This window comes from Acinetobacter rongchengensis, assembly GCF_003611475.1.
Classification (GTDB): Bacteria; Pseudomonadota; Gammaproteobacteria; order Pseudomonadales; family Moraxellaceae; genus Acinetobacter; species Acinetobacter rongchengensis.
Genome location: NZ_RAXT01000006.1, coordinates 1 through 115,343, shown reverse-complemented (window position 1 = coordinate 115,343; position 115,343 = coordinate 1). Strand labels below are relative to the sequence as shown.

The window sequence follows — 115,343 nt, the reverse complement described above, 5'->3', positions numbered from 1 at the left end:
TACGTTCGATGTATCATGTCTACCATTTGCCTTTGATGGACAGTTGTAGGCAAAACTACCAAAAAATTATTTTCTTTTGCAGTAGCTTCTCCATGGCGCTCATCATACTCAGTTCATTCCTATTGAGTTTTAGCAAAATGCTTAAAGATTATTATGGCTAATCAGTAAATCATGGTTAAATGCTGATAGAGGATTGAATATACAGTTGTTATTCATGCTAAAAGATATTCTCATAAAAATGCGAATCTGATTATTATAAAATACAAAAAAGGAGATCATTTGATCTCCTTCTTGCATATCACCAAGGCAGATTAATCAATCGCAGGTGTATATGTACCGTCAGCAATTGCACCTTTAATGCGCTCAGCTTCTGCAAGGACAAGACCTAGCAAATTCTTCACGTTATCTAAAGTTGCAACAGGGCTTAAAGTGGTCATTTTCAATGATTGAACATTACCGACTTTGGTTACCCCAATATTCGCTTCACCACGTGCAAATAGTTCATCTGCAACGTTTTGGTTTAAGCTATCGAGTAACTCAACTGGATAGCCTGCTGGAACAACACGGAACAATACAGAAGCGAATTGTGGATCAACCAACATTTCCAAACCTTCTGTTGCATTGATATATGCTGCAACATCACGTGTTAAATCAACACCATGATCGATCATTGAACCGTACAACTCTTCACCAAGTGATTCAACGGTCATCCACAATTTCAACGCGTCAAAACGGCGTGTGGTTTGTAAAGACTTAGATACGAGGTTCGGTACACCATGTTCTTCATCATACGCAGAGTTTAAGTACTCAGCTTCATAATGCATGAAACGATAATTCGCTTCATCTTTTAACAAGAACGCACCACAAGAAATTGTTTGGAAATAATGCTTATGGAAGTCTAGTGTCACAGAATCAGACAATTCAATTCCATCGAGCATAGAACGATAATCGTTAGAAAGAATCAGTGCACCACCCCATGCCGCATCGATATGCATCCATGCACCATATTTGTTGGTGATTTCACGGATCTTTTTCAGTGGATCAATCGCACCTGCATCCGTTGTACCCGCTGTTGCAACAACACATGCCACGATCTTACCTTCAGCTTGAAGATGCGCCATGGTTTTTTCTAATGCATCAGTATCCATCTGTGCGTTACCATTCACAGGAACAGTCACTACAGATTGGAAGCCCATACCCATCATTGCCATGTTCTTTTGCACAGAGAAATGTGCATTTTCAGAACAAATCACTTTGACGTTGCGCATCGCATCCGCAGGGATACCATCACGCTGTACAGACCACGGATTACCGTTTTCATCTTTCCAATTTTTAGAAATACATGCATCACGTGCCAGTAAAACACCCATCAAGTTTGATTGTGTTCCACCTGAAGTGAATACACCTGCTTGACCTGCGCCATAACCCACTTTTTGACGTAACCAATCGATGAGTTGAACTTCCATCAAAGAACCCGCAGGGCTTTGATCCCATGAGTCCATAGATTGGTTAGTCGCATTAATCAGTACTTCAGCAATTTGACTTGTCACCATTGTCGGACAATGTAAATGTGCTAAAGAATGTGGATGATGTACTTTTAAGCTTTTATTTAAGAAAAGCTCAACCATACGCTCCAATGCTTTATGTACACCTAAACCTTCTTTTGAAGGATTAAACGCAATTGCACTGCGAAGATCTTTGATGCTTCCGCCAGTGTACATTTTATCGTTTTGCAACCATGCTGCGACTGCTTTAGTCGCCTCACCCATTGCTGACTCATAGTCAACAATAGATTGAGCATCATTGCAGAGTAACGCTTTACGGTGTTCTGCAAAATCTACCATAACTTATGCGCCTCGAACTGCAACAAGCGCTTCAGCAACTGCTTTCTTAAAGCGAGCAAGTGCTTCAACACATTCTTCATGAGTGATAATCAATGGGCAAAGTAAACGAATAACTGTACCGCCACGACCACCTTTTTCAAGCAATAATTTATTGTTGAAACAAGCTGTTTGAATTGCAGCAGCCAACTGTGAATCTGCAGGTAATGAACCCATATGATCCGCAGCTTTACGCTCATCCACAATTTCAACACCGATCATTAAACCACGACCACGAACATTACCGATACACGGGAATTCAACAGCTAATTTTTTCAATTCAGCTTGTAAGAAATCACCACGCTCTTGTGCATTTTTCGCAAGGTTTTGTTCTTTAATGGTTTTGATGGTCGCAAGACCCGTACCCATAGCAAGTTGGTTACCACGGAATGTACCCGTGTGACCTGCTGGTTGCCATGCATCAAACTTACGTTTAATCGCTAAAACAGCCAATGGTAAACTACCACCAACAGCTTTAGACATTACCACTACATCAGGTTCAATACCCGCATGTTCAAAGGCAAACATTTTACCTGAACGTGCAAAACCAGCTTGAACTTCATCAAGAATCAATACGATGTTATGACGCTCAGTCACTTCACGGATTTTTTGCAACCATTTTGTTGGCGCAGTTACCACACCACCTTCACCTTGAATTGCTTCAAGAATCACAGCAGCTGGCTTAGTTACACCGCTTTCAACATCTTCAATAAAGTTTTCGAAGAAATACGTTAACGCATCTACACCTGCTTCACCGCCAAGCCCAAGTGGGCAACGATATTCATGCGGGTATGGCATAAATTGTACGCCTGGCATTAAGCCATTGACCGCATTCTTAGCAGATAAGTTACCTGTCATTGCAAGTGCACCATGAGTCATCCCATGATAGCCACCAGAAAAACTGATTACTGTGCTACGACCTGTATAGGTCTTTGCCAATTTAATTGCTGCTTCTGTACCATCTGCACCAGATGGACCACAGAACTGTAAGCAATACTCTTCTTGACCACCTGGAAGTTGTTCAAGAAGTGCTTCAGTAAAAGCATCTTTTAAAGGCGTTGTTAAATCTAAAGTATGTAAAGGTAGACCACTCGCTAAAGTGTCTTGAATACTTTGAATTACCGCAGGATGATTATGGCCTAAAGCCAATGTTCCTGCCCCAGCTAAACAATCGAGGTATTTTGTACCTTCAACATCGGTAACCCAACAACCATGTGCTTCCGCTATCGCTAACGGTAATTTACGTGGATAACTACGAACATTCGATTCCATCTGACTTTGGCGAGTCAAGTAGTATTCGTTTGTGGAAGTGGCAGCAGGATTTACAGAAGTAACGCTCATATCGAATTACCATCTCTGATATGGGTTGAAAGAAATAAGTCGGGTGACTTGCGGTCTTTTGACTCGGTGCTTTATAGAATCTAGTTAGAGTGCTTTGTGTATTCATAACTAGGAGCGGAATGATACAGTTTTTTACGACAAAATAAATATCTTTTATGCACTTATCTATATTCCATTTATCGAAAAAAACATTCAGCAAACTCTAAACAACTATTATTATCATACTATGTGACAAAGCAAAGAAAACCCAATAATTTTATTGATTATTTAAAATTCGTATACTGCTTAAAATGACTCGATTATAATTTCCAGCTAATAAGCTGATTTATAAATATTTTTAATTTAATATAAGTTTCAAATCATACGTAAATTATTACAATTACACCACAAATTCTGCCAAAGTAATCCGCAAGTTATGCTTAATATCAAAATATATTCAAAGTAATTTAATATAACTTTCAGTCAAAAAATTTTACTCTTACTTTTAAGGATTCGCCATGCGTTATTTAGCTTTAACCACCCTTCTTTTAGGAACGACATTAAGCACTATGACTATTGCAGCTGAAAAAGAGCCTTTAAATTACAATATTGTCAATGTACAAGCTGAAGCGACTCGTCAGGTGTCTAATGACGAAATGCATGCTGTACTCTTCATTGAAAAAACCAACAAACAGCCTGCTGAGCTGTCATCACAAATTGCTCAATTGATGAATCAAGCCATGTCGCTTGCTAAAAAATATCCACAAGTCAAAGTCGAAACAGGTTCGCAAACCACTTATCCTGTATATGACAATGACAACCAAAAATTAAAAGAATGGCGTGGACGCGCAGAAGTTCAAATTGAAAGTAAAGACTTTAAAGCAGCCAGTCAGCTCATTAGTGAATTGCAGCAAAACTTCCAAACGCAATCGATTAACTTCTCTGTTTCAGATGAACAACGTAAGAAAGTTGAAAATGAGCTGATGGTTGAAGCTTCCAAAAGCTTTCAACAACGTGCTCAAATCATTACGCAAGCATGGAATAAATCGAGCTACAACTTGGTTAACTTAAATTTAAATACCAGTAACTATTACCCACAACCCGTCATGATGCGTGCAAGTATGGCAAAATTTGCCGATGTTGAAGCTGCACCACTTCAAGATGTTTCAGCGGGAGAATCTAAGGTGACAGTGAATGCCAATGGTTCAATTCAACTGAAATAATTTTACTTTAATCAATGAAAACCGTGCTTATGTACGGTTTTTTTATGCCTGCATATTTATAGTAACAACAGCGCACTCAATATCAATTAGCCAATAGCGTATTAAAATGCACAATCCAATGCTCTACCTAAATGTGCATTATTGATTAAAAATTCAATTAATTTTAACCAAGCAATAGTTATAAATGATAATCATGTTTATTTAAATTTAGATTACAAAAGATTAAGATAGGCTAAATTTTTATTGCACATATTCTTATAGAATTTTCAAGGATGCTCATGTTACAAAGCTTAAAGTTCAAGCCATCCACGCTTAGCTATGCAATTGGATTATCTTTTCTCTCTGTTTCGTCGATCAGCTATGCAGAAAATGAAGACAATAATCAAACGCAGACACTTGCGCCGATTGTTGTTCAAGCCCAAGGCAACTGGTTAGAAAATGCCAATGCAGAAAAAGTCCATAACCATGCAGGTGCACGAACGATTATCGATCGTAAAAAAATGGATGCTTCTGCTGTTACTTCAATTCGTGATGCGTTAAAACAAGTTCCTGGTGTTCAAGTTCAAGACAGCAACGGGACTGGCGGTAGTGATGTATCTTTAAACTTAGGGGTTCGAGGTTTAACTTCACGTTTATCCCCTCGCTCAACAGTGTTAATGGACGGTGTCCCTTTATCCTTTGCGCCCTATGGTCAACCACAGCTATCTATGGCTCCCCTTTCTATGGGGAATATTGAGTCTGTCGATGTCGTTCGTGGCGCTGGCTCTGTACGTTTTGGGCCACAAAATGTGGGCGGTATCATCAATTTTACAACGCGTGCTATTCCTGAATACTTTTCTGGCTCAGTGGGTTTAACCACTGAGTTTGCAACAGGTACAGATCAAATCAAATACAGTCCAAACCTATTTATTGGTGGCACAATGGAGAATGGTTTAGGTCTTGCCCTGCTTTATTCTGGAACCAAAGGTGATGGTTACCGCGAAGCCAACAATGAAATAGATATTGATGATGTAATGTTAAAAACATCTTATCAATTTACCGATCATGATCAAGTTGCAGTCAACCTGCATCATTATGAAGGTCGTGGAGAAATGCCTGAAGGTTTAACAGCCGCGCAATATGCTGAAAACCCTTATCAATCAAATCAATTTCGTAACTATTTCGCAGGTCGACGTTCTGACATTTCAGTAAAATATAGCCACAAAGATGATGTCAATAATTTCGAAGTATTGGGCTACTACGTAGATTCATTCCGTACTAGTGATCTTGAATCGGCGATTGCTAATACAGCCAATAGCCGTATTAGTAACTCACCTCGTGACTATAAATACTTTGGTATCGAACCTCGTTATTCAAGAGCCTATACATGGGGCAAAATGAATAATGAAGTAACGGTAGGTTATCGTTACTTAGAAGAAGAAAGTTCTGAGTTTTCAGGTCGTACCGCTGCTTATAATACAATGACAGGCACTCCCGGAACACGTGTGCCAAATACCACCAGTGATGGTGGAACAAAAGCGCATGCTATTTATATAGATAACCGTTTTGGTCTAGGTGCATGGACGATTACACCAGGTGTACGTTTTGAATCGATTGAAACCCACAACGATTTTACTGCTTATCAAGCTGGCGTTGCAGTAAACACTGTTCATCCAAAAATTAAGTCTGACGAATTTTTACCGAATATCGCGATACAGTATGCATTCAATGATCAATGGAATGTATTTGCCAATGCAGGCGTATCATTCGGCCCGCAGCAATACAACCAGCTTGTAACGACTCGAACTGTAAACAATGTCAATACTGCTGTGACCACACTAGATGGTTTACACCCTGAAAAATCAAATAACTACGAAATCGGCACCAAATACTTAGGCAATGGTTTAAATGCTGAATTTACCGTATTTTATCTAGATTTTGACAAAGAACTTTTACTTGAGCGCCCTGACAATATTGGTACAGGTATTTGGACTAATCTAGGTGCAACCAGTCATAAAGGGGTTGAGGCAGGTTTAAGCTATGACTTTGGTTCATTGTCCGACTCACTCAAAGGTCTAAAAGCGTATAGCAATTACACCTTTACCAAAGCAGTCTCTGAAGCAGGTAAATTTGACGGTAAAGATCTACCTTATTATTCACGTCATGTGGCCAACTTAGGCATGGGTTATACCGTAAATAAATGGTCGGTAAATGCAGATATGTTTGCCCAGTCTAAACAACATGCACCAGGTTCTGGCAATCAATATCAAACAGAAGAAACTGCCGATGGCCGTACTGGTGATATTCCTGGCTATTCAACTTTTGCTGTTCGTACTGGCTATAATTTTGGTAAAGATTTTTACGGTCTAAAAGTCGCAGGCGGGGTGAAAAATGTATTTGATACTCAGTACTTCACTCGTTCTTCTGACTCAACAGGCGGTAAATATGTAGGTCAACCACGTACCTTCTATTTACAAACTTCTGTTGATTTTTAAGTCTGCACTTTTGATAGATAGCATTTAAATCATCATAAAAATCATTAAAAACTTAAGCTCCAATCTCGCAAAATGAGACTGGAGCTTTTTTAATAGACATGAATTCAGGATAAGAAATTGGAAAAAATAGACATTTGAGTCACAATTTAATCACGACAAAATGAATGCCCCAATGCCTAAATTAACATAATTTTTATGCACACTTTAGGAAAATTCAACCCATGATAATTTTTTGCATATCTGATGTATTTTTATACTAATAATATGATAAAAATAATGTATAAAATAGAAGCAATCTTAATCATTCTTTACAAAAAGAGGTTTAATAATGAACAAATATGATTTACCTAAGAAGTTAAAAACGATCAGCGTTTTTATTTTACTTTCAACAGCACCTGCTTTAATTTCCTCTAATTTATTGGCAGCTCCTTCAAGTAGCTATCCAGATCCTTTATTAACAACGCCGATTAATCCAGATGCAATTAACGAAGGATTAGAGATTGACGGTTATACGCAAGGGGTACAAGCGTATATATGGGGTTACCCATTAGTGCGTATGGAGCGAATCATTAGAGAATATATTGATGTTCCAAACCCAAAACCAGCAACCAGTTATCGAGCACCACTGAACCAAATCGGTTGGGCTCGCGAAGTAGCTACAGATACTGCCAAGGATATGCCAACGCCTAACAATGACACAGCCTATATGAGTAGTGTTGTTAAATTGGATGAACCGTATATTCTTACTGTACCTGATACAAATGATCGCTATTATGTTGTTAATGTGTTTAATATGTGGCAAGAGTTAGAACATTATATTGGTCGACGTACAACTGGAACAAAAGCAGGTAAATTTGCATTGGTTCCTCCTGGTTGGAAAGGAACAATCCCTGCTGGAATTACACGCTTAGATGTAAAAACAGACAAAGTTTGGTTATGGGGACGTATTCGTATTGCCCAAGGTGAAAATCTAACAAAAGTACATAAGCTACAGGATCAATTTAAACTCACCCCTCTGAGTGGCAAACCAAAGCTAGATGCGAAATTAGATCCAATGCCAGCGATTGGTAATGATCCATTAGGTTTTATGACACATTTAGCTTTTGCACTGAAGTACAATAAAGTTCCTGCGGCAGATGAAGCAATGTTTGCGCAGTTCTCTCGTTTGGGTTTAACAAAAGATGGTTTTGATGAGACCAAGATGTTTCCTGATGAAAAGAAAGGGCTGTTAAAAGGCTTAGAAGATGGACCTAAAGCTGTTGTTTCAGCATTCCCTTATTCTTCATCTGTCCGTAATGGTTGGAACTGGGCGACTGGTATGGATAACTTTGGCTTTAACTATCCATTACGCTCATTGATTACTGGACCATATTTCGGTGGAAATGGTCAAAAAGAAGCGATGTATCCAATTCGATATATTGATTCGGAAGAAAATGTTTTGACTGGTGCAAATAACTACTCGATTCATTTCACCAAAGCACCACCTGTAAATGCGTTTTGGTCTGTAACGATCTATGATGCGGATACTAAGATGCTGGTTAGCAATCCAATCAATCGATTCAAAGTTGGATCTGATACGAAAGGATTAAAGATAAATTCAGATGGTTCAATTGATATCACGATTCAAAATCAAAAACCGGCGAATACAGCCGCTAATTGGTTACCAGCACCGAAAGGTAACTTCTATCTGATTTTACGTTTGTATCAACCAACCGAAGAAGTATTATCTGGTCAATATGCTTTACCTCAAGTAGTACGAATGAAATAAATCTAAACCAGTTCACACAAATCCCTCATGAAATATGAGGGATTTTTTTGAGGAATGATTATCCAACCTATGGCAATCAAATTCTAGAAATGCGGTCTTAATCTCATCCCTAGAAGATGAAACCGCTTGATGTAAATTCACCCAAGGTCTATGGTAGAAAGAAATTTTACTTTGAAATTAAAAAAGCAACATCAAACAACCAAATCGGATTTCAGAAAATGAGGTGTTTGGGTATGAATCATAGGTGAAGCAAAAAGTGGAAGAATTTAAACAAGAATCTGATATTATAGCCTGCATCTAGCAGGCTTTTTATTTTGTGCTGAGACTAGGTGGATTTTTCAAAACAGGTAACCTAATAGGATATCTGAAGAAACAAAATAAAATAAATGCATATATTTAAATAGGTTGAGCTTAAAATGCTTCTAATAATCGACAACTATGACTCATTTACTTATAACATCGTCCAATATTTTGGCGAGTTAAACCAAGAAGTAAAAGTAGTCCGTAATGATGCCGTGACTTTAGAGGATATTGAGCGATGGCAACCAAAGTATCTAGTGATTGGTCCTGGACCTTGCTCTCCTTCAGAAGCAGGAATTTCTATCCCTGCAATTCAACACTTTGCAGGCAAAATTCCATTGCTCGGTGTTTGTTTAGGACATCAAGCAATTGGACAGGCCTTTGGTGGTGACATTGTTCGTGCCAAAACAGTGATGCATGGTCGTTTATCTGACATGTACCACAGTGATAAAGGTATTTTCAGCAATCTTCCCTCTCCATTTTCAGCGACTCGCTATCATTCGCTTGTGATTGATCAAACGACTGTACCTGAATGCTTGGAAGTCACTTGCTGGACCAATGAAACTAATGGCTCTATGGAAGAAATTATGGGTGTAAAACATAAGACACTACCTGTTGAAGGTGTGCAATTTCATCCTGAATCAATCCTAAGCCAACATGGTCACCAAATCTTTAAAAACTTTTTAGATATTTATGCATAAAGAGCGTAATCAAGATAATGAATATTCAACAAGCTTTAAATAATATTACCAAGAATATTGAACTGACCCAGCCACAAATGGAAGAAGTCATGCGTACCATCATGAGTGGCCAAGCCACGGATGCACAAATAGGTGCGCTTATGATGGGACTGCGTTTAAAAGGTGAAAGTATTGATGAAATCACCGCAGCAGCGCGTGTTATGCGTGAATTTGCCATCAAAATAGATGTCAGTGATATTCCCCATCTGATTGATATTGTTGGGACTGGTGGCGATGGTCAAAATCTATTTAACGTTTCTACAGCATCTTCTTTCGTGATTGCGGCTGCGGGTGCAACCATTGCTAAACATGGTAATCGTGGTGTGTCATCCAAGTCAGGCTCTTCCGATTTATTGGAACAAGCTGGGATTAATCTCGATTTGAATATGCAACAGACTGAACGTTGCATCCGTGAGATGGGCGTGGGTTTTTTATTTGCACCCAATCATCATAAAGCCATGAAATATGCTGCTGGCCCGCGTAAAGAGTTAGGCTTCCGTAGTATTTTCAATCTCCTTGGCCCGCTTACGAATCCGGCTGGGGTACGCCGTTATGTGATTGGTGTTTTTTCAACAGAATTATGTCGTCCACTTGCTGAAGTGCTCAAACAATTGGGGGCTGAACATGTCATGGTGGTTCATTCTAAAGATGGTTTAGATGAAATTAGCCTTGCATCTGCGACTTATGTTGCTGAATTAAAAGATGGTGAAATCACTGAATGGGTCATTCAACCTGAAGATGTTGATATTGAATCTCAGACATTGACAGGTTTATCTGTAGAAAGTGCGGCTGAAAGCCTCGTGTTGATTAAAGATGCATTAAGCAAGAATAAATCAACCAAAGGTGAAAAAGCTGCCAATATGATTGCTTTAAATGCAGGTGCGGGTATCTATGTTTCAGGTTTAACCAAGACTTATAAGCAAGGTGTCGCATTGGCACATGATATTATCTATGGTGGACAGGCTTTGGAAAAAATGGGCATTTTGTCTGAATTTACCAAAACGCTCAAAGAATACGAAGCTTAAGGATTTAAGGAAATCATCATGGTTGATATTGCCAATACCATTTTAGGTAAAATTGTGGATCGTAAACATGAAGAGTTTGCAATTCGTCTAAAACAACATAGCTTAAAAGATGTTGAAGAACTTGCCAAAGCAGCAACGCCAGTTCGAGGTTTTGCTCAATCTTTACAAAGTAAACGTCCTGGTGTGATTGCTGAAATCAAGAAAGCATCTCCATCAAAAGGGATTATTCGTGAAAACTTTAATCCTGCTGAAATCGCAGAACAATATGAACAAGCGGGTGCTGCATGTTTGTCTGTTTTGACCGATGTTGATTTTTTCCAAGGTGCAGATGAAAACATTCAGATTGCACGTCATCATTGTTCATTGCCTGCTTTAAGAAAAGATTTTTTAATTGATCCTTATGGTGTGATTGAAGCACGTGCTTTGCATGCAGACTGTATTTTATTGATTGTGGCTTGTTTGTCTGATCAACAACTTGAAGAAATGTCTAAAACTGCATTTGAATACAATCTAGATGTATTGGTTGAAGTTCATGATGAAGACGAACTTGAACGTGCGATGAAACTTTCTGAACATTGTATTCTAGGCGTCAATAACCGTAATCTTAAAACCTTTGATGTTGATTTGAATACTTCATTGCGTTTAAAAAGATTGCTAGATCCATCGCGTTTATTGGTCACTGAAAGTGGGATCGCAACACCTGCTGATGTTGCAATGATGCAAGAGCATGACATTCACGCCTTCCTGGTCGGTGAAAGCTTCATGAAGCAACCGCGTCCCGATGATGCTTTTACAGCTCTGTTTGGGGTTCCTCACGCTATTTAAACTGAATCATTCAAATTCTGATTTAATGCTTCAATTGAACTTAAGATGATATTTGAGTCTATTTAATCTTTTCATTTATAAATGAGAATGTTTAATCGATGATTCTTAAAAAAGCCCAACGCTTCTGAGTTGTTGGGCTTTTTGTTATCTAAACGATTGATGCTAAATGTTTATCAATTAATAAGTTGTAATCACACCTGCTTCTTCCCGTTCTTGGATACTAATGGTCGGACTATTCGGTGCTTCAATAATTTCAGTGACAATAAAACGTACTTGAGCAACACTCGGCTTGCCTTTTAAGTCATCCGCTAAAGAATCATTTAGTTTCCCAACTTCCACAGCATTTGGAGGTGTATCACCTCTGACGACGATGCGTATCAATGTAAAATCATTATGTTTTTCAAATTGGATAGTATCAACAATATTATTATTTTTATTCAACAAGGTCTCAACTTCAGTCTTTATACTTGTCTCATACAGTTGTTGACGTAGCATATGCATAAAATTCAAAGATAAATAAATAGTGAGTATCAACAGGAAGATTAAACTGATTGCATTTCTTTTGATAAATTCAATGACATTACTTTTAACTTCAATATCTGAACCACGCCTAAAACCTGCAACCCACAACACCAGTGATGAACTGACTTGAATAGCAATAATATTGGTTGCTGCTAAAATAAAAGCATTCGCGGCATTTCTCCACTCCATATGAGCAAACAAAATACCACTTGCCACCAGTGGAGGAACCAAAGCTGTCGCGACTGCAACACCAACAACTGCAACCGAAAGCCGTGGTGAGACAGATGCAAATGCGCCTGCAGCGCCACCTGCTAAAGCAATCATTAAATCCATAATTGTCGGTTGAGTACGAGACAGGATTTCATGTGTAATCGGTATATCAATATTCATTAAACCCAAAATGATCCCAATGGCATAGATCATTAAAATGCCTAAAGACAGTGTGGTTAATGCTGTTCTAAACAATATCCAGCGATTATCAATCAAAGACAACGCAATACCTGAAATAGGTCCTAACATCATTGCTACCAGCATGGCTCCGATGACGACAGCAGATGAGTTGGTTAATAGACCATAGCCCGCAATAATTGCAGCTAGGGCATTCATAATAAAAAATGTTTTACTCGGTAAAGCATTCGCCTGAATATTTAGGCGAACTTGCTTATGATCAATTTTTTTGGAATTCTCTCGTAACGCTTGTTTATATCTTAATTTTTCTTTGAGAATTTCATACTTTTCTTGATCAGGCGTATCTTCAACAATAATTGTTGGGTCTTTATCTTTTTCAATCGGCATAAGTATTTATTAATCTTTTAATGCGTTGACTTAATTTAGCTTTTTTTTTAATCTACCGATAGAGTTAATCTGTGAATAATCGCACAGAACTATAGTATATTTTGCATCCAATAATAACAAAATATTTCATCCGCCATTGAAGTTAAAATACTCAAATTTATCGTGAATTCAATTCAGTTCAATTTTGAATGGATTAAGTCTATAATGCTAAGCAAATATTCTCTTTTTACTGTTTTTTGCAATTATGAGTAAATCTGATTCAACATTCTCAAAATCTCAACTTGATCTTTTAAAACAATTCAAAAAACAAATTTCTACAGGTCAACCTCAGCCTGGATCTACAAATAAAAAGCAGAAATCGGTACCTGTAACCACACCTTTACCTCAAGATGACGATCTGGCCTTATTTAATCAAGCGATGCAAGGTGTAAAAACGATTGATAACGGTAATCTAGCTAAAATCGCAACAAATCATGCTCGCAAAAAACCTGATGCTAAAACACTGGCAAAACGTGCAGCAGCTGAAGGTCCGATTGAAACTGAACATGCGGAATTATCTGATACCCATGCAATGCTCAACCCAGTTGCGAGTCAAGCGAGCTTGAGTTACCGCATTGCAACCTTACAGCATAAGGTTTTTGAAGATTTAAAAGCTGGCAATATTCGTTGGTATGAGGCTGTAGACTTACATGGCTGTACCATAGAAGAGGCCAGATCTGCAGTTTTAGAAATTATCCAAATCGCCAAGAATGAAAACCAGAATGTGATTAAAATTGTTCATGGTAAAGGCCCTGAAGCAATTTTAAAATCCTATGTAAATAGCTGGCTTCGTCAACACCGTGATGTTTTAGCTTTTGTCAGTGCTCCTGAAAAACAAGGTGGCACAGGTGCCGTTTTAGTTTTATTAAAACGTGCTGAGAAAAATCCAAAATTTAATCAGGATCAATAATCCATTTTTGTACCCACAAATTTTGTGTTTGATGATCAATATCCTTTAAAATACGGTTTATCCTGTAATAGTCAGACTTTTTTGGTTTTTCTGCTACAATGCCGTCCTTGTTCAATCCGTATAAGTGAACACGTTATATGTCTATGCAGCAATCCTACGCAAATATTTTAACTGCCGTTGGCGAGGACTTAGATCGTCCTGGTCTGAAAGACACGCCTATGCGTGCGGCTAAAGCTTTTTCGTACTTGACGTCTGGCTATAGCAAAACCTTAGAAGAAGTGACCAATAATGCGGTCTTCCCTTCTGATAATGATGAAATGGTGTTGGTTAAAAATATCGAATTTTATTCTTTATGTGAGCATCATTTATTGCCTTTTCATGGTCGTGTACATATTGCCTATTTACCTTCTGGTAATGTTTTAGGCTTATCTAAATTTGCACGAATCACTGAAATGTTCGCACGTCGTTTACAAATTCAAGAGCAACTCACCAAACAAATTGCGGATGCAGTGGCGGAAGTCACCCAAGCTCGTGGTGTCGCTGTTGTGATTGATTCAGCTCATATGTGTATGATGATGCGCGGTGTAAGTAAGCAGGAATCAACGACACGCACTGTGTCTTTTGTCGGGGATTTTAAAACGGACAAAGAAGCACGTCGTGAATTCTTACAAGCTGTCCCTGAAGCACATTGATTTTATGAATTTTTCATCATTTCTATCTATAAAAATTGCTTTAAGCCTCAAATTCAACTGAGGCTTTCTTTTAAATGAGGTTTTTAAAATGTCTTCAATTTGGTTAGCTGGTCATGGCTTAACAAATAATGAAATAAGTGAAGATTACCCTCGTGCGGATCGTTTGGTGAAAGGTAATCCAAGACGTTTAACTCAAAGTTTGTATGATCATCCAAATATGAATTGTGGTATTTGGCAATGTGAAATAGGTGCATGGAATATTCAATTTGCAGATAATAAACAAGAGTTTTTTCAGATTATTGAAGGTTCTGTACGTTTACATGATGCAAATAGTCAATCATTTATAGAAATTAAAGCGGGCGAAGCTGGCATTATTCCGCCTTCATTTGTCGGTACATTTGAAGTCATTGAAGCTGTTAAAAAATACTTTGTCGTTGTCGAAGTATAAAAAATAACGTCTGTTCGGGATAAACTTTAATGTAAGGATTAACCTGAAGCATATATGCCACAAGGTCTTGCACTTCACTTGAAATATATTTCAATCTTGTTCAGATTCGATCTAAAATATACTACCTCGCAAGACGGACGTTAAGGGATGAGGGCACTGCCACGCAAGGGAACAACCTAAGCTGTGATTAAAGCAACACTAGAGTCACCAACCCGACAGATACCACCAAGTACCTAATAATATATTGCAAAAACAGTAGATTACAGATATTTTGAAATATATTCCACATACCTCTCACAATGCGACTGACGTTTCCGCATACCATATATTTAGTTGTTAGGAAAATAACGTATCCCTAACTCAGGTTATTTAGAATTTTCCCCATATAGCGTTCATCCAATAACTTTCCTTGATATAAAATACTCTTTCTACGTACCCCTTCTGTTTTGAATCCATGCTTTTCATAGAACTTAATTGCACGAATATTGTCTTGAATAACACTCAATTCAATCCTGATCGCTCCCTGTGCAATAGCCCACAATTCAGCATCATGATACAAATCATTGGCTAAATTCTTTCCATGATAGTTTTTCAAAATGCCTATCACCAATTGAAAACAATGCTTTACTTTATTAAATGGTTTTCTTGAAAGTGCAATAAAACCAACAATATGCTGCTGATCGATGGCGATAAATATTTTCTCATTCTCTGATTGATTTAAAGTTTTAATATATTCAATTTGCTGACTCAATACGATCGGTCGTTCTCCCACCTCAAACAGCATAAATTCTGTTTCAACATCAAGTTGATTAAAAAAATTTATCAAACTTTCAGCATCTTGTGTCTCAATTTGTCTTATTTCCATTTAGGTTTACACTTCTAACAATAAATTGACTACTTTCAGAGAGAATATGAACAAAAGCCTAATCAAAACATAATGATGATGAAATACCAACGGCAGATCTTAATGTGATTAAAATAGGAAAAGATCATTTCTCAAACAGATCAGTGATTTCTAAGCCATTCTAAAACCTAAAAATAATGTGCAAACCCAAAACTACCTTTCATCCAGTCCTTGCGATCTTGCTGTTGATATTCCCAGCCCACTCTGAAAGAATTTTGTGAGGATAATGAATATTGTAAGTAACTATTGATTCGTAAGTTCCACTGATGAGAATCTTCCCAATAAGGCAATTCAAGCTGAACAACACTATTCAGTTGATCTGTCCAAAGATTCTGACAACCTAAGCTAGGCCCTAAACCGATACGCCACCCTTTATCCAGTGATTGGCCTGCTTGTAAATGAGTTTGTATTTCTGCATAACATAAATTTTTACGATCATCATCTGCTAGGGTATAGCCTGATTGCGCCTTTGCAGCAAATACCCCATGTTGTTCATCTTCACTGAATTTTCCATGATGAATGGCTTCTTGTTGCCATCCTATATTCAATCCCCATGTGATTGGTGTTTTAAATGGTGTAATCGGGTTATATGAATGAACCGTTAATAAATCCAAATGCTCTAATTTGAGTTGATCATCACGCCACTGCGCAGCACCATCTAAAAATAAAAGTTGCGTACCTAAACGGAAACCACCTTGTGGATCTTTTAATTCATGATAAGCCTGACGATGCCCCAATTGCACAAATTTCTCGCCCTGCACTTCTCCGATATCGATCGACCAATTTCGAGAATCATGCCCATGTACAGGATTTATCTTTGGTTTTTGCGGTTCTTGACGTTGTTTGGCGATTGGGATTTGACTACGTAGGCCCAGTAACTGTCTAAAACGTGGTTGCACAAACTTTTCATCGACTTGGCGAGAAACAAATTGTAGATATAAATCGTCATACGCCATTTCTAGTATTTTGGCACGATCCGCTTCATGCTCATTGGCTAAACGCATTTGCATTTGCTGCGGTTCTAAGGAAGCAATTTCATGTGCTTTCTTCGCTAAACGATGTCCATGTTGCTTGGCTTGCGCATTTAACTGTGTTTCTAGGGCTGGTCGATACACTGTTTCTCGAATTAGACCTTGTTGATCCACTGCTTTAATCGTCTCTACAGGAATTGCAGCATAGCTGAATTGATGACGCAAATTCGCGGTTGGACGAACTAAATCAATCAGTCCCAACAAACGATAAGCACAATTATCACTCACAAAATAATATGGGAAGCTCACTTTTTGCATTTCCCACATATGTTTGACCAAAAAGGCAGTCTCATCAGGGCTTAAATTCAGTTCATACTCCCATAGGTCACGACTTTCAAAATCGCCATATTCTTTTACTTTTCGGTAATATGGCATGAGTGAATATTCACCTGGATAATCACCAATTAAACCTTTCCATGCATACGACCAATTGTCCTGTCCATTCACTGTAGCAGCATAATTCACAGCATAAGAAACTAAGTTCAACTGCTTTTGACCTTTAGGGTCTAAACGTAATAATGTATGCCCAAACATAGAACTTGGGTTGCCCATAAAATCTGTGGCGTAAATTAAAGTCGCTTTATATGGATTAATTTGTGCATACCATTGCTCAAACTCGGGGCATGTAACTTGTGGAAGTTGTTGAGTGTTAATGTTCAATTGTTGCATGAGCCATTGGCTACGCGCTGGAAATTTACAACGAAAAGATTGATTCGGTTCAGCAGATTGAAATAAAGCTGTTATATCAGCAATCATTTCATTTTTAATATTATTTTGACCATCTGGAGCTAGAAAATAACCTAAATAACTGACTTCACTTTTTGGAGAATCTTCTGCATAGAGTAAGCGCTTCCATGTGATGTTCTGTTCTAATTTTTTTTGTTGTGCCAATTTGACATAGTCTTGAATGGCCAATGATTCAGCCGACGCACTGAAAGATACAAATAAACTGAGTAAACTTAAACGATTAACTAAATATTTCATTCACAATTTCAATATTAAAAAACTAAGCAAATTTATGATTTTTATCACAGATATAAAATAAAAGCCCTGTCAAAGACAAATGTAAGTCATTTAAGCATTTTAAATCCGCCCCCCTCCTTTGATAAAGGAGGGATGGGCAGCACTACTACGCAAGGAATCTAAAATTATTTTAAATTCTCGATAGTTCTCCCCTCTTTTTCCTTGCGCCATAAATGACTCAGAGTTAGGGGAGATTCATAGATGAGTCATCATTAAATGACGATTAACTGATCAACTCTAATCAAAGACAGGGCTAGTAAACCATTACACGTATGCTTTTAATACTGCATCTTTTGCCATCACATCTTGAAGTGATGCTAAAACTTGTAGAGAGTTTTGATTATCTGCTGAATAGATATGTGAAAAATTCGACTTGGTCACAGCAAAGAAATGTGCCTTATCAGCTTCTTTAACATTCAATAAAGAAGCAAGAACATTTAAGCTTTCCCCTTGACCTACAGCCATATCACGCGCAAGTGATTCTGAATTTTCATTGGTGAATGTAACCACTTGAGCAGTGACTTTACCATTCCCATTACACCCCAATGTACCAAAAGTAATACCGATTAACTGGTTTGTGAAAAGACCATTGGTTGTCGCTGCTAAAATTTTGGGAATTTTACCTGATTGACCTGCCCAAATTTGTGAACCGACACCACACCCTACATCTGGATCAGCCATTGCAACACTAGAACCAGCGGCTAATACAGCAGCTAAAGCGATTTTTTTTAACATATAATTCTCCAGAAATTATCCATATGTGACATATGTAAATTGTTATATTCCGTTTTGTGTAGATTAAATTACACCCATACAGATTTATCACATAAATATAGATAAGCAAATCAAAATATGACAATTAAGTGACTATTTTTTGTTCTCAATGAGTAACCAATTTCCATTGCTATTTCTTTTGCCAAGGATTTTTAAAACAAGCACTAAACTTAATAATAGCAATAAATACCAAGAACCTAATTTTCCCCACCCTACCATATGCCATGCATCGACTTGACTCGGATAAAGCCAAATTTTATAAAATGTACTGATGTTTTCTGCAATCCAGATGATAAATGCCAAAATGAATAAAATGGGGAGCATCGGCAGTTGAAAATGATGATGGTATAACTCAAAACGAATTTTTGTTTTCCAAAATATCATCACACTCCACAAAAAAAGTATGTTGCGGAAATCTGGAATAAAAAATTTGCTCATAAAATTAATATAAGACAATACCGCCAAACTGAGCATATTGGCAAAACGAGGCAAATTTACGAATGAAACCTGATATAAACGTAATGATCGTGCAAAAAAACTTCCTACTGCTGAATACATAAATCCTGCAAATAGCGGTACCGTCATGATTTTAAATACAGCAGGTTGTGGATATTGCCAAGAAGCGATTTGCGGATGGGTGAGGAACAATTCCATCCCCATAGCCATGATATGAAATAAGGCAATCACCTTGGCTTCAGCCCATGATTCTAATTTTAAATACAACAAACAAACTTGGATAATTAAGGCATAAAACAATAAATAGTCATAGCGAAACAAACCATAAAACTCATGGCTCCCCATACGTGCTGTTGCAACAAAAGCGATCAGTAATAAAATACCAAATAAGGCAGCTGAGGCTGCCTTATATAAAAACTCAAATAATGATTTTAAATAGATCATGACAAAATTAAAACTTAGCCCAAATACTTGGCACTATATTCATGAACCGTATCAATGAAAGCTTTCGGATTTGTTGGATCGACCCATTGGGTAATACCATGACCTAAATTTGCCACATAACCTGTTTTTTCGCCATTGGCATAAGCATCATCAAGCATAGCTTTGGTGGCATTTTCAATGGTCGTTGCAGAACCATAAAGCGTTGCAGGATCTAAATTTCCTTGTAAAGCCGCACGACCATTTACAGTTTGGCGAGCGACATTTAATGATGTCGTCCAATCTAAACCAAATGCATCCGCACCTGTTGCAATCATTGGCTCAAGCCATTGACCGCCACCTTTAGTGAATAAAATAACAGGAACTTTTCGTCCTTCATTTTCACGCTTTAGGCCAGCTACAATTTTTTGCATGTATTTTAAAGAAAATTCTAAATACTCACGGTGAGCCAATGCCCCACCCCAACTATCAAAAATCTGTACAGCTTGCGCACCTGCATCAATTTGCGCATTTAAATAATCAATAACCGCATCCGCAAGTCGATCCAATAATGCATGTAGTACTTCAGGTTGCGCATACATCATCTGTTTCGTAAAACGAAAATCCTTACTCGAACCACCTTCAACCATATAGGTGGCCAACGTCCAAGGACTTCCCGAGAAACCAATCAATGGAACTTGTCCACCCAATGCAGAACGAATGGTCGATACCGCATTCATGACATAAGATAAATCTGATTTCGCATCGAATTTTGGAAGATTCGCAACATCCTGTTCTGTTCGAACAGTTTTATGAAATTTTGGACCTTCACCTGTTTCAAAATATAGACCTAGACCCAAAGCATCTGGAACGGTGAGAATGTCTGAGAACAAAATCGCAGCATCTAATTCATAACGACGTAAAGGCTGTAAAGTCACTTCACAAGCAAATTCTGTATTTTTGCAAAGAGAAAGAAAATCACCTGCTTTAGCTCGCGTTTCACGATATTCTGGTAAATAACGTCCTGCTTGACGCATCATCCATACTGGTGTGGTATCTACAGGTTCACGCAATAAGGCACGTAGAAAACGATCATTTTTTAAAGTCGTCATTTACTTTCCCATTCCAAAAATTAAAGTCGCCCCATCATAACAAAAAGGCTTCAAATTTAATAATTTCTAAGTAAAAATTTCAATCTATACGTTGAATCTACACCATCGTTATAATTTTAAAAAATACCAAAATAAAACAAAAATGCTTTATACAATATTTCTTCATAGAAAAAAATGATTGAAACAAAACAAGTACTGCATCTATATGTAATTTCTGTAATACTTGCCAAGATATTTTAGTAATCAATATGAATAATTCTTAAGGTTGAATTACATGTTCGTTCGCTCAATTCTTGCTTTGAGTTTAAGCTGTATACTTACTGGTACAGCATTTGCAGCTTCTACAACTGAGCAACCTCTAAATCCTACAAAAGTTGTTACGACTCCAGTCGAAGATCCAATCGATCCTTTAGCAATTGATTCATCAGCAGTCTCTTCTGCTGAAGCTCAGATTTCGCAGCAAGAGCAACAAGAGTTAGACCAAGCTGCCAATACACTGCAAAATTTAGAAAAAACAGAATCTAAAACTGCCGATATTGCTTCTGCTCCAACTGCACCTACAACACCTGCTGCGGCAACAACAACACCGTCAAATCCAAATGCACCCAAAGCCTCTTGGACACTCGATGGTCTAAACAATGCGCAGTGGTATGAAAATATTGGCAAAGGTCAGTTCCCTGTCTACGCACGTGCACATGTGATGTTAAATAATGCGCATGCTTCACCAGGTGCGATTGATGGTACAAGTGGAATGAACACCTTAAAAGCGGTTGCATCATTTCAGCAAATCAATGGCTTAAAACCAACAGGTGAATTAACACAAGAAACTTGGGATGCACTGGTTGCTAAACAAGGCAATAAACCTGCTTATATTGAATACACCATTACAGACGCAGATTTGAAAGGGCCATACGCAGCATCAATTCCACATGATTATGCTTTACAAGCAAAAATGAAAGGCTTGTATTACACGCGTGTCACTGAAATGTTAGGTGAAAAATTCCACATGGATGAAGATTTCCTCAAGAAATTAAATCCTAAAGCGACCTTTAAAAAAGCTGGCGAAAAAATCATTGTGACCAATATTCGCAATGAGCTTCCTGAAAATATTCATCTGATCGTGGCGCATAAAGGGGCGAAACAGCTTTATTTGTTTAATGCACAAAATCAGATGGTCGGCTCTTTCCCTGCAACGATTGGTAGCTCAGATACCCCATCGCCAACAGGTACATATAAAGTAACTGGCGTTGCACCAAACCCTTGGTACAGTTATTCACCAAGTAACTTTATTCAAGGTAAAAACCTCAAACCACTCTCATTACCACCAGGTCCAAATGCTCCTGTAGGTAATATTTGGATTGGTTTAAGCAAAAAATCATTTGGTATTCACGGTACACCAAACCCATCAGCAATCTCTAAAACGGCTTCACATGGTTGTATCCGTTTAACCAACTGGGATGCCAATGACCTTGGTAAAAAAGTGAAATCAGGTGTTACTGTTAAATTCTTAGAATGATCATTCGGAATTAAGTATTCACTAATATCAAAAAACCAGTGTTCAATGCACTGGTTTTTTGATTTAAAATGCTCTATTTATTAAGAATACAGAGTTCTACTCTTAGCCACATGACAATACTCAATACACCACAAATATCTAAAATAAAAAAAGTGTTTTCAAGCGCCGATGCTTTACTCATCACAGCAGGTGCAGGTATGGGGATTGATTCTGGATTGCCCGATTTTCGTGGTAATCAAGGCATGTGGCAGGCCTATCCTGAACTTGGCAAACAACGTATCGATTTTACGTCAATCGCAAATCCGGCAGCATTTTGGAATACACCAAAGCTTGCTTGGGGGTTCTATGGCCATCGTCTACAGCTATATCGGAAAACTACACCACATCTAGGCTTTCAATTATTGAAAAAGTTAAGTGGAAGCTTACAACTTCCCTATTTTATTTTCACTTCAAATGTCGATGGTCAATTTCAAAAAGCAGGATTTGATGAAAATTTGATTTATGAATGCCACGGCTCAATTCATTATTTACAATGCTTAGAAAGTTGTGAAAGTAAAATTTGGACAGCCTATCAAATTCAGCCACAAATTGACCAGCTCCGCTGTGAATGGCGTGGTGAATTACCACAATGCCCTTATTGCTCAGGCCTAGCTAGACCCAATATTCTCATGTTTGATGACTACGATTGGCTCAGTCACAGAAACCATCAACAAAGACAGAACTTAGAACGCTGGTTAAAGCAATATCGCCGACCAATAGTCATTGAAATAGGTGCTGGAACTGCAATTCCAACCGTTCGAAATTTTGGAGAAAGATTTGCACCATCATTCATTCGAATTAATCCTAGAGAATATGATTTAGCGACCAATCAAGCAATCTCCATCCCACACAATGCTTTGCCTGCTATTCAAGCCATTTTAGATGTACTAAAAATTTAAAAAAAGATTTATTTATACAAGTCGAGTTTAGGAAGATTTACAACGCTTACACAATTTTTAAATCATCGTTCCAAATATACAACAATACGTTGCTGGTTTAATGTTTAAAGCGATATAGCGAAGGATTAATATACTCTCAAGTTAAAAAGAAAAATTTGGAGATTTGAAATGAATACATTCTTACATCGTAGTGAAGATCGTGGACATGTACAAGCAGGCTGGCTAGACACCAAACACAGTTTCTCTTTTGGTAGCTGGTATGATCCAAAATATATGGGTGTTGGTTCGTTACGTGTCATCAATGACGACACCATCGCTGGACATAATGGTTTTGGTACTCACCCACACGACAACATGGAAATCTTAACATGTGTACTGGATGGTACGATTTCTCATAAAGACAGCATGGGGAATGAAGGTCATATCAATGCAGGTGAATGGCAATTGATGAGCGCTGGTACAGGTGTACGACACAGTGAAATGAACCAAGGGGATAAAGCGGTTCATCTTTTACAAATTTGGGTGATTCCAAACGTTAAAGATGCTGAACCTAACTATCAACAAATTGAACGTGATCCTAAAAAAGCACCAAATGAATGGCTTTTGATTGCTGGCCCAAACGACAATGCGCCGATGCATATTCGTCAAAATGCAGAAATCAAAGCAGCTTATTTAGAAAAAGGTCATACCCTTGAAGTTAAAGCGACTCAAATGTTTAACTATGTTCATGTGATTGAAGGTGAAATTGATATTGCGGGCCAAACTGTTAAAGCAGGTGATGCTTATCTATTTGATGAAGATGCAACCCTTTCAGCCAATGAAAATAGTCAATTTATTTGGTTTGATTTAACCAACTAATTTACCTTAACCTGAGTTCTGGATAAGATATGTTTCCAACTGTATGATACGCGGAAACGTCAGTCGCATTGTTCGAGGCATGAGGAATATATTCCGCAAGAGCTGTAATGTACTGTTTTTGCGATATATTAGGTACTTGATAGTATCTGTCGAGTTGGTGACTCTTGCGCTGCTTTAATCACAGCTCAGGTTTTGCCCTTGCGTGGCAGTGCCACTCATCCCGAAAGCCTTGCGAGATAGTTCCTCTCAGGTCGAACCTGAACAAGATTGAAATATATTTCAATCGAAGTGCAAGACCTTGTGGCATATATGCTTCAAGTTCATCGTTACATCAAAGTTTATCCCAAACTGACGTTACCTTAAACACGAAAATCCTCTGTATTAGCAATACAGAGGGTTTTTTATCGAGAATCAAAACTACCTTAACGACAATAATCTTTTTGCTGATTTTGAATTAGTGATAACGCTGCATTCCAAGCAGTTTGAATAATCGGTTCAGCTGCATCACTTTCAAATTGCTTCACTGTATATTCACAAATTTCTTGACTTGGGTAATGTAAATTCGAGCTACTCATCGCTTTAATTTGTACTTGGCAAGCACGCTCTAAAAAGTAAATTTCATGGAACGCACGTGCAATCGAGTTTCCAGTTGCTAATAAGCCATGATTTCGTAAAATCATGCAACGAAAATCACCTAAATCATTGACCAAACGCGCTCGTTCTTCCGTGGAAAACGCAATACCTTCATATTCGTGATAAGCAATATTGTTATAAAACTTAAGTGCATGTTGTGATAAGGGTAATAACCCTTTTTCCTGCGCAGAAACTGCAATACCATCAGCAGTGTGAGTATGAATCACGCAATGAATATCTTCTTTAGCATGGTGCAAAGCTGAATGAATCACAAAACCTGCCACATTCACCATTTTCCCTTGGTCATAATCTGCAACGATATTGCCTTCATGATCAATTTTGACTAAATCCGAAGCAGTCATTTGATCAAAAGTTACCCCATATCGGTTAATCAGAAAATGATTCGGCTCATCGGGAACACGTAAACTAATATGGGTATCAATCAAATCAGTCATCCGATAATAAGCAATTAAGCGGTACAATGCCGCCAATTGACAACGTGCTTCCCATTCTGACTTATGAATATGCTTAGGCCGTTTCATCCTTAAAATCCTTTTATTGTTCAGTGGTTAAACCACACTTAGTTTTAACAAACTCTCTCGTTTTCACAATGACTTTTTATTTTAAATGATATGCAAATAACATTTTAAAAGGATTGGTTTAAATAAACGCTATGGATACATGCATGACACTTCAAACAAAAGTCTTAATTTAATCAACCTCGCTCACTACCTTATTATTACGACAATCCCAATGCCAAAAAGTCTGAATGACGCCGAGACCTGATAAGTTTGCTCTAATCATGCTTAAACCGCTTGATTAAAAGAACTATTCAAATGCATCTTAAAATCATAACCATAGCAAAGCTATGTTGATTTATCGCATGCGTTTTAAGTTGTAGGTCACAACCCCCCAAATTTCAACTTCTTGCCCCTCTTCAATATAAATATTTTGATATTCAGGGTTTTCCGCTTTTAACCAAATTTTAGGTGGATTAAATTGCTTATCAATCATTAAACGTTTAACAGTAAAATCATTATCAATACGTGCAATCACAATATCTCCTGATTTAGCCGTGATACTACGATCCACGATCAATGGATCATCAATATCAATACCCACATCAAGCATAGATAATGAGTTTGCTTTCACAATAAAGGTAGAGCTTTCATTACGAATCAGAAATTCATTCATATCCAAAGATTGATCAATCGTATCTTGTACCGAAAAAGGCACACCAGCAGCAACACGTTCTGTTGCCATTGGAATTTGATAAATTTTATCGTTATTTGGACGAATTGTTTGAATTTTAATATTCGATGTTAAATCACTTAATGCACCATTTTTGAAATTTTTCAGTAACCAATTTTTAATAAAATCAGCTTGTGATTCAGGTACACGAATCACTTTGGTCGGTTCATTAAATTGTGCTTTACGTCCTGCATTTGCTCTCGCACCACCATGTTCAAATTCTGTTTTTTTTGTCATGCTGTATCCTATATGCTGCATAAAAGCCATTAAAATCAATATATCTCGAAAAAGTTACAAATTCAAGTTGACGGCGTGTTTTTTTTGAATAACAATACCGTTATCGATCAGTTTTTGATACATCTATTTGATCAAGGATGACAAGGATAATCAATATACTTATCATAAATCAATAATTTAGAATGAATATAAGATTCTTTATTTCACTAATCTATTGATCTGATTGAATAAGTTTACTGGTCTAAATTAGCTTACTTAATTGATTGATTTTCTATGTGGAGACATAAAAATGGCTACTCAACGTGATGCAATTCTTGGTTATGCAGATGAACAACATGCTTACTATATTCGTCTGATTGAAGACAATACAGTACTCGGCAGCCAATACGGTCTATTCTGTGAAAACACCAATAGTGATATAGCAGAAAGCATTATGACAACGTTATTTTTAAAGAAATCTTTTTGGCTGAATGGTTCAGAATTTAGTGATATTGTAAAAGGTTTAGAGCCGTTAACACTTTAACGCTTAAACAAAAGATTGTAGTAAATACCCAAAAATATACCTGAATATTGTGTTTAATAAAGACAAACCTAGTTTGAACATTCATACACAAAAAATGAAGATGCACACTATTCAGGTCATTTAAAATTTTTGATAAATCAATTCATAGATTCTAAGTTTGAGTTAAGTATATACGTATAGATGTCTAGTTAATTCAGTGAATCAATAGCTAAGGCAATGATGTAATGACCATATCAATGGATAAATGTAGAAAGTACTTAACCAATATATTCAGCATTTAATATGTATAAAACAAATGCTCATCGACGAATTAAAAATGTATCGTATTAAAATGACTCACTAAAGCCACTCCTCCTAATAACAATAGAAATAATAGTGAAGAAATAGCTTTCCAAAACATCACAGGATCTCTATCTACCCATGATTTCCGCTTTAATGTTAAGAATTTTGGATTTGGGTAAATCAAATCATAAACAAACTCTGCAACATCGTCATAGCGATGATCTGCCCTGATTTGAACTGCTCTTTCTAAAGCCTTATCCACCCATAGAGGTACATCTTCACGATAATAAGATAGGGAACGATACTGTAACTTTCTAAAATCTTTTTTTGATTTGCACTTTGCGATATTGGTTTGATAAGGCAAATCAGCACTTAACAAATAATAAGCGAGAACTCCGAGCGAATATTGATCTGAGGACGCGGTAACGGATTCAGATAAAAAGTATTCAGGTGCCATATAAGCCATCGTGCCCAATGCAACTTCTTCGACATCTTTCGTCATTTCACGAATTCCTGCCACACGACACGCTCCAAAATCAATGATTTTTACCGTACCCAAATGATCAATCATAATATTTTCAGGTCTAATATCTTGGTGAATCATTTCTAAACGATGTATCGCCTGTAAACCTTTAGCAATCTGCTCAATAATCTGCCGAACTTTATCTAATGGAACTAGCTGTTGTTGATCTGTAATCCATTGTTTAAGCGTAACACCTTCAATATATTCCATCGTATGATAAATATAATTCCGAGGTCTAAGTTGTACATAAGCAGCTAAAACATGAGGATGATGAATTCGATTTGCGATCCATTCTTCGAATAAAAATTGCTCAGTTAAATACGGATCTTGTTGTACATCTGTAGCAGGAACTTTAATCACCAAAAGCTGTTGTTGATCAATTTCATGAGCCAAATATAAAACACTACGATTGCTGTTATGTATTTCACGAACAATCTGATACCCATCAAATTGTGTTGGGACATTCAGAGAAGGTACAAATGCTAATTGAGTATAATCAGGTACAATTTCATGTGCCCCAACTTGAGGAAGCTCCTGAACTTTTACAATCTGAATCGTCAAATTGTCTATACTGCCTTGTTGGTAAGCATACTCTACAATTTGTTGGGCAATCAGATCTAAACTGGTATGAGTTTGAGTTAGAAATTGGGTTAACTTTTCAGATGAACAATACTCATACACGCCATCTGTCATCAAAATAAAAATATCATTTTCATATAAAACATAACTTTGATAATCAATATCAACTTTCGGATTTACACCTAGCGCGCGGCTCAAATAACTTTCCTGTGATGACAACCAAACCCGATGATCTGTGCTAAGTTGTTCCAGTTGCCCTGACTGTAGTCGATAAATTCGACTATCACCAATATGAAAAAGATGCACAATGTGCCCTTTCATCACCAATGCGCTAAGCGTGCAAACATAGCCGCGATCTTTATCAAAACGATATTGGCTTTGCTGGGTTTGTGCATACAACCAACTATTTACCGCAGTTAAAACACGTTGCACCGATGTTTTTACGGTCCATGTTTCAGGAGTAGAGAAGTAGTCTGCTAGCAAGCCCGTAACTGCCATTTGGCTAGCAATATGACTGACATTACTGCTGCTAATTCCATCCGATAATGCACAAGCAATGCCCTTATGTTGCAATACATAATTTTGCGGTATTGAAGCAGCGTAAAAATCTTGATTGATCACTTTACGCCCTTGATGAGAATATTGACCAAGTTCGACTTTTAATTGTTGAGTCATATTTTTCATCTCAATATCACGGAGAGTCTACATGAGGCTCCCCCGATTAAAATGATCTTATTTAAAAGTTCGTTTTGGTGCAGTTTTCACATGTGTTGTATATAAAGCTAAGCCTGTTAATGCCACCCCCCCCACCAAATTACCTAACGCAACAGGAATCTCATTCCACAATAAATAATCCATCACTGAGAAATTACCGCCCATCATCATCGCGAAAGGAAATAAAAACATATTAACGACTGAATGTTCAAAACCCATGGCAAAAAACAGCATCACTGGCATCCACATTGCAATAAATTTACCGCTTACGGAAGTTGAAATCATTGCACCAATTACGCCAAGAGAAACCATCCAATTACACAACATTCCTCGAATGAAAATAGTTAACCATCCCCCTAAACCATATTCCTTATATCCAAGCGTTCTACTTTCACCAATATGTGCAATTTTGTTGCCAATTTCATTGGGCTCAGTTGCAAAACCATAGGTATATACAACTGCCATAAGAACAGCAACGGTCAATGCACCTGCAAAATTACCTAAAAACACCCATCCCCAATGTTTTAAAATTCTAGGAATCGTTACACCTGCACGCTTATCAATCCATGCCAATGGTGTTAAAACAAATACACCTGTTAATAGGTCATATCCCAATAAATACAGCATACAAAAACCAACAGGAAATAATAATGCACCAATTAAAGGCACACCTGTTTGAATTCCTATTGTTATTGCAAATACTGCTGAAATAGCGAGGATCGCCCCTGCCATGAAGGCACGAATAATGACATCTCGTGTTGCCATATGTAATTTTGATTCGCCTGCATCTACAACTTTGACTGCAAATTCCGATGGTGCAAGATATGACATAAGCGCTGTTCCTTTATAAATCAATAGGCAACTCTTTTAAATTGGTAATAAAAAAGCCTAAAGCATGAAACATGCTTTAGGCTCCTTTGCCTATCAAACATCAGTGATATATTAAAATTGAAAAATAGGCTTCTTTGCCTGCTGAATAAAAAGCAAATGGCATGCCAAAGTTTATACATACCGACTCAAAACCATACAAATCACAAAAATTCTTTAGGAATATTCCTTAAAAAATTAGCATATTTAGAATTAGATAAAAATTTATCTGAGCTTATCCAGCTTGTCCTAAACTTCCTGATAGAATCTAAGTTTATATCTTCATATCCAAATTCGACATTGCAACAAATACAAATATCAAATGAGGAAGTTTTACCATCCTCCCCCCATGGAAAATAATCCTCTTCAAAATATCCACAAATACGACAAATATTTAATTCTATATTCACGACACCTCAGCAGGGAACGTAATTACTTTTTCCAACTTCATTTGATTCATCACGACCATTAACAAACGATCTATACCCAAAGCAATTCCTGCACAATCAGACATATTCGGCAAAGCAGCCAACAAATACTCATCAATCGGCATCACATGCAAACCAAGTTTTTTACGCACTGCATTATCCGCTTCAAAACGACCACGCAAAACATCTGCATCTATCAATTCATCATAGGCATTGGCGAGTTCTAAACCTTCAATATAAAGCTCGAAACGTGCTGCAACTAACTCACCATCCTCATCATGTCTAGTCATGGCTAAAGACGCCAATTCAGGTGGAAAATCTGTTAAAAATACTGGTGTATCAAAACCTAAGCTTGGTTCTACCATGTGTGAAAATAGCAAATCGATATAGGCTAAACGATCATCGCCCAAATCGAGATTTAAACCGACACGATGTGCGGCATCTTTTAATTCTTTCAAGCTCGCTTGGAGTGGATTTAAATCCAAACGATCCATAAAAGCATGTTTATAACTCAACACCGTCGGACGAACTTCACCAAAGCGCTGTTCAAGTACAACATTTAATAAATCAGTCACTTCGAGCATTAAATCTTTCAAACTGAATTGCGGACGATACCATTCCAACATGGTGAATTCACTATTGTGTTTACGACCATGCTCATCATCACGAAACACTTTACAAATTTGATAAATTGCACCGCTACCACTTGCCAATAATCGTTTCATGGCAAATTCAGGTGAGGTTTGTAAATAATGGATTTGCTTCTTCCCTTGAACATGGCGCTGTGCTTGTACAGAAGCTAAATGTACATCGGTCACACCTGCCTGCGAAAGTACAGGTGTTTCAACTTCGAGCACTTCTCTCTCAGCAAAGAATTGGCGAATTTGTGCATACATTTTTGCTCGTGATTTGAGTGCGTCTAAATCACAAGTCGGTTGATATTGAATGCTACTTTGGATAGGCTGACTCATGCTTTTGGCCCTCCATGTGCAGCCCATTCACGGCGTAAAGGATAAGTTTTGCGTAGATGATCAAATGCCTTCTGATCCACCTTACCATTCTTCAAACATGCTCTTAAATTATCGTCATCCCGTTGAATATTATAGATTTCAGATAAGTATTTTTTCAGTGTTTGCTTAATATTATTGCCATAAAAATACTGCTCACCAGTAGGCAATTGTGATTCAAATTTTTTATTCGCAGAATAGCCAAATGTTTTACAAAATGCCTCATAAATCATTTGAGTACCGCGTGCCTTACCTTCTAAGCTATATCCAGCGATATGTGGCGTAACGATGGTGATTAAATCGAGTAATTCTTGTGAAATCTCAGGTTCATGTTCAAATACATCTAAAACCACTTTACGCTGTGTCTTTTGAATGTCTGCAATTAATGCGGCTTCCTCAACAACAGGTCCACGTGCAGAATTAATTAAAATCGCTTCAGGCTTCATCAGCGCTAACGCATTGCCATCAATTAAGTGATAAGTCGCATGTTCGCCTGTTTTGGTTAATGGTACATGTGTTGTAATTGCATCTGCATTTTTTAATAATGTTTCAAGTTCAACCTGTTGAATATCTCGATGTTGCACAAATGGATCAAAACCAATCACATTCCAACCCAAGAGCTTTGCCATATAAGCCAAACGTGAACCGACATTCCCCAAACCAATAATGCCTAAGGTAAAGCCTTTATTTTGATCAATAAAATCAGGATTCAAATGTAATAATGCGGTGATCACATATTCAGCAACAGCTTGCGCATTACAACCCGCTGCATTTGACCATACAATTTGATGTTTTTCTAAAGCTGTAATGTCTAAATGATCTGTGCCAATCGTTGCACTACCAACGAATTTAAGCGCCGTATTTGCAACCAGTGATTCATTCACATTGGTTACAGACCGAACCAATAGAGTTTGAACATCTTTTACATCATCATGCGTTAAAGTACGCCCTGCTGCCTGATGAATTTCTCCGAATTCTGAAAAGAAATATTCAGTAAATGCTAGATTTTCATCCGCAACAATTTTCATAACTTTATCCAACCTGTTTATACCACTATGATAACGCTTTGTAGATATTAAAACTATGCGGTTCTTGTCCCCCATAATTTAAAAATTCATCAATTAAAGTTCAAATCAAATGAATAAAACTATAAACAAACTCAAAATATTTCTGTCTAAAACAAATAAAATATAGTTAAAACTGAACTTGTTTGTGCATAGTCGTTCTAACATCATTTTGCTATCGCGTTAGGCGGCATGGATGCCACCGTTGGGCAAGGGTGATAGGGATATCCCCTTTGCCCAACAAGGATTTTGGTTACTTTGATCCTTCAAAGTAGCAAATTCTGATACAACTGGATTTCAATTTTGCGTAATAAATATTAGGCAATAACTAGTTCATAAATATAAATGATTTTTTAAACCCTATTTACAACCAAAATTGTTAAAAAACCCGTAAGATCACTTACGGGTTATCATTATAAAAAAATAAAATTATTAGAAATAAATCATTTTAAAACAAACGATTCATACCATTTAAAGTTGCAACACGATACGCTTCTGCCATCGTTGGATAATTGAATGTGGTTTCAACAAAATACTTAATCGTATTGTTTCCACTTTGCATTACAGCCTGACCAATATGAATAATTTCGGCAGCATTATTTCCAAAACAATGCACACCAAGCAATTCTAAAGTATCTCGATGGAACAAGATTTTTAGTTCACCCACCGTATCACCTGTAATTTGCGCACGCGCCAAATGACGGAAAGACGCTTGACCAACTTCATACGGAATTTTTTCAGCGGTTAACTGACTTTCAGTTTTTCCGAAGAATGAAATTTCAGGAATGGTATAAATCCCTGTAGGAATATCCTTAACTGGCTTAATATTTTCTTCACCACTCATATTCGAACCTGCACAACGACCTTGGTCATATGCAGCAGAAGCAAGCGAAGGCCAACCGATCACATCACCAGCAGCATAGATATTTTCAACTTCAGTTTGATACTGATCATTGACTGCCAATTGACCACGGCTATTTGGTGTAATCCCAACATTTTCAAGACCTAAGCCATCTGTATTTCCAGAACGGCCATTACACCACAAAATAGCATCCGCTTTAATTTTCTTACCACTAAGCAAATGCATCACCACATGATCATCAAATGTTTCGAGGTGATCGATTTGCTCATTATTACGAATAAGTACACCTTGTTCACGCAAGTGATAAGACAACGCATCCGCAATTTCATCATCTAAATAGCTCAACAATTGGTGCTGAGTATTAATCAAATCAACTTTATGATCCAATCCAATGAAAATCGAAGCATATTCGCAACCAATTACCCCTGCCCCATAAATAATGATTTTATGAATTGGGTAATCTAAATCTAAAATCTTGTCTGAATCAAAGACACGTGGGTGATTAAAGTCTAAACCTTGTGGATGATATGGACGGCTACCAGTTGCCACCACCAGTTGCTTAAAACCTAAGGTTTCTTTTACACCATCTTCACTGAAAATAATCACAGTGTTTTTATCTTGAATATATGCACGACCATGAAATACATCAATATTATTACGATCGTAAAAACGTGAATGCGTATCAACTTGTTGTTGGATGACTTTATGCGCATTTCGTAGCACTTGCTTCATGGTGAATTGTTTCCAATCCCCCACTTTTTTAAACATTGGATCACGTTGATAACGGATAATACTTGAAACTGTTTGACGTAAAGCTTTACTTGGAATTGTTCCTACATGGGTACAGTTACCACCAAGTTGCTCACGAATATCAACAATTGCAACACGCTTACCCGTTTTAGCAAGCTTCATTGCCGCGCCTTCACCAGCAGGACCAGAGCCAAGTACGACCGCATCGTATTTCACATAATTCCCACTAACGACTTCTTTCTTACGTGGCATTCAAAGCTCCTTATACTAAATTCAGTCTATATCTCGTGTCATATTATGAACTAAAGTAAAAAAATTTTCTGTATTTCACATGCATATATTCTGTGATAACCACATTTAGTATATGAATAGTCTTTTTGCCCTATCGTTTGGCATTTACGCTATAATAAATCTCCTCTCCCCCGTAGAAAACAGTGGAAAAGTTGAATATGTCAGAGAACCGTAAACCAGAACAGGGCGTCAAATTACGCGGTGCAGAAAAAGTGGCTCGCATACCTGTAAAAGTTATTCCAACGGTTGAAACGCCTCGAAAGCCTGATTGGATTCGGGTCAAAATGGCTGCGCCTGATGAAGTTCAACGCATTAAAACCACTTTACGTGCACAAAAACTACATACCGTATGTGAAGAAGCTGCTTGTCCAAATTTACCTGAATGTTTTGGTGGTGGTACTGCAACCTTTATGATTATGGGTGATATTTGTACACGTCGCTGTCCATTTTGTGATGTCGCACATGGTCGCCCAAATGCGCTCGATGCGGATGAACCACGCCATATGGCAGAAACCATTGCTAACCTTGGTTTAAAATATGCGGTGATCACTTCTGTTGACCGTGATGATTTATTAGATGGTGGCGCACAACATTTTGTAGATTGTATTAAAGAAGCACGTGCATTAAGTCCGAAAACATTACTTGAAATCTTAGTTCCAGATTTCCGTGGTCGTATGGATGTTGCATTACGCATCATGACGGAATGCCCACCTGATGTGTTTAACCACAACATTGAAACTGTACCTCGTCTTTATAAAGCAATGCGTCCGGGTTCAGACTACCAACACTCTTTGACTTTATTGAAAATGTTTAAAGAATATTGTCCTGATGTGCCAACAAAATGTGGTTTGATGGTCGGTATTGGTGAAACAGAAGAAGAAGTGATTGCGCTGTTGGATGATTTACATGCGCATGGCGTAGACTATGTGACGATTGGTCAATATTTACAGCCTTCTAAAGAGCATGCACCGATTGATCGTTTTGTAACACCAGAAGAGTTTGAACGTTATACGGCACATGGTCACAAGCTTGGATTTAAAAATATTTGGGCTGCGCCGATGGTACGTTCAAGTTATTTTGCAGATCGTCAATATTATGGTGAACCTGTTCCACAAGTTCGTCGTAAAGCAGATCCTGCGAAGAAAATTGCCGTTCAAACCATTGAAGCATAGTTTGTCACGAATAAAAGTATTTTATTTTTAGATTAAAAAGCCCTCAGATATTGAGTAATGCCGGTTAGTTAAGAGTAATTTAGTCGTTACTCATCTAAGAATCTCCACTAACCCTGAGCCATGTATGGCGCAAGAAAAAGAGGAGAACTACTGAGAATTTAAAATAATTTTAGATTCTTGGTACTCCCTCCTTTATCAAAGGAGGGTTGGGGAGGATTTAAAAATGCTTAACTGATCAGCATTACTCAGATATTGAGGGTTTTTTATGTCTAAAATTTAAGCATTATTCTATGCATAAAAAACCGATGTCTAAACATCGGTTATTCAAAATCAAATGAATGCTAATCTAAAATGTGAATCGATTAAGCCTTTAACCATTTCTCAGCTTGGGCTTGATCTACAACATTTAACTCAACCGTTGTTAAATTAATTTCTCCACCCTGTAACTCAAATTGCATAAATTCATCACGGCGGAACGCATAAACAGTAAATGCAGCTTTGTATTTAGCGTATTTTTCAAGTAACTTTTCTGATGCTTTTAGACCATCAATCGCAACAATCACATCATTTGCAGATAAGCCTGCTTGAACGCCCACACCATCACGACGTGCTTGTTGAATCAGTAGACCTTCAGGTTTCTCAACAACTTTTAAACCAAATGGCAGAGTCTTGTCATTTTTTAAAGCATAGCTTAAACCAAACTCAGGGAATAATTGATCAAGCGGTAATTCATCGGTGGTATTGATCAAATGATTAATTTGCTCAGTCCAGTCATCACCTGTTAATTCTTTACATAAGTCAAAAATAGTCCGCTCATTCACCTGAATGCCTTTTTGGCTATTTTCATACAAACACCGCATCAAAGCATCCAAACTCGAACCACGTAAACGAAGCCCTAAATCTAGACACAATGCAACCAAACAGCCTTTGTTGTAATAACTGGTTCCTGCATTATTTGAGTTTTCATCCTGACGGTAGAATTTAATCCATGCATCAAAACTTGACTCAGAAACAGACTGAATAAAACGTCCTGGATTTTGTAAATAACGATCTATTTGCGACTTCAATAGTTTTAAATACGATTCTTGAGAAATCACACCACTGCGATACAAAATCAAATCATCGTAATACGATGTAAAACCTTCGAAAATCCATAATAAACTGGTATAGCCTTCTTGATCTAAATCATAGTTTGCAAAATTTTCAGGGCGAATAAATTTAACCAACCATGAATGGAAGTACTCATGACTACATAAGCCTAAGAATCGTTGATAATCTGCAGAAGGCTCAGTCGGTTCATCCACTTTTGGTAAGTCATCTCGTGGAGAAATCAAACTGGTGCTGTTTGGATGCTCTAGTCCTCCATAGCTATTGCCTGTTGCCATGGTCATAAAGGTATAGTCTGAAAATGGTGCTGAACCAAACATTGATATTTCAGTACTACAAATTTTTTCAATGTCTTGTTTCATACGTTCAGCGTTCATTGCATGCTGACCTGAAACCACAAACTCATGCGGAATACCATTGGCTTCAAAACTGAAACGGGTCTGATCTGCCAACTCAAAAGGGGCATCAATCAATTGAGCATAATTTTCTGCTTTTAGGGTATAGCGCCCTTTGACCAAGCTTTTTGATACTAAACCTGTCGCAATTTGGAAATGTTTGAGTTCATCTGGTAAAAATATTTCTAACTCAATTGGCGCTTGTTCTTGGTCTTGTAAACCTAAACACACACATGCAGGATTGACGTATAAACGTGTTTGATCGACATAAGCACCACGCACTGACAGATCATAAGCATAGACATCATATTCAACCGTAATCAGTTCATGGTCTGTGTTATATAAGCGCCATTTATTTTTTTCAAATTTGCTGATATTTAACTGACGCCCATCTTCATCATAAGCTTTGACTGCTTCGATATGTTTCGCAAATTCACGGATTAAATAACTCCCCGGAATCCATGTAGGCAAAGAAAGTACCTGTGTTGGATTTGCAAGAAAACGTAAAGTAACATGAACGAGATGTTGACGATATTCGTCAAATTCAATTTGATAATGCAACATAGTGATCTATTTAAAATACAAAACAAAGAAATTACCAATTAGAGTAGCATTTTTTTACAAAGTCATCCGCTGTTAGTCGCAATTGTCTACAATTTTAGCTAGCCTTGTTTTGAAAAAAGGCATAGGATTCGCACAGTTTGTGCGTTCTCGCCATAGGATTGGCTAAAGGTAAATCTGTTGAAAATTCTCGTTTCTTTTATTGCATTACTCAGCTTAATTTGTTCTACACTGGTCAATGCTGCTTTACTCAATATAAACCCTCAAACAGTTGAGGCTGAAGCTTGGACTATTTTAGATACGCAAACGGGTCAAACCCTTGCTGAATATAATAGTCATGTGCAACGCGCACCTGCATCGATGACAAAGATGATGGTTGCTTACATTGCACTAAAAGAGTTAAAAGCTGGTCACATTCGCAAAGAAGAAATGATTACCGCAACCCCAGTTGTACACATGGTGCAATGGGACGAATCACAAATGTATTTAAAAAAAGGCGAACAAATTTCAATAGATCAGCTACTTGCTGGTCTTATTGTGATGTCTGCAAATGATGCTGCGGTAACATTGGCAGAACGTATTTCAGGCAGTGTTCCTGCTTTTGTCGCACGAATGAATCAAGAAGCTCAAGCTTTGGGAATGAAAGACACTCATTTTGCCAATGCACCAGGTATTACCATGCCTGATCATTTTTCATCTGCGCACGATATGGCACTTTTAGGTCAAGCAGTGACTATGCAAACACCTGAATATTTACACTATTCAGTGATGCCAAATTTCAGTTATAAGCAACACTTTCACCATGCAACAAACTTGGTGTTAAAGTCTGACCCAAGTGTCGATGGTTTAAAAACAGGCTTTACCAAAGCCGCAGGTTATAACCTCGCATTAACAGCACACCGCCCTTCTAGTATTGCTGGATCACCTGATCGTCGTTTGATCGTTGTGGTAATGGGTGCTAAAAGTGCGATTAAACGTGCAGAAGTTGCCCATAAACTGCTTAATCTTGGCTACGCCTACACACGTGATGAAGTAGCGATTAAAGATAAACAATTGATTGCTGAATTGCCTGTAATCAAATCCACATTGAAAATGTTTAAAGTTGAAGCCAAAAAGCCACAACTGGTCACAACCTCTTTATATAACGACCCTAGCCCAATTGATTTAATGACTTTCGATGTCAATAACAGCAAGGTCATGAAAGTAGACTTAAACGGTATTTTGACTACTGTTGAGCCTTTACAAGAAACACAGACCCATTTAAATGTAGAATTAAACGAAACCTCTTTGACTGCACCACTTGAAAAAATCATGCATTTGGCAAAGGTCAATGTATACCAAAATAATGTATTAATTCAGAGTTTTGACATTGAAGACGAAGTTCATATTGAACAAGCATCTTGGTTTGAACGTTTATTGGAATGGATCAAGTCATGGTTCTAATTTAAAACCAAGTTTTTTAGTCAGTTTTATTGTATTTATGTAAATTGTAATACAAAAAAAACTCAATTATATAAAGAGGATGGCATATTTAAGCCATCCTTTTTTAATAATAAATCGAGTCTTTTGTATGTCGAATCTACATCATATTGTGATCGTTGGTGGTGGTGCTGGTGGTTTAGAGCTGGTTACTCAGCTTGGTGATACTCTCGGAAAAAGTAAAAAAGCCAAAATCACCCTCGTAGATCAAAAACTTACGCATATTTGGAAACCGCTTTTGCATGAAATCGCTGCTGGGACAATGAACCCAAGCGAAGAAGAAATGAATTACTATGCCCATGCGGCAAAACACCATTACGAATTTGTACTGGGTCGTTTTGAGCAACTAGACCGTGACCATAAAACCATTACACTCAGTAAAACTCAATCTTCCAAATATGAATCAAAACATGAACAAATCACATTAGGTTATGACACCTTGATTCTGGCCTTAGGTTCAGTATCCAATGATTTCAATACCCCTGGTGTTAAAGCATTTTGCCACTATTTAGATAGCCGCCATCAAGCTGAAGTTTTTCAACAAGACTTATTACATTTGTACTTAGATGCACAAAACAAAGACGTAGATCGTAATTTGCAAATTGCCATCATTGGTGCAGGTGCAACAGGTGTTGAACTTGCTGCAGAATTGGTACAAGCCAAGCAGAATTTTTATAAGTATGGTTTAAATAAAATTAATCCAAAAAATGTCAAAATTTCATTGATAGAAGGTGCAGATCGTATTTTGCCTGCTCTTTCTGAAAAAATTGCTGAACATGCAACGCAACAATTAGAACGTATGAAAATAGATGTACTCACTGCAAAACGTGTCGAGAAAGTAGATGCAGAAAAAGTCTATTTTACTGATGGCACCTCAATAGATGCACAATTGAAAGTTTGGGCAGCAGGCATCAAAACACCTGACGTGATTGCCCATCTGAAAGGCTTTGACAAAGACCGTATGGGACGTTTAGATGTCTATGCGACACTACAAACCAAATCCGATCCAAATGTGTTTGCATTTGGCGATTGCGCGCACTGTATTCTAGATGCACGAGAAGCGCCTTTAGGGCCACGTGCGCAAGTTGCAAGCCAGCAAGCAACCTTCTTGGCAGAAGCTATGCAAGCACGGATCAAAGGCCGACCACTCCCTATGTTCCAATTCTCTGATAAAGGTTCACTGGTTTCATTGAGTAAAAATAAAGCTGTAGGCGAACTACTGGGACAGGTCAATGTGCAAGGCTTTGTCGCAAAATCGATGTACGTGTCTTTATATCGTATGCATCAAGCCACGATTTATGGTTATGCGCATGCAGGCCTACTAACAGCTAAAGATTTTGTTACACGAAAAATCGCGCCAAAAATTAAATTGCATTGAAATTTGATTTTTTGCCCATATTAATGAAAAAATCGTCAAAAAAATGATGAAAATGCAATTTTTTAGTAATTTTAGTCTACAAAAATTGCTTTTCACTTTATGATGTACACTTAAAACTATCGATTATCGAATGGATCAATAACATGACTGCTATTGCAAATAACCACGTGGTTTCTTTCCACTACACGTTGACTAACGCTGAGGGTGAAACTCTCGATAAATCACAAGGTGAACCGCTTGCCTATTTGCATGGCGCAGGTAATATCATTCCTGGTTTAGAAAAAGCTTTAGAAGGTAAAACTGTTGGTGACAAATTCACAGTAAACGTTCCTGCTGCTGAAGGTTATGGCGAATACAATCCTGACCTAGTACAAGAAGTTCCTGCGCAAATGTTCCAAGGTGTTGAAAACATCGAAGCGGGTATGCAGTTCCAAGCTCAAACTGATGACGGTGTTCAAATCGTTACTGTAAAAGCAGTTGAAGGCGAAAACGTCATCGTTGATGCAAACTTCCCACTTGCTGGTCAAGACCTTACTTTTGAAGTAGAAATTGTTGAAATTCGTGATGCTTCTGCTGAAGAATTAGAGCATGGTCATGTTCACGGTGCAGGTGGTCATCACCACTAAGATCTGATGATCTGTGAGAAAAAGGCAAAGTATAAAACTTTGCCTTTTTTGTACCCATTAAAAATGTATGATCAATCAATGATTTTAATGTGAAAAACGAAATACTATGCAAAGACAACTGATTTGGTTTAGACAAGATTTACGTATCCATGATCATGCTGCACTATGGCATGCAGCACAGTCTGGGCAAGTGATTGCACTCATTATCCTTTCACCAGAACAATGGAAAATACATGATGATGCGCCGATCAAAATTGACTTCTATCTACGCCAAATTCAACAACTCAAACTCAGCTTAGAAGCATTCAATATTCCGCTGATCATTCGTATCACTCCTTTATGGAAAGAAATTACCAAAGAAATCAAGCAATTGTGTGATACGTTGGAAATTCAAAATGTACATGCCAATATTGAATGTGGTGTCAACGAACTCAATCGTGATTTTGACGTACAAAAAATCTTAAACCAATCTGCAAGTGATTTAGTGCTATACCATGACCGCACGATTTTCCCGATTGGCTCAATCCGCAATAAATCAAATCAACCATATCAAGTTTTTGGTGCATTTAAAAAATACTGTTATGAACAACTAAGCATTTCTATTCCACAATCCTACCCAGCACCCACACCGCAGCAAAAAATCGAAATTGCCATATCAGACCCGATTCCCTCACTACAACAATTAGGGTTCAAATTGGATGATATGAAACAACAATGGCCTGTAGGTGAGCAATATGCTTTAGATTTACTTGATGAATTTATTGAGCATAAAATTTTTGATTATCAAACTGAGCGAGATTACCCAAATCAGCAAGCGACAAGCCAGCTTTCAGCATATTTAAACATAGGTATACTTTCTATCCGTCAATGTTTAAATGCAATTTTTCGAGCACAGCAAGGACATTTTCACATTGACAATATAGGGCAGCAAACATGGCTAGATGAACTGTTATGGCGTGAGTTTTATCAACACATCTTGTTTGATTTTCCACGTGTTTCCAAACATTTACCATTTAAGGCTGCAACACAAAATATCCAATGGCGTCACGCGCCTGAAGACTTAAAAGCGTGGCAAATGGGTCAAACAGGTATCCCTATTGTCGATGCTGGAATGCGCCAATTATTGCACACTGGCTGGATGCATAATCGTGTCAGAATGATTGTTGCGATGTTCCTCACCAAGAACTTATTGATCGATTGGCGTTTAGGTGAACAATGGTTTATGCAACATTTAATTGATGGTGATTTAGCTGCCAATAATGGTGGTTGGCAATGGTGTGCTTCAACAGGAACCGATGCCGTCCCCTATTTCCGTATCTTCAATCCTGTGAGCCAATCACAAAAATTCGACCCTCAAGGCGATTATATTCGTCAATGGTTACCTGAACTTGCTGATTTAGATGCGACAACTATCCATGAACCTTATGCAAAAAACTCTAATCTTGATTTGAATTATCCAAAGCCGATTGTAGATTTAAAGCAAAGTCGTGTTCGAGCAATTGAAGCTTTTAAGCAAATTTAAATAACTTAAAAGCTTCTGTATTCTTCATTCAGTGATTAAACAGCGTGTTTATAAATTTTTAATGGATTTTGTGAATATTCTTTCGGACGCTCGATAGATCCAAAATAACAGTAATATTTAAATACGCTATCCAATGAAATATAAAGGATTTTTTGTTCTAATGTAGACCATACTTGGGCATGATTTGAACCTGATAAAGTACTACCACTCAATTGGAATAGATATAAATCATGTGCTTTTTCAATTGAGTTGGACGTGAATTGGTTATCTGAATTGGATAGCACACGATAATTGGAATCAATCCGCCATTTTTCACTAAACCAAAGTTGCAATAGATCACCTAAATACAATTTTTTCTCAGAAAATGGCCAAACATCCAAATAAGTATGTTCAACTTCAAGATAATATTGTTCAGGGTTGTGTAGAATCGAAAGATAGTTTTCTTGATAAAATGAAAAATTTTCAAAAATTTGAGCAACAGTAAGCGTATTCATTCGCTGTCTCCTATTTAGCCATTTTAGTGCTGGCAAGTTGGTTAAATCCACACGGTTTAAGCATTGCTTAAACTCACTTTATAAATTTAATCTAGCAAGCTAAATTTTATATTGCAACCTTTTTGACAGCCTTTTTTTGAATATTTGCATTTTCGTTCAAATAAAAAGCATATAACTTAAAAATGTGCAAAACATGACATGAAAGTCTTGACCACAAAGGATATATCCTTATAATCGCATGCAGATTCTCCAATAGCTCAGTCGGTAGAGCGACGGACTGTTAATCCGCAGGTCCCTGGTTCGAGCCCAGGTTGGAGAGCCAAATACTTAAAAGCCCACTCATTGCGAAGTGGGCTTTTTTTATTGTGAAATATCGATATCAATTGACAAAGCGGTATTACACGAAAGTAAATTGAATAAACGACTGTGATGACATCTAGTTAAAAACAAAAAAGAAGTGAATCAATCACTTCTTTTTAAACATTTAAGCTACTGCTTTACTTGGAACACCACTGTGAAAACGGAAAGTATCATCAGGATCGAGAATTAAATTCTTTTCAACTTCACGTATCAATTCAATCCGTTGCTGAATATCTTCCTCTGGATCTTTCAACTTTGCAGTTTTTGCAACATCCAAAGCAAGCGCAAGGTAGTCTTCATAATGACGAGATTCAGATTTCAACAAATAACGATAATAACGGCCAAGCTCATCATCAACGATCGGTGCCAAAGCATAAAAGCGCTCACAAGAACGTGCTTCAACAAAAGCACCGATGACCAAAACATCAATCAAGGCCTCAGGTTCATAAGTACGAATTTCTTTACGCAAGCCACCTGCATAGCGTCCCGCGCTTAAGCCCTTCCACTCTTGACCACGCTTGGTCATAAATTCTAAAACTTGCTCATAATGCAACATTTCTTCACGAACAAGTTGTGCGAGTTTGATCTGTAAATCAGTAAAAAAACTATAACGGAACATTAAATTCATCGCTGTTCCAGCCGCTTTTTTTTCACAATTTGCATGATCTTGCATGAGCAATGGGAGATTATTCAACGCCTCATCCAACCATGCTTGCGGTGTTTCACAACCCAAAAAAGCAATCACAGGTTGCATGAGTTCATCATAATTAATACTAGACATGACCAATATTCAACAACAAAAATTAAAAAAATTAACCTGCAGCGTTTATCGCTGCTTTCATGTCCTTCACGGCTTGTTCCAAACCAACGAAAACACTTTCCGCAATAATCGAATGTCCAATATTCAACTCATGGATGTGAGGAATGGCAGCAATCGCCGCAACATTCTCAAGATTTAAGCCATGGCCTGCATTGACCACCAAACCTTTAGACACAGCATATTCAGTACCTTGAATAATTCGCTCTAATTCAGCTTGTTGCGCTTCAGCCGTTTCAGCATCTGCGTAGGCACCTGTATGTAATTCGATGGTTGGCGCACCACATGCAATTGCAGCATCAATTTGAGCTATATCGGCATCAATAAACAAAGACACATCACAACCAATGGCAGTTAAAGCTTGGGTTGCAGCTTTCACATCTTCAAAATGTCCAACAACATCTAAACCACCTTCCGTAGTGACTTCTTGACGCTTTTCAGGAACAAAACAAACATGATGCGGTTTAATCTCTTTCGCAAAAGCAATCATTTCATCTGTTACCGCCAATTCTAAATTCATTCTGGTCTTTAAAACAGGGCGCATGCGACGTACATCATCATCTTGAATATGACGGCGATCTTCACGCAAATGTAAAGTAATTCCTTCTGCCCCTGCTTGTTCACAAATTAATGCGGCTTTTACAGGATCAGGATAAGTCGTTCCACGTGCTTGTCTTAAAGTCGCAACATGATCAATGTTTACACCAAGCAATGCAGCCATAACATTTTCCTAATATCAATAAATTTAAAATTAACGATTTACAATTTTCGATTGCGCGTTTTGAATCCAAAGCTGACGACTTTTTAAAGGTCGATCACCGAGTAGTGAAGTAATCATTTGCCGATAAAGCTTTGCCAGTAATTGTAACTGTTCTGCATTAAAATCCCCACCCTTTTCATAATTCAACATCGTGAGGATTTGCTGTCCAGATAATGTTGCGGATGAACGATGTGCAGCTGGTGTAAAGCCTTCTGCCAATTGAAATTGATAGTACTGAGTTGCAATGATCTCTTGTTGATTAGAATCATGTGCATAATCCAAGGGATATCCTAATTCCTCTAATAGTGCATGTTCAAATTGGCGTAAAATTTGCCGAAGAAACACATCAGCCTCAGGATGATCAGCTAATTTTTGTAAATGTTGGAGGGTTAAATGGTATTGCTGAAATGTTTCAGGCATTGTCTCTTCTAAAGGACAAAGCCGTAGAATAACTTCATTCAAATAAAAACCTGAAAAAAAAGCATCACCATAAAAGAAAATGGGTTGATTTAATATTTCCAGTTTAGAAAAATTTTTAAGTTCGGATTTACCAGAAGCTTGTAAAGTAATCGGTTGGTATTGAGGTGGAGGCGTTTGTCGAAGAATACCATCGACACGACCATGCTCTTGCGTAAACAAGTGCACAATATGGCTACGTTCTCTATATTTACGATGATGAATTAAATAACCATGCAAAATTTCATTACGCATTGATCAGTGCTTCATTCACTGATTTGTTGATTAATCATCATTGTCTTTTTTCTTTTCTTCTTCATCATCACCATCGGGGATGACTGCACCCACCACAGCGGCAGTACCCTTGACGACCCCTTTCGTGGTTTTATAGGCAACTTTTACAGGAACTGTCACAATTTTTGTAATACAGCCTTGCAACATCACTACACAAGCAAGAATTGAAATCACTCGAATCATCACAGTTCCTATTTTTAATTTAATGATTAAATATCGCTATAACCTAGGCTTTTTAGCGCACGCTCATCATCAGACCAGCCACCTTTCACTTTAACCCAAAGTGTTAACATGATCTTCTGTTCGAACATTTTTTCCATGTCGACACGAGCATCCATCCCTATTTTCTTCAACTTAGCACCTTTTTCACCAATCACAATAGCCTTTTGCCCTGGACGATCGACAAAAATCGTTGCATCGATGTAAGTACATGCTGCTTTTGGACGACCGGTTTTTTCATTAATGGTCGCTTCTTCAGTTTTAAATGATTCAATTTGTACAGTTAAATCATAAGGTAACTCTTCACCCAACTGACGCATGATTTTTTCGCGAATAATTTCACTTGCTAAGAATCGTTCAGATCGGTCAGTCAACTGTTCCAAAGAATAGAGTGGTGGTTGGAATGGCAAATATTTTTCAATTGCTTCACGCAAATGATCAAGATTCGCACCACGCAGGGCAGAAACAGGAACGATTTCTGCAAAGTTCATTAATTTTGCACGCTCTTGAATCAACGGTAAAATCATGCGCTTATTTTCCAGCGTATCAATTTTGTTGATCACCAGAAGCACTGGCATTTCAGCATTTTTAAGTTTCTCAAGAACTAAATCATCGTTCTGCGTCCACTTTTGTGCATCGACCACAAATAAAACTAAATTCACATCACGCAAAGCAGAATGTGCAGCTTTATTCATCATCTTATTGATCGCACGTACTTCTTTTTTGTGCATTCCCGGCGTATCAACAAAGACAGCCTGAGATTTCGCACGGCTATCAATACCAATAATTTTATGGCGTGTCGTTTGTGGTTTACGTGAAGTAATCGATAATTTTTGACCCAATAAATGGTTCATTAACGTCGATTTACCCACATTTGGACGTCCAACAATCGCTACAAAACCACTACGATAATCCGAAGGAATTTCATAACCTTCTGAACTAAAAAATTGATTAATTAACTCATTGCCATTTTCAGTCGGCTCGTGATCAGCATCATTGTGATCGGAATGTGTATTCATGCAGTTTACTGCTCCAATAGCTTTAAAAAATCCGCCGCAACTGCTTGTTCTGCAAAGCGGCGACTCGATCCCTCACCCATCATTTTAGGCAAGCCATCTATGGTACATTCTACTTTAAAATGTTGATTCGGTGCATCACCCTGAATATCTACAACCTCATAAATAGGAAGCTGTTTTTTACGCGCTTGTAGATATTCTTGTAACCGTGATTTTGGATCTTTCAACTGATCTGTTGGTTCAATGTTTTCAAAATACGGCTCATACCATTTCAAAACAATTGATCTTAATAAAGGTAAATCCTCACAATCGGTATAAATCGCTCCAATAATCGCTTCTACAGTATCTGCTAATATTGACTCACGATGATGACCGCCTGATTTCAACTCACCTGTACTTAAAATTAAACTGGTGCTTAATTTTAAGTCATTGGCAATTTTACCCAATGCCTCCTGACGAACCAAAGTCGCTCGCATACGCGTCAGACGTCCTTCATTTTCAGTCGGATAAGCATGGTATAGATAGTGAGCGATAATCATACCTAACAATGAGTCACCTAGAAATTCTAGGCGCTCATAGTTGTATTTGTGACTCACCGAACGGTGCGTCAGCGCAAGTTGCAATAACTCGTATTGTTTAAACTGATAACCAATTCTGCTTTGTAAGCGAGGATCACTTACTTTCAACTGACCTTTTATCAAAACTCTTCTCGAAAGTGAGGACTATATCGATATTCAGCATGAAATGTTTTCGTACCTCATATTTCTTAGTCACTTGTAAACCATCTTGTGTAGAAACCGTCGCAATATCATCAAACTTAATGTCTCTGATATTATTCATATCAAAGTTTTTACCAATCTCTGATGAAAATTTTGAAGGTGTAATATCTGCAGGGCTATTCTTAATTTGCTCTACAATTTGTTGATCAATTACGTGATCATCCCAATATAAAGGCCATACGGCAACAGTGATTTTCAATATAAAAGCTAATGCTATTATCCCCAATAAAATCCCAATATATGAAGTGCCTTGTTGATTTTTACGCATTTTTTTATCCAACAGGTGAAATTAATAGTCCTTCATTTCAATTGAAACAATGAAAGTTTGACCCAAAAAAGAGTTTCAGCCATTTCATTTATTTCAATTGCCTATAAATTTCTTACATTCCTACATAAACACGAGGTCACAAAAAATTTATTAGGCTTATTATCCTTGAAAGTGACCCAACTTGCTAGTTTAAATCATTTATTGCACTTAATTTTTCTTATGAATCAACGTCTATCAATAGTTTTTGTAGATAAAAATAAAGGCCAATTTTCATTGACCTTGATTTGTTATTTATTCGGGCAAAATCAATTAATCGATTGCACCATTACGATTAAATGAAGGAATTTTAAAGCCTGGCTCTTTATGCATCCAAACATAAATTGCATGACCTGTTAAGTTTTCTTCAGGTACAAATCCCCAAAAACGACTGTCCGCACTTTGGTCACGGTTATCACCCATTGCAAAATAATGTCCTTTAGGAACAGTGACTTCCCAGCTTTCACCATTTGATTTCACAAAACGATCATTCGCAGTAGCCACATACGGCAAGTCTTGCTTTTGTTGCGCATAATTAAATGCACCAATCAAGGTGTTTTGACCTTCCAATAAACGCACCAAATGCTTATGTTGTCCCATTTGCTCATAGTAGTAAATCGATTTAGGTGTATCTAAAATATCTTTTTCACGACTAAATTCAGTTGGAATCTGCTGCACATTTTGACCATTAATTGTCAGCTGACCTTTATTGTATTCAATACGATCACCAGGCAAACCAATAATACGTTTGATATAACTAATCTTTGGGTTTTTCGGATATCTAAAAACAGCGACATCACCACGCTGCGGTTCACCAATATCGATAATCTTGGTATTGGTAATCGGTAAACGGATTCCGTATTGGAACTTATTGACCAAAATATAATCACCTGTTTCTAAAGTCGGTACCATAGAATCAGATGGAATATTAAAAGGTTCGAAGAAGAAAGATCTTAATACCAATACGATCGCTAAAACTGGCCAGAAGTCATACGCCCATGAAATAATGAAATTTTCATTCCCTTTACCTTTGGTTGCACGTTGTTTTAATACAAACTTATCGAGTAACCATAATCCAAAGAATACGAGAGTTACTGGTACGAGAATTAAATTAAAATCAAAATCCATGAGCGATGATACCTCTTATTATCTTTCTACTTTCAATACAGCAAGGAACGCTTCTTGTGGGATTTCAACACTACCCACTTGCTTCATACGTTTCTTACCTTCTTTCTGTTTGGCTAACAACTTCTTCTTACGAGAAACGTCACCGCCATAACATTTAGCCAATACGTTTTTACGCATTGCTTTGACTGTTGAGCGTGCAATGATTTGAGCGCCAATCGCTGCTTGAATTGCAACATCAAACATTTGACGTGGAATCAAATCTTTCATTTTCTCAACCAAAGCAATACCACGATGACGTGCATCATTACGATGACAAATCATGGCCAATGCATCAACTTTGTCACCATTAATTAATACATCAACCTTAACTAAAGATGAACTTTCAAAACGAACAAAGTTATAGTCCAAAGAAGCAAAACCACGCGAACAAGATTTCAAACGATCAAAGAAATCCATAACCACTTCGGCCATCGGGATTTCAAAAGTAACCGATACTTGGTTCCCCAAGAATTTCATATCTTTTTGCACACCACGGCGTTCCATACACAATGTCATGACATTACCCAAATATTCTTGAGGAACAAGGATGTGACATTCTGCAATCGGTTCACGTAAATCTTCAACGGTTGAACCATCAGGCATTTTAGATGGGCTATCGATATAAATCGTTTCACCATTTTTCATTAATGCTTCATAGATTACAGTCGGTGCGGAACTAATCAGATCTAAATCATACTCACGTTCTAAACGTTCTTGTACGATTTCCATATGTAGCATACCCAAGAAGCCACAACGGAATCCGAAACCTAATGCGTCAGAGCTTTCAGGTTCAAAGAATAATGCTGAATCGTTAATTTGCAATTTATGCAATGCATCACGGAACGGTTCAAAATCACTTGCATCAATTGGGAATAAGCCTGCATAAACCTGAGGTTTTACCTTTTTAAAACCTGGTAAAGTAGCAACCTCTGGGGTAGTTGCTAAAGTAATGGTATCACCCACTGGTGCACCAAAAATATCTTTAATCCCCGCAATAACGAAACCAACTTCGCCGGCTTCCAATATTCCTGTTTCAGTATGTTTAGGATTGAAAATACCGACTGAAGTGATAATGTGTGATTGACCTGTTGATTTCATTAACATTTTGTCGCCTTTACGGACACGACCTTGTTTAACACGTACTAAAGAGACAACCCCTAAATAGTTATCAAACCAAGAATCGACAATTAAAGCTTGTAATGGCGCATCACGATCACCTGTCGGTGCTGGAATGACATTCACCAATGTTTCCAAAACACCTTCCACGCCCAGTCCTGTTTTTGCAGAACACGTTGGCGCATCTGTCGCTTCAATACCAATAATTTCTTCAATTTCATGAATAACACGTTCAGGTTCAGCTTGCGGTAAATCAATTTTATTGAGTACCGGAAGAACCTCAAGACCTTGCTCAATTGCGGTATAACAGTTTGCAACTGACTGGGCTTCAACGCCTTGTGCTGCATCAACCACCAGCAATGCCCCTTCACAGGCTGCTAGTGAACGCGACACTTCATAAGAGAAATCGACGTGCCCTGGGGTATCAATAAAGTTCAACTGATACTCTTCACCATTTGGATGCGTGTAATACAGCGTAACCGACGCTGCTTTAATGGTGATACCGCGCTCACGCTCAATATCCATTGAGTCAAGGACTTGCGCTTGCATTTCGCGTGCTTGCAATCCGCCACACATTTGAATAAAACGGTCTGCAAGTGTCGACTTGCCGTGGTCGATGTGGGCAATGATCGAAAAATTGCGTATATTTTTGATATCGACGGATTTTTTAGCTTGCGCCATGGGCTACCTTGAACATATAAATTGCGCTATGTGTGAAGTTAAGATCACATAGCAAAAGCTGATAAATAAATTGCGATGGATTATAGCAGAATGCGGTTATAGAAAAACAAATATATTGTTGTGAATAACGAAAGCATTCACCACATATAAACTTATGCGCAATCGGCATCGCTCATTCAAGCAAAAGTTTAAAAATAAGTCGTGATGTCATGTCTACATTGAAACAACTTTGTTCGTTGATATTTAACTCAACTTGTTGAAATCCATACTTGCGTAAAAGTTGTATCGATTTATCATTTTCAGCATAAACTTCTGCCACCACAAAACTGATTTTCTGAGTAAATAATAAATTTTCTTTGAGATCCAAAAGCATTTGGCTCAAAACTTCTGACATATAACCTTGTTGCCAAAAATCAGGATGCAAATCATACCCAATCACTACGCCATGTTGCCCCTCAGTTTGGATGAGTCTATTTACCCCAAAACTACCGATCAGTTTTCCACATTTCAATCGAATTGCATAACGATAGCCTTGTCGATTTCTAAAGCGCTCATGCATTTTATCAATCAAATCATAAGCCTGATGTACTGATGTAAATTTCTTTACATCATAAAACTCAAGTACAGCATCATTTGAAAATATTGAAAAAATGGCCTCAGTATCTTCATGTTTTAAATCATTTAAAATCAAACGCTGAGTTTCGATCCATTTCAACTGGCTCATAGATATCTCATCTACATCAATATAATCAATCAGCAAACTTTTAGATTGTTGGTATTTAACCCAAAGTAAATGGGTCTATTGTGGCATCAATCGGTTGATAGGCTTGTATAAACGTCGGAGACATGCGCTTAGGTCGCCCAGTAGCAATCTCAATACATGCCCATTTGGTATTGCCCGTAAATAATAAGTTATTATCTTTGGCATTGAAAAATGCATATTGACGAAATGAATATAATGCATTGATATCATACAACCATGTTCGGAGTATGATTTCATCATCTAACAGTGCGGCTTTACGATATTGAACATGATGTTCAACCGCTACCATGGCATGTTTCAATTCTAGATATTGTTCTAATCCCACACCTAATTCTTCGATATGGGCAGATGCCACATCTTGCATCCATTGTACATACACCACATTATTCACATGACCTAAAACATCGATATGTTCTGGTTTTACTTTGATTTTTAAATCAAACACTGAACTCATGTGATCTATCCTTTTCACTCAATCTCTAAAATTGCATTATTTTTACATAAAAAAGCCACTCCGTGAGTGGCTCATTTGCTATTTTAGATGAGAACTTTCAAGTGTTTTATTGAATACGTAAACCAACCATTGCATGTTGACCTTCACGTACAATAGCTACACGAGCAACTGTATTTTTTTGCAATTCAGAAACAGCTTCAACAAAATCATTTGGTGTATTGATTTTCTTATTATTCACTTGGGTAATGATATCTCCCGGAATAATACGTGATTGAGCGGCTAAACCACCTGAAGTCACGTCTTCAATAAAGACTCCACCTTTTAGCCCCAATTTATTCTTTTCAGGTTCAGATAGGCCACGAATAGCCACCCCTAAAATTGGCCCTTTACGTGGTTTAGTTATAGTGGTTGAATCATTTTTCGCAGGTGTGTCATCAGGAGCAGATGCCAAGGTTGCGGTAATGACTTTTGGTTTGTCATCACGTAAAACCTCTAACTGAACAGATTGCCCTGGCTGAGTACGATTTAAATAGTTCAATAATTCAGAAGTACGCGAAATAGGTGAACCATTATATTTCATGATCACATCACCTGCTCTAAAGCCTGCTTTAGATGCTGGAGAGTCAGGTGTAACTTGGGTAATCAATGAACCTTCTGGTTTATCTAACTTATAAGCTTCAGCTAAATTACGATCAATGTCTTGTAGCATAATACCAAGGAAAGAACGAGACACTTTACCATTCTTTTTCAATTGATCGACAACATCCATTGCGACATCAATAGGAATAGAGAATGACAAGCCCATATAGCCTCCCGTACCACTAAAAATACGAGAGTTTACACCAACCACTTGCCCTTGTTGGTTAAACAGTGGACCACCAGAGTTACCTGGGTTTAAGGCCACATCGGTTTGGATAAATGGAACAGATGTTTCACCCATCATATTACGAGATTTGGCACTGACAATCCCTGCGGATGCTGAATAATCAAAACCAAAAGGTGAACCAATTGCAAGTACAGGCTGACCGACTTTAAGTTGGTCTACATTACCAATACTCAATGATGGATAATTATTGCCTTCAACTTTCAGCAAAGCGACATCTGTACGTTCATCACTACCCACCACTTTCGCATCAATTTCACGACGATCATTCAACATAATCGTTACTTTAGATGCATCTTCAACCACGTGATGATTGGTGAGTAAGTAACCATCTTTACTGATAAAGAATGCGCTACCATAAGCCGTCTTTTCTTGCGGCGCACGCTGTTGTGGAATAATGATCTGATTGCCAAAAAAACGCTTAAGAATCTCAGGGACTTGTTGCTGCAACAACTCTTCTTGAGATAATTTTTTAACAACATTCACGCTCACAACAGCAGGACTAACTTGTTCAACCAAATTAGAAAAATCAACTGGTGTTGAAGCTTGTACTTGTGATGTGACTGCAGCGATAGAAAATGCTGCCGCATACATTCCTTTTTGTATTAGACCATTACTCATTTATCACGAACCTACGTCTTATGTTTTTTTGCTTGAAAAATGTTTGTAACATATTAATTGATATCTTTGCGTAATAATATGTTTTCATTTTTTTATAAAACAAGACTTTACTTAATATAAGCTTAAAACAAGCGTTTATGATGTATTTAGACTAAAATCTGAACCCTGTGACTATTGTATTTTCCTGAAAAAAAGAGTGTTATTAGCAGACTTTTTTCAAATTAGCTGATGGACATGTCTAATTTAAACACAACACATCAATTTGATGTGATTATTGTGGGCAGTGGTGGTGCAGGCTTAAGTTTAGCTTTATCACTCCCTGAACACTTCAATATTGCTGTTTTAGCTAAATCGACTTTGACTGATGCAAGTACTTATTATGCACAAGGTGGTGTAGCTGCTGTACTTGATGAAACAGATTCTATTCAACAGCATATTGATGACACAATGATTGCAGGCGCACAACTTTGTGAATTAGATGCGGTGAAACAAACAGTTGAAGGTGGTCGTCCATCCGTAGATTTCCTTCTCAATCATGGTGTGCAATTTACACTAGATGAAGATGAGCAACTGCATTTAACACGTGAAGGTGGACATTCTCAGCGTCGTATCATTCATGCAGCAGATGCAACTGGAAAAGCCATTTCAACCACGCTAGTACAAAAAGCGCAAGAAAAACAAAATATTCATATTTTCGAAAACTTCATTGCCATAGACTTAATTACAACACATAAATTAGGCGATAAAACAGCAACAAATCGTGCTGTCGGACTGTATGCGCTTGATGAAGTGAATGAAAAAGTTCATACCTTTTTAGCGCCCTTCACTGCTTTGGCATGTGGTGGCGCAATGAAAGCGTATTTATATACTTCGAATCCTGATATTGCGACTGGGGATGGTATTGCGATGGCCTATCGTGCAGGTTGTCGAGTGGCCAATATGGAATTTAATCAATTCCACCCTACCTGCTTATATCATCCACAAGCACGTTCATTCTTAATTACGGAAGCAATGCGTGGTGAAGGTGCTTATTTACGTTTACCAAATGGCGAACGTTTCATGCTGCGTTTTGACGAACGTGCTGAACTTGCGCCACGTGACATTGTTGCACGTGCAATCGATTTCGAAATCAAACGCTTAGGTATTCGTCATGTTTGGTTAGACATTACGCATAAACCTGCGGACTTTGTCAAAGAACACTTTCCAACATTGTATGCTCGCCTACTCGAACTCGGTATCGATATCACTACAGATATGATTCCTGTGGTTCCTGCAGCACATTATACTTGCGGTGGCGTGGTTGTAGATGAAAATAGCCAAACTGATCTAGCAGGCTTATATGCAATTGGTGAAACCTCTTATACAGGTTTACACGGCGCAAATCGTATGGCAAGCAATTCATTATTAGAGTGTTTTGTATATGGAATGAGCGCTGCAAAAGATATACAAGCAAAATATAATACGAATTTTGACGTCCCAAATGTACCTGACTGGGACGCAACTCAAGTCTCTAATCCTGATGAAGATGTTGTGATCTTGCAAAACTGGGATGAACTACGTCAAACCATGTGGAACTATGTCGGTATTGTCAGAACGACTAAACGCCTACAACGTGCATTGCATCGTATTGAAATGCTTAAAAAAGAAATTACTGAATATTATCAAGATTATTATGTCAGTAAAAACTTGATTGAACTACGTAATTTAGTCATGGTTTCTGAAATGATTGTACGCTGTGCCATGCAACGTAAAGAGTCACGTGGCTTACATTACACCTTAGATTACCCAGAGCTTTCACCTGAATTAAGGAAAACTGTGCTCACACCACCAAACTTTGCAGTGGAAACACCATTGGTCAATGAAGGGGTTTAAAACTAAATTTTAGCGACCAAAGTTTAGTTTTTATCATTCAAAATAAAGGTATCTTAACAGTATAAGGTGCCTTTATTTTCTATACAAAATATCGGATATTTCAATTTTTTTATTGATTAGCATAATAAATTTGGTGTGCAGTTTGAAAAGTTTGTACATGTAGTTGAACCAAATCCTCCAGATTTTGATAGCCTCCTGCCAAAACAAACATGATTGGAATCCCTTGCTTTTTGGCCATATTAAAGACAATTTCTTCTCTTTTTTGAATTAACTCAGCTGTAAACCAAGCAGAACCATAAGGATCAGCTTGATGACAATCCATGCCTGCTTGATAAATAATAATATCGGCTTTCCAATCTTCTGCGCGCTGAAAAGCTTCATGCAAAGCAACCATATATTGAGCAAAACTACCGTTTTTCGTATGCACATGCCGACTTTCAGCACGCTCATAGGTCGGATAACCAAAAGCAAGACCATAAATACTAAAATTATATAAATTGTCTAATCTTCGGGTGAACTCGGCAGTTCCATCGCCACCATGTTGGTCACAATCGAGGATAAATATTCTTTTGTTGGGGTACTGTTGAGCAATCAGCGCCAGCCCATTAAAGGTACAATATGATCCACCATACTCATAAGCCGCATGATGAAATCCTTGTGCAATATTCGCAGCGATACCATGCTCAAAAGCCAAAGCTGTCGCCATCAACTGACCTGAGTTGATGGTTAAAACAGCATCTCTTAACTGCTCATTCCAAGGTTTAAACCCTGCAAATGTCGCTAACTTTTTAGGTTCACCTGTCAAAAATGCATCCACATATTTAGGTGCATGCAACGCTCTTAAAATTTCAGGATCAATCGGTTTTGGTTCGTGGAATTTATAGTCATCAAATTGCTGTAATTTTTCAGCCACTGCAACCAACTTCTCCATACTATTGGTATGTGTTTCGGCAAAATAGTGTGGAGAAAAACATACATTTAGCATATCGATTATCCAAAACTTAGTGCGCTTAATTGAGATATTGCAACATCATTTAACTGTTTTAACAGCGTTGTATCTGGACTAAAAAGACCATTCTTTACTTGTTGTTCAAAATGCGTTGTGAAGGCTCGTTTACGATTTTCAGGTGAAATCGCCAAAGTCGTCAATCGCAAAAACCAAAAACCCTGAATGGCTTTGTAAGGAATAATGTATCCCTTAAATTTCTGGTTTGGCGTTTTATCTTCAATCTGCTCAATATCATAATCCACAGAAAATAAAGAACCGATCGGAATACGAATCCCATTCATAATCAACGGTTGCAAGTTGATACATGAATGATTATCCCCCATATTCATTTTTTCAATGAGTAGCGGACGATTTTGCTCATCTACAAAAATATTGATTGAGCCTTGTCTCAACATCGAACCATGTGCAATTTTAAGAAAAAACGTTTCAGCCATAGGGCAAGAACCCACTTTGGGTTTTTCACTCAACGTTTGTATTTCTGTAAAACCTGTTTCTTGCGCTGTTTTAGGCAAAATAACATCTTCTAACATACTACAAATAACTTTACTCTCTTCGAGCTGGGCTTGTTGTGAAACTTTTCTTAAATTTTCTTGAATTAAAATTTCTTGTTCAACAAGCTCTTTAAATTCATCATTTTTTGCAGTAGTCAAAAAATCACGAAGAGATGGATTGTGATCGAGATTATGCCAATCTTCGATGTCTAAACCATATAGATTTTTTTGATCGATTATTTTCTTTAATTTTTTAAAATCATAATCTTTAAATATTTTTAAATCAGTCGCTTCAACAACATCACGTGGAAAATTAATGAATTCCGCCAAAACTCGTGTAGCCTGCGTATAACCACAGCCACGGCGTTCGGTTTGATGTGAATAGTGTTCATTTAACATTTCTGTCAGTTTGTCTGATAAAGGAAAAACCTGTTCCTTAAACAAATGAACAACTTCATGATCCAATGACATCTTAATCATTCCATACAAATTATTAAATTTAGAATTTGATTTCCGTTTATTATAAACAGCTTAGCATTGTGAATATAAGAGTACAATTACAATAATAGCTTCGATAAACCAATCTCATAATACATATACTTTTCATGCTTATTGAAATAAACATGAATGTATGAGAATTGTTTAAAATAATGATATGACAGCAAAAAACGAAAAAAGACTGTTAAACCTAGCCTATACTTTGCGGTGGAATTGAATATGTTCCAGTCACATGCGCAACAGGATCTTCTGAATCCACCGAATAAATCCATACTTCTCCCACCACCAAGGCCTTACCTACTTTCATTAATTTACAAATACCGCGCAGGTCAGTCCCACCTGTCGGTTTCCGTAAAAAATTAATATTCATATTGGTCGTCACGGCTAAACCAACTAAACCTATTTCTCCCATGATGGCGACATAGAGTGCAAAATCAGCCAATGCCATCATGGTTGGCCCTGAAATCGTTCCTCCTGGGCGTAAATCAGCTTCAGCAACTTTCCAAAGTAAGGTTGCCCCTTTGTCGGTCACCGCTTCAATTTCACAGCGTTCAAGACTTGGGCTAAAGAATTGTTGTAAAAACTGTACGATTTCTTGTTTTGAACTTTTCATAAAATAATGTCTTTACATTGCGATTACTTAGACAATATAAAGACATTTGATATTGGATGCATTAGCGATTAAGTTAAAAAATTACATCATAAATAACTCAATTTATCATTCTCTTAAATTTTTAAATAAACGATGAGGACCTTGTCTACTTTAAATAATCAATTGCATCTGCAAAAACTTGCTCTGGGGTTTGGGTTGCGTCCAAACGCTTCATCCGTTGCGAATCTCGCATATGAATTTCCGCAAAACCACTGCGTACAGATTCAAAAAATACCAGTTTTTCTTGCTCAAAACGATCCAGTGCACCACGCTCACGTGCGCGCGTCATGCCTAACTCAATCGGTGCATCTAACCAAAAAGTAATATCAGGCATCCGTACAACAAAGTTCTCATTTAAAAGCTGTAGCTTGTCGCGACTCAAACCACGACCTGCACATTGATATGCAAAACTAGAATCAACAAAACGATCACATAATACAATCTTGCCTTCTGCCAATGCTGGCAGGATCACATTTTGCAAATGCTGCGCTCGAGCTGCATACATCAACAATAACTCTGTATCGTTGCTCATTTGCTCATCATGATTCACCGAAAGCAATAATGAACGAATTTGCTCCGCTAAAGGTGTACCCCCCGGTTCACGGCTAAGCACAACATCTTTACCTTGTTGTTGAAAATGATCAAATAGTTTGCGAATGAGGGTGGTTTTTCCAACGCCTTCTGTACCTTCAAAGCTGATAAACATACTCATTCCTTAATTTTTAGCTCGCATAACTTCAATATATTCCTGCACCGCACGATTATGGTCTGGTAAATTCGAAGTAAATTTATGCCCACCATTCCCCGTTGCAACAAAATAAATATTTTCTGAATCATCAGGATGTAATGTTGCCTCAATCGCTTTTTTACTCGGCAATGCAATCGGTGTTGGCGGTAAACCATTGATCGTATAAGTATTATAAGCTGTTGGTGTACGTAAATCTTGTTTAGAAATCTTACCTTGATATTTATCACCCATACCATAAATCACAGTTGGATCTGTTTGTAGGCGCATACCCAGTTTCAAACGGCGATAAAACACCCCTGAAACTTGACGTAACTCACTGTCTACACTGGTTTCTTTTTCAATAATAGAAGCCATAATCAAGGCTTGATATTTATCTTTATAAGGTAAGTTAGGCGCACGTTTTTCCCAAGCTTCATCTAAAATTTTCATTTGACGTTGATATAAATCTGTCAAAATTTGCTTATCTGTTGCACCTTTATCAAAGAAATAAGTATCTGGTGCAAATAATCCTTCAGGATGATCATAAGGAATGTTTAAGGCTTTTAACATTTCAGCGCTCGGTAAATTCACTACCGATTTTTCAACCAATGGATCTTTTTTAAGCGCCTGCACCAATTGTTTAGCTGTCGTGCCTTCTATCACCAAAAGACGACTCATTTGCGCATTTTCAATATCAGAAACCATTTCTAATACTTGGCGCATATTCATGCCTTGTGTGACTTCATACACCCCTGCTTTCATGGTGTCATGAATAAAAATTTTACGATAAAGTTTTAAAATAATTGGAAAACTGACTTTATCTTCTTCTGCCAATTGGTCGATAAAACCTGTATACGTTTCACCATTACTAATCGACAACTTTTGTTTTTGCCCTTCGACAGGATAAGGTTTAAAAATACTCATTCTTAAAATGATTGCACTGAGGATCAAAAGCACAAGCAAAATGATCGCAATACCTTTATGTTGCATTTTATTGGTGGCTTTATCTTGAACTTTCTTTTTAGGTTTAGACTTAGATTTAGCTTGCGACATGAGTATTAAACTGACTTAAATGTAAAGTTTCAAATAACTCAACACAAGGTTGAGTGTCTAAAGTTTGATGATTCAAGTTTTTTGCAATTTTCATCGGACTTAAAGCATTGCAAAAAAATAAACTTTGCACTTGCCGAATTTCGTCCATATCCACAAAACGCTGCTCACATGAAACACCAAAATGTTGCATTCGTGACAAAATTTCCGCACGCATTACACCATGTACCCCATTATAACGAAGTTCTGGCGTAATCCATGTATTGTTTATTTGAATAAAACAATTACTGCTCACACCTTCAACAACTGAGCCTTGCACATCTGTCACCAAAGCTTCTAACCACCCCTTCTCCGCAGCTTCTTTTTTCAACATGACTTGTTCTAAGCGGTTTAAGGTCTTTAACCCAACAAGATTCGGCATCATCAGGCCAATTGCTTGATCTAACACACCACTTTGTATGTATTCAGGCTGAAAATCTTCAGTGCTTTTGGGATAATACAATACATAAACATCTGCATCATGCTCAGGCATCGCATAACCACGATCGCTTTCACCACGGCTTAGCATGATTTTTAATGTACCATTCAGTACTGAAAACTGTTGTTGTAGTAAAGCTATACTGTGTTCCAGTAAAGCTTGATTAAATTTTAAAAATAATCGTTCTGAAGCCAGCGCTAAGCGTGCCCAATGTAAATCTTTCAACTCTAAAATATTGTGATGAAATCTAGCTGTGGTAAAACAACCATCCCCATAATGAAATGCTCGATCCAAAAGTGGTATTGAATCAACTTGTTGAGCATTTTTAAGACAAATCATCACAGTGCTTACCTCGAGTCTTTGCGCAGATTTTAATAACGATATACATAAAAGCTATTTCTTTTTAATTCATATAAAATTCGTTTTTTATTATTTTTTATGAATAAAGACTAGCGTTATGCTCACCCCATATTAACGAACTTCTGAAAAATTTGGGGACTCAACCATGCAATTTTCAAAATTAAAATTAGCAGTCGTCGCAACGCTTCTTTCTGCTTCAACTTATTCAATCGCTGCTAAAGACTTTTTAAATGTCTCTTACGACCCAACGCGTGAGTTATATGACAACTTTAACCAACAGTTCGCAAATTATTGGAAGTCTAAAACTGGCCAAGACATTAACTTTAAACAATCACATGGTGGCTCAGGAAAACAAGCACGCGCTGTGATTGATGGTTTACAAGCTGATGTCGTAACTTTGGCACTAGCAGCCGATATTGACGCAATTGCACAAAATAGCAACTTATTACCCAAAGATTGGCAAAAGAAATTCCCTCAAAACTCTACACCATATACTTCAACAATCGTGTTCCTTGTTCGTAAAGGAAACCCTAAAGCGATTAAAGACTGGGGTGATTTGGTTAAACCTGGTGTTGAGATTGTCACACCAAACCCTAAAACTTCAGGCGGTGCACGTTGGAACTATTTAGCAGCATGGGCTTGGGCAAAACATAAATATGGTTCAGATGCAAAAGCTCAAGAATTTGTTCGTCAAATTTATAAACAAACCAAAGTTTTAGACTCAGGTGCTCGTGGTTCAACAACGACATTTGCTGAACGTGGTATAGGTGATGTGTTATTGGCTTGGGAAAATGAAGCTTTCTTGGCAACTCGTGAACAACCTGGCAAATTTGAAATCATTACTCCATCGCTTTCAATTTTGGCTGAGCCACCTGTAGCCATCGTTGAAAAGAATGCTGCAAAAGATGGCAATTTGAATTTGGCTAAAGCGTATTTGAACTACTTATACTCGCCTGCTGGACAAGAAATTGCTGCGAAAAATTACTATCGCCCACGTAATGCAGCAACGTTGAAAAAATATGCAGCGACCTTCAAACCACTGAAATTAGTCACGATTGATAAAGAGTTTGGTGGTTGGACGAAAGTACAAAAGCAGCATTTTGAAAATAACGGGATATTTGACCAAATCGTTAAGGCAAATAGTAAATAACCTATAGCGCGAGTCGTAAACAGGAGCATTGTCATGGTACATACAGTTATTGTTCCCGGCGTTGGTGGAAGTGATCAAACTCACTGGCAATCTTGGTTGGAAAATCAGTTGCAACACCGTACTCGTGTTCAACAAAAGAACTGGAATAAGCCCATTCTTACACAATGGGTGAAAGAACTGATCACAGTATTAGAGGCAACCGATGATAAAATTCAAATCGTTGCACATAGCTTTGGTTGTTTAACCAGTCTGGCTGCCTTGGATGAAGCTCCTGAGCTTGCTCAAAAAGTTAAAAAACTGATTTTGGTTGCCCCAGCAAACCCTAAGCGCTTTGGTGTGAATGGGTTTGCAACCGACAGCATCGGTGATTATCAAGGTTATTTTTATGGCTTAAAAACACCTGTGCCAACCACAATGTTAATCAGTGAAAACGATCCTTGGTTTGCTTTTGATGAAGTCAATGCACTTGCAGCAGCTTGGAACATCAAACCAATCAATCTTGGGAAAGTTGGACATATTAATGTTGCATCGGGTTTTGGGCCTTTTCCAGAAATTTTCAATTACATCATTTCTGAGAAAAAACATGCCATTATCAGTAAGCCTGATATCAAAAAGTTATTTTTTAAATTTGCATTTTAACTGATGCCTCTTAAGCTTTGCCCAATTCATTTTAATTTTGCTTATTGATTTCAATAAGCTTTCTCTCTTTTGAGGAGTCATCATGTCGCAGCGATCCCGAGTGCTGCCAGGATTTGGTCTTTCACTAGGCTTCACCCTAGCGTATTTATCTTTAATTGTTCTGATTCCATTAGCTGCTGTTTTTATCAAATCACTCGGTGTAGGCTGGGATGGTTTTTGGGAAATCATCAGCTCAGAACGTATTTTAAAATCATTACAACTCAGTTTTAGTACAGCCATCGTTGCGGCATTGGTCAATGTAGTTTTTGGTTTATTACTGGCTTGGTGTCTGGTTCGTTACTCATTTCCAGGGAAGCGCATTGTCGATGCATTGGTTGATTTACCATTCGCATTACCTACCGCAGTTGCGGGTATTGCACTTACTTCGTTATACGCACCTACAGGTTGGATCGGCCAATATCTTGAACCACTTGGAATTAAAGTTGCTTATACCCCTATCGGTATTACTTTAGCCTTGATTTTTATTGGTATTCCATTTGTTGTTCGTACTGTACAGCCTGTTTTAAGTGACTTAGAAACTGAATTAGAAGAAGCCGCTTCAGCACTGGGTGCCAATCGTTTGCAGATTGTGAGCAAAATTATTCTACCGATTCTATTTCCTGCCTTGTTGACTGGTTTTGCACTGGCATTTGCACGCGGCGTTGGAGAATATGGTTCAGTCATTTTCATCGCAGGTAACCAACCTTTTGAAACTGAAATTGCACCGCTTATGATTATTTCCCGTCTAGAAGAATATGATTACGCAGGTGCAACAACGATTGCCGTTGTCATGCTGGTTATTTCTTTCTTTATCTTGTTCTTAATTAATTTAGTACAGGCATGGGCGAGTCGCCGCACTGGGAGAACAGCACGATGAGCTTAAATACCAACAGCAATGCCTTAGCGATAAAATTACAGTCACGTGATGCAACACGTGAACCAACGTGGGTTCGCTATACTTTAATCACCATTGCTTTAATCTTTTTCTTAAGCTGTTTGATACTGCCGTTGATTTTGGTTTTTGTTGAAGCCTTCAAACAAGGTATCTCTGTTTATTTCGAAGCTTTGGTCAATCCAGATACTTTATCTGCAGTGAAATTAACCTTATTAACAGCAGCGATTGCAGTTCCGCTGAATGTCGTTTTTGGTGTAGCAGCAGCATGGTGTGTGGCGAAGTTTAACTTCCGTGGAAAGTCAATTCTAACCACTATTATTGATACGCCCTTTTCTGTATCTCCAGTCATTGCGGGTTTAATGCTCGTCCTGATTTTCGGCTCACAAGGCTGGTTAGGTGGATGGTTAATGGATAATGACATTAAAATCCTTTATGCGACACCTGCCATCGTATTAGCGACCGTCTTTATTACTGTACCTTTTGTTGCTCGTGAGTTAATTCCTTTAATGGAGGCACAAGGTACAGAGGAAGAAGAAGCAGCTATTGTCTTAGGTGCATCAGGTTGGCAAACCTTTTGGAAAGTTACCCTTCCAAATATCAAATGGGGCTTAATTTACGGTGTGATCTTGTGTAATGCACGTGCAATGGGTGAGTTTGGCGCTGTGTCTGTTGTATCCGGACACATCCGAGGCGAAACCAACACCTTACCGTTACATGTTGAAATTTTATATAACGAATATACCTTTAGTGCAGCGTTTGCGGTGTCTTCACTGCTGGCATTGTTGGCAATTTTCACATTGATTCTCAAAACATGGGTTGAATACCGCCAAGAGAAACAAAATCGTGAAAACAAAGAATCTACAACTTCTTAAGGAATGACCATGAGTATTCAAGTTAAAAATATTGAAAAAAACTTCGGTGCATTCCATGCACTAAAAAACATCTCTTTAGATTTTCCAGATGGTCAATTGGTTGCACTACTTGGCCCATCAGGTTGTGGTAAAACGACGCTATTACGTATTATTGCGGGTTTAGAATCTGCAGACCGTGGACAAGTGATTCTTGAAGGAACGGATGCAACTCAAGTGCATGTACGTGAGCGTCAAGTTGGCTTTGTATTTCAACATTATGCTTTGTTCCGTCATATGACTGTCTATGACAATGTTGCATTTGGTTTACGAGTACGCCCGCGTGCTACCCGCCCGAATGAAGCAGAGATTAAGAAACGTGTTACCCGTTTACTGGATCTAGTCCAACTGGGTTTTTTGGCAGATCGTTATCCTGCACAGCTTTCAGGTGGACAACGTCAACGTATCGCACTTGCACGTGCTTTAGCTGTTGAACCACGCGTTCTACTTTTAGATGAACCTTTTGGCGCACTGGATGCCAAAGTTCGTAAAGAACTGCGCCGTTGGTTACGTACACTTCATGACGAACTCCATATCACTTCTATTTTCGTAACACATGACCAAGAAGAAGCGCTTGAAGTTGCCGATCAGATTGTGGTGATGAATAAAGGCGATATTGAACAAATTGGTTCACCTCGTGAAGTTTATGAAAAACCAGCCACTCCGTTTGTATTTGACTTTTTAGGTCAAGCCAATCGTTTCGAGGGTGAAAATCACCAAGGTATTATTCAAATTGGTGAGGATCGTATTCAATTACCATCAGCGAGAAATACAGCAGATGGTAAAATCATTGCTTTTGCTCGCCCAAATGAGCTAAAAATTCATGCTCAACCGACTGAAAATGCGATTCAAGCCACTTTCTTACGTGAAGTTTGGATTGCAGGCAAAGTCATGGCAGAATTACAAGATCGTCAAGGTCAACTGATTGAAATTGCTTTAAATCCTGAAGAAGCAAAATTACATCAATTTAGACCAAATCAAACTGTTTGGGTGAGTGCATCTACACTTCACCTATTTGAAAATCAAGTCGCATAAACGACGATAGGATGAGCCTTTCACCGCTCATCCGCCATTGAGGTAACGAGCAAAATGAACTTTCAGCAATTACGCATTATCCGAGAAACAGTTCGTCAAAATTATAATTTAACAGAAGCTTCTGCGGCACTTTACACCTCACAATCAGGTGTAAGTAAACATATTAAAGACTTGGAAGATGAGTTAGGTGTACAACTGTTTGTACGTAAAGGTAAACGGCTATTGGGTTTAACTGAACCAGGACAATCGTTACTGAGTATTGTTGAACGTATGCTGATTGACGCTGAAAATATTAAACGTCTTGCGGATGATTTTAACAAGGTTGATGAGGGGACATTAACCATTGCGACAACCCATACTCAAGCACGTTATGTATTACCCCCTATCGTCAATTTATTCAAAAAAGCTTTTCCCAAAGTTCATCTTATTTTGCAACAAGCCAGCCCTGTTGAAATTTCTGAAATGTTGCTTTTAGGTCTTGCAGATATTGGTATTGCGACAGAATCTTTAACGACTGAAGATAACTTGGGTAGTGTGCCATTTTATAATTGGAAACATAGTATTATTACGCCACAAGACCATCCGCTGACTAAAATTGATCCAAAAGAGATCACCTTAGAAGAGCTTGCTGAATACCCGATTATCACCTACCACGGCGGTTTTACAGGACGTTCAAAGATCGATAAAGCATTTGAAGAAGCCCATCTTGATGTTGATATTGTCATGTCTGCACTAGATGCAGACGTCATCAAAACCTATGTTGAACTCGGTATGGGTGTGGGGATTGTCAATGACGTAGCTTATGACTTAGAACGTGACCATCGTTTAAAACAAATCAATACCGATATTTTTGGTTTAAACACCACATGGATTGCTGTCCGCAAAGGTCATTTACTTCGTGGTTATGGTTATGAATTTATTTCACTCTGCTCACCTGAGGCAGATATAAAAGCATTAAAGAAAATTGCTTACCCTGATGACTAGTTTAATAGTTTCTCTTAATAATTTTTATTTAACTTTTTAGTAAAAATTTAAAATAAGGGGTATTTACCCCTTATTTTTATAAATACATAATAAAACTCGCTGTTTTAATTGACAAAAAAATATAGAAAAGATCAAATGTAGAAAAATTAGCCATCTTGTTTAATTCTTCATTTTTCAGTTTATTTATGATCGAATTCAATAAATAGTCAAAAATGACCAAGCAAATTGATTATTGATTTGGGAGGATTTATGAAAATACCCGTATTGAGTGTAGCACTGAGCAGTGGCTTTATTCCTATTTTCAGCCATGCTGCAGCAATAGAAAAATCTGACCAATCTATTTTACCCTTTTTAGAATCAAATCATTATGTAGAGCTTTCATATGCTGAATTATATGCCGATGTATCAGGTCGGGTTCAAAATCAGCAACAATTACAACAAATAGGTGTACAAAACTTTTCTACTGGCAACTTGGTCGATAACTATTATTTCACCAATGTAGCAGCCAAATTTCAAATCCATCCACAGTTATCCTTTGGTGTAATATACGATCAACCTTATGGTGTAGATCTTAATTATGATTACCACCCTCAATCCATGCTCGGTAAGCAAACCATTGAATCTACAAATTTAAAGCTTAAGAGTGAAAGTATTTCAATGCTTGTGGGATACCAACCGACTTTAAATTGGAATCTGTATACGGGTGCTGTTTACCAACAATTTGAAGGAGATCTAGATGTTTTTGGCCCAAGTTATTCTGTTATGAGTGGTTATCAAGCTAACTTTAAACAAAGCTCAGGTCATGGTTGGTTAGCGGGTTTAAGCTATCAAATTCCAGAATATGCTTTAAAAACTGCAATCACCTATCGTTCTAAAATTACTCACCAATCCACTGTAAGTGAAAGTATTTTCGATCAAGCTTTAAATATTGTTCCTGCTGCAAAAACACAATTAACAACACCTCAATCGGTAAATTTAGATATTCAGACAGGGTTAACCCAAAAAAATGTACTGTATAGCAACCTCAGATGGGTCAATTGGAAAGATTTTGAAATTCAACCACACCAGTTTGGAGCTGTCGTTGATTTAGTGGAGCAACAATACCCTGATTTGTTCAAACCATTTAATTTAATTGATTACAATAACGATCAATGGTCTGCGAAATTGGGACTTGCCCATGTTTTTAATGATCAATGGGTGAGCTTAACAGATTTGTCTTGGGATTCTGGCAGTGGTAATCCAGCCAGTACACTCAATCCATCTGATGGTTTTTATGGATTTGGCTTGGGGGCATTATATAAATTTCATAAACAAGGTTTTGTTTCTTATGGCTTAAAATATTTCAAGTTTAATAAAGCTGAAGTCAAAAAACTCGATACAAGCAATCCGATCACTCAAAATGGAACTTTATCAGCTGTTTCAAATAACAATGCTTTTGCGCACGGCATCAAAATTGGCTATCATTTTTGATGTAAATCAAACAGCACAGCCTATTTTCTTTATCTGAATGCTCTATTCAACAAATAAAAAACGAGCCTAAGCTCGTTTTTTATTTGTTTCTTTAAACAATTACCAATGGTAGCTTACGCCTACTTTACCTACTGGTAACCATTGATATTTGTCATCATTGCTTACTTTGTATTCTAAACGTTCAGCAGCATAATCACCTGAAGCCGTACCACCAACTTCTTGTAATCCAGTTGCGTTTAAATTAGCGTTTGGATTACCAGTGTAGTATGCGCCAACTTCACCAAATACACCCCAGTTTTTATTGATTTTAGGTGCAAAACCAAAACCTAAGTATGGAGCAATTTGATTGTCATAATCAACAGTTCCGTCGATGCTGCCTTGACCTGTTGGAGCGTAGTAGTTTTTACCATCAATTTTGAGTGTGTCATTTGTATTGTTTAAAGATTTTTTCAAATCATATTTACTATCAACATAACCTACACCAGCTGCAACATATAGACCTTGTGCCCAAACATTTTGGCTCGCACCCCAAGGACGAATCTCAGCATTTAAATAGGTCAAGTTGTTGTCCATATCCATGTCATATTTAGTGCCATCGATAGATAAGTCATCTGACCAAGAAATGTCGCCACCATTATAACCTAGTGCTAAACCTACATACGGGTTTGCAGTCCAAAGTAATGCACCACCGTAACCTGTAGTACCCACTTCCAAACGTGCACCAGTAGGAATCAATTGATTAGCTTCAAATACATTGCCTTGATGAACAACAGTTTCATCTGCCATTGCAAAAGTAGAAGCTGAGAATGCTGCTGCAAGCGCAACTAATTTTAACACTTTCATTTATATCTCCTCAAAAAATAGAGTTTGTTCTTTAATCGTTCATATGTGTTTTGACTCAAATGGATCATATTTTATTTGCTCTCCACAATTAATAGCTAAATTGATAGGTTTTTGTTATTTTTTGATACAAATGAGTATGAATTGTTGTTTTTAAACAAGTTGACTTTACATGAATCTGAGCGATTAGTTCTTTTGGCTTATATTCTTTTAAAGTTTAAGATTAGTTTTTCCGATTGAAACTAGATTTTGTCTCTAATCTAGACCTGATTTAGTGTAGAATCTTTAAAAATTTTTTGGGAAGGAAGATTATGTCTCAGCTTTCAACGATCATTGAACAAGCGTTTGAAAATCGTGCCAACTTTACTGCAGCGGATTGTCCAGCAGAAGTTCGCCAAGCTGTTGAAGAAGCCATTGCTGGTTTAGATAATGGTACACTTCGTGTAGCTGAAAAAATTGATGGTGAATGGATCGTTCATCAATGGTTGAAAAAAGCAGTGTTGTTATCATTTAAACTTAATGACAACAAACCTATCGAGTCATGCGATCTTCAATTCTATGATAAAGTAGATACTAAATTTACGGGTTGGACAGATGCTCAATTTAAAGCCGCTGGTGTACGTGTAGTACCACCTGCCGTTGCTCGTAAAGGTAGCTTCCAAGCGAAAAATGTGGTGTTAATGCCATCTTATGTCAATATTGGTGCATACGTAGATGAAGGCACAATGGTTGATACATGGGCAACAGTTGGTTCATGCGCGCAAATTGGTAAAAATGTTCACCTTTCTGGTGGTGTAGGCATTGGTGGTGTACTTGAACCACTTCAAGCAAATCCAACCATTATCGAAGACAACTGCTTCATCGGTGCACGTTCTGAAATCGTTGAAGGCGTGATTGTTGAAGAAGGTTCTGTAATTTCAATGGGCGTCTTTATTGGTCAATCGACTAAGATTTATGACCGTGCAACGGGCGAAGTTCACTACGGCCGTGTACCAGCGGGTTCTGTTGTAGTTGCGGGTAGCCTACCTTCTAAGTGCGGCACTTACAGCCTTTATGCTGCAATTATCGTGAAAAAAGTAGATGCACAAACACGTTCTAAAACCAGTTTGAACGAACTTCTTCGCGACGACTAATTTTCACTATTTATACGGAACGTACATTGTTCCTCATCTCTACGCTCAGTCATGAGCGTAGAGATTTTTCATTTTTGTAAACTGCGGTCAATGTTATGAATTCTCTCCGATCCTCGACTATTCCTGTTTCTGATCCGTCTGCGGGGTTACGTATTACGGAGATTTTCTATTCTCTACAAGGCGAAGCCAATGCAGCAGGATTACCTACTGTATTTATTCGATTAACAGGTTGTCCACTACGTTGTACTTACTGCGACACAACTTACTCTTTTGAAGGTGGTGAACGTCAATCTTTGGATCAAATTATTCAAACAACTTTAGATTACAAAACCCCTTATATTTGTGTGACAGGTGGCGAACCGCTTGCGCAACCGAATGCATTACCATTAATGCAACGTTTAGCAGATTTGGGCTGTCAAGTTTCTTTAGAAACCAGTGGTGCTTTAGATGTATCTAAAGTTGACCCTCGTGTTTCAAAAGTATTGGACTTGAAAACCCCCACTTCGGGCGAAGTTGAACGCAACTTAATCAGCAATTTAGATCACTTAACTCAGCATGACCAAATCAAATTTGTCATTTGTAATCGTGAAGACTACGAATGGTCTAAACAGCAAGTTGAACAATATGTTTTGCATGACAAAGTCAGTACAGTATGGTTTTCGCCTGCTTTTGCCGTAGAAAAAGGTGCAGTTCATTTACCACAACTTGCACGTGATTTGGCTCAATGGATTTTAGACGACCACCTCCCTGTTCGCTTCCAACTACAATTACATAAATTGTTATGGAATGATGAAACAGGTCGTTAATTTCCTCACTATCTTAACTATCCTAATTTTATAAATTTTTTGGAGACTGTGAATATGCGCCCTCGTGCCATTGTCTTATTATCTGGCGGTTTAGACTCAACGACTTGTTTGGCTTGGGCGCAAGCAAACTATGAATGTATTGCCCTAAGTTTTATGTATGGTCAACGTTCAACCACCGAACTTGATGCGGCTCGCGCATTGACTAAACGTGCGGGTGTTGAACATCGTGTGATTAATATTGATTTGGGTAACTTAGGTGGTTCTGCACTTACAGATCATAACATTGATGTCCCTGATCATGAAACTGATGGTATTCCTGTAACTTATGTTCCAGCACGTAACACCATTTTCCTCTCTTATGCACTCGCTGCAGCTGAAGTTTTTGACGCTCAGGCAATCGTCATTGGGATCAATGCTGTTGATTATTCAGGATATCCTGACTGTCGACCAGAGTTTATTGAAGCTTTTGCCAATATGGCACGTCTTGCAACAAAAGTGGGCGTAGAAGGAAAACCGCTGAAATTTGAAACACCTCTGTTACATTTATCCAAAGCGAATATAATACGCTTAGGCTTGGAACATGGCGTAGACTATAGCCAAACGGTTTCATGCTACCAAGCAGATGACCAAGGACGTGCATGTGGTAAATGTGATAGCTGTCGTCTTCGCAAGGAAGGCTTTATGGATGCAGGTGTCGCAGATCCAACACGTTATATTGCGTAATAACAAGGTACAGTTTATGAAAAACTTAAAATCAGGTCTTCTTCTTTCTTCAATGTTTTCAATTGCTGCAATGATGGGTTCTACTGCTCAAGCTGCTGAAGCAAACCCACTTCAACAAGCTTATAAAAGTACAAATGTAAAATCTGCATTGATCAATGTTTGTAAAACTGAAACTGCAAAGGGTGGAAAGTTAACAAGCGCTGAAGTAAGTAAGTTCTGTTCATGCCAAATTGATGCTCAAGGTAAAGTAACAGAAGCCCAAAAATGGGAAATTCAAAGCGCTGTAAACCAAAAGAAAAACCCATCTAGTTTAGCTTTTGTACAACAACAAAATGCTGCACTTAAAGCATGTTTTGGTCCACAACTTACTGGTAAGTTAGAAACACTGACCCAAGCGGCAATGAAAGCAGCGCAAGCGAAAAAATAATTTAATTGTTTGTATGAAAGCCTGCATTATGCAGGCTTTTTTATCACTATTTTTAAATAGCATCTGGTTTTAAATAGCATCTAGGAAATTATGCAAGCTTCATGGAATAACAATCTCTTAGAAGGACAAAATTTCGTTGCCTCTTATAGTGGTGGCAAAGATAGTAGTCTCGCACTCTATTATGCAATGCAACATTCAAAACCTGTTGCATTGATGGTGATGCTTGAAGAACAAGGTTTAAGATCACGTTCACATGCCATGCCCTTAGAGATTATTGATGCACAAGCTGCTGCAATAGGAATTCCTATTCTCAAAGGTTCAGCCACATGGTCTAACTACGAAGCTACTTTCTTAGATTTACTTGTTCAAGCTAGACAATTAGGCGCTGAAACCTTACTCACTGGTGATATCGACCTGACTGCACATGCTGAATGGAATCAGTCTGTTTGTGAGCGTAGTAACTTAAAGCTATGCATGCCACTTTGGCAAAAACCACGGCTAGAAATCGTACACGAGCTTATCACCCTTGGATTTCAATGTATGATCGTGACTGTCAACCTCAATCTTGGAATGCATGTTGAAGATTTAGGGCGAATTTTAACCCTTGATTATGTAGAAGAATTATTGTCACGCAAGATTGACCCATGTGGTGAGGCTGGGGAATTTCACACCACTGTGATTGATGCACCTATTTTTAAAAAACCACTTTTGCTCAACAAAGGTGATATTCTATTTCACGAAAATTATGCCTTTTTAACACTTGAATTAAAACATGATGAACATTAAGGATGAAAAATGACTGAATCCATTCAACTTCCAAATCAGACTTTTCCGACTACAACGGGTGAAATTAATCTAACTCAACTTACAACAGATTGGTTGGTTTTATATTTTTACCCTAAAGACTCTACACCTGGTTGTACCACTCAGGCTGTGGGCTTCTCTTGTTTAAAGGATCAGTTTGACGCTTTGCATTCAACTGTAATTGGTGTATCACGTGATTCCGTAAAAGCACATCAAAACTTTACTGAAAAACAAGCACTGACCATCAATTTAATCAGCGACAAAGAAGAAGTATTGTGTAAACACTTCGATGTGATTAAAGAAAAAAATATGTATGGTAAAAAAGTCATGGGCATCGAACGCTCAACATTTATTTATCATCATGGTCAGTTAGTTAAAGAATACCGTAAAGTAAAAGCGGCAGGTCATGCTGAACAAGTTTTAGAAGACTTAAAAACACTTCAAGCAGGTTAATTTTTCCTGCATGAAATTAAATCAAAAGCCAATAGGCTTTTGATTTATGTCTTTAAATATACCGCTGATAGAATGAGCTAATTTAGAAACAATTTAAACAGCCTTAGATAATCTTAAACGATCAATGAAGTCGCAATGCCCCACATCACTAAACCAATAATAAAATCTAGAATTTTCCAAGATTTCGCACTTCTAAAAATAGGTAATAAGAACCGCGCACCAAAACCTAAAGCAAAAAAGAAAATCCAAGAAGCGGTGATTGCACCCAAAGCAAACTGAAGTTTAGCATGTTCAAATTGTGTAGAAATAGAACCAATTAAAACCACTGTATCCAAATAAACATGCGGGTTTAACCATGTTAAAGCCAAACAGATCAACACCATTTTTAACAGTTTGGATTCATCTTTTTCACTTGGCAATAAATGAGTTGTTGCCGTGAATGCTTTATAAAAATGCTGCGCACCATAAAAGAATAAAAACGTTGCCCCTAAATACTTCGCCCATTCCACCAATTCAGGATTGGTTTGCATGATTTTAGAAAAGCCAAGAACGCCCATTAAAATCAGAATCGAATCAGAAGCAATGCACACCATACAAATCCAAAAAACATATTGTTTTTTTAGCCCCTGTTTAAGTACAAAAGCGTTCTGCGCACCAATCGCCATGATGAGACTCATTCCAATGGCAAAACCTTGCATATAACTTTGTAACATGACGAAACTTCACTTTTAATTGATTTAGAGGATTGTGCTATTATCCAAATTAAATCGATTAAATGAGTATTTCTAAATAAATATTAATTTAACTAAGTTTTTCTTAGTTTATTGAGGTTTTAATCATCAAGTTTTGCACTATTTCACATTCATCTTCTTTTAACTGGATTGATGCCAATGCTACAAAGTAAACACAGTGAAGCTTTTCTGGCTGTTGCAGAAACAGGGAGTTTTGAATTGGCAGCCGCACGTTTAAATATCACGGCTTCAGCAGTGACCTTGCGATTGCAAACTTTAGAAAAACAGCTCGGACAAGTGCTGATCATTCGAGAAAGACCCTGTAAAGTCACGCAATCTGGTCAAGAAGTTTTACTTTTTTTACAACATCACCGCTTGATGGAGCAAAACTTAATTCAAAACTTACAGGGACAACGTTCAAATTCTCAATTTTTTAAACTGAACATTGCATCAAATGCAGACTCGTTGGCGACATGGTTATTAAGCAGTATCCAAAAAACATTAATTCAAGAAAAAATTATTATTGATCTAAAAATTGATGATCAATCGCAAACACATCACTTACTTGAAGCAGGTTTAGTTAATGCCTGTATTTCAACAGAATCGATTCCAATGAAAGGATGTGAGGCTACACTTCTCGGTAAAATGTCGTATCGCATGGTGGCAACACCACAATTCATTCAACATTACTTTCAACACGGTATACATAGAAATGCACTAAGAAACACACCGACTGTAATTTTTAATGATAAAGATCATGTGCATATACAAACCATACAACAAATATATGGTTTAACTGCCAATATGTATCCATGCCACTTTATTCCATCTTCAACCGCATTTGTTGAGGCCATTCTACTCAACCTCGGTTATGGCATGGTGCCTGATTTACAGGTAAAAAAAGAATTAGCCAATGGAAAATTAGTTGAAATCATGCCTGAAGCAAGACTTGAACTTGAGTTGTATTGGCACCACTGGAAGCAACAATCAATTCAATTAGAATGTTTAACAAAAACCCTGATTGAACAAACTCAATCTCTACTCAATTAAAGCAATGACCAAATAACATTTGATGATTATTGATTGAGTTTTTCAATTTCAAACACAAGCTCAACCCATTAGATTTAGAATTTTAAATCGTACTAAAGATTTGATTTATCATGCGTTTCATATTTATGTTTTAATTGCTGATAAGTCTCTGTTTGTTGAAATTTTTCTAAAAATTCAGCAGTACCTAGTGGAAATTCCGCTTGTCGAATTTCACCCCGATAGTAAGCTTCGCGTAATGGCGTTGCCGAAATCGCCCCTACTAGACTTGCTAACTCAACCATTTTCCATTCAGGGAAAAGTTGTAAATAATAAGATGAATCATCTTTAAAATGCCCAATCAAACCGACTTGATCTTCTGTTTTAACCACACCTTCTACCAATGATTTAACCAATTTCACCCATTTAACATCATCATAAACATCAATAACATGTACGAAGCGAATACGTTTTTGATCTGCTTCTGAGAAATTAGACAAAATCATTTGCTCACGTTCTTTTGCAAGGAACGGATTCTTAGTATTACGCTCATTCTGTGCCGAGCCTAATGCCAAAATGACGTAGTGGCTTTGTTGTAGCGCTATTTTAATCGTTTGCATGTGCGCCAAATGAAATGGTTGAAAGCGACCAATGTAAACGAGATAATCAAAAATATATTTCATAGTAGATCTAACTTTTTTGAACTGACCAGTTTGTGTCGAATTTTGAATTATGCGACATAATGCAGATCATAGAGTTCAATTAATTTCTAAAGCAAGGATAGTACGATGACACTTAGTTGTATTCAACAACCACATGAACATTTGAATGCGAATTTAGACAATGGCGTACTGACTTTAGCCATTAACCGACCAAAGGCGAAAAATGCTTTATACGGTGAACTTTATCTATGGATCGCTAAAGCTTTTGATGAAGCAGATCAAGATAAAGATGTACGCGTTGTTATTTTGCGTGGTGAAGATGCAGACTTCAGTGCGGGCAATGACATGCAAGATTTTATGGCTTTTATTCAAACACCGCTGCAAGGTAAAGAAGGAGATGCACCTCCTTTTGTTGTTTTAAAAGCAGCAGCTCGCCTGTCTAAACCGTTAATCTGTGCGGTTCGTGGTGTTGCGATTGGCATTGGTGTAACGATTTTGCTTCATGCAGATCTAGTATATAGTGACAATACTGCCCTGTTCCAAATTCCGTTTGTAAGCTTAGGGCTTTCTCCTGAAGGTGCTTCGAGCAAATTACTGATCCAACAAGCGGGTTATCACAAAGCAGCAGAATTATTGCTCACTGCTCAAAAATTTAACAGTGAAAAAGCGCTCAATGCAGGTATCGTCAATAGCATTGAAGAAGATGTTTATGCGCACGCTTTAAAACAAGCGCAAACTTTAGCAGCTTTACCACTTGCGTCATTAAAACAAACCAAAGCTTTGATGAAACATAATCTACAAGAAATTGTTGATTGTATTGATGATGAAGCTGTTATCTTTATGCAACGTGTAAAATCACCAGAAATGGCGGAAGCTGTTGCAGCATTTATGCAAAAGCGCAAACCTGATTTTGCCCAATTTAACTAATTGTTGAATTGAAAATAACAGACCACTTAGCAATCAACACGAAGGCTAAGTGGTTTTTTAGTTTAAAGTAGACCCTATTTTTATTAGAATGAGAGAATGACAATGTCACAAGATGCTCAACCTAAAAAACGTTATTTTGAAGCAGCTCCACAAGATATCGATGTTGATAACTTTAGAAAGGTGATTGAAAGTCGCCGATCTGTACGTAAATTTACAGACAAACCCATTCCCGCTGAAACCTTAGATGCCTGTTTAGACTTAGCTTTGCTGGCACCAAACTCGTCTAATTTACAGCCGTGGACATTTTATGTGGTTCAATCACAACCTAAAAAGAAACGTTTAGTGAAAGCGTGTCTAAACCAGTTTGCTGCAAGAACTGCCGCTGAACTGATTGTTTGTATTGCACGTACTGACCGTATCGATGAAATGGCTGAAAATAATATCAATGAATTTCCTTTTCCTGAAATCCCGCCATTAGTTAAAAAATATTACCGCTTTATTCCGTATAACTATAAAACAGGCTATTTCAATGCCCTAGGTAACTTTAAGAAAGTTGCATTTAAGGTCGCACGTCAGTTTGATAAACAACTCCCTGTAACAGCGTATACACCTGCTGATGCCAAACTTTGGGCGACTAAGACCACCGCTTTGGCATGTGAAAATTTAGTATTGGCTTTACGTGCTTATGGTTTTGACAGTTGCATGATGGAAGGTTTTGATGAACCGATGGTTCGCAAGATCTTGAATTTAAATGCAGATGAATATCCCGTCATGGTCATTGCTGCTGGTGAACGAGCTGAAGATGGTGTTTTCTATCCACAGTATCGTTTTGATCGTAAACTATTTATTCAAAAAGTTTAATTTTATAAAATTCCCTCTCTTCTCAGGAGAGGGGTAGGGAGAGCTTCATAATTCCCTCTCCTCTCAGGAGATATCTAGAGAGAGCTTCATAATTCCCTCTCCTCTCAGGAGAGATCTAGGGAGAGCTTCAATTCCCTCTCCTCTCAGGAGATATCTAGAGAGAGCTTCATAATTCCCTCTCCTCTCAGGAGAGATCTAGGGAGAGCTTCATAATTCCCTCTCCTCTTAGGAGAGGGTTAGGGAGAGCTTCAATTCCCTCTCCTCTCAAGAGAAGGTTAAGGAGAGCTTCAATTCCCTCTCCTCTCAGGAGAGGGTTAGGGAGAGGTACAAAAACCTTCATTTCAGAAAATGGTCAGGGAGAGATCAAAAATCATCACCTCCGAAGAAACCTAAGAAAGATCAATAATTTGAATAAGCTCAAAAGCAGGCTCTTCATAAGGATGACTTGCCTTTAAAGCTTTTGCGACTTGTACAGCCTTTTCTTTAGGAACAATGGTTTCTACACGCCATTCAGGGAGTTGTTCTAAAGTATCCAATTCTCCAATAAATGGGTTTGCACCTTTTACAGGTTTAAATTGCCCTATCCCTAACACTTGCCAAGCACAGTGTTCATAGTGACCAATACCACCAGCTCCTGCTTCAAAAACAGCAAGTTTGGTTGATTCTAAGTGTGATTCAGGGACGTAATAGATGAGTTTGAGCATTTTAATCATTCACTATAAAGATGTTTTGAAAATTCATATTTAATACCAAACAACATTATTAACTTAAATTGGAGCTGAGCTTATAAATCAACCTACTTTTGGGGTTTCCATTGGTCGATCATACAAAATATTCATTATAATCAATCAACCAATAAAAAAGGACGCCTTAGCGTCCTCCTTTAACATCTAAAAATTAATCTTCAGATTCATTACCATCAGACTCAGGCTCACCTTCATCCATAATGGTTTCATCTTCAACCAGTGTTTCAGAATCAATTAAATTTTCAGTATTTTCCAATACTTCGCCATCAATCACTTCAGCCGATAAAATCTCATCATCAGCCTCAACTGCTTCTACAGCAACGACACCAACCAAGATTTCTTCATTGCCTAAACGAATCAGACGTACGCCTTGTGCATTACGACCTGTTCTAGCAACTTCAGAGGCACGCGTACGAACTAAAGTACCGCCATCAGAAATTAACATCAGTTCTTTAGATTCATCAATAGCAACTGCACCAACCAACTCACCGTTACGTTCAGATGTCTTAATTGCAATAACACCTTTACCACCACGTTTCTTGGTTGGGAAGTCATCCACTGGAGTACGTTTACCATAACCATTTGCAGAAGCACATAACACTTCGCCAGTTTCAGGTACAACGACCAGAGAAACAATACGACTAGCGACATTTGAATCAGAAGTATCTTCATCATCTGAATCGATATCGGTTTCAACATCATCTTCAGCTTGAGCTGCTGCTAAAGTTACGCGCATACCACGCACACCTTTCGCAGTACGTCCCATTACACGCGCATCCGTTTCAGAGAAGCGAATCGCTTTACCTTCGTTTGAGAACAGCATAATTTGCTGTTCACCATCAGTAATCGCTACACCGATTAAGGTGTCTTCTTCTTTCAACTCAATGGCACGTAAACCATTTGAACGAACATTACTAAATTGTTCTAATTCAACACGTTTTACCGTACCTGAAGCTGTTGCCATAAACACATAGAAGTTTTTACGAACATTTTCAACACGTTCTGCAAACTCTGCGACCAATTCATCTTCAATATCCGACGCTGAAAGCTCTAAACCGATTTCTTTCAATTGCTTACGTAATGCATCCGATAAATCATCAGGGTTTTCACCAAGCTCTGCAAATGCAGCTTTCAACGGCTCATAATGTGCTTCGATGATTGCATTTTCACGCAACTTAGCAACATTAGCACGTACAAAAGTTCTAAACTCAGTTAAACGCTCTGTAAACTTCTTCGGCGCATCAATCACAGGCAGAATTGCTGTAATCGTTTCATTCGCATCAAGTGGCAATAAGTTCACCATTGGGCGACCTTTAGAACCACGAGAAGCTTGCGGTACTTCAAAGACTTTTAGACGGTACACTTTCCCGACATCGGTAAAGCAAAGTACAGTCGCATGGTTTGAAGTTACAATGAGATGTTGAATATAATCATCTTCTTTCATTGAAGTTGCAGACTTACCACGTCCACCACGGCGTTGAGCAGCGTAGTCTGACAATGGTTGCGTTTTTGCATAACCTGTTTTAGAAACAGTTAATACTACTTGCTCTTCTGGAATTAAATCTTCACGTGAAAAATCAATACGTGATTCTACAATTTCAGTTTTACGTGCATCGCCATATTGCTGCAAGATCAATGCAAGCTCTTCACGAATGACATTCATCAATAGGTTAAAATCATTGAGAATTGCTGTTAATTCAGCAATCTGCGCTAAAATTTCAGAATATTCAGCTTGTAGTTTATCTTGCTCAAGGCCTGTTAAACGATGTAAACGTAATTCTAAAATCGCACCCACTTGTGCAGGTGATAAACGGTAAACCAATCCATCTAAACCAAATGGGCGATTCGGATCTTCACCTTCAATTTCATCAGGACGAACTGAAATTGCGCCTGCCTTTTCAAGCAATGCAACTACATTTCCACCTGCCCATTCACCAGCAAGTAGACGTTCACGTGCTTCAGTAGGATTCGCCGATGTTTTGATGGTTTCAATAATGTCATCAATATTCGCTAAAGCAACGGTCAAACCTTCTAAAATATGACCACGTTCACGTGCTTTGCGTAATTCAAACATTGTGCGACGCGTCACGACTTCTTGGCGGTGACGAATAAACGCAGCAATGATATCTTTCAAATTCATTAGCTTAGGTTGTCCATTATCAAGACAAACCATATTGATGCTGAATGAGTTCTCAAGTTGAGTATTTAGGAACAAATTATTGACAATCACTTCAGCGTTTTCACCACGCTTTAAGTCAATTGCAATACGCATCCCTTCTTTATCAGACTCATCACGAAGCTCTGAAATTCCTTCAAGTTTTTTCTCTTTGACCAATTCAGCAATACGTTCAATGGTTTTTGCTTTATTGACTTGATAAGGAATCTCAGTAAATACAATGGTACTGCGACCTGTTTTTTGATCTTCTTCTATATGGTACTTACCACGAATATGTAAACGCCCTTTACCTGTACGGTAAGCATCTACAATTCCTGATTTACCATAAATAATACCGCCTGTAGGGAAGTCTGGACCAGAAATATGTTCCATCAATCCTTCGATTGAAATATTTGGATTATTTGCATAAGCCAAACATGCATTGACCACTTCTGTCATGTTGTGCGGTGCCATGTTGGTTGCCATACCAACTGCAATACCTGTCACACCATTGATCAATAAATTTGGAATACGTGTCGGCATAACCTGAGGAATACGCTCAGAACCGTCGTAGTTATCTTCCCATTCAACTGTATCTTTTTCTAAGTCAGCCAGCATTTCATGGGTCAGTTTACGCATACGTACTTCGGTATAACGCATTGCTGCCGCGCTATCGCCATCGACTGAACCGAAGTTACCCTGACCATCAACCAACTGATAACGTAGACTAAAATCTTGTGCCATACGTACAATGGTTTCATAAACAGCAAAATCACCATGTGGGTGATATTTACCGATTACGTCACCGACAACACGTGCAGATTTTTTATAAGCTTTGTTATAGTCATTACCTAATTCGTGCATAGCGAACAGCACACGACGATGAACCGGTTTTAAACCGTCTCTCACGTCTGGTAATGCACGAGATACAATAACACTCATAGCATAATCGAGATATGAGCTTTTTAGTTCATCCTCAATGGCAATCGGTCTAATTTCCGATACGCTCATGCATACTCCTTATTACAAACAGCGCCAACTGCAACTGCTCATTTATATAATCAATCTTGCAAAGAATTAACTCAAAATGACTGAGCTAAAATCCGAAAATACAGCCAAAAAGTATAGCATAAACTATACATTTTTGCGCGTAGAATCGTTATGTTTTATCAACAAACATCAACTTTATTTTGTATAGATTTTCAACAACATAACTGACTTTATTCGAATTACTTTCCTTGCAAATTTATTTTTAAAAAAGCAAAGTTGATCTGAATATTTTTGATCAAATTAAAATTTAAAACATTTACTCAAAATATTTATATCTTCAATTTATCAGTGTAAACATAACACTGTTTAGTTTACTCTTTAACATCGTCATTTTCAGTTTTTATCTCTAAAGGAATAAATAGACGTATCAATAAAGTCAAAATTAATGATATAAAACCAACAGATATAAATAATCCAATTTGTATGAATAATAAAAGGAAATCAGTGGCTAAGCCAGGACCCAAAAAAATAAAATTTCCGTCAACTAAATCTTTCTCATCTGCAAAAGTAAATAAAAAAGTAATCAATCCTACAATCATTATCAGCAAAGAGATGAGTAAACATGGAATGACCCAAATAAATTGACTTAATTCGATATAACATAAGTAAGCTAATAATCCCCCCAATGCGAATATCAATGCACCAGAAAAGCAACAACAAAATCTGAAATATAACGGGTCTTTAAAAACTTGTGACAACTTTTTCATAGTTTTTAATCATTCATACTTTTAATTGTTATAACAAAGCAAATACCAATTGTCTTCTCCCACATGTAAAAAACGCCCCTTTCGGAGCGTTTTTTGAAACTTAATTCGAGAATTAAAGCTTAGAAACCAATTCTGGAACAACAGTATTCAAATCACCCACTAACCAGTAGTCAGCAACAGCATTGATTGGCGCTTCTTCATCTTTGTTGATCGCTACGATCACTTTAGAATCCTTCATACCAGCCAAGTGCTGAATCGCACCAGAAATACCTACAGCGATGTATAGGTCAGGTGCAACGATTTTACCAGTTTGACCAACTTGCATATCGTTTGGAACGAAGCCAGCATCTACCGCAGCACGTGAAGCACCTTGAGCAGCACCAAGCTTGTCAGCAAGTGGATCAAGTACTTTATGGTAGTTTTCACCAGAACCTACACCACGACCACCAGATACAACAATACGAGCCGCTGTTAATTCTGGACGTTCTGATTTCACGATTTCTTCAGAAATGAACTTAGAAATACCAGCATCACCTGTAGAAGCAACAGCTTCGATCGCAGCAGAACCACCTTCAGCAGCAACTGGATCAAATGCAGTACCACGTACAGTTGCAACAACAATTGGTTCGTCAGATTGAACTGTCGCAATTGCGTTACCCGCATAGATAGGACGTTTGAAAGTTTTAGGACCTTCAACAGCAATGATGTCAGTGATCATGCTTACGTCTAAAAGTGCAGCAGCACGTGGAAGAATGTTCTTACCAGTTGTTGTAGAAGCAGCAAGGATATGTGTATAGCCTTTGCCAAGCTCTGCAACTAATTTAGCTACATTTTCAGCCAATTGATTTGCATAAGCAGCATCATCAGCAAGTAATACTTTGCTTACACCAGCAACTTTTGCAGCAGCGTCAGCTACTGCTTGAGCACCAGAACCTGCAACCAATACAGTGATATCACCACCGATTTTTTGAGCTGCAGCAACAACGTTTAAAGTTGCACCGTTAAGTGTCTTATTGTCGTGCTCAGCGATAACTAAAATACTCATGATTTTATCCTTCTGTATTAGATCACTTTCGCTTCATTTTTAAGTTTTTCAACAAGTTCATCTACAGACTTCACTTGTACACCAGCTTTACGCTCTGCAGGTGGTTCAACTTTAACTGTTTTAAGTTTAGAAGTTGCCGAAACGCCATAATCTGCAGGAGTTTTCGTTTCAAGCGGTTTTTTACGTGCTTTCATAATGTTTGGAAGCGCAGCATAACGTGGCTCGTTCAAACGTAAGTCAGTCGTAATAATCGCTGGAGTGTTCAGTTCAACAGTTTGTAAACCGCCATCTACTTCACGAGTCACTTGAACTTTGTCGCCATTTACTGTTACAACAGAAGCAAAAGTACCTTGACCTGCATTCAATAATGCACCAAGCATTTGACCTACTTGATTAGAGTCATCATCGATCGCTTGCTTACCTAAAAGGATAAGTTGTGGTTGTTCTTGTTCAACTACACCTTTCAGAATTTTAGCAACTTCTAAAGCACCAATTTCATCAGTCGTTTCAACCAAGATACCGCGGTCTGCACCCAAAGCCATTGCAGAACGGATTTGTTCTTGCGCTTCTTTAGGACCAACAGAAACAACAACAATTTCTGAAACTGTTCCTTTTTCTTTTAAGCGAACCGCTTCTTCCACCGCGATTTCACAAAATGGGTTAATTGACATTTTAACGTTAGTAAGGTCTACCCCACTATTGTCCGGTTTAACGCGAACTTTAACGTTGGCATCAACCACACGTTTTACAGCAACAAGAGCCTTCATGTAATCCTCGGCTGTTTTAGCAAAAGTAAATGTTAAGAAGTGTTATAATAACGCTTCATTTAAAATTTTTAGGTGTCCTATCTTGCAATGTGATTGGCATTTCGGTCAAGTCACAATTCACAAAACAGCTGTAAAAAAGCGTAAAAATCGTTGAACGGACAGTTCATAAAAAAAATGTAACAATGCTAACGCCCCATTTCGGGCTATATTTAAACAGATTTTAATATTTGATTCTAAATATATTTTCTATCAATTAAAGTCAGTAGCGTTGAATTTTATAGGTAAAAATAAAAAATGGAACAGGAAAATAACGTCTCTATGTTGTTTGCTTTTTTTTACTTAAATTTGTCATTAAAGATAGATTGAGAAAAATAATGGGTTAACTTTATTATTAAAAATTGTAACTTTGAATTTTTTTAAGCAACATCTAAGTCTAAATAATGAAAAGTAAGCATAAGTTTTAAGCTTATGCTTACTGAAAATCATTGAGTACAATTGATCAATGAGGGTTACTTATAGCTTAGTTGACGACTAACCAAGTCGCAGCCAAAGCCAAAAGAGAGCCTGAACCTGCATCAATCCATTTTTGCTTACGTTCATCTATACCTGTTTTTTGTGAAATTTTGGCAAAAACCAGGCTCAAACCACAATAAATAACAAAAATTAGGCCGATGAAAATGAATGATAAAATCAAACCTTGGGCAACTGTATTTCCTGACTTATCAATAAACTGAGGAAGAATTGCAAAATAGATCAGCATGCCTTTCGGGTTTAATAAGGCTGTTAAAAAACCTTTGCGAATCGGTTGTGCTGAAATTTTCTGTTCTATTTTCACTTGTTTTGAATGAAATACCGACTTGATTAAATGAAATGCCAAATACAATAAATAAGCAATTCCAAGATAACGAATGGTTTCAAATAAAACAGGAAAAGAAACAATAATTGCAGCAATCCCAAGTGCAACCAAGATTGAATGCACTAAATATCCTGAACAAATACCGATTGTTGCCATCATACCTGCTTTCGCATCTTTACCCATCACTTGTGACAGGATAAATAACATATCTGGTCCTGGTGTGAAAATTAACGGCAATACCGTTAAGGCAAAAAGTGCAAATACAGACATTTTCATTTCCTTTCTGTACTGTTGGAGGGAAGAAAATAGTATCTTTCAAAACCCTTAAAATAGGATTGCAAATGTTCTATAATATTGATCATTTTTCGAATTAAATTCTAATTTATGAAAATTTCATCAAAGACAATTTTAATTAAGCTAGATCGTATTGATAAAAATATCATTCGTGCTTTACAAGCCAATGGTCGAATTCAGAATAACGATTTAGCCCGTGAGATTGGGCTATCGCCTTCTTCTTGTTTAAGACGGGTTAGATTATTGGAAGAAGCCAATGTTATTCAAAACTACACCACTGTTGTTGACCCTCAAAAAATTGGTTTTCAATTGATTTTATTTTCAAGAATCTGGCTGTTAGGACAAGATGCTGAAACCATTGACCTATTTATTGAAGCGATGAAAGAACTACCGCAAGTCATGGAGTGCTATATTATTTTGGGTGAATGTGATGCGATGTTAAAAGTGGTCGTCCCCGATTTAGAAAGTTACCGAAAATTTCAGTCCACACATCTGACTAAGAAGAACGGTATCACCAGTGTTAAAACTGATGTGCCTAGTCAAATTATTAAACAAAGTTTTCAACTCCCGCTTGAAGATTTATAACTTAATCGTCTTATAAACCGTAAAAAGTAGTTTTGGAAAATTGTGATGAAAGATTTTCATTCAGTAATTCAATTGGAAACGCCAAGATTAATTTTGAGACAATGGAAAGATGCTGATTTTCAGGAATTTTATGCTTTAAATTCAGATATTGACGTGATGCGGTACTTCCCTTGTGTGTTGACACGGCATGAAAGTGATCTATTGGCATCTAAATTCCAAAATATAATTTCAACAACTGGTTGGGGATTTTGGGCTGTAGAATTAAAAGAAAATCATCAATTTATTGGTTTTGTTGGATTACAGAGCCAACCTACACAATTCGACTTTTCGCCCTGTGTAGAAATTGGTTGGAGATTAGCAAAACAATATTGGCATCAGGGTTATGCGACCGAAGCCGCTCAAATTTGTTTACAATTTGCTTTTGAGCAGCTAGCCCTTAAAGATGTTGTATCATTTACGACGAAATTAAATATCCCTTCGCAAAAAGTCATGCAACGCTTAAACATGCAATTAATTTCAGAATTTAATCATCCAAGACTTGAAGCTACACATTCATTGGCTTGCCATGTGCTTTATCGAATAACTCAACGAACATATTGTCAAACAGTAAATACCACTAAATAAAGTATTTACTGTCTACACAATCAAGCAATAAGCTTTTCGAGCTTCATTTATCAATTCACCCAAAAATTCAATGAATATCTTTAACTAAGAACTAAGTTTAGTGTCTAAAAAGTCACGGTGAACATGGCTGAGTTCAATTAAGTCTTGATTTTCTAAATCAAAAATCTTCCAGACTTCAAGAAAATCCTCTTTTAAGTCAACATGATTTGAGGCTATTTGAGCAGCTTGCCATTGTTGATCTGAAATCCACAAATAGACTTGTTTGGTTTCTGTGTTTATGGCTTGTACCTTACCTTCAGCATTGATACCCAAGACTTTTCCTTTCTCTGGTAATGTCGCTTCAATTTTCGGTAAGCTAAATTCAACAAAATGTTTAACTTGTCGTAATCCATAGCCGCTAAAAATTTCTTTTTGAGCTTCTGTGAGTTGCTTATATTTTTGTTCAAGTTCCGAAATCATTGAAAAACCTAAAATTTTAAAAAATTGAATCAATAGAAAGCATTTTTATTCATGCGAAATTAGATATACAACAGAGCTTCTTTAAAAACAATTAGCCTTTTGGATTTTTTCTCTTTGAATTGTTTCTAAGCGATATTCATTTTTAAAATAAACAAACATGACTTGTTGCGAGAGTTAAACTCAAAAAGCAATCTTTGATTCTTAATGTATTGCACAAATCAGCAATAATTAAACAAATAACTAAACATTGTACTTGTTCAAAAAACTTAGCTTGTGTAAATCTATTTCGCCTAGAAAATAAACAAAGATCACTACCACTTGAACATCGGCAATGGACTCCAAGGTTTTTTAAATAATCGTTTTACTCCCAAAGCCATTAATGCCTTATGAAAACCTGCATTTGGAAATTGTTGGGTAAGTTTTTTAAATTCACTCATGGGAATACCCGAACGTATAAAACCGAATGAAAAATCGGCATAATCAGCTTGTCTAAAATGTTCAACCAATGGATATTCTAAACATTTGGTGATGGTCAACTTATGATGTTCTGAGATCATTAATGTTATTTCTTCTTGCCAATCTAATAACTGATTCGAAGTCAAATATTTGTGCATTTCTTCAACAGACGGTTCAATGTAATCAATTGTTTTCGCTGTCCAAATACCAATATCATGAAAAGCAACTGCTATTGCTATTTTTTCACAGACCTCTTGACGCTGATCTTGGCATAAAATCAAACAACAGGCAGCAACACGCTTACAATGGTTTAAATAACCTTGATAATCTCTACCGATAACTGACTGATATTCTTTTAGAATTCCATCAATATAAACAGTACATTGTGTAAATGCCGCTTGATTAAGCGATAACATATTTTTCTGCTGTTCTTTCATTTTTATGCTCTTAGGTGGATCTGATCATAGACTTTTGTTGATTGAAACAATTTAAATCAACATATAATAAATGATGATTAAGCTTAGATTACTATGCATCAGTATTTTTTGTATAGTGGATAAATCACTCCAGTCCTATCACAAATGAACGCAGATGTATGTTAAGTGTGTCTAAATATAAGATCGTTTTTTTGTTATAGGTTTAATTTTTTTGCGCTCTTGGATGCGCTTGATCATAAACCTGAGCAAGACGATCAAAATCAATATGCGTATAAATCTGCGTAGTGCTTAGATTACTATGACCGAGCATTTCTTGAACAGCACGTAAATCACCACTATTTGACAGCATATGACTGGCAAAACAATGTCTAAGCAAATGTGGATGTAAGTCTACATTTACACCTGCGCGCAACGCCTGATATTTCACACGATTTTCGATTTGACGCGGTGTAATATTATTGCCCCGCTGAGTAATAAATACATAGGACTGCGGGCTAAACTCTCCTTGCCAAATCCGATAAATTTTCAACCATTCTATTAAGCTATCTCTTGCTTTAGAACCAAAAGGCACAATTCTTGTTTTGTTGCCTTTCCCCGTAATCCTTAATAAATGCCGATTAAAATCAATATCACGAATGGTCAATCCTTGAATTTCCGCTAAGCGTAAGCCACTTGAATAGAGCAATTCGAGAATAGCTTTATCACGTATCCATAATTGTTTTTCAATCGGTTTTTCAGGTTCAGCTTGATCCATGATTAGATTCACAGTTTCAATATCAATCATACCTGGCAATGGTCGGGGTTGTCTTTTCAGCTGAAAATCATCTGCTGGATTGATGTCTAAATAATTTCCTTGCTCCGCCCATTTCATAAATTGACGAATCGAAGTCAAATGACGTTGCAAACTGGTAGAACTGAGTTGATCTTTTTCTACACGATACGCAATATATTCTCTTAAATCTGAAGTTTCGATTTGTTTTAATTCAAGTTTTTTCTCATAGCAAAAATCAATAAAATTAGACACATCACGAAAATAAGCATCTAAAGTATGCTCAGACTGATTTTGAATTTTACGATCTTTAATCCACATGGAGAGCAATTGCATTGCACCATACTGCATAAAGCCCTCCTACATCATATAAATAAATACATCTTTAAATAGTCTAACAAAAATAAAGCTATTCTTTAATTTGATCATAATAGAACTAAAGAAAAAATTTAAATTTAGCAATATTTACCGATTGACCAATGATTGGGTATCATTAAATTATAATTTCTCTAAGCATTATCATCAATACAATTATATTTTAAGCTTTTGAAATATATTAATAAATATTTTAAATAAGTCAAAAAATAGCAGCAAAATTAATAATGAAAATCCCCTCGCTCTCAGGCGTAATAACGCTCATTCTTTATAAAAGAGAAGTGACTTCCATTGTAATAAATATTCATCACAACTCGACTTATGCAACAAGCCTAATGTTAATGTGTACAATAATCTTTAAAATATTCATTATTGTCAGAAACATACCAATCACTAATAAAAAAGGTTCCGAATTCAGAACCTTTCTTTGTATTTTCAGTTACCCCTGAAAATACCTTAAATCTAAACGACCTTCATAAACTGTGGCCGTTGGGCCGGTCATCCACACCACATCGCCCTCTTTCCATTCAATATGCAACTTACCACCAGCCAGCTCAATTTCCACCTTATCAGACAATAAACCACGGCGTATTCCAGAAACTGCTGCTGCACATGCACCTGTACCACAGGCCATGGTTTCCCCTACGCCACGTTCAAATACACGTAAACGCGCATGTTTTTCATCAATAATTTGCATAAAACCAGCATTAACACGTTGCGGAAAACGTTCATGTGATTCAACTTGCGGACCGATTTTCGCTACATCTGCGGTCAACACATCTGAAACAATCGTCACAGCATGTGGATTCCCCATATTCACTACATCAATTGTTAATTGCTGATCGTCGGCTAAAGCAATGTCATACAGGGCTTCAGGTTCATCTGCAATAAACGGAATTTCATTCGGTAAAAATTTAGGGTAGCCCATATTGACTCGAACCCAACCATTTTCACCCAATTCAGGTTCTACAATCCCTGCACTGGTTTGTACTTTAAAACGTTTTTTATTGGTCAACTGACGTGAGTGTACAAATTGTGCAAAACAACGTACCCCATTACCGCATTGCTCAACTTCAGAACCATCTGCATTGAAAATACGATATTTAAAATCTACATTTGGAAAATCAGGTGCTTCAACAATCAGTAGTTGGTCAAAACCAATTCCGAAGTGACGGTCAGCCAAACGGCGAATGGTCATTGCATCAAAAAAAGCACGTTGGCTAATCAAGTCAACAACCATAAAGTCATTGCCCAAGCCATGCATTTTGGTAAATTCTAATAACATCTAAAATTACTCCTTAAGGCAATAAACGTTCATTTTTCCAAAGTGATTCAATCGTTTCACGTTCACGAATCAAGTGAGATTGATCAGCATCCACCATCACTTCTGCTGCACGACCACGGGTATTGTAGTTCGAACTCATCACAAAACCATACGCCCCTGCACCCAAGACAGCAAGATAATCATTTTCTTTAATCGCAAGCTCACGCTCTTTACCTAAAAAGTCAGCAGACTCACAAATCGGTCCAACCAAATCCCAAGTTTGCTTTTCAACGTCTGTACGTGAAGTTACTTCTTGAATATCCATCCACGCTTCATAAAGTGCTGGACGTATCAAATCATTCATCGCAGCGTCAATTAGCGCAAAGTTACGATACGTTGTTGGTTTCAAAAAATCGACCTTCGTCAACAATACGCCTGCATTTGCAGAAATACTACGACCTGGTTCCATATATACTTTAAGACCCAATTTTTCTAAAGCTGGACGCATTGCTTCAGCATATTCAGCAACAGTTGGCGGAACTTCATCTTTATACGTCACACCTAAACCACCGCCAATGTCGATGTGTTGTAGGTTGATGCCGAGTGCTTTTAATTGTTCAATCATGCTGATAACACGATCAAGTGCATCCACAAAAGGCTGCGTTTCAGTCAGTTGTGAACCAATATGGCAATCAATTCCCACCACATCTAAATTTGGTAATGACGCTGCATATTGATAAGTTTCAAAGACGACATCTGACGGAATACCAAATTTATTTTCTTTTAAACCTGTTGAAATATAAGGATGCGTTTTGGCATCCACATCAGGGTTTACACGTAAAGAAATAGGTGCTTTTTTACCAAGCTGCGCTGCAACTTTTTGAATACGATCAAGTTCTGCATATGATTCAACATTAAAACAAGCAATACCCACTTCCAATGCTTTTTGAATGTCAGCTTCTTGTTTGCCCAAACCCGAGAATACAATTTTTGATGGATCTCCACCAGCAGCTAAAACACGTGCAAGCTCTCCACCTGTCACGATATCAAAACCTGAACCTAATTTTGCCAATACATTCAAGACTGCAAGATTTGAGTTTGACTTCACCGCAAAACAAATTTGATGATCGATAAAGCTAAATGCCTTATCCATATCCAAATAATGTTTTTCAAATGTCGCTTTTGAATAGACATAAAGTGGTGTGCCATATTGCTGTGCAAGTTGCTCTAAAGAACATTGCTCTGCATGCAATACCCCATCAATACGGGAAAAACTCATGAATGTATCCTTTCAATGAAAGTTTAATTGGGTTTAGTTTGAATTCGTTTGAGATGCAGGTACAGATTGATCTGCGACATCCAATTGAGCTTTCACTTTTTGCTCAGTTTGAACGGTTTTGCTTTCCTCTTTCGAGTACAACAAATATTTCGCTCGTTTATCATAATCAGGACTATTGGCTAACTGTAAGTCACCCGATTGTCCGCAGCCGATCAACGTTACGCTACCTAAAACCAAACCGATGCTACAAATAACTAAACGCATCTGTTCACCTATTTCTAAAATTTTCGTCAGTATACCTTGTTTATAGATCATAAAACATTGACTAAAAACCAAAGTATCAAAGCGTAGAGCTTAGAACGAGAATAAAAAAAACGCCAGCGAATCACTGGCGTTTTCTTATGAGAATCTTTGAAATAGCTAATTACTGTTTTTTCTTATAGAAACAGAAATAACCAATCGCAAGGATAATTAACCAAATTGGGCTGACCATCAAAGACTTAAGTGTGTCTGGTTCTAAAGCAAGAATACCAATTGTCCCAATAAAGAAAGCCATTACAACATAACAAGTAAATGGTCCACCTGGTAATTTAAATACTGATTTTGCATGTAGCTCTGGGCGTGTTTTGTAGTACACCAAATAGCTCCATAAAATAATCAACCATACCAAAATGAACAAGATTGTTGAAAGTGTTGTTGCTAAAGTAAACGCTTCAACTGTATTTGGAACGAAATACTGGAGTGCCGCACCACCCAATAAACACACACCAGAGAAATAAAGTGCATTTGCAGGAACTGCACGTCTATTCAATAAACCAAATGATTTTGGCGCTTGATCTTCACGAGATAAACCAAACAACATACGGCTTGTTGAAAACACGCCACTGTTCATAGATGACATGACTGAAGAAAGCACCACCAAGTTCATGATGATTGCCGCAGCAGCAATACCTGCTTGACTAAATAGGTTTACGAATGGACTCACTTTAGGGTCAATCATATTCCACGGCGTTACTGACATCACGATCACCAATGCCAAAACATAGAAGAAAATGATACGAATAGGAATTGAGTTAACTGCTTTAGGTAAGTTTTTCTCAGGATCTTTCGTTTCCGCTGCTGTTGTACCGACCAACTCAACACCAACAAAGGCAAAGATCGCAATCTGGAAGCCAGCCAAAAAACCTTCAAAACCTTTCGGGAACATACCACCGTTGTCCCATAAATGAGTAAATGAAGCAACTTGTCCTGTAGTAGATGTAAAGCCTGTAAAAATCATCCACAGACCGACCAAAATTAGAACCACAATGGCAATGATTTTGATCAAGGCAAACCAAAACTCAAGCTCACCAAACAATTTTACAGTAACTAAATTCAACCCCATAATAAAGAAAATGGCTGCAACACTAATCATTGCACCTTCAGTTGGCGTAAAGGGCACACCATTATTAAAGAACTGTAAATAGTAAATAATGGCAGATAAGTCAGCGATACCAATCGTGATCCAACACAACCAATATGTCCATCCAACAAAATAACCCGCCCAAGGGCCAATTAAATCTGTTGAAAAATCGATAAATGATTTGTATTGCAAATTTGATAGTAATAATTCACCAAGCGCACGCATGACGAAAAACACCATCAAACCAATAATCATATAAATAAATAATATTGAAGGCCCAGCAAGACTAATGGTCTTCCCCGAACCCATGAATAACCCTGTACCAATTGCACCACCAATTGCAATCAATTGAAGATGGCGATTCGATAAACTTCTCGAAAGCTCCCCATCCTTACTGTGTTGTGTCGTATTTCCTTGTTGCATTATAAATTTCAACTATGTATCTATTCACGTTAAAATTATCTTAATTTTCAAAAAAAATAAAAAGAAAAATTTTACTAAACAGTTTATTAGCCAAACTAAAGACGCTGCACCCAAAACATTGAATTTACAATAATTGACTGTATTTTATACCAAAAAAAATTAATTATTCTAAAAATCAAGTATTAAGATAATTTTAAAAAAATATAAAATAAGCAAATATGAAGCTTGTATCTCAGATAAATCTATGTCACAAAAGAGATACATTGAAAAAAACTATACTAAAGTTCAATTGGGCATGATAGACCATGATGATCCATAAGGCAAAACGCTGATCTGAACTTTATATCTCTAGAATATGGATGGCATGACAATTGCTTATTTAAACAGCATGTTATGTAAATAAAATGGATAAAAAAGAAGAAGCTTATGATCGAAAATATTCAATCAATCATGGAAACACTCAGTGGTTGGGTCTGGGGACCCTACATGCTTGTACTGTTGGTCGGTACTGGTGTCTTCCTCACCTTTAGACTGATGTTTTTACAATTCCGCCTTTTACCTTTCGCCTTTAAGCAAGTTTTTGGCAAACATGATAAAGCCAAAAGCCATGAAGGAGATATTTCACACTTCGCTGCACTCATGACTGCACTTTCTGCAACCATTGGTACAGGTAATATCGCAGGTGTAGCAACAGCTTGCGTACTAGGTGGCCCAGGAGCTGTATTCTGGATGTGGATGACTGCTTTAGTGGGTATGGCAACCAAATATGGAGAAGGTGTTCTCGCTGTAAAATACCGTATTACCAATGAAAATGGCCAAAAATCTGGTGGTCCAATGTATTACATTGAACACGGCTTAAAGTGGAAATGGCTAGCAATATTGTTCGCTTTATTCGGAACAATCGCCTCATTTGGTATTGGTAGTTCTGTACAGTCAAACACTGTGGCACTTGCTGTACAAAACAGTATGGGCATCGAAACTTGGGTAACTGGTGTCATCATTACTGTATTTTCAGCTTTAGTGATTTTAGGTGGGATTAAATCGATCGCAAAAGCTTCATCTTTTATTGTGCCTATTATGGCCATCGGTTATGTTTTGGGTGGTTTAGCGATTATCCTCTCTAACATTGAGCTGATCGTTCCTGCACTTAAATTGATCTTTGTTGATGCATTTACTGGGCAAGCCGTTGCTGGTGGTGCAATTGGGGCTGTCATTCGTTACGGTGTGGCACGTGGTGTATTTTCAAATGAAGCAGGTATGGGTTCTGCACCTATTGCTGCTGCCGCTGCAAAGACCGATCATCCTGTACGCCAAGGCTTGGTTTCAATGACAGGTACATTTATTGACACCATCATTGTTTGTAGTATTACAGGTATTGTTTTAGTCATGGGCTATCTGACTGCGGGGAATAGTTTTGGAACTGAAACGGGAGCGGTACTGACCACACATATTTTTGATCGCTTACTTCCTGGTGTAGGCGGATGGGTAGTCACCTTAGGGATTATTTTCTTTGCATATTCCACCATTCTAGGTTGGTGTTATTACGGCGAAAAATGTGCGACTTATTTATTCGGAGAAAAGTTTGTCCTTCTTTATCGGATCATTTACATTCTGACAGTCTTTATAGGAACGATTGCAACACTTGACTTAGTATGGTTATTTGCAGATACCTTCAATGGTTTAATGGCCATTCCGAACTTAATTGCCTTACTGTTACTTTCAACAGTAATTGTCAAAGAAACCAAAGACTTCTTAGCAAAGCGTAAATCAGGCGAATTATATTAATTTATGAACTTGCCACATCCAAGAGCTGCTTTCATGCAGCTCTTTTTGTTTGAGGTCTGTTCATCTTTTTATATGATGCTGTATAGTCCAACAATCAATTCAATCACCTCAATTTTTCGAAAAATTATTATGGCAAAAGTTAAAACTGTTTATCGTTGTGAACAATGTGGAACAGATCATCCTAAATGGTCAGGTCAATGTTCAGACTGTGGTGAATGGAATAGCTTAACAGAAGTTCGCATTGAACCCGTGGTGGCTCATCGTGCCAAAGCCATGGGGGGCGGTTATGCAGGACAGGCAGCCAATGTAACAACACTCAACAAAATCACTGTTTCAAATGAAACACGCTTAGCCACAGGTATTGGTGAGTTTGACCGTGTTCTTGGTGGTGGTTTGGTGACAGGTTCTGTAGTTTTAATCGGCGGTGATCCCGGGATTGGTAAATCGACGATTCTGTTGCAAACTGCAACACATATGGCTGCTGGCAACAGTTCAGCACTCTACGTTACAGGTGAGGAATCTCTTTCCCAAGTCGCATTACGAGCCAACCGCCTAGATTTACCGACAGACAAACTTCAAGTCATGGCGGAAACTTGTGTTGAGCGTATTTGCGATACACTTGCCCAAATTCGTCCTGCTGTTGCCATATTAGATTCGATCCAAACGCTTTACACAGAAACCTTACAATCTGCGCCAGGTGGTGTGTCACAAATTCGTGAATCTGCCGCCCTACTCACTCGTTTCGCTAAAAATAGTGGTACAGCATTATTTATTGTTGGTCATGTAACCAAAGAAGGTTCACTGGCTGGCCCCCGTGTACTAGAACATATGGTGGATTGCGTCCTTTATTTTGAAGGACAGTCTGACTCACGTTACCGCATGATTCGAGCAGTTAAAAACCGTTTTGGTGCGGTGAATGAACTGGGTGTCTTTGGTATGACAGATAAAGGACTGAAAGAAGTTGCCAATCCTTCTGCGATTTTCCTGAGCCGTTATGATGAAGCGATTCCTGGCTCAGTGGTCATGATTAGTCGTGAAGGTACACGTCCACTTTTGGTTGAAGTCCAAGCTTTGGTGGATGATGCCCACGGCCAACCTCGCCGAGTTGCACTGGGTTTAGAACAAAACCGTTTAAATATGCTGCTCGCGGTAATGCATCGTCATGGTGGTGTGCAAACTTCAGGTCAAGATGTTTATGTCAATGTTGTAGGCGGTTTGAAAATTACAGAAACAGGTTCAGATTTAGCTGTCCTTCTAGCATGCGCATCTAGTTTGAGATCCAAAGCGCTACCTCAACAACTTGCAGTTTTTGGTGAAGTGGGATTATCAGGTGAGATTCGTCCTGTGCCAAATGGTCAAGAACGACTGAAAGAAGCCATTAAACATGGTTTTAAATACATCATTGTACCTAGAGGCAATGCACCACAAAAACCCATTGCAGGTGTTCAAATTATTTCTGTAGCACGTTTACACGAAGCACTAACTGAAGCAATGCAACTCAGTGACGAAGTTGGTTAAAGCCGATCACACCATCCATCCGTTGAAGCATTTCTCTTCCAAGGAGGAGCTTCAACAAGCTCTCATATACATCATCAGTTCAACATGATTGCATATAAAACAACCTAATGATTAAATTGAGTTTTAATTTGATCAAAAAAAAGAGAATTCCTCAAATACACCATGATTTAATGCAGGTGTCATTTTTTATGAGAATATGAAGTACTTGTTTAGAGACTAAAACGGCATATAAATGCATAATTTGATTGATATGATAAAATCAACATTTTAAAGATTATTTTATATTTTCAATAAATTATAAAAATATTTTCCTGCCCATTTCAGCAAATAAAAGTTTCGTTATGTTTATGTGAATTTATGCTCAAATAAATCCTAAAAACATTGAAATTTTATACAAAAGACTGCATAAATAGAGAAATGATAACAACCAAATTTAGTTGTTTAAATCATATTCATCAATTGCTTTGTTAAATAGGAAATTTCTATGGAAGTCCGACAGCGCGGCTTGATCGCAGGTATTTTAATGGCAACTTTGGCTGTAGCTCCTTTAGCCGAAGCTAAACGTGCAGGTGGTGGCAAAAGCCATGGCATGAGCCGTTCTTCGAGTTCAAGTCAATCTTATTCTCAACCTCGACAAGTTACGCCTGCTCAACAACCGACTCAAACCAGTCAACAAAAATCAGGTTCTGGTGTAGGTAAAATGGTTGCTGCTGGTGTTGCAGGTGCTGCTGTGGGTGCAGTTGCAGCCAATGCGATGGCTGATGACAATAATGCAAATAACCAAGCTCAAATGAGCGATGCTGAATTGGCGAAGCAAGAGGAAAAAGGCGGTATTCCAGGTTGGATTTGGTTAATTCTTATTGCGGGTGCAGCTTTCTTCTTGTTCCGTAAATTCGGTGCAAAAAAAAAATTAGCCACCAATAACCCTTATGCACCGAATAACACAGGTTCAAATGCACCATTTGGTCAAGCCAATACAACTGCACGTAACGCGAGCAGCAATACCAATATTTTTGGTCAGTCAGTCGCAGGCGGTGTTGCAACACAAGCTCCTTTTGGTGCGTCAACACAAAGCGGTAACCAGCTTCCTGATGGTAGTGAACCTGCTGCTTTCTTACGTGTTGCTCGTCAGCGTTTTAACCATATTCAGTCTATGAACTCTGTGAGTAATATTGCTGAAATTCAACGCTATCTCACACCTGATCTTTATCAGTCAATGTATAGCGACATTATGGCAAACCAAGATCAAGATGTGGCTGAGTTTTCCAACCTCAATGCAATGGTTGTAGATAGTGCAACTGAAAATGGACAGTATGTTGTAAGCGTTCGTTTTACAGGTACAGTGAGTGAAGATTTAAACAGTCTTCCACAACCTTTTGCTGAAGTTTGGCACTTTGTTAAGCCAGCAGGTTCTAACCAAGATTGGTTAGTTGCAGGTATCCAACAAAGTTAAGCTTCTATTTGAGTTTAGAATACTAAAACCAGTACTTCGGTATTGGTTTTTTATGCATCATTCAATTCTCTAAAATATGCTATATAAAATAATGAGTTGCCCTGCCCAACTTTCCATAACACATTGATCCAATCACTCCACATAACTCATAGCAACAAAATCTTCACGTTTATTCAATCAATGCCAATACTCAACTTATACTTTCCGTTCTACACTGAATGGATAATCAATCTTTTCATTTTAAATAACTAACCATCCAAATTTTTGCACATGAAAACAGAGTAATGAAAGATGAAAAAAATATTTTTTCTTTGCATATTTACCATGGTGAGCTCGTATAGTTTTTCTTGTGATCCTGTTTCCTTAGATTGGGATAAATTTCATAAACGCTATGATTTAAATAAAAATAGAACTTTTGAGCTTAAAGAGTTCTTGAAAGTTAAAGACTTTGATCCACTCCCTTGGCCGGATGATAAACGCTTTCAAGGCAAAGATAGAAATATCAAGTTATTTATATACTTAGATAAAAATAAAGATAACAAATTAATTGATGAAGAACTTGGAGATATTCATAGCTTATTGCCTAATCCTTGTGCCAATTGGCCATCGAGATGATCTTTGACTATATTTAAGCCTAAACAAAAAATTCTAGGCAATAAAAAACCCTATAAGTTGTATCCTACTTATAGGGTTCAGTTCACGATTTAGGGCTTTAATTTGACGTTTAGTATTTAACTGTTAATGTTAAAACACAATTAACGTTGAGGTAACGGGATATATTGTGAATCAGAGTTTTGAACTTTACGTTCCCCTACTTTCACAGTTAAATCAACTTTCTGTTCACCACGCATGACTTCAACTTGAATGGTCGAATCTGGCGCTTGTAATGCTACATAATTGATTAAATGTGAGGTAGAGCTAATGTCTTCTTGATTTACTTTGACAATACGATCACCTACTTTAATTCCAGCTTGGGCCGCAGGACCATTTCTAAGCACATCAGCAACAACCACACCAGTTTGACGAGGTTGTAAAACATCTTCTTGAGTTGGCGGTACTAAACTAATGCCCATCCAACCGCGTATTACACGCCCATCTTTTAAAATTGAATTTAAAATTTGCTGACAGATTTTTGCTGGAATTGCAAAACCAATTCCTAGAGACCCGCCTGATTGAGAGAAAATTGCAGTATTAACACCGATCAAATTACCCGCAACATCAATCAGTGCACCACCCGAGTTACCAGGATTAATTGCAGCATCGGTTTGGATAAAATCTTCATATGTATTGATACCCAAATCTGAACGACCTGTTGCAGAAATGATGCCTTGGGTTACCGTTTGACCGACACCAAAAGGGTTACCAATTGCTAAAACAACATCACCAACTTCATTACCACTTAATTTAAACGGTAAAACTGGAAGCTCTGTCAGTTCAATTTTAATCACAGCCAAGTCAGTATCTGGGTCCGTTCCAATCACTTTTGCTTCAGCACGACGCCCATCTTGTAATGCAACAACAATTTGATCGGCTTGAGCAATTACGTGATTATTGGTCAAGATATAACCATCTGGACGAACAATCACCCCTGAACCTAGACTATTTTCATTTGCACCTTGGTTCTGGTCTGGAATCTGATTACCAAAAAACTCTCGAAACGCTGGATCGTTTAATAAAGGGTGCTTTTGTTTTACTTTCTGAGTGGTAAAAATATTCACCACCGCAGGTGCAGCAACTTTTACAGCAGCACTGTATGACACCACACCACCTGTTCTAGAGGTATTTACCAAAGGCTCTACTTTTTCAGCAGGCATTTTTACACCATCGGGAGCAATCGGTGCTTTGGGTTGCTGGAGTTTTTGCCAAACAACAAAACTGATAATGACGAGGATAAGTAATACCCACGGTAGCCATGCGAATGAACGGCGCACTTTTATTTCCTCTTAGAATTTTTTAATTAGTTGATGCAAAAGCAATTTATCTATTGTAAAGCAAATTTTAAAAGATACATAAAAAACAAAAAGAATTTTGTTCAGCTTTAGTTACAATTCAAAATGTGTTTTTATATTTTAAAGTGTTTAAGGCAGTTTTAAGGTTATTTATGGCTTTATTAAAAGAAATTATTCAATGGTGCGATCAAACTTTAAAATCTCATGAATTTAAAGACTATGCTCCCAATGGTTTGCAAATCGAAGGTCAATCAGAAGTCAAAAAAATACTGTGTGCGGTAACCGCCTCACAGGATGCAATTGATGCAGCTATCGCACAACAAGCGGATCTACTCTTGGTTCATCATGGCTATTTTTGGAAAGGCGAAGCCTATCCGATCACTGGAATGCGTGGAAAACGCATTAAAGCTTTAATTAAAAATGATATTTCCTTGGTCGGCTATCATTTACCTTTGGATTCGCATCCAGTACTGGGAAATAATGCGGCAATTGCTGAAATATTAGCTTTAGAAAAAATAGAAGCTTTAGATCCGAGTGAACGTAACCCGATTGGAAATATTGGTTACTTGAAGAATCCTATGACACCTGAAGATTTTAAACATTATTTAACAGAAAAATTAGGTTTTGAAACAATTCATTTAAATGCAGAAAAATCAAACATTCAAAAAATTGGTTTTTGCACTGGTGCTGCCCAAGATTTCATTACAAAAGCCGCAGATATGGGCTGTGATGCCTTCATTTCAGGGGAAGTGAGTGAACGTACATTCTATGAAGCCAAAGAACTCGATGTACACTATTTTGCCTGTGGACATCATGCAACTGAACGATATGGGGTACAACGACTTGCCAAAGCTATTTCAGAACAGTTCAATATTGAGTATAGTTATTTCGAATTAAACAATCCGATTTAATCTTGGCAATTTTTGATTGTTTTGTAGAACATAACAATACGATCAAAATTTTTGTCAAAAATAATCACTGATTTTTAACATTTTCTTTATACGTATTAAATCGAAAGAAATTGTGTATTGTTATTTAACATCCTGCACAATTGCTCGAAGAATCTATTACAATGAAGCCACTTAATGTTAAAACCCAGCAAAATGCAAGGAATTTAAAACATGACAACCATTACTTTACCTGCGCTTCCATACGGTTATGATGACCTAGCTCCACACATCAGCAAAGAAACGCTTGAATATCATCATGACAAACATCACAACACTTATGTTGTTAACCTCAATAACCTGATCAAAGGTACTGACCTTGAAGGTAAAGAATTAGAAGAAATCATCACTGCTGTTGCTGGTGATGCTTCTAAAGCAGGTGTTTTCAACAATGCTGCTCAAGTTTGGAACCACACATTCTACTGGAACTGTATGGCGAAAAATGGTGGTGGTAAAGCGACTGGTGCTTTAGCTGCTAAAATCGATGAAGCTTTTGGTTCTTATGAAAAATTTGCTGAAGAATTTACTGCTGCTGCAACAACTCAGTTTGGTTCAGGTTGGGCTTGGTTAGTGGCTGACAAAGTCAATGGCGAACTTTCTATTCTGAAAACTTCAAATGCTGATACTCCACTTGCACATGGTAAAGTTGCAGTATTAACAATTGACGTTTGGGAGCATGCTTATTACATCGACTTCCGTAATGCACGTCCTAAATACATCTCTACGTTCCTAGAAAGCTTAGTAAACTGGGACTACGCGAATGCAAAATATGCAGGTCAAGCTGCTGGCGTTGAGAAATAAAAAAATAAGAAGCTAAACTCAGTTTTAGTTTTTCCTATTTTAAAATCGCTCTTTTATAGAGCGATTTTTTTAATCATTATGTTTTGATTCAATTAACGTGATTACTGATTGGGTGATAAAACACTTGAGCCTCACTGAACATCAGTGAAATTTTGGATAGAAGATATCCAACTTAACAGCATAAAACTTTAAAAATAATCAATATATAAGCAAAGTTTTCTAAATCGGATAATAAAAAAACATTTAAGTCATTTTTCTAACAATTTCACTTGACCACATTGGCTTTCATCCATAAAATGCGCATCAGATTCTCCAATAGCTCAGTCGGTAGAGCGACGGACTGTTAATCCGCAGGTCCCTGGTTCGAGCCCAGGTTGGAGAGCCATCTATTCTTCCATAGCTCAGTCGGTAGAGCGACGGACTGTTAATCCGCAGGTCCCTGGTTCGAGCCCAGGTGGAAGAGCCAGATTCTAAAAAGCCCACTCATGATGCAGTGGGCTTTTTTTATTTGTATATTTAAACAATTGCAATAGTAATAGTAGAAAAAAACGGTCTCTTTTAGGCTGAATATCAGTTCAACATAACTGCTTAACAAATTTATATTCAGACCAGACAGATCATTTATAGCCATTCGCTTTTATTTTCTATGAATGATCAAATATTTAGCAATTAAGACTTTTTTATGACGAATTTAACAATTTTTCCTTGACCCTTGGCATTTTCATCCCTAAAATGCGTTTCAGATTCTCCAATAGCTCAGTCGGTAGAGCGACGGACTGTTAATCCGCAGGTCCCTGGTTCGAGCCCAGGTTGGAGAGCCAAATTCTAAAAACCCACTCAATTGAGTGGGTTTTTTCTTATGTCTCGTTTTCCACTTTTAGATAAAACCTTTAGATAGAACAAATCCTATTTAGAATCATCAATCACACAATTAAAACCAACAAAACTGATCCTGTTAAAGATCAGTTTGATTATCTATTGATTATCCATCAAATTTAATCTAAAAACCGAACCACTGTACCCATTTGAACTTTACGCCCTAAATCATTGGCATCCCAATTGGTTAAACGAATACAACCATGTGAAGCCGTCTTTGAAATCAAAGATGGGTTCGGTGTACCATGAATACCAAACGTCGGTTTACTCAAAGCAATCCACATATTTCCCACAGGACCATTTGGCCCAGGTGGTAAAGCCAATTTCTTACGATTCCCCCCTTGTACAAAATTCTTCGGGTTGTAACCGTAAACAGGATTAGGCGCAACTTTAATGACTTTATGTGTGCCTTTTGGCGATGGTGTCCCTGATCCACCAATCGTCGCAGGAAAAGATGCAATCAATCGATTTGAAGCATTAAACAAATAAAGTTGACGTGCGGGTTTATGTGCAATAATTAACGTGACATCTTCAGGTAGATCATTGCGAACGATTGGAACCACTATCGTTTCACCCACTTTTTTAAAGTTGGCTTTCGGATTTAATTGTCGTAAAAAATCTTCATCTATATGAAATCTTTCACCTAACATTTCAGTTACACGGGTGAAATATAAACCACGCATCTTGGCTTGAAGGGCGTAATTTCGTGGAATAGATTTTACATAAGGACCTTTTATATCTGCGGCCGTGATTGTATAAGTCCCAAAACTAGGCTTGTTTTGATTTTTTAACAAGCTATCCCATGTTTGTTGGTTTAATTCACCTGTAATCGCTAAGCCTTGTATTTGTTGGTATGCAGAAATGGCTTTGAGAAAATTTTTGCCACTTTTGGCATCAATTGGACCCGGTGATGCATGTGAGTTATTCAGCATAACTTGCGCACGTGCATAGACTGGAAATTGCCCTCTACCTATCTTTTCAGACCAATTTGACTGGTTCAAACTTTCCAAAGACCAATTATATTTGGTATTGGTTTGAACTGATCCTTTGTTTGCCACAGTTTCTCGCTGTTGAGTCGCAAAAATCTGAGACTGAATATTCAGTGTAACCAAACACATCACACATATAATGTTTGGTAATAACTTAGCCATAAAAACTCTCAAGCGCATCGAATGTTTTTGTTTATTTTAAAAATAAACTTTCTATAACAAGCACATATCTTAGGTGCCTGCCCTACCTACTATTTTTACAAGTATTCATTCAAAAATAAGTTGAACTCTTTATCCCTAAATCTTTACATTTCCATTGATATGCTTTAAATATGGTTGAAAATGTAATGATCTAATCTGAAGTTTATTTTTAAAAATAAAATTAAGATTTTTAATTAGTTATATAAGAAATTTAGTCAATACTTTATTATTTTGAATGAATTTACTTTACATGATTGTATTATCATTTTTTTAAAATAATAAGCAATAGCTCTCAGTCTAAATGATGCGTGAATTTACTTATTTTTATCGTGAATAAAAATGCTTTTTAGCTAAAAAATATCGATTTGTTTTAATTGCTATATTACAACAGATTGAGTTTCGCCATTATTGACCGATTAGCATAAAAATATGACAACAACATGAATATATTGAACATATTTTAATCTATAAATTAATTTTCATCAGTTAATTTTACTTATTTGATTTGAAATAGTTGTTATCATTTTGGGTCTTTATCGATTATCATCTAACTTATTTTTTGTAAGAATTGCCTTGAATACGATTACCTTACTTCAGCCAGATGACTGGCATGCCCACCTACGTGATGGTCTGGCTTTAAAACGTACAGTTCCAGATTTAGCTAACCAGTTTGCACGTGCCATTTGTATGCCGAATCTCGTGCCACCAGTGAAAACAGTTGATGAAGCAAATGCCTATCGTGATCGTATTATGGCACATGTTCCTGAAGGGGTTCATTTTGACCCACGCATGGTGCTTTATTTTACTGACCATACCGCACCTTCTGAAATCGTTAAAATTAAAGAATCGCAACATGTCGATGCAATCAAGCTTTATCCTGCTGGTGCAACTACAAACTCTGACAATGGCGTCAGTGACATTCGCAAAGTTTATGCCGTCATTGAGCAACTTGAAGAACATCAAGTCCCACTGTTATTACATGGTGAAGTGACTCATAACCATGTTGATATTTTTGATCGTGAAAAACGCTTCCTAGATGAGATTTTATCTCCACTATTAAAGCAATTCCCAAAACTTAAATTAGTTTTAGAACATATCACGACCAGTGAAGCTGCTCATTTTGTCCTTGAACATGATCGTAATGTTGCAGCAACTATCACACCACAACATTTATTATTTAACCGTAACGACATGTTAGTCGGTGGAATTAAACCGCATTTCTATTGCTTACCTATTTTAAAACGTCAGACTCATCAACAGACATTATTAGAAGTGGCAACCAGCGGAAACCCTAAATTCTTCCTTGGTACAGACAGTGCGCCGCACTCAAAAAATGCCAAAGAAAATGCTTGTGGTTGCGCAGGCTGTTATAGTGCGGTTACGGCGATTGAACTGTACGCTCAAGCATTTGATCAAGTGGGTAAGCTTGAACGTTTAGAAGGCTTTGCAAGTCACTTCGGTGCAGACTTCTATGGCTTGCCTCGTAATACCAATACAATTACGCTTGTTAAAGAAGATCAGGTCATTCCTGAAAGTTTAGATTATCTGGATGGTGAAGATATTATTCCGCTTTATGCAGGAAAAACCATTCAATGGAGAAAGGTGTGACAACTGAAACACAACCTGTAATTGGACAACGCTTTCGTGGTTTTTTACCCGTTGTCGTCGATGTCGAAACTGCAGGTTTTAATGCAGAAACAGATGCATTGCTAGAAATCGCATGCATTCCAATTATTTACGATGCAAATGGAAAATTTGTTCCTGGTGAAGCTCACCATGCACATATCAATCCTTTTGAAGGTGCAAATCTAGATCGTCGTTCTCTCGATTTTATTGGTATAGATCCTTTTAATCCAATGCGTGTTGCAATGGCTGAAGATGAAAAAACCGCCCTTAAACGTATGTTTAAAGCGGTTAATGAAGTCCGTAAGCAACAACAATGCACCCATGCAGTACTGGTTGGACACAATGCTCATTTTGATTTAGGTTTTGTTAAAGCAGCAATTGCTCGTACAGGTACGAAAAATCAAAATCCTTTTCATAGCTTTTCAGTTTTTGATACGGTGACTTTAAGTGCAGTCATGTTTGGTCAAACAGTATTGGCAAAATCGTGTATTCAGGCTGGAATTGAGTTCGATGGTAAAGAAGCACACTCTGCTTTATACGATACTCAGAAAACCGCTGAACTGTTTTGCTATATTTTGAACAAACTCGCTCCTCACTTACTTGACACTTTGATGGCGGATCAATAAGATAGCGCCATCTTCTAAACGACCCTATCGTCTAGAGGCCTAGGACATCGCCCTTTCACGGCGGTAACCGGGGTTCGAATCCCCGTAGGGTCGCCATCTATTTAAATTCTGTTTTAAAATTAAAACATTTTCTCATTTTCTATTCGCACAAGTCATTTTATTGAATCAAATCTTAGTATTGGCTTTGATCAGAAATTAGCTGTGTTTGATCATCTTTTTAGTTTGTGAATTTTCCTGTATCCATTCACGAACTTTGTCTATGAAACTTTGAAAATAGCATAATGTAATATTCATGTTTCTATTCTTATAAATGCTACAACCGATGGAAGTGTGGAGAGAAAATCTTTAAACACTTTTCGTGATGATTATTCGCCTAGATATTCAACATATACATCCATTTTTAACAAATCTTTTTTGACAAACTTGTCATTTATCATTAATATACGCATCACCTCAGTACGACCCTATCGTCTAGAGGCCTAGGACATCGCCCTTTCACGGCGGTAACCGGGGTTCGAATCCCCGTAGGGTCGCCATATTCTATTTCTTCTATAATTATAATGACATTATTCGTCAATTCTGCATTGATCTATTTATTATTTTCTCTACAATAGCTCGCTTCATTTGTTACAACATTTCAACTATGTCTTCATCTCAATCAGAGCATGATGCTATGCACTCTACTGCAAACTCAGCGCCGTTAAAACGAGCGATGAGTACACGACATTTGGTGATGATCTCACTAGGTGGTGCAATTGGAACCGGACTTTTCTTAGGTTCTGGTGAGGTCATAGCACAAACGGGCCCTATTGGTGCCATCATTTCTTATATCCTCGGCGGAATCATTGCCTATATGGTAATGCTATGCTTAGGCGAACTTGCAGTACATATGCCTGAGTCTGGCTCATTTGGTAGCTATGCTCAGAAATACATTGGCCCTGCAACTGGCTATACCGTCACATGGCTATATTGGTTAACATGGTCTGCTACACTTGGTACTGAATTCACAGCTGCAGCATTATTGATGCAAGAATGGTTTCCTCACATTTCGATGTGGTTATGGACCATTATTTTTGCAGCCATTGTTTTTGGTTTGAACATGAGTTCTACCAAATGGTTTGCAGAATCCGAGTTCTGGCTCTCTCTCGTTAAAGTCATTACAGTCATTATCTTTATATTACTAGGTCTGTTAGCAATTTTTGGTATTCTTAATTACCAAGGTTATGAGTCTGCACCTTTATTTAGTAATCTCACTGCCGATGGCTGGTTCCCTCAAGGTCTATTCCCTATCTTTGCCACTATGCTGATTGTAAACTTTGCCTTTTCAGGTACTGAGTTGATTGGTGTTGCCGCTGGTGAAACACAAGACCCTGCGAAGAACGTACCTAAAGCGATTAATACAGCAATCTGGCGCTTGTTAATCTTCTTTGTCGGAACAATCATCGTAATCAGTGCTTTGCTTCCGCACCAACAGGCTGGACTGGGTGGTGAAGGTGTGAGTAGTAGCCCATTTGTGACCGTATTCGATCATATTGGTATTCCTTATGCTGAAGATATTATCCGCTTTGTGATTATCACCGCTCTGTTGTCTGCAGCCAATTCAGGTCTATTTGCGGCATCACGAATGATGTGGGCTTTATCTTCGAAAAAACAGCTCCCTAGCGTATTTTCTAAAGTAAACGCACGTGGTATTCCTTTTGTTGCAGTTATTGTGACTATGTTCGGTGCATTACCTGGCTTACTTTCAGAACAATTTGCACCTGAAACTATTTTCAAAAACTTATTGGGTGTCGCTGCATTCACCATGGTTGTGGTTTGGATGAGTATTTGTTTATCCCAATTTAATTTTAGACGTCAATGGTATAAACAAGGTCATAGTAAAGCTGAACTGGCTTTTGCTGCACCATTGTTCCCGATCGTACCTATTTTAGGTTTTGTTTTCTGTTTAATTACAGGGATCAGCATGGTATTTGACCCTGAAATGCGTGCTGGTTTTATTGGCTGCTTAATTTTTATTGCAGCTTGCTATATCAGCTATGCAACTTTGTATAAAAACAAAAGTTAAACGCTGAAAGACTGTGTAAAACAAAAAGGTGTAGCGAGTTGCTACACCTTTTTTATATCAAAAATAAATCTAAGTTCATTCTAAAAATCTTCAATATCTTCGCTTTTAGACCACTATGATTTCTTTTTAAAACATGATCGTTTTATTATCACCTTTGATCTTGATTGAAAATAATTGATTCATTAATACGTATATTTGGTATTATTTTTAAACACTTTTCTTATATTTGCTGTGTTTTTATACATTCAAATACAATTTCACTTTTTATTGCTGAAAAAGGTTTGACACTTTTTCATATTCGCCCTAATATACGCCCACCTCTGAAACGACCCTATCGTCTAGAGGCCTAGGACATCGCCCTTTCACGGCGGTAACCGGGGTTCGAATCCCCGTAGGGTCGCCATTAATTTAATGGTTTAGTTTTCAGTTGGTAGCCTCAATTTATTGACCCTATCGTCTAGAGGCCTAGGACATCGCCCTTTCACGGCGGTAACCGGGGTTCGAATCCCCGTAGGGTCGCCACATTCTAGAATCTTAATTTCAAGATTCTTATAAAAAAACCTGAGCATTATGACTCAGGTTTTTTATTTTTAAACCAATGAAATGTTCGATATTAAAATTCAACCAACAACAATCACTATTTCACTGTTATTAGTTGCTTCGATTCAAAAATAGCTTTAGGCGCAATTACCGTTTCTTGTAATGGAATATTCTGACCATATCTCTGTTTCATAAGCGCTTTGACTTTCAAATCAGATAAATCAAAACGATTCAATTTCTGTAATGGTGCAAGTTGGATTCCCAATGCATCGTTATATGCTTTCCAAATAATCTCTGAGCAATAAATTGCGTCATTATTCCATTCAAAATAAATGTCATAAGGTTTACCCAAATATTTTTCTGCATTTTTTACAAGTGTATTTTGTTGTTGACGACTTAAATCACAGTTTAGCCTTTTGACCACATATTGCTGATTTACACCACGGTTCACCCAGTCATTGAATGCTGTATATTTCACAGGTTGTATGGCTTCTAATACCCATAATTTACCATTCTTATTGACCAGCATTCCCATATGGCTATAAGGACTATGCGTTGCCTTTTGAATCACAATACTTTGTGCAGATTTTGAAGTATGAAAGATAATATCCCCTGTTTGATAGCGAGTGGCATAGCTCAAACTGGGTAAAAACATCAATACAATTAAAAGTTTATTCATTTTCTGAATATCATCAATATTCTATTTTTCAGTCATTATTAAATACTTGAAAGGAATAGAATGAATTTAAATTAGATTTTTTTTTAAAACATAATCTTGTTTGTTAAATAATCATCTGATCAAAGAATACACCATTCTATTTTCAATATTCAAATGAATAACAGTCAAAATCCTTTTGAATTTTGACTGTTATCTACTTCGACTCATTCTTCATGTGTAAATTGATCTGTCAGATCTGTTAAAACTATTCATCTGTTAATGAACATTCATAATTACTCGGGTTTTGACTGCATCTAATTTTCTTTAATATCTTCATCATTGCAGGATCATAATAGCCTTCTTTGGTCATCTGAATACGTGCTTCTCGCATAATTCGAATATACCCAGGTTTATCAGCTTCACGTATATCCATCCAATATTTATCTGGAATCTCTCGTTCTGTTTTGTCAACGAATTCAAATGCTGGACTCAGTTGTTGAGAAATCATTTCACGCGCAATCGACCCCATACCTGCGGGGAACTTGTTGCGATGCATAATCAGAGTACCTGTAACCTGAATCAAAGGAAATTTAATAATCCCGCCAACCACTTTCCCACTACGATCTGTCATGCCTTTATGCAGCTCTAAGGGTTTAAATAACAACGCTGGGCCAGCCATAATATCGACTTCTTTATTATTAAATTTCCCTCCAACACTGAGTAAATCCACTGAAACAGGTTGCGCCCCGACATTTTGAACCAATTTTCTTTGCGTACCATCAAAATTCATAACCGCAACTTTTTTTCCCGCAGCTTTTGATAAAGTATCGATACGTCGATCACTGACCATAATATATGCCGCCCCCAATGGTACAACCCCCACAACTTCGTAGTCATTATTGACCATTTTGGCATCATACTCAGGACGAGCAAGTAATTGAATCACTGTAACCAACTGTTTATAACTTTGTACTGCACCAAGTGCATCGATACTGCCTACAAATGGATTAAATTGGCGTGCTCTTAAATTACTGATTCCAGCACCATCACATTTTTTTCCACGGAAATCCTCTGTGAGTACACGCTCATCGGTATATACGCGTAGGTTAATGTCAGTGGTCGCTGTTTTCTTTAATTTTGGATAACTTAAATCAATATGCATAGAGAGTTTTGTTGGACGAGTAATTTTCATGTCCACACCAAAATCTTTGGCGATTTGCGAAATACGTGGCAGTTCACTGATATAACTGGTTGCCTGCTCAAAAGCTTCGCCATTTGCACCATCTGGAGAAAACACGCACAGCGTGACTTGTTTGGGTATTTGCTGCCAAACTTTAGGGTCATTCATTAATCTTTTTATTTTTGCTTTGGAATGCTCAGATAGCGTTAGATTAAGCTTTGGCGCTGAAGTTGGTGCTGCATGAGCCATAGGCAATATCCCAGATAATGCAGCCACCAAAAACGCTTTTTTAAGTGTGTGTTTTGTCTCTATTTTCTGATCTTGCTGTTTGAAATATCGCATTGCCCTATCCCTGTTTATATTCTTGTTTATCTATAATAATCAGCTGGTCTACTCTCGTAGACTTTGATCAGCCTAATTGAAGTTTTCTTATTTGAAATTGACTATAAAAATCCGACACTTGTCAAAAAAGACATTTTTAAATACCTTAGCATTGTTCTATTATCTTAATCATATATTTCAAATAGATAGTTAAAAATCTATACTATTCCACTCATCGTAAACTAAAGATTACTTAAAAAGATCAAATTGTTAAAAGAATGGTCGATCAACTGTTCAATATAATTGAAACAGATGATTGAAGTTCAATAAAAAAAGCACCACGTTTGTGATGCTTTTAAAATCAGTCTTTGGCACTTTCGTCTGGTGGAACTTCAGTAATTTTACCACCACGTGCTAAGAAAGCTGCAACTTCATCTTCGAGCGCATCACGCTGTCTTTTTTTAGCAGTCACTGTCAAAGTTTCCGCTTCAGCTAAATCTGCATCTGAAACTGTAGAATCACTTGCCGCGGCACCTTTTTCAGCAGCTTTGGCTTCATCATCATCTACAGCTTGATCTTCGGTATTATCATCATAGTCATTAGAATCTGTCATCTTAAACTCCCCATCAATGACGTCAATTTACCATTCTAAAATGGTGATGTTATACCGTGAAATGTAGCAAGCTCTTTTGATTTCGACTAGAGGGTTAAGCAAAAAAATTGTACTTTTTCTAATCAAATTCGTAAAAAAACGACAATGTTTGTTTAAAAAATATCAATTTAAATTTAAACAGCATAGCGTGTCGACTTTAAGGTCGATAATCCATTGGCTTGTGCCATAAACCGATCTTTTAAAAATGCTTGCTTTTCAACCTGCTTCAAACCAAAGTTTCTGGCCCATACGATCGGGAAAATTTCAGCACTTTCAAGAAAACCAATTGCAGACATACTATGCATCATCGCATCATTTTGACCTTTACGTTGATGTTCATAGCGCTTCAAGGTTTGTTCATGCGCCCAAACACCACGTTTTAAATCATGTAACAACACATCACATAAAATAGCGGCATCCAAGCATCCGATATTCACCCCTTGACCTGCCAATGGATGAATCACATGAGCTGCATCGCCAATCAATGCTAAACTGTCTTTTACATAACGCTGTGCAGCCCGTGCTTTCAGTGGGAATTTAGCCCGAGGCGTCGCTTCTAAAACCTCTCCAAGCATATGGTGACTTTCTCTCGTTAACAATTGGCAAAAGGCTTGATCATCGAGGGCTGCATATTCATCTGCATAATCATCAGGCAATGTCCAAACAATCGAAATCCAATGTTCGGCTTGCTCTGCATTTAAACTTGCCATAGGCAAAAAGGCCAAAGGCCCTGTCGGATGGAAAATCTGACGTGCAACATACTGGTGTGGTTGCGTGGTACGAATGGCACAGGTTAAACCCGCTTGTTTATAATCCAAAATATCTAGATCGATAAATGCTTGCTCACGTACAAAAGAGTTTGCACCATCTGCACCAATTAACAGTTTAGTCTTGAGTTGTGTGCCATCTGCAAGCTGAATGATCCAACAGCCTACACCACGCTCAACTCGCGTCACTTTGACTTGAGTTCGATAATCTTGCAATTGATCTAACATTTGTTGCTGAATTGCAAGATTGAGCAAACTTGGTTCAACCATCGAGCCTAAACTTTGCTCTGCTGTTGGGAATTTCTCAGAAACATGGCCAAAATTAATTTCACCATAGCCATTTTTATTCCACACCTGCATCCCTGTATAAGGCATTTGACGTGCAAGCTTTTCCCAAACATTCACTGTTTTGAGTAAATGAATGGTGGCTTGACTCAATGCAAGTACTCGAGGATTGGCAACCGCTAAAGTCTTTTCTGCATCGAGGATAGGTGCTGCATCAAGTACAGTCGCTTGTACCCCACCTTGCGCCAATAATAAAGCCGTTAAACCACCGACCAAACCACCGCCAATAATGACAACGTCCAATAGCTCTGTAGACTCATTTACTTGGTTCATGCTTTTAATCCCATTGCATAATTGGCAACCAAAGGCTTAATTCCAGGAATAACATCAAAAGCCACTAAACCTGTATTACGTAATAATTTAAGCATTGGATTTTGATTACTAAAACCACGCACCACTGAGTCACAGAATTTAATCACACGTTTCTGATCTGCCAATCGAGCCTGTTCATATGCTTTTAACATTTCAGGTTGACCGACATCATCTGACTTTGCAATTTGTTCGAGAATATAGCGCATCAAAACATCTGCATCGCGCATACATAAGTTAAAACCTTGTCCTGCAACAGGATGAATTGTATGTGCTGCATTGCCCATGAGAATCACACGACCAACGGCTTGTTTTTCTGCAAGGACTTGTGACAATGGGAAACTAAAGCGCTTGCCCGTTTTTTGAAATTTTCCTGCACGATCGCCATAAGTTTTTTGTAAAGCATCTAGGAAATGTTGATCATTTTCATCACCCAACCATTCATCTTCAGTCCCTTTTTTCACAGGCCATACCACTGAACGACGATATTCGCCCGGTAAAGGCAATAGCGCCAATGGGCCTAAATGGCTAAAACGCTCAAATCCAACTTGATGATGAGGTTTAGAAGTTTGCACTGCCGTTACAATCGCCACTTGATCATAATCATGTACATCCACACCCACGCCCAATGCTTGACGACAGAATGAATCTCGCCCATCTGCCGCGATCACCAATTTAGATTTTAATGTGTGTGTATATTCTTCACCACGTTTAGCTTCAATATAGACATATTCAGCATCTTGATGGAGTGAAGAAACCTGCACACCATCAATCAGTTCAATCAACGGCTGTTGGCGAACTTGCGTTAATAGCACTCGCCCTAACCATGCATTTTCAATCACTTGCCCAAAGCTTTCGACTTTTTCTTGCTCGGCAACTAAACGTGCCTTACCAAAACTACCTTGTTCAGTAATATGTACTTCGAGAATAGGGGTCGCATGTTCTTGTAAAGCAGCCCACAGCCCAAGCTTTTGATAAATCTGCACTGTACGACGTGATAAGGCAGTATTTCGAGCATCAAAACTGGAATGATATGGCGCAACTGTCGCATCGTCATAATTCGGATATTTTACAGCTTCTAAAAGTTTCACAGCGATGTTAGATTTCGCTAACATCAATGCCAAACTCAGCCCAACCATACCACCGCCCACGATGATAACTTCTTGTTGCATGCTTTGATCCTTTCTATATGCGATTCAGCTTGCTGAATACTTATAATCTTGATTAATTTTATATTACATGAAGGTCAGCTATTTTTATATTGAAATAGGAAATTGTTATTTTATTTGTACTGAATCAATACGGTGTTCCACTTATAAAAAACATACTCAAAACCAATACACAGCTGTATTAACTTAAGAATACAAGCAACTGCGCTCGTTTCAGAACATAGTTTCAATCAATTTAAAAATCACAAACAATTTGAATGGTTCAAAGAGCACATTTTCAATAAAAATATTAGAGTTGAATGTAAGCGACACAAAACACTCAAATCATCTAAAATTTATTTATCTAAAATATTTAGGTTACGCACCACTTTTTCTGAAAGTAGATCAAATGATGCATAACAAACTTCTATTGTTTTATTGATTATGATGAAAATAAAAATTTCATCACCCAATAGCCCTTAAATTATTTCCATTCCATTTCTCCAGTCAGCACTTTAGAACTGAGCTCTAAAGAACTTTCATCTGCAAAGTTTGGGTATTTTTCTTTAAGCTTGGCGATCACAGATGCAGAATCTTTGTGATCTTTTAGGACTTTATCTACATCGACTAAATAATTATACGTAAAATCAATCGCTTGTGATCCAGTAGGAATAGCACCGATATAATGACCCGGAATCACAGCACTTGGTCGCAAACGACTCATTTGTTTCAGTACTTTTTGCCATTCTTCACGTGCTTCTTTACTTTGTGTATCCGCAGTCCATAAATGAATACCAGATGACAAACCTACACCACCTAAAATAGTACGATTGCTTGGAACCCACAAATAAGATGCATATTTGCCCGGTGCTTTAATTTCAATTCGTTCACCTTCCAATTCTATGGATTTATCTTCAATCACATTGGGAACAATGATTTGTGATGGTGCGCCAGATTTTAAGATTGGCCCCCAATAGGCAAACTTCCCTTCTTTCGTTGCTTGAATATGCTTAACCACTTCAGGTGTTGCAATCACTTTGGCATCTGGAAATGCCTGAACAAGCGGTTCTAAGCCAAAATAATAATCTGGATCCCCTGCTGTAATCACAATATATTTTAGACTTTTACCACTGTCTTGAATGATTTTTACCAGATTCTTGGCATCGTTTACACTAAATTGCGCATCAACCAGTACAGCATCTTTTTCGCCCGTGATCAAAGTGGATGTCACAGGGAAAATCGCTTGAGTTTGCGGATTATAAACTTTATAGCTTAATTCTGCGGCAAAAGCAGAAGCACTTAGAGCGATTGAACTCACCAAAAGCGATTTTAAAAATAATTTCATATGAAGACCTCAGTTATAGTTAAAGTGATTCAATTAATGTTTAAGTTGTTGCGCCACAAAACTCACCAAGTCCTGTGATTTATTGTAAAAATGCTGAACGGCGATCTTATTGATTTCACCATTTTGGTTTTCAAATACCAAGGTTGGAAAGCCATGTGCTTGGACTTGTGACAACAGTCTGCGGGCATGATGAATAGATTCATCGATTTGTTGTTGATCGATAGCACCTAAATACTTTGACCATTGCTCATCACTTATGTCTAATTTGCAAGCAAGTTGGGCAATCACATCATACTGTGTGATATTCAAACCTAGCTGATAATAGCCTTGTTGTATCAAGTTCAAAAAAGACACAATTGTATGATGTCCCAAACCTTGCTCAACTGCGAGTAAAGCATGTGTTGCTGGTATAGAATTCATAAAAAGTTGATGATTTTTTAATAATCCATTTTTATAAGCATCACCAAAAAC

At 37.6% G+C, this 115,343-nt stretch carries 108 protein-coding genes and 8 tRNA genes (1 of these 116 running past the window's edge); 55 read left to right on the top strand and 61 right to left on the bottom strand.

Going from position 1 to position 115,343, the window contains the following annotated elements; translation table 11 throughout:
* Positions 1-161, top strand: the 3' end of a protein-coding gene (locus D7V20_RS05550) for a hypothetical protein (RefSeq protein ID WP_235831599.1). It extends 202 nt beyond the left edge of the window; the window shows 161 of its 363 coding nt (coding positions 203-363); the start codon falls outside the window, past its left edge; it ends in the stop codon at positions 159-161.
* 150 nt (positions 162-311) lie between these two features.
* Here the strand turns inward: D7V20_RS05550 and D7V20_RS05545 are convergent, their stop codons facing one another.
* Together D7V20_RS05545 and D7V20_RS05540 are read right to left on the bottom strand one after the other, a co-directional pair.
* A complete protein-coding gene (locus tag D7V20_RS05545) occupies positions 312-1,844 on the bottom strand; it encodes a pyridoxal phosphate-dependent decarboxylase family protein (RefSeq protein ID WP_120383326.1) in 1,533 nt (510 codons plus the stop codon).
* Between the two features lie 3 nt (positions 1,845-1,847).
* Positions 1,848-3,221, bottom strand: coding sequence for a diaminobutyrate--2-oxoglutarate transaminase (locus tag D7V20_RS05540; protein ID WP_120383325.1), 1,374 nt, complete (start codon positions 3,219-3,221; stop codon positions 1,848-1,850).
* 497 nt (positions 3,222-3,718) lie between these two features.
* Here D7V20_RS05540 and D7V20_RS05535 point away from each other — a divergent pair, with 497 nt between their 5' ends.
* The 6 genes from D7V20_RS05535 to trpC all read left to right on the top strand — a co-directional run bounded on the left by D7V20_RS05535 (position 3,719) and on the right by trpC (position 11,555).
* The gene (locus D7V20_RS05535) at positions 3,719-4,423 is read left to right on the top strand and encodes an SIMPL domain-containing protein (RefSeq protein ID WP_120383324.1); all 705 of its coding nucleotides are present in this window, start codon (positions 3,719-3,721) and stop codon (positions 4,421-4,423) included.
* Positions 4,424-4,701: 278 nt separating this feature from the next.
* The gene (locus D7V20_RS05530; RefSeq protein WP_120383323.1) at positions 4,702-6,897 is read left to right on the top strand and encodes a TonB-dependent receptor family protein; all 2,196 of its coding nucleotides are present in this window, start codon (positions 4,702-4,704) and stop codon (positions 6,895-6,897) included.
* Positions 6,898-7,225: 328 nt separating this feature from the next.
* Entirely contained in the window at positions 7,226-8,665 is a 1,440-nt protein-coding gene (locus D7V20_RS05525) for a DUF1254 domain-containing protein (protein ID WP_120383322.1), read from the top strand.
* 416 nt (positions 8,666-9,081) lie between these two features.
* Positions 9,082-9,666: an aminodeoxychorismate/anthranilate synthase component II gene (locus D7V20_RS05520; protein WP_120383321.1), complete on the top strand. Its 585-nt coding sequence runs from the start codon at positions 9,082-9,084 to the stop codon at positions 9,664-9,666.
* A 17-nt stretch (positions 9,667-9,683) separates the two neighbouring features.
* Positions 9,684-10,730 (top strand): anthranilate phosphoribosyltransferase, encoded by a 1,047-nt coding sequence (gene trpD / locus D7V20_RS05515; protein ID WP_120383320.1) that lies wholly within the window; start codon positions 9,684-9,686, stop codon positions 10,728-10,730.
* 18 nt (positions 10,731-10,748) lie between these two features.
* Positions 10,749-11,555: an indole-3-glycerol phosphate synthase TrpC gene (gene trpC / locus D7V20_RS05510; protein ID WP_120383319.1), complete on the top strand. Its 807-nt coding sequence runs from the start codon at positions 10,749-10,751 to the stop codon at positions 11,553-11,555.
* 177 nt (positions 11,556-11,732) lie between these two features.
* Here trpC and D7V20_RS05505 read toward each other — a convergent pair whose 3' ends face one another.
* Complete coding sequence (locus D7V20_RS05505; protein WP_120383318.1) at positions 11,733-12,872, bottom strand: TIGR00341 family protein; 1,140 nt, start codon at positions 12,870-12,872, stop codon at positions 11,733-11,735.
* A 244-nt stretch (positions 12,873-13,116) separates the two neighbouring features.
* Here D7V20_RS05505 and D7V20_RS05500 point away from each other — a divergent pair, with 244 nt between their 5' ends.
* The 3 genes from D7V20_RS05500 to D7V20_RS05490 all read left to right on the top strand — a co-directional run bounded on the left by D7V20_RS05500 (position 13,117) and on the right by D7V20_RS05490 (position 14,961).
* Positions 13,117-13,821 carry a Smr/MutS family protein gene (locus D7V20_RS05500; protein WP_120383317.1) on the top strand — a complete coding sequence of 235 codons (705 nt, stop codon included), beginning with the start codon at positions 13,117-13,119 and terminating at the stop codon, positions 13,819-13,821.
* Positions 13,822-13,964: 143 nt separating this feature from the next.
* A complete protein-coding gene (gene folE, locus D7V20_RS05495; RefSeq protein ID WP_171057689.1) occupies positions 13,965-14,513 on the top strand; it encodes a GTP cyclohydrolase I FolE in 549 nt (182 codons plus the stop codon).
* An 88-nt stretch (positions 14,514-14,601) separates the two neighbouring features.
* Entirely contained in the window at positions 14,602-14,961 is a 360-nt protein-coding gene (locus D7V20_RS05490) for a cupin domain-containing protein (protein ID WP_120383316.1), read from the top strand.
* A 355-nt stretch (positions 14,962-15,316) separates the two neighbouring features.
* Here the strand turns inward: D7V20_RS05490 and D7V20_RS05485 are convergent, their stop codons facing one another.
* From D7V20_RS05485 to hemE, 5 genes are all read right to left on the bottom strand, one after another.
* Entirely contained in the window at positions 15,317-15,826 is a 510-nt protein-coding gene (locus D7V20_RS05485; protein ID WP_120383315.1) for a GNAT family N-acetyltransferase, read from the bottom strand.
* Positions 15,827-15,993: 167 nt separating this feature from the next.
* Positions 15,994-17,880: an Lnb N-terminal periplasmic domain-containing protein gene (locus D7V20_RS05480; RefSeq protein WP_120383314.1), complete on the bottom strand. Its 1,887-nt coding sequence runs from the start codon at positions 17,878-17,880 to the stop codon at positions 15,994-15,996.
* A 303-nt stretch (positions 17,881-18,183) separates the two neighbouring features.
* Positions 18,184-18,654 (bottom strand): DUF3015 family protein, encoded by a 471-nt coding sequence (locus D7V20_RS05475; protein WP_120383313.1) that lies wholly within the window; start codon positions 18,652-18,654, stop codon positions 18,184-18,186.
* A gap of 132 nt (positions 18,655-18,786) precedes the next feature.
* Positions 18,787-19,593 (bottom strand): DUF817 domain-containing protein, encoded by an 807-nt coding sequence (locus D7V20_RS05470; protein WP_120383312.1) that lies wholly within the window; start codon positions 19,591-19,593, stop codon positions 18,787-18,789.
* A 14-nt stretch (positions 19,594-19,607) separates the two neighbouring features.
* Positions 19,608-20,681 carry a uroporphyrinogen decarboxylase gene (gene hemE, locus D7V20_RS05465; RefSeq protein ID WP_120383311.1) on the bottom strand — a complete coding sequence of 358 codons (1,074 nt, stop codon included), beginning with the start codon at positions 20,679-20,681 and terminating at the stop codon, positions 19,608-19,610.
* A 274-nt stretch (positions 20,682-20,955) separates the two neighbouring features.
* Here hemE and D7V20_RS05460 point away from each other — a divergent pair, with 274 nt between their 5' ends.
* From D7V20_RS05460 to D7V20_RS05450, 3 genes are all read left to right on the top strand, one after another.
* Positions 20,956-22,197 carry a L,D-transpeptidase family protein gene (locus D7V20_RS05460; RefSeq protein ID WP_120383310.1) on the top strand — a complete coding sequence of 414 codons (1,242 nt, stop codon included), beginning with the start codon at positions 20,956-20,958 and terminating at the stop codon, positions 22,195-22,197.
* A gap of 110 nt (positions 22,198-22,307) precedes the next feature.
* On the top strand, positions 22,308-23,135 hold the full coding sequence (locus D7V20_RS05455) for an SIR2 family NAD-dependent protein deacylase (protein ID WP_120383309.1): 828 nt from the start codon (positions 22,308-22,310) through the stop codon (positions 23,133-23,135).
* A gap of 168 nt (positions 23,136-23,303) precedes the next feature.
* A complete protein-coding gene (locus D7V20_RS05450) occupies positions 23,304-23,993 on the top strand; it encodes a pirin family protein (RefSeq protein WP_120383308.1) in 690 nt (229 codons plus the stop codon).
* A gap of 422 nt (positions 23,994-24,415) precedes the next feature.
* Here D7V20_RS05450 and D7V20_RS05445 read toward each other — a convergent pair whose 3' ends face one another.
* Together D7V20_RS05445 and D7V20_RS05440 are read right to left on the bottom strand one after the other, a co-directional pair.
* A complete protein-coding gene (locus D7V20_RS05445; protein ID WP_120383307.1) occupies positions 24,416-25,168 on the bottom strand; it encodes a class II aldolase/adducin family protein in 753 nt (250 codons plus the stop codon).
* 334 nt (positions 25,169-25,502) lie between these two features.
* Positions 25,503-26,114 (bottom strand): LexA family protein, encoded by a 612-nt coding sequence (locus D7V20_RS05440; RefSeq protein WP_120383306.1) that lies wholly within the window; start codon positions 26,112-26,114, stop codon positions 25,503-25,505.
* Positions 26,115-26,403: 289 nt separating this feature from the next.
* Here D7V20_RS05440 and D7V20_RS05435 point away from each other — a divergent pair, with 289 nt between their 5' ends.
* Positions 26,404-26,637, top strand: a complete 234-nt coding sequence (locus tag D7V20_RS05435) for a hypothetical protein (protein WP_120383305.1) — start codon at positions 26,404-26,406, stop codon at positions 26,635-26,637.
* 310 nt (positions 26,638-26,947) lie between these two features.
* On the opposite strand, the gene D7V20_RS05430 is transcribed toward D7V20_RS05435, so the two are convergent.
* The 6 genes from D7V20_RS05430 to sthA form a co-directional block, all read right to left on the bottom strand.
* Complete coding sequence (locus D7V20_RS05430) at positions 26,948-28,696, bottom strand: bifunctional protein-serine/threonine kinase/phosphatase (protein ID WP_120383304.1); 1,749 nt, start codon at positions 28,694-28,696, stop codon at positions 26,948-26,950.
* Positions 28,697-28,753: 57 nt separating this feature from the next.
* Positions 28,754-29,566 carry a formate/nitrite transporter family protein gene (locus D7V20_RS05425; RefSeq protein ID WP_120383303.1) on the bottom strand — a complete coding sequence of 271 codons (813 nt, stop codon included), beginning with the start codon at positions 29,564-29,566 and terminating at the stop codon, positions 28,754-28,756.
* 200 nt (positions 29,567-29,766) lie between these two features.
* Positions 29,767-30,012: a hypothetical protein gene (locus tag D7V20_RS05420; RefSeq protein ID WP_120383302.1), complete on the bottom strand. Its 246-nt coding sequence runs from the start codon at positions 30,010-30,012 to the stop codon at positions 29,767-29,769.
* Positions 30,009-31,001 carry an EF-P lysine aminoacylase EpmA gene (gene epmA / locus D7V20_RS05415; protein ID WP_120383301.1) on the bottom strand — a complete coding sequence of 331 codons (993 nt, stop codon included), beginning with the start codon at positions 30,999-31,001 and terminating at the stop codon, positions 30,009-30,011. Before epmA ends, D7V20_RS05420 begins: the two co-directional genes overlap by 4 nt.
* On the bottom strand, positions 30,998-32,065 hold the full coding sequence (locus tag D7V20_RS05410; RefSeq protein ID WP_120383300.1) for a 4-phosphoerythronate dehydrogenase: 1,068 nt from the start codon (positions 32,063-32,065) through the stop codon (positions 30,998-31,000). Before D7V20_RS05410 ends, epmA begins: the two co-directional genes overlap by 4 nt.
* A 484-nt stretch (positions 32,066-32,549) precedes the next feature.
* On the bottom strand, positions 32,550-33,965 hold the full coding sequence (sthA, locus tag D7V20_RS05405) for a Si-specific NAD(P)(+) transhydrogenase (protein ID WP_120383299.1): 1,416 nt from the start codon (positions 33,963-33,965) through the stop codon (positions 32,550-32,552).
* Between the two features lie 197 nt (positions 33,966-34,162).
* On the opposite strand from sthA, the gene lipA reads away from it, so the two are divergent.
* Positions 34,163-35,176 (top strand): lipoyl synthase, encoded by a 1,014-nt coding sequence (gene lipA / locus D7V20_RS05400; protein WP_089604645.1) that lies wholly within the window; start codon positions 34,163-34,165, stop codon positions 35,174-35,176.
* Positions 35,177-35,538: 362 nt separating this feature from the next.
* Here the strand turns inward: lipA and D7V20_RS05395 are convergent, their stop codons facing one another.
* On the bottom strand, positions 35,539-37,242 hold the full coding sequence (locus tag D7V20_RS05395; protein WP_120383298.1) for a M61 family metallopeptidase: 1,704 nt from the start codon (positions 37,240-37,242) through the stop codon (positions 35,539-35,541).
* A 177-nt stretch (positions 37,243-37,419) separates the two neighbouring features.
* Here D7V20_RS05395 and D7V20_RS05390 point away from each other — a divergent pair, with 177 nt between their 5' ends.
* From D7V20_RS05390 to phrB, 4 genes are all read left to right on the top strand, one after another.
* A complete protein-coding gene (locus D7V20_RS05390) occupies positions 37,420-38,682 on the top strand; it encodes a D-alanyl-D-alanine carboxypeptidase PBP6B (RefSeq protein ID WP_120383297.1) in 1,263 nt (420 codons plus the stop codon).
* Between the two features lie 127 nt (positions 38,683-38,809).
* Positions 38,810-40,096, top strand: a complete 1,287-nt coding sequence (locus D7V20_RS05385) for an NAD(P)/FAD-dependent oxidoreductase (protein ID WP_120383296.1) — start codon at positions 38,810-38,812, stop codon at positions 40,094-40,096.
* A gap of 143 nt (positions 40,097-40,239) precedes the next feature.
* Positions 40,240-40,722, top strand: coding sequence for an FKBP-type peptidyl-prolyl cis-trans isomerase (locus D7V20_RS05380; protein ID WP_120383295.1), 483 nt, complete (start codon positions 40,240-40,242; stop codon positions 40,720-40,722).
* Positions 40,723-40,828: 106 nt separating this feature from the next.
* Positions 40,829-42,244, top strand: coding sequence for a deoxyribodipyrimidine photo-lyase (gene phrB, locus D7V20_RS05375; RefSeq protein ID WP_120383294.1), 1,416 nt, complete (start codon positions 40,829-40,831; stop codon positions 42,242-42,244).
* 35 nt (positions 42,245-42,279) lie between these two features.
* Here phrB and D7V20_RS05370 read toward each other — a convergent pair whose 3' ends face one another.
* Positions 42,280-42,738, bottom strand: a complete 459-nt coding sequence (locus D7V20_RS05370) for a hypothetical protein (RefSeq protein ID WP_120383293.1) — start codon at positions 42,736-42,738, stop codon at positions 42,280-42,282.
* A 246-nt stretch (positions 42,739-42,984) separates the two neighbouring features.
* Between D7V20_RS05370 and D7V20_RS05365 the strand changes: the two genes are divergently transcribed.
* A tRNA-Asn gene (locus tag D7V20_RS05365) sits at positions 42,985-43,060 on the top strand.
* 162 nt (positions 43,061-43,222) lie between these two features.
* Here D7V20_RS05365 and miaE read toward each other — a convergent pair.
* From miaE to D7V20_RS05305, 12 genes are all read right to left on the bottom strand, one after another.
* Complete coding sequence (gene miaE / locus D7V20_RS05360; protein ID WP_120383292.1) at positions 43,223-43,879, bottom strand: tRNA-(ms[2]io[6]A)-hydroxylase; 657 nt, start codon at positions 43,877-43,879, stop codon at positions 43,223-43,225.
* 31 nt (positions 43,880-43,910) lie between these two features.
* Positions 43,911-44,636: a pyridoxine 5'-phosphate synthase gene (gene pdxJ, locus D7V20_RS05355; RefSeq protein WP_120383291.1), complete on the bottom strand. Its 726-nt coding sequence runs from the start codon at positions 44,634-44,636 to the stop codon at positions 43,911-43,913.
* A gap of 30 nt (positions 44,637-44,666) precedes the next feature.
* Entirely contained in the window at positions 44,667-45,386 is a 720-nt protein-coding gene (recO, locus tag D7V20_RS05350; RefSeq protein ID WP_120383290.1) for a DNA repair protein RecO, read from the bottom strand.
* Positions 45,387-45,416: 30 nt separating this feature from the next.
* A complete protein-coding gene (locus D7V20_RS05345; protein ID WP_120383289.1) occupies positions 45,417-45,608 on the bottom strand; it encodes an NF038104 family lipoprotein in 192 nt (63 codons plus the stop codon).
* A 26-nt stretch (positions 45,609-45,634) separates the two neighbouring features.
* Positions 45,635-46,663: a GTPase Era gene (gene era / locus D7V20_RS05340; protein ID WP_120383288.1), complete on the bottom strand. Its 1,029-nt coding sequence runs from the start codon at positions 46,661-46,663 to the stop codon at positions 45,635-45,637.
* Between the two features lie 5 nt (positions 46,664-46,668).
* The gene (gene rnc / locus D7V20_RS05335) at positions 46,669-47,361 is read right to left on the bottom strand and encodes a ribonuclease III (RefSeq protein WP_120383287.1); all 693 of its coding nucleotides are present in this window, start codon (positions 47,359-47,361) and stop codon (positions 46,669-46,671) included.
* Complete coding sequence (locus tag D7V20_RS05330) at positions 47,333-47,707, bottom strand: DUF4845 domain-containing protein (RefSeq protein ID WP_120383286.1); 375 nt, start codon at positions 47,705-47,707, stop codon at positions 47,333-47,335. Before D7V20_RS05330 ends, rnc begins: the two co-directional genes overlap by 29 nt.
* A 309-nt stretch (positions 47,708-48,016) precedes the next feature.
* On the bottom strand, positions 48,017-48,871 hold the full coding sequence (lepB, locus tag D7V20_RS05325; protein ID WP_120383285.1) for a signal peptidase I: 855 nt from the start codon (positions 48,869-48,871) through the stop codon (positions 48,017-48,019).
* 18 nt (positions 48,872-48,889) lie between these two features.
* Positions 48,890-50,707, bottom strand: a complete 1,818-nt coding sequence (gene lepA, locus D7V20_RS05320; protein WP_120383284.1) for a translation elongation factor 4 — start codon at positions 50,705-50,707, stop codon at positions 48,890-48,892.
* A 172-nt stretch (positions 50,708-50,879) separates the two neighbouring features.
* The gene (locus D7V20_RS05315; protein ID WP_120383283.1) at positions 50,880-51,431 is read right to left on the bottom strand and encodes a GNAT family N-acetyltransferase; all 552 of its coding nucleotides are present in this window, start codon (positions 51,429-51,431) and stop codon (positions 50,880-50,882) included.
* Positions 51,432-51,486: 55 nt separating this feature from the next.
* Positions 51,487-51,924, bottom strand: coding sequence for an acyl-CoA thioesterase (locus D7V20_RS05310; RefSeq protein ID WP_120383282.1), 438 nt, complete (start codon positions 51,922-51,924; stop codon positions 51,487-51,489).
* Between the two features lie 106 nt (positions 51,925-52,030).
* The gene (locus D7V20_RS05305) at positions 52,031-53,428 is read right to left on the bottom strand and encodes a Do family serine endopeptidase (protein ID WP_120383281.1); all 1,398 of its coding nucleotides are present in this window, start codon (positions 53,426-53,428) and stop codon (positions 52,031-52,033) included.
* Between the two features lie 228 nt (positions 53,429-53,656).
* On the opposite strand from D7V20_RS05305, the gene nadB reads away from it, so the two are divergent.
* Positions 53,657-55,300, top strand: a complete 1,644-nt coding sequence (nadB, locus tag D7V20_RS05300) for an L-aspartate oxidase (protein ID WP_120383280.1) — start codon at positions 53,657-53,659, stop codon at positions 55,298-55,300.
* Between the two features lie 109 nt (positions 55,301-55,409).
* Here nadB and D7V20_RS05295 read toward each other — a convergent pair whose 3' ends face one another.
* From D7V20_RS05295 to pabC, 6 genes are all read right to left on the bottom strand, one after another.
* Complete coding sequence (locus D7V20_RS05295) at positions 55,410-56,285, bottom strand: arginase family protein (RefSeq protein ID WP_120383279.1); 876 nt, start codon at positions 56,283-56,285, stop codon at positions 55,410-55,412.
* 5 nt (positions 56,286-56,290) lie between these two features.
* Positions 56,291-57,271 (bottom strand): hypothetical protein, encoded by a 981-nt coding sequence (locus D7V20_RS05290; protein ID WP_120383278.1) that lies wholly within the window; start codon positions 57,269-57,271, stop codon positions 56,291-56,293.
* 217 nt (positions 57,272-57,488) lie between these two features.
* Entirely contained in the window at positions 57,489-57,911 is a 423-nt protein-coding gene (locus D7V20_RS05285) for a PaaI family thioesterase (protein WP_120383277.1), read from the bottom strand.
* A 145-nt stretch (positions 57,912-58,056) separates the two neighbouring features.
* On the bottom strand, positions 58,057-58,656 hold the full coding sequence (gene tmk, locus D7V20_RS05280; protein WP_120383276.1) for a dTMP kinase: 600 nt from the start codon (positions 58,654-58,656) through the stop codon (positions 58,057-58,059).
* A 9-nt stretch (positions 58,657-58,665) separates the two neighbouring features.
* A complete protein-coding gene (gene mltG / locus D7V20_RS05275; protein WP_120383275.1) occupies positions 58,666-59,730 on the bottom strand; it encodes an endolytic transglycosylase MltG in 1,065 nt (354 codons plus the stop codon).
* On the bottom strand, positions 59,717-60,544 hold the full coding sequence (gene pabC, locus D7V20_RS05270) for an aminodeoxychorismate lyase (protein WP_120383274.1): 828 nt from the start codon (positions 60,542-60,544) through the stop codon (positions 59,717-59,719). The genes mltG and pabC overlap by 14 nt, the downstream gene beginning before the upstream one ends.
* Positions 60,545-60,710: 166 nt before the next feature.
* On the opposite strand from pabC, the gene D7V20_RS05265 reads away from it, so the two are divergent.
* The 7 genes from D7V20_RS05265 (at position 60,711) to D7V20_RS05235 (ending at position 67,685) form a co-directional block, all read left to right on the top strand.
* The gene (locus D7V20_RS05265; RefSeq protein WP_120383273.1) at positions 60,711-61,715 is read left to right on the top strand and encodes a sulfate ABC transporter substrate-binding protein; all 1,005 of its coding nucleotides are present in this window, start codon (positions 60,711-60,713) and stop codon (positions 61,713-61,715) included.
* A 33-nt stretch (positions 61,716-61,748) separates the two neighbouring features.
* On the top strand, positions 61,749-62,354 hold the full coding sequence (locus D7V20_RS05260; protein ID WP_120383272.1) for an RBBP9/YdeN family alpha/beta hydrolase: 606 nt from the start codon (positions 61,749-61,751) through the stop codon (positions 62,352-62,354).
* Between the two features lie 82 nt (positions 62,355-62,436).
* Entirely contained in the window at positions 62,437-63,270 is an 834-nt protein-coding gene (gene cysT / locus D7V20_RS05255) for a sulfate ABC transporter permease subunit CysT (RefSeq protein WP_120383271.1), read from the top strand.
* Positions 63,267-64,160 carry a sulfate ABC transporter permease subunit CysW gene (gene cysW, locus D7V20_RS05250; protein WP_120383270.1) on the top strand — a complete coding sequence of 298 codons (894 nt, stop codon included), beginning with the start codon at positions 63,267-63,269 and terminating at the stop codon, positions 64,158-64,160. Before cysT ends, cysW begins: the two co-directional genes overlap by 4 nt.
* Before the next feature lie 9 nt (positions 64,161-64,169).
* Complete coding sequence (locus tag D7V20_RS05245) at positions 64,170-65,231, top strand: sulfate/molybdate ABC transporter ATP-binding protein (protein ID WP_120383269.1); 1,062 nt, start codon at positions 64,170-64,172, stop codon at positions 65,229-65,231.
* 54 nt (positions 65,232-65,285) lie between these two features.
* On the top strand, positions 65,286-66,215 hold the full coding sequence (locus tag D7V20_RS05240) for a CysB family HTH-type transcriptional regulator (protein ID WP_120383268.1): 930 nt from the start codon (positions 65,286-65,288) through the stop codon (positions 66,213-66,215).
* A 249-nt stretch (positions 66,216-66,464) separates the two neighbouring features.
* On the top strand, positions 66,465-67,685 hold the full coding sequence (locus D7V20_RS05235; protein WP_120383267.1) for an outer membrane protein transport protein: 1,221 nt from the start codon (positions 66,465-66,467) through the stop codon (positions 67,683-67,685).
* Between the two features lie 99 nt (positions 67,686-67,784).
* Here the strand turns inward: D7V20_RS05235 and carO are convergent, their stop codons facing one another.
* The gene (gene carO / locus D7V20_RS05230; protein WP_120383266.1) at positions 67,785-68,528 is read right to left on the bottom strand and encodes an ornithine uptake porin CarO; all 744 of its coding nucleotides are present in this window, start codon (positions 68,526-68,528) and stop codon (positions 67,785-67,787) included.
* 308 nt (positions 68,529-68,836) lie between these two features.
* Here carO and dapD point away from each other — a divergent pair, with 308 nt between their 5' ends.
* The 6 genes from dapD to D7V20_RS05200 all read left to right on the top strand — a co-directional run bounded on the left by dapD (position 68,837) and on the right by D7V20_RS05200 (position 72,871).
* Positions 68,837-69,658, top strand: coding sequence for a 2,3,4,5-tetrahydropyridine-2,6-dicarboxylate N-succinyltransferase (gene dapD / locus D7V20_RS05225; RefSeq protein WP_120383265.1), 822 nt, complete (start codon positions 68,837-68,839; stop codon positions 69,656-69,658).
* A 95-nt stretch (positions 69,659-69,753) separates the two neighbouring features.
* Positions 69,754-70,464, top strand: coding sequence for a 7-carboxy-7-deazaguanine synthase QueE (queE, locus tag D7V20_RS05220; RefSeq protein WP_120383264.1), 711 nt, complete (start codon positions 69,754-69,756; stop codon positions 70,462-70,464).
* Positions 70,465-70,518: 54 nt separating this feature from the next.
* Positions 70,519-71,187, top strand: coding sequence for a 7-cyano-7-deazaguanine synthase QueC (queC, locus tag D7V20_RS05215; RefSeq protein ID WP_120383263.1), 669 nt, complete (start codon positions 70,519-70,521; stop codon positions 71,185-71,187).
* A gap of 16 nt (positions 71,188-71,203) precedes the next feature.
* Positions 71,204-71,614, top strand: a complete 411-nt coding sequence (locus D7V20_RS05210) for a hypothetical protein (protein WP_120383262.1) — start codon at positions 71,204-71,206, stop codon at positions 71,612-71,614.
* Positions 71,615-71,704: 90 nt separating this feature from the next.
* Positions 71,705-72,400, top strand: coding sequence for a Dph6-related ATP pyrophosphatase (locus D7V20_RS05205; RefSeq protein WP_120383261.1), 696 nt, complete (start codon positions 71,705-71,707; stop codon positions 72,398-72,400).
* 9 nt (positions 72,401-72,409) lie between these two features.
* A complete protein-coding gene (locus tag D7V20_RS05200; protein ID WP_120383260.1) occupies positions 72,410-72,871 on the top strand; it encodes a peroxiredoxin in 462 nt (153 codons plus the stop codon).
* A 113-nt stretch (positions 72,872-72,984) separates the two neighbouring features.
* On the opposite strand, the gene D7V20_RS05195 is transcribed toward D7V20_RS05200, so the two are convergent.
* The gene (locus tag D7V20_RS05195) at positions 72,985-73,584 is read right to left on the bottom strand and encodes a LysE/ArgO family amino acid transporter (protein WP_120383259.1); all 600 of its coding nucleotides are present in this window, start codon (positions 73,582-73,584) and stop codon (positions 72,985-72,987) included.
* A 177-nt stretch (positions 73,585-73,761) separates the two neighbouring features.
* On the opposite strand from D7V20_RS05195, the gene D7V20_RS05190 reads away from it, so the two are divergent.
* Positions 73,762-74,652 (top strand): LysR family transcriptional regulator ArgP, encoded by an 891-nt coding sequence (locus tag D7V20_RS05190; RefSeq protein ID WP_120383258.1) that lies wholly within the window; start codon positions 73,762-73,764, stop codon positions 74,650-74,652.
* A 92-nt stretch (positions 74,653-74,744) separates the two neighbouring features.
* On the opposite strand, the gene D7V20_RS05185 is transcribed toward D7V20_RS05190, so the two are convergent.
* Positions 74,745-75,311: a nicotinate-nicotinamide nucleotide adenylyltransferase gene (locus D7V20_RS05185; RefSeq protein WP_120383257.1), complete on the bottom strand. Its 567-nt coding sequence runs from the start codon at positions 75,309-75,311 to the stop codon at positions 74,745-74,747.
* Positions 75,312-75,416: 105 nt separating this feature from the next.
* On the opposite strand from D7V20_RS05185, the gene D7V20_RS05180 reads away from it, so the two are divergent.
* Together D7V20_RS05180 and D7V20_RS05175 are read left to right on the top strand one after the other, a co-directional pair.
* A complete protein-coding gene (locus D7V20_RS05180; protein WP_120383256.1) occupies positions 75,417-76,217 on the top strand; it encodes an enoyl-CoA hydratase in 801 nt (266 codons plus the stop codon).
* Between the two features lie 102 nt (positions 76,218-76,319).
* The gene (locus tag D7V20_RS05175; RefSeq protein WP_120383255.1) at positions 76,320-77,078 is read left to right on the top strand and encodes a nitroreductase family protein; all 759 of its coding nucleotides are present in this window, start codon (positions 76,320-76,322) and stop codon (positions 77,076-77,078) included.
* A gap of 389 nt (positions 77,079-77,467) precedes the next feature.
* Here D7V20_RS05175 and D7V20_RS05170 read toward each other — a convergent pair whose 3' ends face one another.
* From D7V20_RS05170 to D7V20_RS05145, 6 genes are all read right to left on the bottom strand, one after another.
* Positions 77,468-77,782 (bottom strand): NGG1p interacting factor NIF3, encoded by a 315-nt coding sequence (locus D7V20_RS05170; RefSeq protein WP_120383337.1) that lies wholly within the window; start codon positions 77,780-77,782, stop codon positions 77,468-77,470.
* 193 nt (positions 77,783-77,975) lie between these two features.
* Positions 77,976-80,990 (bottom strand): DNA gyrase subunit A, encoded by a 3,015-nt coding sequence (gene gyrA, locus D7V20_RS05165; protein WP_120383254.1) that lies wholly within the window; start codon positions 80,988-80,990, stop codon positions 77,976-77,978.
* A 350-nt stretch (positions 80,991-81,340) separates the two neighbouring features.
* On the bottom strand, positions 81,341-81,736 hold the full coding sequence (locus D7V20_RS05160) for a hypothetical protein (RefSeq protein WP_120383253.1): 396 nt from the start codon (positions 81,734-81,736) through the stop codon (positions 81,341-81,343).
* Between the two features lie 112 nt (positions 81,737-81,848).
* Entirely contained in the window at positions 81,849-82,781 is a 933-nt protein-coding gene (locus D7V20_RS05155; protein ID WP_120383252.1) for an FAD-binding protein, read from the bottom strand.
* Between the two features lie 17 nt (positions 82,782-82,798).
* Positions 82,799-83,548 carry an electron transfer flavoprotein subunit beta/FixA family protein gene (locus D7V20_RS05150; protein ID WP_120383251.1) on the bottom strand — a complete coding sequence of 250 codons (750 nt, stop codon included), beginning with the start codon at positions 83,546-83,548 and terminating at the stop codon, positions 82,799-82,801.
* A gap of 520 nt (positions 83,549-84,068) precedes the next feature.
* Entirely contained in the window at positions 84,069-84,674 is a 606-nt protein-coding gene (locus tag D7V20_RS05145; RefSeq protein WP_120383250.1) for a LysE family translocator, read from the bottom strand.
* A gap of 114 nt (positions 84,675-84,788) precedes the next feature.
* Here D7V20_RS05145 and D7V20_RS05140 point away from each other — a divergent pair, with 114 nt between their 5' ends.
* Positions 84,789-85,283, top strand: a complete 495-nt coding sequence (locus D7V20_RS05140; protein WP_010114644.1) for an Lrp/AsnC family transcriptional regulator — start codon at positions 84,789-84,791, stop codon at positions 85,281-85,283.
* 45 nt (positions 85,284-85,328) lie between these two features.
* A complete protein-coding gene (locus D7V20_RS05135; RefSeq protein WP_120383249.1) occupies positions 85,329-85,907 on the top strand; it encodes a GNAT family N-acetyltransferase in 579 nt (192 codons plus the stop codon).
* 84 nt (positions 85,908-85,991) lie between these two features.
* On the opposite strand, the gene D7V20_RS05130 is transcribed toward D7V20_RS05135, so the two are convergent.
* The 7 genes from D7V20_RS05130 to D7V20_RS05100 form a co-directional block, all read right to left on the bottom strand.
* The gene (locus tag D7V20_RS05130; protein ID WP_120383248.1) at positions 85,992-86,366 is read right to left on the bottom strand and encodes a hypothetical protein; all 375 of its coding nucleotides are present in this window, start codon (positions 86,364-86,366) and stop codon (positions 85,992-85,994) included.
* A 311-nt stretch (positions 86,367-86,677) separates the two neighbouring features.
* Entirely contained in the window at positions 86,678-87,259 is a 582-nt protein-coding gene (locus D7V20_RS05125; protein ID WP_120383247.1) for an HD domain-containing protein, read from the bottom strand.
* A 202-nt stretch (positions 87,260-87,461) separates the two neighbouring features.
* On the bottom strand, positions 87,462-88,349 hold the full coding sequence (gene xerA, locus D7V20_RS05120; protein ID WP_171407766.1) for a site-specific tyrosine recombinase/integron integrase: 888 nt from the start codon (positions 88,347-88,349) through the stop codon (positions 87,462-87,464).
* A gap of 493 nt (positions 88,350-88,842) precedes the next feature.
* Positions 88,843-89,688 carry a diaminopimelate epimerase gene (dapF, locus tag D7V20_RS05115; protein WP_120383245.1) on the bottom strand — a complete coding sequence of 282 codons (846 nt, stop codon included), beginning with the start codon at positions 89,686-89,688 and terminating at the stop codon, positions 88,843-88,845.
* A 13-nt stretch (positions 89,689-89,701) separates the two neighbouring features.
* A complete protein-coding gene (lysA, locus tag D7V20_RS05110) occupies positions 89,702-90,946 on the bottom strand; it encodes a diaminopimelate decarboxylase (RefSeq protein ID WP_120383244.1) in 1,245 nt (414 codons plus the stop codon).
* 33 nt (positions 90,947-90,979) lie between these two features.
* Entirely contained in the window at positions 90,980-91,210 is a 231-nt protein-coding gene (locus D7V20_RS05105) for a lipoprotein (protein WP_120383336.1), read from the bottom strand.
* Between the two features lie 160 nt (positions 91,211-91,370).
* Complete coding sequence (locus D7V20_RS05100; RefSeq protein ID WP_120383243.1) at positions 91,371-92,771, bottom strand: amino acid permease; 1,401 nt, start codon at positions 92,769-92,771, stop codon at positions 91,371-91,373.
* 429 nt (positions 92,772-93,200) lie between these two features.
* On the opposite strand from D7V20_RS05100, the gene D7V20_RS05095 reads away from it, so the two are divergent.
* From D7V20_RS05095 to D7V20_RS05080, 4 genes are all read left to right on the top strand, one after another.
* Complete coding sequence (locus D7V20_RS05095; protein ID WP_120383335.1) at positions 93,201-94,556, top strand: alanine/glycine:cation symporter family protein; 1,356 nt, start codon at positions 93,201-93,203, stop codon at positions 94,554-94,556.
* A gap of 129 nt (positions 94,557-94,685) precedes the next feature.
* Positions 94,686-96,074 carry a DNA repair protein RadA gene (gene radA, locus D7V20_RS05090; protein WP_120383334.1) on the top strand — a complete coding sequence of 463 codons (1,389 nt, stop codon included), beginning with the start codon at positions 94,686-94,688 and terminating at the stop codon, positions 96,072-96,074.
* 484 nt (positions 96,075-96,558) lie between these two features.
* Positions 96,559-97,527: a Tim44 domain-containing protein gene (locus D7V20_RS05085; protein WP_120383242.1), complete on the top strand. Its 969-nt coding sequence runs from the start codon at positions 96,559-96,561 to the stop codon at positions 97,525-97,527.
* 291 nt (positions 97,528-97,818) lie between these two features.
* The gene (locus D7V20_RS05080; RefSeq protein WP_120383241.1) at positions 97,819-98,142 is read left to right on the top strand and encodes an EF-hand domain-containing protein; all 324 of its coding nucleotides are present in this window, start codon (positions 97,819-97,821) and stop codon (positions 98,140-98,142) included.
* Positions 98,143-98,282: 140 nt separating this feature from the next.
* Here the strand turns inward: D7V20_RS05080 and D7V20_RS05075 are convergent, their stop codons facing one another.
* A complete protein-coding gene (locus D7V20_RS05075; RefSeq protein ID WP_120383240.1) occupies positions 98,283-99,458 on the bottom strand; it encodes a S1C family serine protease in 1,176 nt (391 codons plus the stop codon).
* Positions 99,459-99,628: 170 nt separating this feature from the next.
* On the opposite strand from D7V20_RS05075, the gene D7V20_RS05070 reads away from it, so the two are divergent.
* From D7V20_RS05070 to D7V20_RS05050, 5 genes are all read left to right on the top strand, one after another.
* Complete coding sequence (locus D7V20_RS05070; protein WP_120383239.1) at positions 99,629-100,387, top strand: Nif3-like dinuclear metal center hexameric protein; 759 nt, start codon at positions 99,629-99,631, stop codon at positions 100,385-100,387.
* 210 nt (positions 100,388-100,597) lie between these two features.
* Positions 100,598-101,224: a superoxide dismutase gene (locus tag D7V20_RS05065; protein WP_120383238.1), complete on the top strand. Its 627-nt coding sequence runs from the start codon at positions 100,598-100,600 to the stop codon at positions 101,222-101,224.
* Positions 101,225-101,533: 309 nt separating this feature from the next.
* Positions 101,534-101,609: transfer RNA gene (locus tag D7V20_RS05060), tRNA-Asn, on the top strand.
* A gap of 5 nt (positions 101,610-101,614) precedes the next feature.
* Positions 101,615-101,690, top strand: a tRNA-Asn gene (locus D7V20_RS05055).
* Positions 101,691-101,969: 279 nt separating this feature from the next.
* Positions 101,970-102,045, top strand: a tRNA-Asn gene (locus D7V20_RS05050).
* 174 nt (positions 102,046-102,219) lie between these two features.
* Here the strand turns inward: D7V20_RS05050 and D7V20_RS05045 are convergent.
* On the bottom strand, positions 102,220-103,251 hold the full coding sequence (locus D7V20_RS05045; RefSeq protein ID WP_120383237.1) for a L,D-transpeptidase family protein: 1,032 nt from the start codon (positions 103,249-103,251) through the stop codon (positions 102,220-102,222).
* Between the two features lie 612 nt (positions 103,252-103,863).
* On the opposite strand from D7V20_RS05045, the gene pyrC reads away from it, so the two are divergent.
* The 7 genes from pyrC to D7V20_RS05010 all read left to right on the top strand — a co-directional run bounded on the left by pyrC (position 103,864) and on the right by D7V20_RS05010 (position 108,129).
* Complete coding sequence (pyrC, locus tag D7V20_RS05040) at positions 103,864-104,898, top strand: dihydroorotase (RefSeq protein WP_120383236.1); 1,035 nt, start codon at positions 103,864-103,866, stop codon at positions 104,896-104,898.
* On the top strand, positions 104,883-105,542 hold the full coding sequence (gene rnt, locus D7V20_RS05035; protein ID WP_120383235.1) for a ribonuclease T: 660 nt from the start codon (positions 104,883-104,885) through the stop codon (positions 105,540-105,542). The genes pyrC and rnt overlap by 16 nt, the downstream gene beginning before the upstream one ends.
* 20 nt (positions 105,543-105,562) lie before the next feature.
* Positions 105,563-105,638, top strand: a tRNA-Glu gene (locus D7V20_RS05030).
* Positions 105,639-106,002: 364 nt separating this feature from the next.
* Positions 106,003-106,078: transfer RNA gene (locus D7V20_RS05025), tRNA-Glu, on the top strand.
* Positions 106,079-106,185: 107 nt separating this feature from the next.
* Positions 106,186-107,607 (top strand): amino acid permease, encoded by a 1,422-nt coding sequence (locus D7V20_RS05020; RefSeq protein ID WP_120383234.1) that lies wholly within the window; start codon positions 106,186-106,188, stop codon positions 107,605-107,607.
* 327 nt (positions 107,608-107,934) lie between these two features.
* Positions 107,935-108,010: transfer RNA gene (locus D7V20_RS05015), tRNA-Glu, on the top strand.
* A 43-nt stretch (positions 108,011-108,053) separates the two neighbouring features.
* Positions 108,054-108,129 (top strand) — tRNA-Glu (locus D7V20_RS05010).
* A gap of 115 nt (positions 108,130-108,244) precedes the next feature.
* Here the strand turns inward: D7V20_RS05010 and D7V20_RS05005 are convergent.
* The 7 genes from D7V20_RS05005 to D7V20_RS19835 all read right to left on the bottom strand — a co-directional run.
* The gene (locus D7V20_RS05005; protein WP_120383233.1) at positions 108,245-108,826 is read right to left on the bottom strand and encodes a YiiX family permuted papain-like enzyme; all 582 of its coding nucleotides are present in this window, start codon (positions 108,824-108,826) and stop codon (positions 108,245-108,247) included.
* Between the two features lie 244 nt (positions 108,827-109,070).
* Positions 109,071-110,234, bottom strand: coding sequence for a putative solute-binding protein (locus D7V20_RS05000; RefSeq protein WP_235831600.1), 1,164 nt, complete (start codon positions 110,232-110,234; stop codon positions 109,071-109,073).
* 433 nt (positions 110,235-110,667) lie between these two features.
* Positions 110,668-110,919 carry a hypothetical protein gene (locus D7V20_RS04995; RefSeq protein WP_120383231.1) on the bottom strand — a complete coding sequence of 84 codons (252 nt, stop codon included), beginning with the start codon at positions 110,917-110,919 and terminating at the stop codon, positions 110,668-110,670.
* A gap of 173 nt (positions 110,920-111,092) precedes the next feature.
* Positions 111,093-112,343 carry an FAD-dependent monooxygenase gene (locus tag D7V20_RS04990; protein WP_120383230.1) on the bottom strand — a complete coding sequence of 417 codons (1,251 nt, stop codon included), beginning with the start codon at positions 112,341-112,343 and terminating at the stop codon, positions 111,093-111,095.
* Positions 112,340-113,551 carry a 2-octaprenyl-6-methoxyphenyl hydroxylase gene (gene ubiH / locus D7V20_RS04985; protein ID WP_120383229.1) on the bottom strand — a complete coding sequence of 404 codons (1,212 nt, stop codon included), beginning with the start codon at positions 113,549-113,551 and terminating at the stop codon, positions 112,340-112,342. Before ubiH ends, D7V20_RS04990 begins: the two co-directional genes overlap by 4 nt.
* A 460-nt stretch (positions 113,552-114,011) precedes the next feature.
* Positions 114,012-114,872, bottom strand: a complete 861-nt coding sequence (locus D7V20_RS04980) for a Vmh family MBL fold metallo-hydrolase (protein ID WP_120383228.1) — start codon at positions 114,870-114,872, stop codon at positions 114,012-114,014.
* A 33-nt stretch (positions 114,873-114,905) separates the two neighbouring features.
* Positions 114,906-115,343: DsbA family protein (locus D7V20_RS19835; RefSeq protein ID WP_120383227.1), on the bottom strand; the 438-nt coding region annotated here is incomplete at its 5' end.

Coding starts and splice junctions, on each gene's coding strand:
- D7V20_RS05180 (WP_120383256.1), top strand. CDS start 75,417: ATGACACTTAGTTGTATTCAACAACCACATGAACATTTGAATGCGAAT.
- D7V20_RS05005 (WP_120383233.1), bottom strand. CDS start 108,826: ATGAATAAACTTTTAATTGTATTGATGTTTTTACCCAGTTTGAGCTAT.
- D7V20_RS05070 (WP_120383239.1), top strand. CDS start 99,629: ATGGCTTTATTAAAAGAAATTATTCAATGGTGCGATCAAACTTTAAAA.
- D7V20_RS05435 (WP_120383305.1), top strand. CDS start 26,404: ATGGCTACTCAACGTGATGCAATTCTTGGTTATGCAGATGAACAACAT.
- D7V20_RS05520 (WP_120383321.1), top strand. CDS start 9,082: ATGCTTCTAATAATCGACAACTATGACTCATTTACTTATAACATCGTC.
- D7V20_RS05185 (WP_120383257.1), bottom strand. CDS start 75,311: ATGAAATATATTTTTGATTATCTCGTTTACATTGGTCGCTTTCAACCA.
- D7V20_RS05535 (WP_120383324.1), top strand. CDS start 3,719: ATGCGTTATTTAGCTTTAACCACCCTTCTTTTAGGAACGACATTAAGC.
- lepB (WP_120383285.1), bottom strand. CDS start 48,871: ATGGATTTTGATTTTAATTTAATTCTCGTACCAGTAACTCTCGTATTC.
- D7V20_RS05480 (WP_120383314.1), bottom strand. CDS start 17,880: ATGAAATATTTAGTTAATCGTTTAAGTTTACTCAGTTTATTTGTATCT.
- D7V20_RS05240 (WP_120383268.1), top strand. CDS start 65,286: ATGAACTTTCAGCAATTACGCATTATCCGAGAAACAGTTCGTCAAAAT.
- D7V20_RS05235 (WP_120383267.1), top strand. CDS start 66,465: ATGAAAATACCCGTATTGAGTGTAGCACTGAGCAGTGGCTTTATTCCT.
- D7V20_RS05440 (WP_120383306.1), bottom strand. CDS start 26,114: ATGACAAAAAAAACAGAATTTGAACATGGTGGTGCGAGAGCAAATGCA.
- D7V20_RS05500 (WP_120383317.1), top strand. CDS start 13,117: ATGAGTAAATCTGATTCAACATTCTCAAAATCTCAACTTGATCTTTTA.
- phrB (WP_120383294.1), top strand. CDS start 40,829: ATGCAAAGACAACTGATTTGGTTTAGACAAGATTTACGTATCCATGAT.
- D7V20_RS05505 (WP_120383318.1), bottom strand. CDS start 12,872: ATGCCGATTGAAAAAGATAAAGACCCAACAATTATTGTTGAAGATACG.
- D7V20_RS05295 (WP_120383279.1), bottom strand. CDS start 56,285: ATGCTAAATGTATGTTTTTCTCCACACTATTTTGCCGAAACACATACC.
- D7V20_RS05445 (WP_120383307.1), bottom strand. CDS start 25,168: ATGAAACGGCCTAAGCATATTCATAAGTCAGAATGGGAAGCACGTTGT.
- D7V20_RS05000 (WP_235831600.1), bottom strand. CDS start 110,234: ATGGCTCATGCAGCACCAACTTCAGCGCCAAAGCTTAATCTAACGCTA.
- era (WP_120383288.1), bottom strand. CDS start 46,663: ATGAATACACATTCCGATCACAATGATGCTGATCACGAGCCGACTGAA.
- pdxJ (WP_120383291.1), bottom strand. CDS start 44,636: ATGGCTGCATTGCTTGGTGTAAACATTGATCATGTTGCGACTTTAAGA.
- trpD (WP_120383320.1), top strand. CDS start 9,684: ATGAATATTCAACAAGCTTTAAATAATATTACCAAGAATATTGAACTG.
- D7V20_RS04980 (WP_120383228.1), bottom strand. CDS start 114,872: ATGAAATTATTTTTAAAATCGCTTTTGGTGAGTTCAATCGCTCTAAGT.
- xerA (WP_171407766.1), bottom strand. CDS start 88,349: ATGTGGATTAAAGATCGTAAAATTCAAAATCAGTCTGAGCATACTTTA.
- D7V20_RS05130 (WP_120383248.1), bottom strand. CDS start 86,366: ATGATTTCGGAACTTGAACAAAAATATAAGCAACTCACAGAAGCTCAA.
- D7V20_RS05475 (WP_120383313.1), bottom strand. CDS start 18,654: ATGTTAAAAAAAATCGCTTTAGCTGCTGTATTAGCCGCTGGTTCTAGT.
- D7V20_RS05210 (WP_120383262.1), top strand. CDS start 71,204: ATGAAAAACTTAAAATCAGGTCTTCTTCTTTCTTCAATGTTTTCAATT.
- cysT (WP_120383271.1), top strand. CDS start 62,437: ATGTCGCAGCGATCCCGAGTGCTGCCAGGATTTGGTCTTTCACTAGGC.
- sthA (WP_120383299.1), bottom strand. CDS start 33,965: ATGCCACGTAAGAAAGAAGTCGTTAGTGGGAATTATGTGAAATACGAT.
- D7V20_RS05290 (WP_120383278.1), bottom strand. CDS start 57,271: ATGTCATTGGATCATGAAGTTGTTCATTTGTTTAAGGAACAGGTTTTT.
- lysA (WP_120383244.1), bottom strand. CDS start 90,946: ATGAGTTTTTCCCGTATTGATGGGGTATTGCATGCAGAGCAATGTTCT.
- cysW (WP_120383270.1), top strand. CDS start 63,267: ATGAGCTTAAATACCAACAGCAATGCCTTAGCGATAAAATTACAGTCA.
- D7V20_RS05310 (WP_120383282.1), bottom strand. CDS start 51,924: ATGAGTTCAGTGTTTGATTTAAAAATCAAAGTAAAACCAGAACATATC.
- D7V20_RS05175 (WP_120383255.1), top strand. CDS start 76,320: ATGTCACAAGATGCTCAACCTAAAAAACGTTATTTTGAAGCAGCTCCA.
- D7V20_RS05425 (WP_120383303.1), bottom strand. CDS start 29,566: ATGTCATATCTTGCACCATCGGAATTTGCAGTCAAAGTTGTAGATGCA.
- lepA (WP_120383284.1), bottom strand. CDS start 50,707: ATGGCGCAAGCTAAAAAATCCGTCGATATCAAAAATATACGCAATTTT.
- queE (WP_120383264.1), top strand. CDS start 69,754: ATGAATTCTCTCCGATCCTCGACTATTCCTGTTTCTGATCCGTCTGCG.
- D7V20_RS05200 (WP_120383260.1), top strand. CDS start 72,410: ATGACTGAATCCATTCAACTTCCAAATCAGACTTTTCCGACTACAACG.
- D7V20_RS05450 (WP_120383308.1), top strand. CDS start 23,304: ATGAATACATTCTTACATCGTAGTGAAGATCGTGGACATGTACAAGCA.
- carO (WP_120383266.1), bottom strand. CDS start 68,528: ATGAAAGTGTTAAAATTAGTTGCGCTTGCAGCAGCATTCTCAGCTTCT.
- D7V20_RS05430 (WP_120383304.1), bottom strand. CDS start 28,696: ATGACTCAACAATTAAAAGTCGAACTTGGTCAATATTCTCATCAAGGG.
- D7V20_RS05020 (WP_120383234.1), top strand. CDS start 106,186: ATGTCTTCATCTCAATCAGAGCATGATGCTATGCACTCTACTGCAAAC.
- D7V20_RS05080 (WP_120383241.1), top strand. CDS start 97,819: ATGAAAAAAATATTTTTTCTTTGCATATTTACCATGGTGAGCTCGTAT.
- D7V20_RS05125 (WP_120383247.1), bottom strand. CDS start 87,259: ATGAAAGAACAGCAGAAAAATATGTTATCGCTTAATCAAGCGGCATTT.
- D7V20_RS05085 (WP_120383242.1), top strand. CDS start 96,559: ATGGAAGTCCGACAGCGCGGCTTGATCGCAGGTATTTTAATGGCAACT.
- mltG (WP_120383275.1), bottom strand. CDS start 59,730: ATGTCGCAAGCTAAATCTAAGTCTAAACCTAAAAAGAAAGTTCAAGAT.
- D7V20_RS05135 (WP_120383249.1), top strand. CDS start 85,329: ATGAAAGATTTTCATTCAGTAATTCAATTGGAAACGCCAAGATTAATT.
- miaE (WP_120383292.1), bottom strand. CDS start 43,879: ATGTCTAGTATTAATTATGATGAACTCATGCAACCTGTGATTGCTTTT.
- epmA (WP_120383301.1), bottom strand. CDS start 31,001: ATGAGTCAGCCTATCCAAAGTAGCATTCAATATCAACCGACTTGTGAT.
- D7V20_RS05470 (WP_120383312.1), bottom strand. CDS start 19,593: ATGATCTATTTAAAATCATTATTTGAGTTTTTATATAAGGCAGCCTCA.
- D7V20_RS05530 (WP_120383323.1), top strand. CDS start 4,702: ATGTTACAAAGCTTAAAGTTCAAGCCATCCACGCTTAGCTATGCAATT.
- D7V20_RS05205 (WP_120383261.1), top strand. CDS start 71,705: ATGCAAGCTTCATGGAATAACAATCTCTTAGAAGGACAAAATTTCGTT.
- nadB (WP_120383280.1), top strand. CDS start 53,657: ATGGACATGTCTAATTTAAACACAACACATCAATTTGATGTGATTATT.
- D7V20_RS05345 (WP_120383289.1), bottom strand. CDS start 45,608: ATGATTCGAGTGATTTCAATTCTTGCTTGTGTAGTGATGTTGCAAGGC.
- rnt (WP_120383235.1), top strand. CDS start 104,883: ATGGAGAAAGGTGTGACAACTGAAACACAACCTGTAATTGGACAACGC.
- D7V20_RS05260 (WP_120383272.1), top strand. CDS start 61,749: ATGGTACATACAGTTATTGTTCCCGGCGTTGGTGGAAGTGATCAAACT.
- D7V20_RS05380 (WP_120383295.1), top strand. CDS start 40,240: ATGACTGCTATTGCAAATAACCACGTGGTTTCTTTCCACTACACGTTG.
- D7V20_RS05370 (WP_120383293.1), bottom strand. CDS start 42,738: ATGAATACGCTTACTGTTGCTCAAATTTTTGAAAATTTTTCATTTTAT.
- D7V20_RS05245 (WP_120383269.1), top strand. CDS start 64,170: ATGAGTATTCAAGTTAAAAATATTGAAAAAAACTTCGGTGCATTCCAT.
- pabC (WP_120383274.1), bottom strand. CDS start 60,544: ATGATTTGTCTTAAAAATGCTCAACAAGTTGATTCAATACCACTTTTG.
- D7V20_RS05160 (WP_120383253.1), bottom strand. CDS start 81,736: ATGAAAAAGTTGTCACAAGTTTTTAAAGACCCGTTATATTTCAGATTT.
- gyrA (WP_120383254.1), bottom strand. CDS start 80,990: ATGAGCGTATCGGAAATTAGACCGATTGCCATTGAGGATGAACTAAAA.
- dapD (WP_120383265.1), top strand. CDS start 68,837: ATGTCTCAGCTTTCAACGATCATTGAACAAGCGTTTGAAAATCGTGCC.
- D7V20_RS05460 (WP_120383310.1), top strand. CDS start 20,956: ATGTTCGTTCGCTCAATTCTTGCTTTGAGTTTAAGCTGTATACTTACT.
- D7V20_RS05545 (WP_120383326.1), bottom strand. CDS start 1,844: ATGGTAGATTTTGCAGAACACCGTAAAGCGTTACTCTGCAATGATGCT.
- D7V20_RS05045 (WP_120383237.1), bottom strand. CDS start 103,251: ATGGCTAAGTTATTACCAAACATTATATGTGTGATGTGTTTGGTTACA.
- recO (WP_120383290.1), bottom strand. CDS start 45,386: ATGCGTAATGAAATTTTGCATGGTTATTTAATTCATCATCGTAAATAT.
- D7V20_RS05105 (WP_120383336.1), bottom strand. CDS start 91,210: ATGCGTTTAGTTATTTGTAGCATCGGTTTGGTTTTAGGTAGCGTAACG.
- radA (WP_120383334.1), top strand. CDS start 94,686: ATGGCAAAAGTTAAAACTGTTTATCGTTGTGAACAATGTGGAACAGAT.
- D7V20_RS05455 (WP_120383309.1), top strand. CDS start 22,308: ATGACAATACTCAATACACCACAAATATCTAAAATAAAAAAAGTGTTT.
- D7V20_RS05145 (WP_120383250.1), bottom strand. CDS start 84,674: ATGTCTGTATTTGCACTTTTTGCCTTAACGGTATTGCCGTTAATTTTC.
- D7V20_RS05385 (WP_120383296.1), top strand. CDS start 38,810: ATGTCGAATCTACATCATATTGTGATCGTTGGTGGTGGTGCTGGTGGT.
- queC (WP_120383263.1), top strand. CDS start 70,519: ATGCGCCCTCGTGCCATTGTCTTATTATCTGGCGGTTTAGACTCAACG.
- D7V20_RS05490 (WP_120383316.1), top strand. CDS start 14,602: ATGTCTTCAATTTGGTTAGCTGGTCATGGCTTAACAAATAATGAAATA.
- D7V20_RS05170 (WP_120383337.1), bottom strand. CDS start 77,782: ATGCTCAAACTCATCTATTACGTCCCTGAATCACACTTAGAATCAACC.
- hemE (WP_120383311.1), bottom strand. CDS start 20,681: ATGACGACTTTAAAAAATGATCGTTTTCTACGTGCCTTATTGCGTGAA.
- D7V20_RS05195 (WP_120383259.1), bottom strand. CDS start 73,584: ATGTTACAAAGTTATATGCAAGGTTTTGCCATTGGAATGAGTCTCATC.
- trpC (WP_120383319.1), top strand. CDS start 10,749: ATGGTTGATATTGCCAATACCATTTTAGGTAAAATTGTGGATCGTAAA.
- D7V20_RS05330 (WP_120383286.1), bottom strand. CDS start 47,707: ATGCGTAAAAATCAACAAGGCACTTCATATATTGGGATTTTATTGGGG.
- D7V20_RS05540 (WP_120383325.1), bottom strand. CDS start 3,221: ATGAGCGTTACTTCTGTAAATCCTGCTGCCACTTCCACAAACGAATAC.
- dapF (WP_120383245.1), bottom strand. CDS start 89,688: ATGTTATTAGAATTTACCAAAATGCATGGCTTGGGCAATGACTTTATG.
- D7V20_RS05395 (WP_120383298.1), bottom strand. CDS start 37,242: ATGTTGCATTATCAAATTGAATTTGACGAATATCGTCAACATCTCGTT.
- D7V20_RS05100 (WP_120383243.1), bottom strand. CDS start 92,771: ATGCAACAAGGAAATACGACACAACACAGTAAGGATGGGGAGCTTTCG.
- ubiH (WP_120383229.1), bottom strand. CDS start 113,551: ATGCAACAAGAAGTTATCATCGTGGGCGGTGGTATGGTTGGGCTGAGT.
- D7V20_RS05140 (WP_010114644.1), top strand. CDS start 84,789: ATGAAAATTTCATCAAAGACAATTTTAATTAAGCTAGATCGTATTGAT.
- D7V20_RS05150 (WP_120383251.1), bottom strand. CDS start 83,548: ATGAAGGCTCTTGTTGCTGTAAAACGTGTGGTTGATGCCAACGTTAAA.
- tmk (WP_120383276.1), bottom strand. CDS start 58,656: ATGTTTATCAGCTTTGAAGGTACAGAAGGCGTTGGAAAAACCACCCTC.
- D7V20_RS05190 (WP_120383258.1), top strand. CDS start 73,762: ATGCTACAAAGTAAACACAGTGAAGCTTTTCTGGCTGTTGCAGAAACA.
- D7V20_RS04990 (WP_120383230.1), bottom strand. CDS start 112,343: ATGAACCAAGTAAATGAGTCTACAGAGCTATTGGACGTTGTCATTATT.
- D7V20_RS05485 (WP_120383315.1), bottom strand. CDS start 15,826: ATGGAAATAAGACAAATTGAGACACAAGATGCTGAAAGTTTGATAAAT.
- lipA (WP_089604645.1), top strand. CDS start 34,163: ATGTCAGAGAACCGTAAACCAGAACAGGGCGTCAAATTACGCGGTGCA.
- D7V20_RS04995 (WP_120383231.1), bottom strand. CDS start 110,919: ATGACAGATTCTAATGACTATGATGATAATACCGAAGATCAAGCTGTA.
- folE (WP_171057689.1), top strand. CDS start 13,965: ATGCAGCAATCCTACGCAAATATTTTAACTGCCGTTGGCGAGGACTTA.
- D7V20_RS05065 (WP_120383238.1), top strand. CDS start 100,598: ATGACAACCATTACTTTACCTGCGCTTCCATACGGTTATGATGACCTA.
- D7V20_RS05155 (WP_120383252.1), bottom strand. CDS start 82,781: ATGAGTATTTTAGTTATCGCTGAGCACGACAATAAGACACTTAACGGT.
- D7V20_RS05525 (WP_120383322.1), top strand. CDS start 7,226: ATGAACAAATATGATTTACCTAAGAAGTTAAAAACGATCAGCGTTTTT.
- D7V20_RS05305 (WP_120383281.1), bottom strand. CDS start 53,428: ATGAGTAATGGTCTAATACAAAAAGGAATGTATGCGGCAGCATTTTCT.
- D7V20_RS05265 (WP_120383273.1), top strand. CDS start 60,711: ATGCAATTTTCAAAATTAAAATTAGCAGTCGTCGCAACGCTTCTTTCT.
- D7V20_RS05315 (WP_120383283.1), bottom strand. CDS start 51,431: ATGAGCCAGTTGAAATGGATCGAAACTCAGCGTTTGATTTTAAATGAT.
- D7V20_RS05285 (WP_120383277.1), bottom strand. CDS start 57,911: ATGAAAAGTTCAAAACAAGAAATCGTACAGTTTTTACAACAATTCTTT.
- D7V20_RS05410 (WP_120383300.1), bottom strand. CDS start 32,065: ATGAAAATTGTTGCGGATGAAAATCTAGCATTTACTGAATATTTCTTT.